This is a genomic window from Mesorhizobium wenxiniae, from assembly GCF_002284535.1.
GTDB lineage: Bacteria > Pseudomonadota > Alphaproteobacteria > Rhizobiales > Rhizobiaceae > Mesorhizobium > Mesorhizobium wenxiniae.
Genome location: NZ_NPKH01000033.1, coordinates 1 through 110,154, shown reverse-complemented (window position 1 = coordinate 110,154; position 110,154 = coordinate 1). Strand labels below are relative to the sequence as shown.

General features: G+C 62.9%; 113 protein-coding genes, 9 tRNA genes, 1 other RNA gene and 7 pseudogenes (1 of these 130 only partly in view). 84 read left to right on the top strand and 46 right to left on the bottom strand.

Going from position 1 to position 110,154, the window contains the following annotated elements:
* From CIT31_RS25785 to CIT31_RS25765, 4 genes are all read right to left on the bottom strand, one after another.
* Positions 1-506, bottom strand: partial view of a sugar ABC transporter ATP-binding protein gene (locus CIT31_RS25785; protein ID WP_095520908.1) — the 5' portion only. 1,072 nt of this gene lie to the left of the window's left edge; only the first 506 of its 1,578 coding nucleotides appear in the window; it begins with the start codon at positions 504-506; its stop codon lies beyond the left edge, outside the window.
* 276 nt (positions 507-782) lie between these two features.
* Complete coding sequence (locus CIT31_RS25775; protein WP_029351280.1) at positions 783-1,733, bottom strand: substrate-binding domain-containing protein; 951 nt, start codon at positions 1,731-1,733, stop codon at positions 783-785.
* 385 nt (positions 1,734-2,118) lie between these two features.
* Complete coding sequence (locus CIT31_RS25770; RefSeq protein WP_095520907.1) at positions 2,119-3,126, bottom strand: aldo/keto reductase; 1,008 nt, start codon at positions 3,124-3,126, stop codon at positions 2,119-2,121.
* 346 nt (positions 3,127-3,472) lie between these two features.
* Complete coding sequence (locus CIT31_RS25765) at positions 3,473-4,516, bottom strand: acyltransferase family protein (protein WP_245316463.1); 1,044 nt, start codon at positions 4,514-4,516, stop codon at positions 3,473-3,475.
* A 236-nt stretch (positions 4,517-4,752) separates the two neighbouring features.
* On the opposite strand from CIT31_RS25765, the gene CIT31_RS25760 reads away from it, so the two are divergent.
* From CIT31_RS25760 to CIT31_RS25725, 7 genes are all read left to right on the top strand, one after another.
* A complete protein-coding gene (locus CIT31_RS25760; protein WP_029351283.1) occupies positions 4,753-4,977 on the top strand; it encodes a hypothetical protein in 225 nt (74 codons plus the stop codon).
* A gap of 109 nt (positions 4,978-5,086) precedes the next feature.
* Entirely contained in the window at positions 5,087-7,552 is a 2,466-nt protein-coding gene (gene ligD / locus CIT31_RS25755; RefSeq protein ID WP_095520905.1) for a DNA ligase D, read from the top strand.
* Between the two features lie 89 nt (positions 7,553-7,641).
* Positions 7,642-8,547, top strand: a complete 906-nt coding sequence (gene ku, locus CIT31_RS25750; protein WP_095520904.1) for a non-homologous end joining protein Ku — start codon at positions 7,642-7,644, stop codon at positions 8,545-8,547.
* On the top strand, positions 8,544-9,635 hold the full coding sequence (locus CIT31_RS25745) for a tetratricopeptide repeat protein (protein ID WP_095520903.1): 1,092 nt from the start codon (positions 8,544-8,546) through the stop codon (positions 9,633-9,635). Before ku ends, CIT31_RS25745 begins: the two co-directional genes overlap by 4 nt.
* 8 nt (positions 9,636-9,643) lie before the next feature.
* Entirely contained in the window at positions 9,644-10,324 is a 681-nt protein-coding gene (locus CIT31_RS25740; RefSeq protein ID WP_095520902.1) for a hypothetical protein, read from the top strand.
* A 230-nt stretch (positions 10,325-10,554) separates the two neighbouring features.
* Positions 10,555-11,199: an alpha/beta hydrolase family protein gene (locus tag CIT31_RS25730; RefSeq protein WP_095520901.1), complete on the top strand. Its 645-nt coding sequence runs from the start codon at positions 10,555-10,557 to the stop codon at positions 11,197-11,199.
* 8 nt (positions 11,200-11,207) lie between these two features.
* The gene (locus CIT31_RS25725; protein ID WP_095521001.1) at positions 11,208-11,978 is read left to right on the top strand and encodes an exodeoxyribonuclease III; all 771 of its coding nucleotides are present in this window, start codon (positions 11,208-11,210) and stop codon (positions 11,976-11,978) included.
* Positions 11,979-12,059: 81 nt separating this feature from the next.
* Here CIT31_RS25725 and CIT31_RS25720 read toward each other — a convergent pair whose 3' ends face one another.
* Positions 12,060-12,524: a GFA family protein gene (locus tag CIT31_RS25720; protein ID WP_095520900.1), complete on the bottom strand. Its 465-nt coding sequence runs from the start codon at positions 12,522-12,524 to the stop codon at positions 12,060-12,062.
* A gap of 228 nt (positions 12,525-12,752) precedes the next feature.
* Here CIT31_RS25720 and CIT31_RS25715 point away from each other — a divergent pair, with 228 nt between their 5' ends.
* Positions 12,753-14,315 carry a WD40 repeat domain-containing protein gene (locus tag CIT31_RS25715; RefSeq protein WP_095520899.1) on the top strand — a complete coding sequence of 521 codons (1,563 nt, stop codon included), beginning with the start codon at positions 12,753-12,755 and terminating at the stop codon, positions 14,313-14,315.
* Positions 14,316-14,487: 172 nt separating this feature from the next.
* Positions 14,488-16,503 carry an amidase gene (locus CIT31_RS25710; protein WP_095520898.1) on the top strand — a complete coding sequence of 672 codons (2,016 nt, stop codon included), beginning with the start codon at positions 14,488-14,490 and terminating at the stop codon, positions 16,501-16,503.
* A gap of 151 nt (positions 16,504-16,654) precedes the next feature.
* Here the strand turns inward: CIT31_RS25710 and CIT31_RS25705 are convergent, their stop codons facing one another.
* The gene (locus tag CIT31_RS25705) at positions 16,655-16,996 is read right to left on the bottom strand and encodes a hypothetical protein (RefSeq protein WP_065009087.1); all 342 of its coding nucleotides are present in this window, start codon (positions 16,994-16,996) and stop codon (positions 16,655-16,657) included.
* Positions 16,997-17,175: 179 nt separating this feature from the next.
* Here CIT31_RS25705 and CIT31_RS25700 point away from each other — a divergent pair, with 179 nt between their 5' ends.
* Entirely contained in the window at positions 17,176-18,798 is a 1,623-nt protein-coding gene (locus CIT31_RS25700) for an ABC-F family ATP-binding cassette domain-containing protein (RefSeq protein ID WP_095520897.1), read from the top strand.
* A 63-nt stretch (positions 18,799-18,861) separates the two neighbouring features.
* Here CIT31_RS25700 and CIT31_RS25695 read toward each other — a convergent pair whose 3' ends face one another.
* Positions 18,862-19,293 carry an SAM-dependent methyltransferase gene (locus CIT31_RS25695; RefSeq protein ID WP_095520896.1) on the bottom strand — a complete coding sequence of 144 codons (432 nt, stop codon included), beginning with the start codon at positions 19,291-19,293 and terminating at the stop codon, positions 18,862-18,864.
* Between the two features lie 556 nt (positions 19,294-19,849).
* On the opposite strand from CIT31_RS25695, the gene CIT31_RS25690 reads away from it, so the two are divergent.
* From CIT31_RS25690 to CIT31_RS25670, 5 genes are all read left to right on the top strand, one after another.
* Positions 19,850-21,154, top strand: coding sequence for a mechanosensitive ion channel family protein (locus CIT31_RS25690; protein WP_095520895.1), 1,305 nt, complete (start codon positions 19,850-19,852; stop codon positions 21,152-21,154).
* 167 nt (positions 21,155-21,321) lie between these two features.
* Complete coding sequence (locus tag CIT31_RS25685) at positions 21,322-22,440, top strand: KamA family radical SAM protein (RefSeq protein WP_425350661.1); 1,119 nt, start codon at positions 21,322-21,324, stop codon at positions 22,438-22,440.
* Between the two features lie 170 nt (positions 22,441-22,610).
* On the top strand, positions 22,611-23,282 hold the full coding sequence (locus CIT31_RS25680; RefSeq protein WP_095520894.1) for a BA14K family protein: 672 nt from the start codon (positions 22,611-22,613) through the stop codon (positions 23,280-23,282).
* Between the two features lie 125 nt (positions 23,283-23,407).
* Positions 23,408-23,737, top strand: coding sequence for a DUF2934 domain-containing protein (locus tag CIT31_RS25675; RefSeq protein WP_095520893.1), 330 nt, complete (start codon positions 23,408-23,410; stop codon positions 23,735-23,737).
* 3 nt (positions 23,738-23,740) lie between these two features.
* A complete protein-coding gene (locus tag CIT31_RS25670; protein WP_095520892.1) occupies positions 23,741-23,890 on the top strand; it encodes a hypothetical protein in 150 nt (49 codons plus the stop codon).
* Between the two features lie 195 nt (positions 23,891-24,085).
* Here CIT31_RS25670 and CIT31_RS25665 read toward each other — a convergent pair whose 3' ends face one another.
* The 3 genes and pseudogenes from CIT31_RS25665 to CIT31_RS25660 form a co-directional block, all read right to left on the bottom strand.
* Complete coding sequence (locus CIT31_RS25665; RefSeq protein WP_425350660.1) at positions 24,086-25,900, bottom strand: cache domain-containing protein; 1,815 nt, start codon at positions 25,898-25,900, stop codon at positions 24,086-24,088.
* Between the two features lie 60 nt (positions 25,901-25,960).
* Positions 25,961-26,689: pseudogene (locus CIT31_RS34690) on the bottom strand (ABC transporter substrate-binding protein); the annotation flags it as partial.
* Between the two features lie 521 nt (positions 26,690-27,210).
* Positions 27,211-27,390, bottom strand: a complete 180-nt coding sequence (locus tag CIT31_RS25660; RefSeq protein WP_095520890.1) for a hypothetical protein — start codon at positions 27,388-27,390, stop codon at positions 27,211-27,213.
* A 136-nt stretch (positions 27,391-27,526) separates the two neighbouring features.
* Here CIT31_RS25660 and CIT31_RS25655 point away from each other — a divergent pair, with 136 nt between their 5' ends.
* Both CIT31_RS25655 and CIT31_RS25650 read left to right on the top strand, forming a co-directional pair.
* A complete protein-coding gene (locus CIT31_RS25655) occupies positions 27,527-27,787 on the top strand; it encodes a hypothetical protein (RefSeq protein WP_095520889.1) in 261 nt (86 codons plus the stop codon).
* A gap of 3 nt (positions 27,788-27,790) precedes the next feature.
* Positions 27,791-28,051 carry a hypothetical protein gene (locus CIT31_RS25650; RefSeq protein ID WP_095520888.1) on the top strand — a complete coding sequence of 87 codons (261 nt, stop codon included), beginning with the start codon at positions 27,791-27,793 and terminating at the stop codon, positions 28,049-28,051.
* Here CIT31_RS25650 and CIT31_RS25645 read toward each other — a convergent pair.
* Positions 28,048-28,761 carry an SOS response-associated peptidase gene (locus CIT31_RS25645; protein WP_029351312.1) on the bottom strand — a complete coding sequence of 238 codons (714 nt, stop codon included), beginning with the start codon at positions 28,759-28,761 and terminating at the stop codon, positions 28,048-28,050. The genes CIT31_RS25650 and CIT31_RS25645 overlap by 4 nt on opposite strands.
* A 278-nt stretch (positions 28,762-29,039) precedes the next feature.
* On the opposite strand from CIT31_RS25645, the gene CIT31_RS25640 reads away from it, so the two are divergent.
* The 4 genes from CIT31_RS25640 to minE all read left to right on the top strand — a co-directional run bounded on the left by CIT31_RS25640 (position 29,040) and on the right by minE (position 31,601).
* Entirely contained in the window at positions 29,040-29,483 is a 444-nt protein-coding gene (locus tag CIT31_RS25640) for a hypothetical protein (RefSeq protein WP_095520887.1), read from the top strand.
* Between the two features lie 162 nt (positions 29,484-29,645).
* A complete protein-coding gene (minC, locus tag CIT31_RS25635; protein ID WP_095520886.1) occupies positions 29,646-30,404 on the top strand; it encodes a septum site-determining protein MinC in 759 nt (252 codons plus the stop codon).
* Positions 30,405-30,516: 112 nt separating this feature from the next.
* Positions 30,517-31,332, top strand: a complete 816-nt coding sequence (minD, locus tag CIT31_RS25630; RefSeq protein ID WP_029351318.1) for a septum site-determining protein MinD — start codon at positions 30,517-30,519, stop codon at positions 31,330-31,332.
* Positions 31,329-31,601 (top strand): cell division topological specificity factor MinE, encoded by a 273-nt coding sequence (gene minE, locus CIT31_RS25625; protein WP_029351320.1) that lies wholly within the window; start codon positions 31,329-31,331, stop codon positions 31,599-31,601. The genes minD and minE overlap by 4 nt, the downstream gene beginning before the upstream one ends.
* Positions 31,602-31,782: 181 nt before the next feature.
* On the opposite strand, the pseudogene CIT31_RS35925 reads toward minE, so the two are convergent.
* Positions 31,783-31,909, bottom strand: a pseudogene (locus tag CIT31_RS35925) (NAD-dependent formate dehydrogenase); the annotation flags it as partial.
* A 267-nt stretch (positions 31,910-32,176) separates the two neighbouring features.
* Entirely contained in the window at positions 32,177-32,776 is a 600-nt protein-coding gene (locus tag CIT31_RS25620) for a YdeI/OmpD-associated family protein (RefSeq protein WP_095520885.1), read from the bottom strand.
* Positions 32,777-33,031: 255 nt separating this feature from the next.
* Between CIT31_RS25620 and CIT31_RS25615 the strand changes: the two genes are divergently transcribed.
* Positions 33,032-33,643 carry a hypothetical protein gene (locus tag CIT31_RS25615; RefSeq protein WP_095520884.1) on the top strand — a complete coding sequence of 204 codons (612 nt, stop codon included), beginning with the start codon at positions 33,032-33,034 and terminating at the stop codon, positions 33,641-33,643.
* A 45-nt stretch (positions 33,644-33,688) separates the two neighbouring features.
* Here CIT31_RS25615 and CIT31_RS25610 read toward each other — a convergent pair whose 3' ends face one another.
* On the bottom strand, positions 33,689-34,591 hold the full coding sequence (locus CIT31_RS25610) for a S1C family serine protease (protein ID WP_095520883.1): 903 nt from the start codon (positions 34,589-34,591) through the stop codon (positions 33,689-33,691).
* A gap of 282 nt (positions 34,592-34,873) precedes the next feature.
* Between CIT31_RS25610 and yghU the strand changes: the two genes are divergently transcribed.
* From yghU to CIT31_RS25590, 3 genes are all read left to right on the top strand, one after another.
* Entirely contained in the window at positions 34,874-35,740 is an 867-nt protein-coding gene (yghU, locus tag CIT31_RS25605) for a glutathione-dependent disulfide-bond oxidoreductase (protein ID WP_095520882.1), read from the top strand.
* 1,087 nt (positions 35,741-36,827) lie between these two features.
* Positions 36,828-37,568 carry a sulfotransferase family protein gene (locus CIT31_RS25595; RefSeq protein WP_029351343.1) on the top strand — a complete coding sequence of 247 codons (741 nt, stop codon included), beginning with the start codon at positions 36,828-36,830 and terminating at the stop codon, positions 37,566-37,568.
* 532 nt (positions 37,569-38,100) lie between these two features.
* The gene (locus CIT31_RS25590) at positions 38,101-40,197 is read left to right on the top strand and encodes an EAL domain-containing protein (protein ID WP_095520880.1); all 2,097 of its coding nucleotides are present in this window, start codon (positions 38,101-38,103) and stop codon (positions 40,195-40,197) included.
* Positions 40,198-40,383: 186 nt separating this feature from the next.
* Here CIT31_RS25590 and CIT31_RS25585 read toward each other — a convergent pair whose 3' ends face one another.
* From CIT31_RS25585 to CIT31_RS25570, 4 genes are all read right to left on the bottom strand, one after another.
* On the bottom strand, positions 40,384-40,713 hold the full coding sequence (locus CIT31_RS25585; protein ID WP_065009070.1) for a GYD domain-containing protein: 330 nt from the start codon (positions 40,711-40,713) through the stop codon (positions 40,384-40,386).
* A 403-nt stretch (positions 40,714-41,116) separates the two neighbouring features.
* Complete coding sequence (locus tag CIT31_RS25580; RefSeq protein WP_029351792.1) at positions 41,117-41,326, bottom strand: hypothetical protein; 210 nt, start codon at positions 41,324-41,326, stop codon at positions 41,117-41,119.
* A gap of 198 nt (positions 41,327-41,524) precedes the next feature.
* Entirely contained in the window at positions 41,525-41,707 is a 183-nt protein-coding gene (locus CIT31_RS25575; RefSeq protein ID WP_095520999.1) for a DUF3606 domain-containing protein, read from the bottom strand.
* A 159-nt stretch (positions 41,708-41,866) separates the two neighbouring features.
* Positions 41,867-41,940 (bottom strand) — tRNA-Gln (locus CIT31_RS25570).
* Between the two features lie 122 nt (positions 41,941-42,062).
* On the opposite strand from CIT31_RS25570, the gene CIT31_RS25565 reads away from it, so the two are divergent.
* Entirely contained in the window at positions 42,063-42,449 is a 387-nt protein-coding gene (locus CIT31_RS25565; protein WP_095520998.1) for an ester cyclase, read from the top strand.
* 66 nt (positions 42,450-42,515) lie between these two features.
* On the opposite strand, the gene CIT31_RS25560 is transcribed toward CIT31_RS25565, so the two are convergent.
* Both CIT31_RS25560 and CIT31_RS25555 read right to left on the bottom strand, forming a co-directional pair.
* On the bottom strand, positions 42,516-43,031 hold the full coding sequence (locus CIT31_RS25560) for a hypothetical protein (protein ID WP_095520879.1): 516 nt from the start codon (positions 43,029-43,031) through the stop codon (positions 42,516-42,518).
* Between the two features lie 558 nt (positions 43,032-43,589).
* Entirely contained in the window at positions 43,590-44,063 is a 474-nt protein-coding gene (locus CIT31_RS25555; RefSeq protein WP_029351781.1) for an Lrp/AsnC family transcriptional regulator, read from the bottom strand.
* A 154-nt stretch (positions 44,064-44,217) separates the two neighbouring features.
* On the opposite strand from CIT31_RS25555, the gene CIT31_RS25550 reads away from it, so the two are divergent.
* On the top strand, positions 44,218-44,970 hold the full coding sequence (locus tag CIT31_RS25550) for a tryptophan 2,3-dioxygenase family protein (RefSeq protein WP_065009063.1): 753 nt from the start codon (positions 44,218-44,220) through the stop codon (positions 44,968-44,970).
* 24 nt (positions 44,971-44,994) lie between these two features.
* Here CIT31_RS25550 and CIT31_RS25545 read toward each other — a convergent pair whose 3' ends face one another.
* Both CIT31_RS25545 and CIT31_RS25540 read right to left on the bottom strand, forming a co-directional pair.
* Positions 44,995-45,831 carry a DMT family transporter gene (locus CIT31_RS25545; RefSeq protein WP_095520878.1) on the bottom strand — a complete coding sequence of 279 codons (837 nt, stop codon included), beginning with the start codon at positions 45,829-45,831 and terminating at the stop codon, positions 44,995-44,997.
* Entirely contained in the window at positions 45,828-46,421 is a 594-nt protein-coding gene (locus CIT31_RS25540) for a TetR/AcrR family transcriptional regulator (protein ID WP_425350653.1), read from the bottom strand. The genes CIT31_RS25545 and CIT31_RS25540 overlap by 4 nt, the downstream gene beginning before the upstream one ends.
* A gap of 236 nt (positions 46,422-46,657) precedes the next feature.
* On the opposite strand from CIT31_RS25540, the pseudogene CIT31_RS25535 reads away from it, so the two are divergent.
* Positions 46,658-47,062 (top strand): annotated as a pseudogene (locus tag CIT31_RS25535) (DoxX family protein); the annotation flags it as partial.
* Between the two features lie 178 nt (positions 47,063-47,240).
* On the top strand, positions 47,241-47,594 hold the full coding sequence (locus CIT31_RS25530) for a hypothetical protein (protein WP_095520876.1): 354 nt from the start codon (positions 47,241-47,243) through the stop codon (positions 47,592-47,594).
* 36 nt (positions 47,595-47,630) lie between these two features.
* Here CIT31_RS25530 and CIT31_RS25525 read toward each other — a convergent pair whose 3' ends face one another.
* Complete coding sequence (locus tag CIT31_RS25525; protein ID WP_023803842.1) at positions 47,631-47,936, bottom strand: hypothetical protein; 306 nt, start codon at positions 47,934-47,936, stop codon at positions 47,631-47,633.
* 344 nt (positions 47,937-48,280) lie between these two features.
* On the opposite strand from CIT31_RS25525, the gene CIT31_RS25520 reads away from it, so the two are divergent.
* From CIT31_RS25520 to CIT31_RS35780, 6 genes and pseudogenes are all read left to right on the top strand, one after another.
* Positions 48,281-48,724, top strand: a complete 444-nt coding sequence (locus CIT31_RS25520; RefSeq protein WP_095520875.1) for a hypothetical protein — start codon at positions 48,281-48,283, stop codon at positions 48,722-48,724.
* A complete protein-coding gene (locus CIT31_RS25515; RefSeq protein ID WP_245316462.1) occupies positions 48,717-49,115 on the top strand; it encodes a hypothetical protein in 399 nt (132 codons plus the stop codon). Before CIT31_RS25520 ends, CIT31_RS25515 begins: the two co-directional genes overlap by 8 nt.
* Positions 49,075-49,746 (top strand): terminase large subunit domain-containing protein, encoded by a 672-nt coding sequence (locus tag CIT31_RS25510; RefSeq protein ID WP_245316470.1) that lies wholly within the window; start codon positions 49,075-49,077, stop codon positions 49,744-49,746. Before CIT31_RS25515 ends, CIT31_RS25510 begins: the two co-directional genes overlap by 41 nt.
* Before the next feature lie 221 nt (positions 49,747-49,967).
* Positions 49,968-50,717, top strand: a pseudogene (locus CIT31_RS25505) (phage terminase large subunit family protein); the annotation flags it as partial.
* 31 nt (positions 50,718-50,748) lie between these two features.
* Positions 50,749-51,318, top strand: coding sequence for a hypothetical protein (locus CIT31_RS25500; RefSeq protein ID WP_095520872.1), 570 nt, complete (start codon positions 50,749-50,751; stop codon positions 51,316-51,318).
* Positions 51,287-51,412, top strand: a complete 126-nt coding sequence (locus CIT31_RS35780) for a hypothetical protein (RefSeq protein ID WP_280950361.1) — start codon at positions 51,287-51,289, stop codon at positions 51,410-51,412. The genes CIT31_RS25500 and CIT31_RS35780 overlap by 32 nt, the downstream gene beginning before the upstream one ends.
* A 247-nt stretch (positions 51,413-51,659) precedes the next feature.
* On the opposite strand, the pseudogene CIT31_RS25495 reads toward CIT31_RS35780, so the two are convergent.
* Positions 51,660-52,257, bottom strand: a pseudogene (locus tag CIT31_RS25495) (methyltransferase domain-containing protein).
* 107 nt (positions 52,258-52,364) lie between these two features.
* On the opposite strand from CIT31_RS25495, the pseudogene CIT31_RS25490 reads away from it, so the two are divergent.
* Both CIT31_RS25490 and CIT31_RS25485 read left to right on the top strand, forming a co-directional pair.
* Positions 52,365-54,098, top strand: a pseudogene (locus CIT31_RS25490) (portal protein).
* Between the two features lie 80 nt (positions 54,099-54,178).
* Positions 54,179-54,469, top strand: a complete 291-nt coding sequence (locus CIT31_RS25485) for a Bbp19 family protein (protein WP_245316461.1) — start codon at positions 54,179-54,181, stop codon at positions 54,467-54,469.
* A 159-nt stretch (positions 54,470-54,628) separates the two neighbouring features.
* Here CIT31_RS25485 and CIT31_RS25480 read toward each other — a convergent pair whose 3' ends face one another.
* Entirely contained in the window at positions 54,629-54,943 is a 315-nt protein-coding gene (locus CIT31_RS25480) for a YMGG-like glycine zipper-containing protein (RefSeq protein ID WP_029351756.1), read from the bottom strand.
* 307 nt (positions 54,944-55,250) lie between these two features.
* Here CIT31_RS25480 and CIT31_RS25475 point away from each other — a divergent pair, with 307 nt between their 5' ends.
* From CIT31_RS25475 to CIT31_RS25400, 15 genes and pseudogenes are all read left to right on the top strand, one after another.
* Positions 55,251-55,823 (top strand): hypothetical protein, encoded by a 573-nt coding sequence (locus CIT31_RS25475; protein ID WP_095520996.1) that lies wholly within the window; start codon positions 55,251-55,253, stop codon positions 55,821-55,823.
* 202 nt (positions 55,824-56,025) lie between these two features.
* On the top strand, positions 56,026-56,934 hold the full coding sequence (locus CIT31_RS25470) for a hypothetical protein (RefSeq protein WP_095520871.1): 909 nt from the start codon (positions 56,026-56,028) through the stop codon (positions 56,932-56,934).
* A gap of 303 nt (positions 56,935-57,237) precedes the next feature.
* Positions 57,238-58,227: a Coat protein gene (locus CIT31_RS25465; RefSeq protein ID WP_095520870.1), complete on the top strand. Its 990-nt coding sequence runs from the start codon at positions 57,238-57,240 to the stop codon at positions 58,225-58,227.
* A 292-nt stretch (positions 58,228-58,519) separates the two neighbouring features.
* Positions 58,520-58,777 (top strand): hypothetical protein, encoded by a 258-nt coding sequence (locus CIT31_RS25460; RefSeq protein WP_095520869.1) that lies wholly within the window; start codon positions 58,520-58,522, stop codon positions 58,775-58,777.
* Positions 58,778-59,140: 363 nt separating this feature from the next.
* Positions 59,141-59,776 (top strand): phage connector family protein, encoded by a 636-nt coding sequence (locus CIT31_RS25455; RefSeq protein ID WP_245316460.1) that lies wholly within the window; start codon positions 59,141-59,143, stop codon positions 59,774-59,776.
* Positions 59,721-60,440: a phage tail protein gene (locus CIT31_RS25450; protein WP_245316459.1), complete on the top strand. Its 720-nt coding sequence runs from the start codon at positions 59,721-59,723 to the stop codon at positions 60,438-60,440. Before CIT31_RS25455 ends, CIT31_RS25450 begins: the two co-directional genes overlap by 56 nt.
* Before the next feature lie 208 nt (positions 60,441-60,648).
* Positions 60,649-61,095 carry a hypothetical protein gene (locus CIT31_RS25445; RefSeq protein ID WP_095520868.1) on the top strand — a complete coding sequence of 149 codons (447 nt, stop codon included), beginning with the start codon at positions 60,649-60,651 and terminating at the stop codon, positions 61,093-61,095.
* A gap of 2 nt (positions 61,096-61,097) precedes the next feature.
* Entirely contained in the window at positions 61,098-61,589 is a 492-nt protein-coding gene (locus tag CIT31_RS25440) for a hypothetical protein (RefSeq protein ID WP_095520867.1), read from the top strand.
* Positions 61,589-62,470 (top strand): hypothetical protein, encoded by an 882-nt coding sequence (locus CIT31_RS25435; RefSeq protein WP_206073413.1) that lies wholly within the window; start codon positions 61,589-61,591, stop codon positions 62,468-62,470. The genes CIT31_RS25440 and CIT31_RS25435 overlap by 1 nt, the downstream gene beginning before the upstream one ends.
* 299 nt (positions 62,471-62,769) lie before the next feature.
* Positions 62,770-63,123, top strand: a complete 354-nt coding sequence (locus CIT31_RS25430; protein WP_245316458.1) for a VanZ family protein — start codon at positions 62,770-62,772, stop codon at positions 63,121-63,123.
* Positions 63,124-63,280: 157 nt separating this feature from the next.
* Positions 63,281-63,455: pseudogene (locus CIT31_RS35350) on the top strand (integrase); the annotation flags it as partial.
* Positions 63,456-64,830: 1,375 nt separating this feature from the next.
* Positions 64,831-65,037 carry a hypothetical protein gene (locus CIT31_RS25420; RefSeq protein ID WP_095520866.1) on the top strand — a complete coding sequence of 69 codons (207 nt, stop codon included), beginning with the start codon at positions 64,831-64,833 and terminating at the stop codon, positions 65,035-65,037.
* Complete coding sequence (locus tag CIT31_RS25415; RefSeq protein ID WP_165778553.1) at positions 65,006-65,458, top strand: hypothetical protein; 453 nt, start codon at positions 65,006-65,008, stop codon at positions 65,456-65,458. Before CIT31_RS25420 ends, CIT31_RS25415 begins: the two co-directional genes overlap by 32 nt.
* A 476-nt stretch (positions 65,459-65,934) precedes the next feature.
* Entirely contained in the window at positions 65,935-66,372 is a 438-nt protein-coding gene (locus CIT31_RS25405; protein ID WP_133116208.1) for a hypothetical protein, read from the top strand.
* A gap of 56 nt (positions 66,373-66,428) precedes the next feature.
* Entirely contained in the window at positions 66,429-66,857 is a 429-nt protein-coding gene (locus CIT31_RS25400) for a hypothetical protein (protein ID WP_095520862.1), read from the top strand.
* 127 nt (positions 66,858-66,984) lie between these two features.
* Here the strand turns inward: CIT31_RS25400 and CIT31_RS25395 are convergent, their stop codons facing one another.
* Positions 66,985-67,596: a hypothetical protein gene (locus CIT31_RS25395; protein WP_133116207.1), complete on the bottom strand. Its 612-nt coding sequence runs from the start codon at positions 67,594-67,596 to the stop codon at positions 66,985-66,987.
* Between the two features lie 246 nt (positions 67,597-67,842).
* Positions 67,843-67,932: transfer RNA gene (locus CIT31_RS25390), tRNA-Ser, on the bottom strand.
* A gap of 424 nt (positions 67,933-68,356) precedes the next feature.
* Here CIT31_RS25390 and CIT31_RS25385 point away from each other — a divergent pair.
* The 3 genes from CIT31_RS25385 to CIT31_RS25375 all read left to right on the top strand — a co-directional run bounded on the left by CIT31_RS25385 (position 68,357) and on the right by CIT31_RS25375 (position 70,583).
* On the top strand, positions 68,357-68,674 hold the full coding sequence (locus tag CIT31_RS25385; protein WP_095520860.1) for a hypothetical protein: 318 nt from the start codon (positions 68,357-68,359) through the stop codon (positions 68,672-68,674).
* Positions 68,675-68,722: 48 nt separating this feature from the next.
* Positions 68,723-69,385: a peptide-methionine (S)-S-oxide reductase MsrA gene (gene msrA / locus CIT31_RS25380; RefSeq protein ID WP_095520859.1), complete on the top strand. Its 663-nt coding sequence runs from the start codon at positions 68,723-68,725 to the stop codon at positions 69,383-69,385.
* A gap of 208 nt (positions 69,386-69,593) precedes the next feature.
* A complete protein-coding gene (locus tag CIT31_RS25375) occupies positions 69,594-70,583 on the top strand; it encodes a BMP family lipoprotein (RefSeq protein WP_029348105.1) in 990 nt (329 codons plus the stop codon).
* 67 nt (positions 70,584-70,650) lie between these two features.
* Here CIT31_RS25375 and CIT31_RS25370 read toward each other — a convergent pair whose 3' ends face one another.
* The gene (locus CIT31_RS25370) at positions 70,651-70,860 is read right to left on the bottom strand and encodes a SlyX family protein (protein WP_095520858.1); all 210 of its coding nucleotides are present in this window, start codon (positions 70,858-70,860) and stop codon (positions 70,651-70,653) included.
* A 316-nt stretch (positions 70,861-71,176) separates the two neighbouring features.
* Between CIT31_RS25370 and CIT31_RS25365 the strand changes: the two genes are divergently transcribed.
* The 6 genes from CIT31_RS25365 to deoA all read left to right on the top strand — a co-directional run bounded on the left by CIT31_RS25365 (position 71,177) and on the right by deoA (position 77,516).
* Positions 71,177-72,709 (top strand): ABC transporter ATP-binding protein, encoded by a 1,533-nt coding sequence (locus tag CIT31_RS25365; protein WP_095520857.1) that lies wholly within the window; start codon positions 71,177-71,179, stop codon positions 72,707-72,709.
* A complete protein-coding gene (locus CIT31_RS25360; RefSeq protein ID WP_095520856.1) occupies positions 72,706-73,845 on the top strand; it encodes an ABC transporter permease in 1,140 nt (379 codons plus the stop codon). The genes CIT31_RS25365 and CIT31_RS25360 overlap by 4 nt, the downstream gene beginning before the upstream one ends.
* A gap of 1 nt (position 73,846) precedes the next feature.
* Positions 73,847-74,818, top strand: coding sequence for an ABC transporter permease (locus CIT31_RS25355; protein ID WP_095520855.1), 972 nt, complete (start codon positions 73,847-73,849; stop codon positions 74,816-74,818).
* Positions 74,819-74,938: 120 nt separating this feature from the next.
* Positions 74,939-75,331, top strand: coding sequence for a cytidine deaminase (gene cdd / locus CIT31_RS25350; RefSeq protein ID WP_095520854.1), 393 nt, complete (start codon positions 74,939-74,941; stop codon positions 75,329-75,331).
* 47 nt (positions 75,332-75,378) lie between these two features.
* The gene (locus tag CIT31_RS25345; RefSeq protein ID WP_095520853.1) at positions 75,379-76,197 is read left to right on the top strand and encodes a purine-nucleoside phosphorylase; all 819 of its coding nucleotides are present in this window, start codon (positions 75,379-75,381) and stop codon (positions 76,195-76,197) included.
* Positions 76,197-77,516, top strand: coding sequence for a thymidine phosphorylase (deoA, locus tag CIT31_RS25340; protein ID WP_095520852.1), 1,320 nt, complete (start codon positions 76,197-76,199; stop codon positions 77,514-77,516). The genes CIT31_RS25345 and deoA overlap by 1 nt, the downstream gene beginning before the upstream one ends.
* Positions 77,517-77,590: 74 nt before the next feature.
* Here deoA and CIT31_RS25335 read toward each other — a convergent pair whose 3' ends face one another.
* From CIT31_RS25335 to CIT31_RS25325, 3 genes are all read right to left on the bottom strand, one after another.
* Entirely contained in the window at positions 77,591-78,154 is a 564-nt protein-coding gene (locus CIT31_RS25335; RefSeq protein ID WP_095520994.1) for a TIGR02281 family clan AA aspartic protease, read from the bottom strand.
* A gap of 107 nt (positions 78,155-78,261) precedes the next feature.
* A complete protein-coding gene (gene upp, locus CIT31_RS25330; RefSeq protein ID WP_029348092.1) occupies positions 78,262-78,891 on the bottom strand; it encodes a uracil phosphoribosyltransferase in 630 nt (209 codons plus the stop codon).
* Positions 78,892-78,996: 105 nt separating this feature from the next.
* A complete protein-coding gene (locus CIT31_RS25325) occupies positions 78,997-79,971 on the bottom strand; it encodes an adenosine deaminase (protein WP_095520851.1) in 975 nt (324 codons plus the stop codon).
* A 144-nt stretch (positions 79,972-80,115) separates the two neighbouring features.
* Between CIT31_RS25325 and ubiE the strand changes: the two genes are divergently transcribed.
* From ubiE to coaBC, 5 genes are all read left to right on the top strand, one after another.
* Entirely contained in the window at positions 80,116-80,892 is a 777-nt protein-coding gene (gene ubiE / locus CIT31_RS25320; RefSeq protein ID WP_095520850.1) for a bifunctional demethylmenaquinone methyltransferase/2-methoxy-6-polyprenyl-1,4-benzoquinol methylase UbiE, read from the top strand.
* Positions 80,893-80,905: 13 nt separating this feature from the next.
* Positions 80,906-82,480 (top strand): 2-polyprenylphenol 6-hydroxylase, encoded by a 1,575-nt coding sequence (gene ubiB, locus CIT31_RS25315; protein WP_029348088.1) that lies wholly within the window; start codon positions 80,906-80,908, stop codon positions 82,478-82,480.
* 75 nt (positions 82,481-82,555) lie between these two features.
* Entirely contained in the window at positions 82,556-82,816 is a 261-nt protein-coding gene (locus tag CIT31_RS25310; RefSeq protein WP_029348087.1) for a FitA-like ribbon-helix-helix domain-containing protein, read from the top strand.
* Positions 82,813-83,220, top strand: coding sequence for a type II toxin-antitoxin system VapC family toxin (locus CIT31_RS25305; RefSeq protein WP_065011426.1), 408 nt, complete (start codon positions 82,813-82,815; stop codon positions 83,218-83,220). The genes CIT31_RS25310 and CIT31_RS25305 overlap by 4 nt, the downstream gene beginning before the upstream one ends.
* Positions 83,217-84,464: a bifunctional phosphopantothenoylcysteine decarboxylase/phosphopantothenate--cysteine ligase CoaBC gene (gene coaBC, locus CIT31_RS25300; RefSeq protein ID WP_425350652.1), complete on the top strand. Its 1,248-nt coding sequence runs from the start codon at positions 83,217-83,219 to the stop codon at positions 84,462-84,464. Before CIT31_RS25305 ends, coaBC begins: the two co-directional genes overlap by 4 nt.
* Here coaBC and CIT31_RS25295 read toward each other — a convergent pair.
* The 4 genes from CIT31_RS25295 to rpsU all read right to left on the bottom strand — a co-directional run bounded on the left by CIT31_RS25295 (position 84,461) and on the right by rpsU (position 88,087).
* Complete coding sequence (locus CIT31_RS25295; RefSeq protein ID WP_095520849.1) at positions 84,461-85,897, bottom strand: MFS transporter; 1,437 nt, start codon at positions 85,895-85,897, stop codon at positions 84,461-84,463. The two genes, coaBC and CIT31_RS25295, sit on opposite strands and share 4 nt — an antisense overlap.
* 283 nt (positions 85,898-86,180) lie before the next feature.
* A complete protein-coding gene (locus CIT31_RS25290; protein ID WP_029348080.1) occupies positions 86,181-86,654 on the bottom strand; it encodes a DUF992 domain-containing protein in 474 nt (157 codons plus the stop codon).
* A gap of 164 nt (positions 86,655-86,818) precedes the next feature.
* A complete protein-coding gene (locus CIT31_RS25285; protein WP_095520848.1) occupies positions 86,819-87,664 on the bottom strand; it encodes a tetratricopeptide repeat protein in 846 nt (281 codons plus the stop codon).
* 150 nt (positions 87,665-87,814) lie between these two features.
* Positions 87,815-88,087, bottom strand: a complete 273-nt coding sequence (rpsU, locus tag CIT31_RS25280) for a 30S ribosomal protein S21 (protein ID WP_023675331.1) — start codon at positions 88,085-88,087, stop codon at positions 87,815-87,817.
* Positions 88,088-88,487: 400 nt separating this feature from the next.
* Between rpsU and CIT31_RS25275 the strand changes: the two genes are divergently transcribed.
* Entirely contained in the window at positions 88,488-88,997 is a 510-nt protein-coding gene (locus CIT31_RS25275) for a ferritin-like domain-containing protein (RefSeq protein WP_095520847.1), read from the top strand.
* Entirely contained in the window at positions 88,984-89,427 is a 444-nt protein-coding gene (locus CIT31_RS25270) for a DUF6766 family protein (RefSeq protein WP_245316457.1), read from the top strand. The genes CIT31_RS25275 and CIT31_RS25270 overlap by 14 nt, the downstream gene beginning before the upstream one ends.
* 85 nt (positions 89,428-89,512) lie before the next feature.
* On the opposite strand, the gene CIT31_RS25265 is transcribed toward CIT31_RS25270, so the two are convergent.
* Both CIT31_RS25265 and CIT31_RS25260 read right to left on the bottom strand, forming a co-directional pair.
* Positions 89,513-89,899 (bottom strand): SET domain-containing protein, encoded by a 387-nt coding sequence (locus CIT31_RS25265; protein WP_029348073.1) that lies wholly within the window; start codon positions 89,897-89,899, stop codon positions 89,513-89,515.
* Positions 89,900-90,021: 122 nt separating this feature from the next.
* Positions 90,022-90,780: an SDR family oxidoreductase gene (locus CIT31_RS25260; protein ID WP_095520991.1), complete on the bottom strand. Its 759-nt coding sequence runs from the start codon at positions 90,778-90,780 to the stop codon at positions 90,022-90,024.
* A 152-nt stretch (positions 90,781-90,932) separates the two neighbouring features.
* Here CIT31_RS25260 and CIT31_RS25255 point away from each other — a divergent pair, with 152 nt between their 5' ends.
* From CIT31_RS25255 to CIT31_RS25230, 6 genes are all read left to right on the top strand, one after another.
* Positions 90,933-91,718, top strand: coding sequence for a hypothetical protein (locus CIT31_RS25255; RefSeq protein WP_133116206.1), 786 nt, complete (start codon positions 90,933-90,935; stop codon positions 91,716-91,718).
* Positions 91,719-91,845: 127 nt separating this feature from the next.
* Positions 91,846-93,099 (top strand): sarcosine oxidase subunit beta, encoded by a 1,254-nt coding sequence (locus CIT31_RS25250; RefSeq protein ID WP_095520845.1) that lies wholly within the window; start codon positions 91,846-91,848, stop codon positions 93,097-93,099.
* An 88-nt stretch (positions 93,100-93,187) separates the two neighbouring features.
* Positions 93,188-93,484, top strand: a complete 297-nt coding sequence (locus CIT31_RS25245) for a sarcosine oxidase subunit delta (RefSeq protein WP_065011078.1) — start codon at positions 93,188-93,190, stop codon at positions 93,482-93,484.
* On the top strand, positions 93,481-96,471 hold the full coding sequence (locus CIT31_RS25240; RefSeq protein ID WP_095520844.1) for a sarcosine oxidase subunit alpha: 2,991 nt from the start codon (positions 93,481-93,483) through the stop codon (positions 96,469-96,471). Before CIT31_RS25245 ends, CIT31_RS25240 begins: the two co-directional genes overlap by 4 nt.
* Positions 96,464-97,045 (top strand): sarcosine oxidase subunit gamma, encoded by a 582-nt coding sequence (locus tag CIT31_RS25235; protein ID WP_095520843.1) that lies wholly within the window; start codon positions 96,464-96,466, stop codon positions 97,043-97,045. The genes CIT31_RS25240 and CIT31_RS25235 overlap by 8 nt, the downstream gene beginning before the upstream one ends.
* Positions 97,046-97,099: 54 nt before the next feature.
* Entirely contained in the window at positions 97,100-97,330 is a 231-nt protein-coding gene (locus CIT31_RS25230; protein ID WP_065011085.1) for a hypothetical protein, read from the top strand.
* Between the two features lie 80 nt (positions 97,331-97,410).
* Here CIT31_RS25230 and CIT31_RS25225 read toward each other — a convergent pair whose 3' ends face one another.
* The 4 genes from CIT31_RS25225 to CIT31_RS25210 all read right to left on the bottom strand — a co-directional run bounded on the left by CIT31_RS25225 (position 97,411) and on the right by CIT31_RS25210 (position 100,037).
* Positions 97,411-97,650: a DUF680 domain-containing protein gene (locus tag CIT31_RS25225; protein WP_095520842.1), complete on the bottom strand. Its 240-nt coding sequence runs from the start codon at positions 97,648-97,650 to the stop codon at positions 97,411-97,413.
* Positions 97,651-97,874: 224 nt separating this feature from the next.
* Complete coding sequence (locus tag CIT31_RS25220; RefSeq protein WP_095520841.1) at positions 97,875-98,519, bottom strand: TetR/AcrR family transcriptional regulator; 645 nt, start codon at positions 98,517-98,519, stop codon at positions 97,875-97,877.
* A gap of 181 nt (positions 98,520-98,700) precedes the next feature.
* Positions 98,701-99,195 carry a MaoC family dehydratase gene (locus tag CIT31_RS25215; RefSeq protein WP_029348059.1) on the bottom strand — a complete coding sequence of 165 codons (495 nt, stop codon included), beginning with the start codon at positions 99,193-99,195 and terminating at the stop codon, positions 98,701-98,703.
* 26 nt (positions 99,196-99,221) lie between these two features.
* A complete protein-coding gene (locus CIT31_RS25210; RefSeq protein ID WP_095520840.1) occupies positions 99,222-100,037 on the bottom strand; it encodes an SDR family oxidoreductase in 816 nt (271 codons plus the stop codon).
* A 305-nt stretch (positions 100,038-100,342) separates the two neighbouring features.
* Here CIT31_RS25210 and CIT31_RS25205 point away from each other — a divergent pair, with 305 nt between their 5' ends.
* Positions 100,343-100,741, top strand: coding sequence for a hypothetical protein (locus CIT31_RS25205; protein ID WP_095520990.1), 399 nt, complete (start codon positions 100,343-100,345; stop codon positions 100,739-100,741).
* Positions 100,742-100,750: 9 nt separating this feature from the next.
* On the opposite strand, the gene CIT31_RS25200 is transcribed toward CIT31_RS25205, so the two are convergent.
* The 3 genes from CIT31_RS25200 to CIT31_RS25190 form a co-directional block, all read right to left on the bottom strand.
* On the bottom strand, positions 100,751-103,882 hold the full coding sequence (locus CIT31_RS25200; protein ID WP_095520839.1) for an efflux RND transporter permease subunit: 3,132 nt from the start codon (positions 103,880-103,882) through the stop codon (positions 100,751-100,753).
* Complete coding sequence (locus tag CIT31_RS25195; RefSeq protein ID WP_095520838.1) at positions 103,882-105,036, bottom strand: efflux RND transporter periplasmic adaptor subunit; 1,155 nt, start codon at positions 105,034-105,036, stop codon at positions 103,882-103,884. Before CIT31_RS25195 ends, CIT31_RS25200 begins: the two co-directional genes overlap by 1 nt.
* A 261-nt stretch (positions 105,037-105,297) precedes the next feature.
* On the bottom strand, positions 105,298-106,227 hold the full coding sequence (locus CIT31_RS25190; protein WP_095520837.1) for a LysR family transcriptional regulator: 930 nt from the start codon (positions 106,225-106,227) through the stop codon (positions 105,298-105,300).
* Between the two features lie 135 nt (positions 106,228-106,362).
* On the opposite strand from CIT31_RS25190, the gene CIT31_RS25185 reads away from it, so the two are divergent.
* Positions 106,363-107,142, top strand: coding sequence for an alpha/beta fold hydrolase (locus CIT31_RS25185; protein ID WP_095520836.1), 780 nt, complete (start codon positions 106,363-106,365; stop codon positions 107,140-107,142).
* A 274-nt stretch (positions 107,143-107,416) separates the two neighbouring features.
* On the opposite strand, the gene CIT31_RS25180 is transcribed toward CIT31_RS25185, so the two are convergent.
* Positions 107,417-107,845 (bottom strand): CBS domain-containing protein, encoded by a 429-nt coding sequence (locus tag CIT31_RS25180; RefSeq protein WP_095492155.1) that lies wholly within the window; start codon positions 107,843-107,845, stop codon positions 107,417-107,419.
* 218 nt (positions 107,846-108,063) lie between these two features.
* Positions 108,064-108,237 carry a hypothetical protein gene (locus CIT31_RS34425; protein WP_095520835.1) on the bottom strand — a complete coding sequence of 58 codons (174 nt, stop codon included), beginning with the start codon at positions 108,235-108,237 and terminating at the stop codon, positions 108,064-108,066.
* A gap of 203 nt (positions 108,238-108,440) precedes the next feature.
* Between CIT31_RS34425 and rnpB the strand changes: the two genes are divergently transcribed.
* From rnpB to CIT31_RS25130, 8 genes are all read left to right on the top strand, one after another.
* Positions 108,441-108,744, top strand: an RNA gene (rnpB, locus tag CIT31_RS25170) — RNase P RNA component class A.
* 59 nt (positions 108,745-108,803) lie between these two features.
* Positions 108,804-108,880 (top strand) — tRNA-Pro (locus tag CIT31_RS25165).
* Positions 108,881-108,929: 49 nt separating this feature from the next.
* A tRNA-Leu gene (locus tag CIT31_RS25160) sits at positions 108,930-109,014 on the top strand.
* A 41-nt stretch (positions 109,015-109,055) separates the two neighbouring features.
* Positions 109,056-109,144: transfer RNA gene (locus tag CIT31_RS25155), tRNA-Ser, on the top strand.
* A gap of 189 nt (positions 109,145-109,333) precedes the next feature.
* Positions 109,334-109,418: transfer RNA gene (locus CIT31_RS25145), tRNA-Tyr, on the top strand.
* 53 nt (positions 109,419-109,471) lie between these two features.
* Positions 109,472-109,558 (top strand) — tRNA-Leu (locus tag CIT31_RS25140).
* A gap of 115 nt (positions 109,559-109,673) precedes the next feature.
* Positions 109,674-109,747: transfer RNA gene (locus CIT31_RS25135), tRNA-Cys, on the top strand.
* Between the two features lie 33 nt (positions 109,748-109,780).
* A tRNA-Ser gene (locus CIT31_RS25130) sits at positions 109,781-109,872 on the top strand.
* The last annotated feature ends 282 nt before the right edge of the window (positions 109,873-110,154 follow it).

The following is a 110,154-nucleotide window of genomic DNA, read 5'->3' as shown; positions in this document are numbered from 1 at the left end:
AGCGACAGCGCGCGGGCGATCTCGACCAGCTGCTGCTCGGCCACCGACAGTGCCGACACCGGTGTCGCCGGATCGATATTCAGGCCGACGCGGGCGATGATCGCGCCGGAGTCCTCCTCCATCTTCCGCCAGCTGACCAGGCCGAGCGGCCCGAGCGGCGCGCGGCCGATGAAGATGTTCTCCGCCACGGTGAGCGTCGGGATCAGGCTCAGTTCCTGGTAGATGGTGACGATGCCGAGGCGCTTGGCATCCTGCGGATTGTGCGGATTGAATTCGACGCCGTCGAAGACGATGCGGCCGCTAGAAGGCGGCATCACGCCGGACAGGATTTTGAGCAGCGTCGACTTGCCGGCGCCGTTCTCGCCGAGCAGGCCGAGGATTTCGCCGGGCCGAACCTCGAGCGAGACGTCGCTGAGCGCGGTGACGCCGGCAAAGCGCTTGGTCACGCCCTCGACGGCGAGGAGGGCGGGCGATGGCGACGGCGCTGCGGCTTCGGCTGGAGACAAAAAATCCTCCCTGAAAGATGAGATCGATCGTTCCGATTGTTACACAAGGTTGGCGGGACAGCGCCCCCTCTGTCCTGCCCTCTTTGCCACCACTTGGCATCTCCCCCACAAGGGGGAAATTGCGCCTTCATCACTGGTTTCGCCAATAACCAACGTTGCAGAGGGAGAGCCGGTGTTGAAGCTGCCAATCTCCCCCCAAGTGGGGGAGATGCCCCGCAGGGCAGAGGGGGCGCGGCAGAACGCTGCTTTGCCGCTATGCGCGCCCTCGGCGTCTCCCTACTTCGTCTCACCCAGCCTTTCAGCCTTGTCGAGATTGTCCTTGCCGATGACGATCGGCGTCAGCAGGACGAGCTTTTCCTTGGGCTCGGTCTTGTCCCTGGCATAGGCGACGGCGATCTGCACCGCGGTGCGCGACTGCTCGCCGGGGAACTGTTCGACGGTGCCGGCCAGCTTGCCGTCGCGCACGGCGACCAGCGCTTCGGGAAGCGCATCGAAGCCGTAGATCTTGACGTCGGTGAAATTGCGCGCCGCGCAGGCTTCGACCGCGCCAAGCGCCATGTCGTCATTGGCACAGATGATCGCATCGGGCTTGCCGTTGGCGGCAAGGCCGGCCTCGGTGACGGACAGCGCCTCGGCGCGGGCGAAGTTGGCGGTCTGCTCGAAGACGATCTGGAACTTGTCCTTCAGCGGATCGAGAACATTGTGCACGCCCTTGTTGCGGTCGATCGCGGGCCCAGCACCTGGCTGGCCCTGCAAATGGAAGATCTTGGCGCCGTTCGGGAACGCCGCCACCATGGCCTGCGCTTCGGCCTCGCCGCCCTTAACATTGTCGGCGCCGACATGGGCGAGGATGCCTTCGACGCCGTCGACGCGGCGGTCGATGGTGACGACCGGAATGCCGGCCTGGACCGCCTGCTCTATGGCCGGCGCCAGCGCGTTGACGTCGAGCGGCGAGATGACGATGGCGTCGACCTTCTGCACAAGTGCGGCCTCGATATCGGCGGTCTGCTTGGGCGCCGAATTCTGGCCGTCGCTCTCGGTCAGGTTGACGCCTTGCGCCTGCGCCTCCGCCTTGATCTGGTTCAGCATGTGAACGAAGAACGGAAAGCCGAGGCTCGGCACCGACCCTAGGATAGTCAGCTTGTCCTGGGCGAAAGCCAGTTGCGGCGCGGCCAGCGCCAATGTGCCCATCGCCACGGACGACAGCAGGAACTCACGTCTGTTCATCAATTTAGTCTCCTCCACATGCGCGCACGACCTCGAAAACCGGAATGGGTCTCCGGCAGGTTCATGCGTCGATCTAGAAATGGAGTGTCCTTTGAGCGCCCAAGGGGACGCAACGGCGCTCCAGCCGGTCCACCGCGACGTTCTCCTCCGCTCGGCGCCGGCGGGCGGATGCTAGCCAAGGCCGGAGGTTTGCGCAAGAACTGGGTGCTGGAAGGTCGATCGGCGCGCAGCGCCAAGCCGGATGAGGGGTGTTGGGAACGGGGCGTGAAAATATCGAAGAATTTTAGGCGATTACGTCTCCAATGTGGCGATCCGTCCAGCATCCCTCATCCGACCGAGCTTCGCTCGGCCACCTTCCTCCCTTGTACAGGGGGAGAAGGGAAGATCAACGATCGATCGTGACCATCACCCGTTCGTTGTAGCGCTCACCCGAGACCTTGCCCGGCGCCAGCGCGTCGTCGAGCGCCTGCATTGCGACGGTGTCAAGCTGGAGGGAAGCAGCGGCGACGTTCTCCTCGAGGTATTTTCTGCGCTTGGTGCCGGGGATCGGCACGATGTCCAGCCCGAAATCGCTGCCCTTGTGCAGCAGCCAGGCCAGGGCGATCCAGCCCGGCTTGACGCCCTTGGCCGTGGCGATTTCGCGGACAACTCCGGCCGCCTGCACATTGGCTTCGTAGTTGGCGCCCTGGTAGCGCGGGTCGCCGCGGCGGTAATCGCCTTCCGGATAATCCTCAGCGCGCTTGACGTCGCCGGTGAGGAACCCGCGGCCAAGCGGCGCGAACGGCACCAGGCCGATGCCGAGTTCGCTCAGCAGGGGGATAATCTCCGGTTCGAGGTTGCGTTCCCACAGCGAATATTCGCTCTGCACCGCTGATACCGGAAGCACGGCGTGCGCGCGGCGGATGTTGGCCGCACCCGCTTCCGACAGGCCGAAGAAGCGCACCTTGCCTTCAGTGATTAGTTTGCCGACAGCACCCGCAACATCCTCGATCGGCACCGCTGGGTCGACGCGGTGCTGATAGAGCAGGTCGATATGGTCGGTTGCGAGCCGGCGGAGCGAACCGTCCACCGCCTCGCGGATATGCTCCGGCCGGCTGTCGCGGTCGGTGCCGATCTGCTTGCCGTTTTCGATACGGAAGCCGAATTTGGTGGCGATCGTCACCTCGTCGCGCCGGCCCTTCAGCGCGCGGCCGAGCAGTTCCTCATTGGTGTGCGGGCCATAGACTTCCGCCGTATCGAGGAAGGTGCAGCCGAGTTCGATGGCGCGGTGCAGGGTGGCGATCGATTCCGCCTCGTCGGCCGGGCCGTAGGACTGGCTCATGCCCATGCAGCCGAGGCCGATCACCGATACCTGCAGCCCCTGGCTGCCGAGCTTGTGTGTGCTCAGGGTCATGGATGAGATCTCCGGATAGTGTCAGGGTTCGTGTACGTCAGGACTATTGCGTCAGGACCATATAGAGCTCCCGCTCAGTTTCCACAGTCGCTCGGGCTGTGGGCCGGGCGCACGATCGCGTGAGCGTCAGAGGAAGATGACCCGTTCCTCCCCCTCTTCGAAGGCCAGTTGCTGCAAATCTTCCGGGTCACGTCCACGCTGTCTCAGGATGGTACGGCGCGGACCTACGTCGGCTGACGACCTGCCTTCGATTGCAAGGAAGCGCTTGAAAACGTGACAATCGACGTCAGCCTGCAAGTTGATGCAGCGCAGGAGCGAATGCAGGAATCGGTGCGGCTCGCCCGATCTATGCCGGCCGATCCAGCCTGAGTTTGCTTGCCATCATGTTCAACCGGGGCAGCAGCAAGGATATCAAAGGCTTGCGTATTGGCTTTTCGATAAAGAATGAAATCACGAACGAGGCCGACAGCAATGCCGTCAGCACAATTGCGAGGGCGACCCACCGGCCGACCGCCGGCGACAGCGCGTTGAGCCATAGCGTGCCGATTTTCTGATGCAGAAGGTAGAGTGGATAGGTGAGCCCGCCCAGCACAAGCACCAGTGGCGTCGGTGCGATGCGGCGACGCAACAGGAGAGCTCCGCCGAACAGGGCATAGACGATGACATTTGCGGCAAGCAGACTTGAAAGCGGCGGCGAAAATCCGAAATGAGCCTGCATCCAGTCGGCGCCGGCGGTCACTTCCTTGCATGACAGCAGGAACGCCGCGGCGAGCAGCAGCAGCGCCTCGGTGGACGAACCCTTGGCGACAATGTGCTGGGCGATGATGCCGCCGGCGAAATACGGCGCGTATTGCGTGATGAACACCATCTGCAGGGCTGTGCTGTGGACGACCGACTCGTTGAGGACGGACATCAGCAGCCATGCCGCCCCGAGCTGCAGCTTCCATCGCGAGAAGACGCCGAAGAACAGAGCGATCGCGACCCAGCCATAGAAGACGATCTCAAGTACGATCGACCAGTAGACACCGTCCACGAAGGGTCTGTTGAAGGCCGGGGCGACGATAAAGAGATTGGCGGCCCACGTGCTTGGGTCATATGGAAGGGTCGGATTGGCCGCCAGCGTCTGCACGACGAAGCTGGCCGTCATGCAGACAAGGAAGCCAGGATAAAGCCGCGCGAATCTTGCCGCGGCGAATTCCGTCCAATTCCGGCCTTCGGCCGACCAGGCGATGACGAAACCGCTGATCAGAAAAAAGAGATTGACGCCCATATAGCCGTAGATGGCGAGGGAGCCGGCTTCGGGGTAGCCGTGCACCAGCAGCGGCGACAGGTAGGATCCGTGGAAAAAAATAGTGGAAGAATAGAACAGCCAAGCGGCGACCAGCCGCAACAGATCCAGCAGCCCATGCGCTCGGATTTGCGGCTTGTTGATCCAGACGCCATTGCACCACCCGTCCGATTGCAGACACGCTAGGCGCGGGGGAAGCGGGAGAAAGCTGACGCGCCGGCTGCTGGGAAGGGTAGCCTGAACGCGAGGCGATCAACCGCAAATTGACACGACACCCGGTCTCGGCCATCCTTATGCCAGCCGCCTTCTCCTGCGGCGGCGTGTGTATGAGCGAGTCCATGGCCAGTTCCGTCACCAGCCAGAATTCCAAGCGTGCCGCGGTGCGCAAGGCGCTCGACCGCCACAAGGTCTATATCACCGCACAGAGCTTTTCCGCCGGCGCCTACAAAGCGCGTGTCCTCGTCGACGGCGAGGCTTACTGGGTCGACGAATTCCGGCTGAGCCAGCTCCAGCAGGGTCTGTCACCGGCCGAGCTCGAACTCACGCCGGCCACCGACGATTGAGCTGTGCGAGGCACGACAGCGGCCTGCCGCATGCTGACAAAATGATTCAAGCGATGCGGGTTAAGTCCTTGTTTTTGCGCAGCCGCCGCATCCGGCTTGGCATGCGGAAATGACGCCGAAACTCAAAGCCTATCGCGCCAAGCGCGAATTCAGCAAGACGCCGGAACCCGTCGGCGGGCTGGTTGCCGGAGAAGGCAATCGCTTCGTCGTGCACAAACACCATGCCACATCAGACCATTATGATTTACGTCTGCAGGTCGGCGGTGTGCTGAAGAGCTGGGCGGTGCCTCGCGGCCCGTCGCTCAATCCCGCCGACAAGCGGTTGGCGGTCGAGACCGAGGACCATCCGCTTGAATATATCGACTTCGAAGGCGTCATTCCTGAGGGCGAATATGGCGGCGGGCCGATGATCGTCTGGGACACAGGCGTCTGGGCGCCGATGGACGACGTCGAAAAGAGTTTGCGCACCGGCTCGTTCAAATTCCGCCTCGCCGGCGAGAAGCTGAATGGCGGCTGGATGCTGACCAGGCTAAAGGCCAAGCCCGTCGACGACGAGAAGAAAAACTGGCTGCTGTTCAAGGAGCGGGATCTCGCCGCCGATACAGCGCTCGACATCCTTGCCGAGCGGCCGGAAAGCGTCAAATCGGGACGGCGCATCGAGGAACTGGTCGAAGCGCCGAAGCCAGTCCCCAAACCTGCGAAACCGGTCGTGCTGAAGCCCGGCGCTTTGCCGGGCGCGGTCAAGGCGCCGGTGCCCGCCCGCATCGAACCGCAACTGGCGACGACCGTGGCAAAGCCGCCGGATGGAGTGGACACCCGGGAGGAGTGGCTGCACGAAATCAAGTTCGACGGCTATCGCACGATGGCGCATCTGGCTGAGGGCGAGGTGCGGCTGATCACACGCGCCGGTCTCGACTGGACCAGGCGCTATGGCGACCTGCCGCATGCCTTCGCCAGGCTGCCATGTCGTGAGGCTGTCATAGATGGCGAGATCGTCGTGCTCGACGCCAAGGGCATCAGCCGCTTCGCTCTTTTGCAGGACGCGCTGGCCGAAGGCGCCGGCAACAAGCTCCACTTCTACGCCTTCGATCTCTTGCATCTCGACGGCTGGGACCTGAGAAAAGCGCCGCTCGACCGGCGCAAGGCGCTGCTGTCGCAATTGCTGTCCGGCTTGGGCGCCAACTCCGCCATCCAGTTCAGCGACCACGTCGAAGGCGATGGCCAGGCGCTCTATGCCCAGGCTTCCGAGATGGGACTAGAAGGCGTCGTCTCCAAGCGCGCAACGGCAATCTACCAGAGCGGCCGCACCAAGACCTGGACCAAGATCAAGGCGCTGAAGAACGGCGACTTCATCATCGCCGGGTATACCACCTCCGATGCAGCCGAGGGATTGGCCGCACTCGGCCTGGGCGAATTCGAGGATGGCGAACTGCACTATCGCGGCAAGGTCGGCACCGGCTTCGACGCCGCCACCGCGGCCGACCTGCTGGCTCGGCTGGAGTCCTTGCGCGCCGGCGCGTCTGCACCCGAAGGGGTTCCGCGCGAGATCATGCGCGAGATGATCTGGGTGCGGCCACTGCTTTCGGCCCATATCCACTATGCCAACCGGACCACCGATAATGCGCTGCGCCATGCGGTGTTCCGCGGACTGCGCGACGTCGGCCTATCGACGCCGGTGTCGGCCAAGCGCAAGCGGCTGATTGCGGAAGCCGATCTCGCCACAATCTGGGTGACCAATCCGACGCGGCGGTTGTTCGGCAAGACCGGACCGACCAAGCTCGACATCGCCGTCTACTACGCGCTGGTCGGCGACTTCATGCTGCCGCACATCCTCGGCCGCCCGGTGTCGCTGGTGCGCTGCCCGACCGGCAAGCCGCAGGACTGTTTCTTCCAGCGCCATGCCTTCACCGGCATGCCTTCATCGGTGGCGACCTTCGAGACGACCAATTCCGAGGGCGAGACTAAATCCTATCTGTCGGTGGAAGATGCCAAGGGCTATCTGGCGCTGGCGCAGTTCGGCGTCGTCGAGTTCCACACCTGGGGCACCCACCGCACGCGGCTAGACAGACCGGACCTGATCGTTTTCGACCTCGACCCGGGCGAGGGGATTAGCTGGCGCGAGGTGGTCGAGGCGGCAGTGCATATCCGCGCCGAGCTGGAGGCGATGGGGCTGATGCCGTTCGCGAAAACGTCGGGCGGCAAGGGCATACACATCACCGTGCCGGTAACGCAAAAACAGAACTGGAAGAAACTGCACCAGGCGACCAGCGCCATTTCCTCGGCATTGGCCGCCTCCGCGCCCGACATCTTCACCACCACCATGGGCAAGGACAACCGCAAACGGCGCATCTTCATCGATTATCACCGCAATGCGCGCGGCCACACCTCGGCGGCACCTTATTCGCTGCGCGCCCGCACCAACCTGCCGGCCTCCACGCCGGTGAGCTGGTCCGATCTGGAATCCATCGACGCTCCGGAAGATTTGAATTATTCTTCGCTGCCGGGCCTTCTGGCCACCTCCGGCGATCCCTGGGCCAACATGGAAGATTTCGCTAGGGATTTGCCGGTATTGTGAGGGCGAAGTAGGTTTTGCGCAGCGTTGTTCGTCCTTTGGACGAAGCGCTGCGAACAGTTCGACAGTGCACGGCCGCGTAGGAGAGTTTCATGGCGCCCAGGGCAAGTTGGAAAGGTTACCTCAAGCTCAGTCTCGTCAGCTGTCCGGTCCGGCTGTATCCGGCGACGAGTGCCAGCGAGCGGATCAGCTTCAATCAGCTGCACAAGGACACCCACAACCGCATCAATATGAAGCCGGTCGATCCCGAGCTCGGGCTGGTCGAGCGCTCGGATCTGGTCAAGGGCTACGAATACGAAGATAAGCAGTACATCATCATCGACGATGCCGACCTCGAGGCGGTGCGCATCGAATCCAACCACACGATGAACATCGAAGCCTTCGTCGACGAGCATTCGGTCGACGTCATCTACCAGGACGCGCCCTATTATCTGGCGCCCGATGGCGCGATGGCGGAGGAGACTTTCGCGGTGCTGCGCGAAGCGATGCGCAAGTCGGGCAAGCTGGCGATCGCGCGGCTGGTGCTGTCCAGCCGCGAGCGCGTCGTGACGATCGGCGCGCGCGAGAACGGCATGTTCGTCTGCACCTTGAGGAACCCGAATGAAGTGCGCGGTACGGCCGAATATTTCGGCAACATCCCGGCCGGCAAGCCCGACCCGGAAATGCTGCAGCTCGCCGAAGCGCTGATCAAGCAGAAGGAAACCACCTTCGATCCGAAGAATTATGAGGATCGCTACGAGATCGCGCTGATGGCGATGATCCGCGAGAAGCTCAAGGGCCACAAGCCGATCATCGCGGCCGCCCCCGAGCGCGGCAACGTGATCAACCTGATGGATGCGCTGAAGGCCAGCCTGTCGCAATCGGCCAAGCCGCCGGCCAAGTCGAAGAGCAAGGCCGATGAGGCGGCAAAGCCTGCCGCCAAGGGCAAGGCCAGCGCGGCCAAGGAAAACCCGCTCAAGGCCAATTTGCTGAAGGCCGTCGGCAAGAGCAAGGCGTGACGGCGCTTGCCGGCACCGTCTTCGGCGCCATCGGCGCGCTGGCGGCGTTTCCACTGAGGCTGGCGGCGCGCGAGGTTGAACGCCAGCACGGCCAGTTAAGGCGCGGCGTCACGCGCCGCACTAGCCATGTGGTGTTCGGCCGCACACTTCTCGCCAAGGCCGGGGATGCCGAGATCGAGCGCCGCGTCGCGGCTGAGCGCGCGGCCGGCCGAAAGCTGATGAGCGAAAACGGTTTTTTGCGCCTGCTAGGGCTGATGAAGGCGCCGGAGGCCTCGGCCCTGTCGCGGCAGTCGCTTCTCGATCAGTCGCGATTGGCCGCATCCGACCTCGACCTTCTCAGTCTCTTCGATGCCTTCGAGAATGATTGCGAGCCCTATTCGTTTCGCGACCTGATCCTGGCCCGCAAATATGCCGGGCTGGTCGCCGGCGGCGCCTCGTGGGGCGCAATCGCGCGCTCGGTGCACCGCTCCGGCCCGGTGGCTTCGCTCACCGCCAAGTCGCTGAATGTCGGCTCACAGCGCGGGCGCGCGGATGCGATCTATCTCGATGGTGGCCAGAGCGAACTCGACGGCCAGCTGCTGTTCGACTTTGGGTCGCCGGATGACGACACGCTGGAAGAACTGTTCGCCGACGCTGAAGCCGCGGAAGAGGCTGAACGTCACGAACAGGCGGCCGCACTCTACCAGCGCTGCTTGGCCATCGACCCGACCGACGCCATCGCCGCCTTCAACCGCGCCAATTGTCTGCGCGGCGCCGGCCACGCGGCCGAGGCGGCGCATGACTATGCCCGCGCCATCAAGTGTGACCCCGGCTTTGTCGAGGCCTGGTTCAATCTGGCCGGGCTGATGACCGAGCAAGGCCGAGAGGCCTCGGCGCGACGGCATCTACAAAAGGCGATCGCGCTCGATGCCGATTATGCCGATGCGGTGTTCAACCTTGCGAGGCTGGAGTTCGACGCCGGCAACCTGGCCGAGGCGCGCCGCCACTGGGCACGCTACCTCGAACTCGACGCCAACTCCGAATGGGCGCGCATGGCGGCCAAGGGGATACAGTTCATCGATCTGCAACTGGCGCGCACGGCGGGGTAAGACCAAACGTGATGCTCGATGCAAAAACCATCCGAGCAACCGTCGCCGAAGAGCTTCGCTCACGCCTTGGCGCGCGATGGTTCAAGCCGGACAGCGCCAAGCTTGTTGTCGCGTCTGCCGATAATCTGACCGATTTCAGCATCGAGCTCGATTGCTACACGGACCGCCGATACGGGCAGTATGACTGCTCGATCGCGGCTGTCTTCAAGTGGAAGAAGTTTTCCAAGCTGTGGAAGGATTTTGACGCGTGGTATGAGGTTAAGGATCCAAGTTCGGCACAGTTCAAAACCCAAAGCGATCGGAAATCGAGCAGATTATTTCTCAGAGTAGGGTTCGATGCCATTGATGGGGGTTTCATCGGAGGTCGTGACCCGTTTTGGGTGGCAAATGAAGGTGATCTCGATGCGTTCATGGCCCAGTGCGTCACCGATCTCGAGGGCAAGGTCGGTACATGGATCAGGCGATGGTTCACCTGGGCCTCGGCCCTGGATGTGATGGACGGCAACGGGCAATTGTGCGGATCATGGCGAGACACCGCCTATTTCTGCTTGCTGGAACAAGTTCGCGGGCGTGAAGCTGCTTGCAGATGGGTTGGCGAGATCGATGCGACTGGATGGCCCGGTTTGCTGGCGGCGCAGGTCCAGTATCTACAATCGCAGGTTTGCGACGAGGCAGCTGCGCAGCCATAGTGGGTGACGGAACAAGGGATCGCGATGGTTGCGCTTGAACACCCCCCTCTGGCCTGCCGGCCATCTCTCCCGCAGGGTGGGAGAATGGCAGCTTCGAGTGCCGGTTCATCCCTGCGACGTTGGAGATTGGCGAAAGCGGCAGAGTGCGTGATCTCCCTCCTTGCGGGGGAGATGGCCGGCAGGCCAGAGGGGGGCGCGAAGGAACTCGGCCTTCATCTGCGGGCCACCCAATGACCGCCTTCCTCTTCGACGGGCCCGAAACCGCCGCCATCACCGTCCTGCTTGCCCATGGCGCCGGGGCGCCAATGGATTCGGCCTCGATGACCGCCACGGCCAAGGCGCTGGCCGAGGCCGGGTTCCGCGTCGCGCGATTCGAATTCCACTACATGGCCGCCCGCCGCTACGGCCACCGCAAGCCGCCGCCGCGCGCCGAGACAGTGAGCCCGGAATATGTCAAGGCGATCGCCGAACTGAGGGCGAAGGGCGTGACGGGGGCGCTGATCATCGGCGGCAAGTCGATGGGCGGCCGCGTCGCCTCGATGATCGCCGACGAGATGTTTTCCAAGGGCGAGATCTCGGGCCTGCTTTGTCTGGGCTATCCCTTCCACCTGCCGGCCAAGCCGACGCAGTTGCGCACCAAGCATCTCGCCGCGCTCAAGACCCCGACACTGATCTGCCAGGGCACGCGCGACGAGTTCGGCACGAAGGACGAGGTCGCGGGCTATGCGCTATCAGATGCAATCGAGATGCTGTGGCTGGAGGATGGCGACCACGACCTCAAGCCGCGCAAGAGCATCTCCGGCTTCTCCGCCGCCGACCATCTGAAGACGCTCGCCGAAGCGGTCAAGGCATGGACCGGGCGCATCGCGCGCTGATCCGCCCAATGAAGATCGCCACCTTCAACATCAACAATATCAACAGCCGGCTACAAAACGTGCTGGCCTGGCTGGCTGTCGCCAAGCCCGACATCGTCTGCGTGCAAGAACTGAAAGCAAGGCAGACGCAGTTTCCGCGCACAGCACTCGCCGCTGCGGGCTATGGCGCGGTGTGGGTGGGACAGCCGACCTGGAACGGCGTCGCCATACTCGCGCGGGGTTCAGAACCCGTTCTGATCCGCGAGGCACTGCCCGGCGACGAGAGCGACAACCAGGCCCGCTACATCGAGGCAGCGGTCAGCGGCATCGTCATCGCCTGCCTCTATGCGCCGAACGGCAACCCGCAGCCCGGTCCGAAATTCACCTACAAGCTGGCGTGGCACGAGCGCCTGAACGCGCATGCGGCGGAACTGTTCGACACCGGGCTGCCGGTAGTGCTGGCCGGCGACTACAACATTGTGCCCGAGCCGCGCGACATCTATCCGACCCGCTCCTATGACGACAATGCGCTGGTGCAGCCGGAAAGCCGCGCCGCTTTCGCAGCACTGCTCGACCAGGGCTGGACCGATGCGCTGCGCAAGAAGCACCCGAAAGAAACGCTTTACACATTCTGGGATTATCGCCGCAACCGCTGGCCGCGCGACGCCGGCCTGCGGCTCGATCATCTATTGCTCTCCAAGAAACTGGCGCGCCGATTGGCCGGGGCAGGCATCGACCGCGAAGTGCGCGGCGAGCCCGGCGCCAGCGACCACGCGCCGGTGTGGGTGGAATTGCGGTGAGGGGTGGAGAACATTCGATCTCCCCGTTTATGGGGAGGTTGGCGGTTGCCGGCGCTATCGCCAACCCTCACGCACAAAAAGTCACACTGGTCGCGCCCCTTCGCGTGCGAAAGTCTCGATCAAAGGTGTGTATCCCTCAAGGTCGGGCTGGGTAGCGAAACTGTGGGTGGCGGCGGTCGTAGCCCATGGCAGCTTTTCCGACGCGAAGACCTCGACGAAGGGCACATACCAACGGTGCTCGTCCAGCATGGTAGCGCGAACATTGACGATGAAGTCCAGGCCGTGCGGATGCGTGAACATCCAGTTCTTGCAGTGCGGGCAGTACAGTTGCCGGTGCGGCCCATGCATGCCGCCGACCACCGGCTCGCCCTGCGTCACGATGAAGCCGTTGCTCGGCACGGCCATGGTCAGGGAATAAGCGCTCGCGCTCAGCTTCTGACAGCCGGTGCAATGACAGGCCATCGTCAGCAGGGGTGGCGCACTTACCCGAAAGCGTATCCCGCCGCACAGGCAGCCGCCTTCCCAAGGCAATTTCCATTCATCCATTGCTTGGCCTCGATCGGTCTTGAGCCCTGCCGAGCGATCCTAGCGCGCGACTGGGCAACATTGCGGCGACCGAGAGAGTGTCCTCAGGCACATCCAGCACTTGGCGCAGGCGAGCGTTTTGCGCTCGCCGTTTCGCGGGTAAACTTCGGAATTGAACCGGGGCATCGACAAGCCCGGCGCTGGCCGGCATCATTGCGGCAAAGCGAAAGCGGCGCGAGGGGGAGACCGATGAACAGGATTGTCGACAGGCTGCTCGCCGCGCTGCTACTGGCGATCGGCATGCTCTGCCTCACACGCGTGTATTTCGCGCTGGACGGCGAGGGCGCGGGCGACGCTTTCGCGTCCGCGCGCCTGGCTTTTTTCGGGGCAGCGGGCGTTTTCTCAGCCCTTGCAGCCCTGCTGTTCTGGGCCGGCCTGTTGCCGGGCCGGTCGAAGCCCGGACCAGCCATACCCTTGTTCGGCAGGGGTGCCGAAACGCAACCCGGCGGACGACCACGCCTGCGACAGCTCTTCGCCGTCGTTCCGTTCCTCGCCGTGCTCGCTCTGGTGGTCGACCAGCTCGGCCCCTGGTCGCGACAGCCACAGGACGCCCGCAAAAGCCTGACGGCCGAGCAACCCGCGTCGAGCGCGCCGAAAGACCAGGACGTCGCCAGCGCACCGGCCCCAGCGCCGGAAGCGCTCGAGCGGCCTGAACAGACGGCTGCGCCTCCGCCGCCGCAAGGTGCAAACCCTGGCGCCAGCGCGAAATCGGCACAGCCGCCGCCTCCTGCTTCGCCATCTGAGGTCGCGCTTGCCCCCTCTGTCTCACCGCCGGAGGCTGCTCCAGCCCCGGCTCCACCGCAGACCGTCGCGCCGCTGCCCCAGGCTCCGCCGCCGCTGCCGACGCAGCCCGATGGCCATCGCGAGCCCGTCGTCTGGCTGGCGGTGGCGCCCGACGGGCACTCGATCATGAGCGCCAGCACCGACCGCACGGTCAAGCTCTGGGATATCGACGGCAAGCGCCTGATCCGCACCCTCGGCGTCCACAAGGACATGGCGCGGACCGCGCTTTTCCTGCCCGATGGGGCGCGGGCGCTGACCGCGGGCGACGATGGCGAGATCGTGCTGCGCCAGCTCTCCGATGGCACTGTGCTGCATGTGTTCTCGTCAGGCCAGAACGGCGGCGTCAACAAGCTGGCTATCAGCCCCGACGGTAAACGTGCCGTCAGCGGGCACGACACCGGCAGGGTCATCGTCTGGGATATCGAGAAAGGTTCGGTGCTGCATGTGACGCCGGGGCACGACTGGTCGATCAGCGGGGTCGCCGTCTCGCCGGACGGCACACGCGCGGTCAGCGGCAGCATCGAGGGCACGCTTAAGCTATGGGACATCGGCACCGGCAAGCAGCTGCGCAGCTGGCACGGGCACGAGCGTGGCCCCTATGGCGTGGTGTTCATGGCCGATGGGCGCCATCTGATCACCGGCAGCGGCGATTATACGATCAAGCTCTGGGATCTCGACACCGGCCGCGAAGTCCGCCGCCTCGAGGGCCATTCGGGCACGGTCTATGCGCTGGCGCTGTCGGCCGACGGCAAGCGGCTGCTGTCCGGCTCGCTCGACGGTACGGCACGGCTGTGGGACATGGAAACAGGCAGCGAGACCGCCCTGTTCGACAGCCGGTCCGGCCCGGTCTACGCGGTGGCGTTCGCCGCCGACGGCACGGTGCTGACCGGCGGCTACGACCGCACAATTTGGGATTGGCCGGCGGGCGGTGGCGCCGGCGTAGTGCTCTTCGCCGGCGCGCCGGAGTGATGTGCGAAGGTGGCGCGCGACGCTCGACGTTACAGAAAGGAGCGCCGCCGCCGACGCTGCCAATCTCCCCCACAAGGGGGGAGATCGGCTGTCACGGCCGCCTTCGCAAAACCCGTTTACGGCATCGGTTTTCGAGGCCAATACCGCCTAAAGACTAAGCGTTGGAGACACAATGACCAATCTCCACATCGTCGAGGCCTCGATCGAACAGCTGCGGCAAGCGCTGGAGGCCGGCACCGTCACCAGCGTCGAGCTGGTCGGCGCGTACCTCAGGCGCATCGCCAGATATGACCGGCATGGCATCGCTCTTAACGCCATTCCCGTCCTCAATCCCAAAATGTTCGAGGACGCCGCCGCGTCCGACCAGCGCCGCAGGAATGGCGCGACGCTCAGCCCGTTGGACGGCATCCCCTATACCGCCAAGGACAGCTACAAGGTATCGGGCCTGACGGTGGCCTCCGGCTCGCCCGCCTTCGAACATCTCGTCGCCAACGAGGACGCCTTCACCATTGCGCGGCTGCGGGCCGGCGGCGCGGTGCTGATCGGGCTTACCAACATGCCGCCGATGGCTAATGGCGGCATGCAGCGCGGCGTCTACGGCCGGGCGGAGAGCCCCTACAATGCCGAATACCTGACCGCCGCCTTCGCCTCGGGCTCGTCGAATGGTTCCGGCACCGCGACCGCCGCCAGCTTCGCCGCCTTCGGGCTCGGCGAGGAGACATGGTCGTCGGGCCGGGCGCCGGCGTCGAACAACGCGCTGGTCGCCTACACGCCGTCGCGCGGCGTCATTTCCGTGCGTGGCAACTGGCCGCTGGTGCCGACCATGGACGTGGTGGTGCCGCATACGCGCAGCGTTGCCGACATGCTCGAACTGCTCGACGTGATCGTCGCCGACGACCCGAACACAAGAGGCGATTTCTGGCGCGCGCAGCCCTGGGTGGCGCTGCCGACGAGCTCCGATGTCAGACCGCCACGCTATACCGGCCTCACGCCGGAGGGAGCGCTGCAAGGCGTGCGGCTCGGCGTGCCCCGCATGTATATCGGCCGCGACACGGAGGCTGACGTTCCGATCCCGACCCGCGCGTCGGTGCTCGACCTGTGGGAGCAGGCGGCATCGGATTTGCGGCGGCTCGGTGCTGATGTGGTCGAGGTCGATTTCCCCGTCGTCTCCAACTACGAGCGCGACCGGCCGGGCACCAAAAACATGGTCGATCGCGGGCTGGTTCCGGAAGAATTCGCCGAGCGCGAGATATGGGACCTGTGCGTCTTCGCCTGGGACGATTTCCTGCGCGCCAATGCCGATCCGGCCATCCCCGATCTCGCCTCGGTCGACGGCGCAAAGATCTTTCCGCAGCCGCCGGGCACGCTGCCGGACCGCTACGAGGACAGCTTCGATCTAGCGGAGTATGTCGGGCGGGCCAAGCGCGGCGTCACCCCATTCGAGGCCATTCCCGAGCTGGACGCTGGCCTGAAAGGTCGCGAGGCAACGCGGCGGATCGATTTCGAGGACTGGCTGGACGCGCAAGGGCTGGATGCAGTGGTGTTTCCGGCCGTCGCCGATGTCGGGCCGACCGATGCGGATGTCAACGAGGCCTCCGCCGCGCTTGCGTGGCGCAACGGCACCTGGGTCGCCAACGGCAATCTGGTGCCGCGCCATCTCGGCATTCCGACCGTCACCGTGCCGATGGGCACTATGGCCGATATCGGCATGCCGGTCGGACTGACCTTCGCCGGCAAGGCCTATGAAGATACGAAGCTGCTTCGGCTAGCCGGCGATTTCGAGCGTTTTGGCCAGCGCCGCACCAGCCCGCCGCGCACTCCGGAGCTTCCCGACGATGTCTTTTCCGCCCGGCCTGCCGCCCGCCAGCCCGACGAGGCGCCGCCGCTGACAGTCACTCTTGCCGCTGAGACGCGCCGTGCGGGTGATCAGGACGAGATAACTGTCACGCTCGATGTGCATGGCGAGGTCGGAACCGAGACCAGCGTGAAAGTCCATGTTAACGGCGAGCCCATTCGCATGCAGCGGACCGACGAGCGCTTTACAGGGCGTGCAGTCGTACCGGCCAGTGAGCATGAGAGAATCCACAGCGTCTGGCGCGGCTCTTACGGCTCGATCGTTACCGCCGTCGTGCGTCTTGAGGACGGGCGTGCAGTCGGCGCCTATGCGGTGACGGGAGGGATTGAATAGCTAGCCTCCGCGTATTCCCATTCTGGGCTCTCGGGATGGCATCGCCGCAAGTCAAGGGGAAGCTGCGGGATGGTGCCGATCGCGCCGACCCGCATGCCACCGAGATCAATGGCGGCATGCAGCCCGTCTGCGGCCGGCTTTCCAATCTGCGTCAGTCCGGCTTGCAGGGGTCGCTACCGGCGTCGGCTTTGGCCGCCGCTGTCTTGTCGCCCTCCTGCTGCGCCTCGACATCCTGCTGCGAGGTGGCAAGGTTTTTATCCCCACCGGCTTCCTGGTTGGCTAGCGGCATGGTGTTGCCGTCCTTATTGGCAGGGCCGCCCTCAACCTTGCTACCGGCATTCGCATCAGTTTCGAGGGGTGCACGCGTTCCGTCTTTTGCGATGCCTGATTGAGCTTCGATCGATGCAGTCGTGTCATGGCAGGTGGCGCTTGCCGTGCCGGCGGTCAGGCCGATCATTGAGGTGGCGAGCAAAATAGCGGTAACCGTCTTCATCTCATTCTCCTTTCGGTGCTTGAGCCTATCTTTCTAAACTGCCGGCGATATCCAAGGTTCCGCTGATTCAGTTCGAACCTCGAAACTGGCGTCGTATTGCCATTTGATTTGCGGGCTTCCGCAGGCGCGGCCTATCGCGTATTGGCCCGGGGAAAATCCCTTTGGCACGCGTGGAAAGCATGATTCGACTGGAAAGTATCAGCAAGCAGAACGGCCGGCAGATCGTCTTCATCGAGGCCTCCGCCTCCTTGCAGAAGGGCGAGAAGGTCGGGCTGGTCGGCCCCAACGGGGCCGGCAAGACGACGCTGTTCCGCATGATCAACGGCGAGGAGCAGCCCGATGAGGGCCAGGTCTCGGTCGATCGCGGCGTCACCATCGGCTATTTCAGCCAGGATGTCGGCGACATGGAAGGCCGCAGCGCTGTCGCCGAAGTGATGAACGGCGCCGGGCCGGTGAGCGAAGTGGCGGCCGAGATGCGCGAGCTCGAAGCCGCCATGGGCGACCCGGAGCGATCAGATGAGATGGACGCCATCATTGCCCGCTACGGCGACCTGCAGGCGCGTTTCGAGGAGCTCGACGGCTATGCGCTGGATGGCCGCGCCCGCGAGGTGCTGGACGGCCTCGGCTTCAGCCAGGAGATGATGGACGGCGACGTCGGAAAACTCTCCGGCGGCTGGAAGATGCGCGTGGCGCTGGCCAGGATCCTGCTGATGCGGCCCGACGCCATGCTGCTCGACGAGCCGAGCAACCATCTCGACCTGGAAAGCCTGATTTGGCTGGAGCAGTTCCTGAAGAACTATGACGGCGCGCTCTTGATGACCTCGCACGATCGCGAGTTCATGAACCGCATCGTCAACAAGGTGGTCGAGATCGATGGCGGCTCGCTGACCGCCTACTCCGGCAACTACGAATTCTACCAGCAGCAGCGGGCGATCGCCGACCGGCAGCAGCAGGCGCAGTTCGAGCGCCAGCAGGCGATGCTGGCCAAAGAGATCGCCTTCATCGAGCGCTTCAAGGCGCGCGCTTCGCATGCCGCCCAGGTACAGAGCCGGGTGAAGAAGCTGGAGAAGATCGATCGCGTCGAGCCGCCCAAGCGCCGCCAGAAGGTATCGTTCGATTTCCAGCCGGCGCCGCGCTGCGGCGAGGACGTGGTGACGCTGAAGAACATCCACAAGCGCTATGGCAGCCGCTCGATCTACGAGGGGCTGGATTTCCAGGTGCGCCGCCGCGAGCGCTGGTGCGTGATGGGGATCAACGGCGCCGGCAAGTCGACGCTGCTGAAGCTGGTCGCCGGCGCTTCCGAGCCGGACAATGGCACGGTGGCGCGCGGCCCGAGCGTCAAGATGGGCTATTTCGCCCAGCATGCCATGGAAGTACTGGAGGGCGAGCGCACCGTGTTCCAGACGCTGGAGGACGCGTTTCCACAGGCAGGCCAGGCGCCGCTCAGGGCGCTGGCCGGCTGCTTCGGCTTTTCCGGCGACGAGATCGAGAAGAAATGCCGGGTGCTGTCGGGCGGCGAGAAGGCGCGGCTGGTGATGGCGCTGATGCTGTTCGACCCGCCCAACCTTTTGGTGCTGGACGAGCCGACCAACCACCTCGACATCGCCACCAAGGAAATGCTGATCACAGCACTTTCGCAGTATGAGGGCACCATGCTGTTCGTCTCGCACGACCGGCATTTTCTGGCGGCGCTGTCGAACCGGGTGCTGGAACTGACGCCCGAGGGCATCCACACCTATGGCGGCGGCTATACGGAATATGTCGAGAGGACGGGACAAGAGGCGCCTGGGTTGCGGAGCTGAGGCGCAGGCCCGGCGCTGCCGCTCACTGTCACCCCAACGCTCGGAGAGGAAGCCTCGGGATGCTCAGCCGTGCAGAACAATTTCGCGCAGCGGATTGCCGCCGTCGATGAACAGCCGGCCTTGCGCCGTCAACGCCGCCTTGAGCCGTTGCAGGGCGATCTTTCCTGCCTCGGGATGACGCCCGTCCAGCGCGCCGACGCGCACCGCAACGGCAATGTCGAAGTGCTGCTCGCCCGCGTCCAGCTGGAAATCCTCGATGGCGACCTGACGCAGGCTCAGCCGGCCCGCTGCAATCTCGGCGCGCGAGGCGGCCCTGGCCTGCGCGATGGCCTTGGCCGAGCGGTCGATCGCCCGCACGTGGCCGTCGCCAATCCGGCGCGTGATCTCGCGCGACGCAGCACCCGGGCCGCAGCCGATCTCCAGAACCCGCATGCCCTGCTGCAAAGGCAGTGCGTCGACGATCGCCAAAAGCCTTGGCGACAGACCATTGGTCATTCCCTCGTCTCCAGCCTCTTCCGGGATCCGAGATTAGCGGGCGCGGCTGGCGGCGGGAAGGCCGACACCTGAGGGATAGTCGATGTGTTCACCGGCCTCGACGACCGGCAGCCGGCGAAAGCGAACAGTATCTTAAAAAGCGCTTCCGGATTGAGCAAAAAACCCCGGGGCGGCCCGGCGTCGTTGGCCTGAGGGGGGGACTGGCGCCGAGCCTAACCGGTTGGGGGGTAGATCACCGGCCGCATAGATACATACGCTTAAGCTAATGTAAGCGCAAGCTAATGTTATGCGTTTGCCGTTTCCAGCGGCTGTTTCTGACCATGGATGTTTCTGCCGGCCGCTTCCTGGCTGCGCGCTTAATCCGGGTGCTGGAACAGACGCCAGAGGGCATCCACACCTGTGGCGGCGGCAATGTCGAGCGCACCGGCCAGAGGCGCCGGGGCTGAAGCGCAGAGCGGAGGCTCGCTTGAGGGCTTCGCGATCGTCGGCTTGACCCTTCACCAAGCCGGCGACATTGTGGATGTGCTGTTCGCCAGTCCATAGCGGTCGTGTGGGAATGGATTTTCGCAACGCCATCGATGAATCGCTGGCCTGGGCCAGCCGATGGTTCGACTATGCCGTCACGCCGTGGTTCTTCTATCAGGCTGCCATCATCGTCGTGCTTTTCCTCGTCGCGAAGCTCGCGGCGCAGCGCATCGAACCGCTCATGGAGAACCGGGCACGCCAGATCAAGGGGCATCCCGGACTGTTGAGGGTCGTCGTTGCGCTGTTGCGGCGCACCGACTGGATCCTGTTCACGGTCTTCCTGCTTGCCGCGCTCACTCTCATGCGCGCCGTCACCTGGCCAAGCCGGACCCATTTCATCTATATCGCGCTCTCGCTATCCCTCGCGTGGCTGTTCGCATCGGTGCTGTCGCGCATCATCCGCAACCGCTTTGTCGCGCGGGCTCTCGCCTGGCTGACCTGGATCTATGCGGCCCTCGTCATTCTGGGCATCGATGACGCCGCCGCGGCTTTCCTGGACAGCCTCGCAATACCTTTGGGCGCGGTGCGCCTTTCGGCGCTCATGGTGCTGAAGGCGGCGCTGCTGCTGATCGCCACGGTTTGGCTTGCGGTGGTCGTCGGCAAGTATATCGATGAGCGCGTCCGGATCTCCGAAGAGCTGACACCCTCGATCCGCGTCCTCGTCGGCAAGGTCGCAAAGGTCGGCCTTGTGCTGGTGGCGGGTGCCATCGCCCTGTCCTCCGTCGGTCTCGACCTGACGGCTCTGACGATATTCTCCGGCGCCGTCGGCGTCGGCCTGGCTTTCGGGCTGCAAAAGGTCGTTTCAAATTTCGTCTCCGGCATGATCATCCTGCTCGACAAGTCGATCAAGCCGGGCGACACCATTTCGCTCGAAGGCACCTTCGGCTGGGTACGCGAATTGCGGGCGCGGTTTGTCTCGGTGGTGACGCGCGACGGCCGCGAATACCTGATCCCGAACGAAGACTTCATCACCCAAAGGGTCATCAACTGGTCGTTCAGCGATAACCTCGTGCGGCTCGACGTGAATTTCGGGGTCTCTTACGACGCCGACCCGCATAGGGTCAGCGAACTGGCGATAGCGGCCGCCATGAGCGTCGGCCGGGTCGAAGCGGACCGGCGGCCGGTCTGCTGGCTCACGGACTTCGGCGACTCCTCGCTCAATTTCGTGCTGCGCTTCTGGATCCACGACCCGCAGCAAGGTCTGACCAACGTGCGCGGCAGGGTACTGCTGGCGCTGTGGGACACGTTTAGGGAAAACGGCATAGACATCCCTTATCCGCATCGCGAGATCATCATGAAGCCGGATGGGCGCGCTGGGAAATCAAGCGGGCGCTGATGGGTAGGGTGCACCGGGTCGCGGCGCCGAAGCCGCTGAGCGCGGCCTTTTCGTCCCTGTCATCTCGGCAACGCTTATTGCCTTCAAGCCATGGCTCCAATGCTGTATCCAGCCCCGAATTCAAGGAGCCTTCGATGACCTCACACCTCGACATCCCCGACGCCGGCATGGCTGCAGCCGGCATGGCCGCCGATGACGGGCGCGCCCACGATGATGACGCCTCGTGGCAGGACGATGTTCGCGCGGGCGTGCGGCATGTGCGCGATCTGGATTCCCTGCCGCTGTCGCCGGCCGAGCGCGAGGCGGCTCAAGCCGCGGCGACGCGCCACAAGGTTCGCATCCCAAAAGCCTATCTCGATCTGATCGACTGGAGCGACCCCGCCGACCCCATCCGGGCGCAGGTCATCCCGTCGCCCGAAGAACTGGCCGAGCTGGAAGGCGAGCTCGATGATCCGATCGCCGACCACGCCTTCAGTCCGGTGCCGCGATTGACGCGTCGTCATGCCGACCGGGTTTTGCTGTTCCCGACCTATCAATGCGCGGTCTATTGCCGGTTCTGTTTTCGCAAGGAGTCGCTGACTTCGATCGGCCGCGGTTTTTCGCGCGAGGCGCTGGAACCGGCCTTCGCCTATATCGAGGCCCATCCCGAAATCCGCGAGGTGATCCTGACCGGCGGCGATCCGCTGTCGCTGCCGGACAAGGTGCTGGCGGAAATCCGCGCCCGCATCGAGGCGGTTCCGCATGTGCGGCTCTTGCGCATCCACACCCGCGTGCCGGTCGCTCTGCCCTCGCGCATCACCTCAGGGCTGGTTCGCTCCCTGCAGGGCCGGCTGATGGTCACGGTTGTCACCCATTTCAACCACGCGCGCGAAATCACTGATGCCGCTGAGCAGGCCTGTCGCGCGTTGCGGCAAGGCGGCTTCGTGCTGCTGAACCAGAGCGTTCTCCTGAAAGGCGTCAACGACATGGTCGAGGTGCTGGAGGAGCTGTGCCGCGAGCTGATGTACCGCCTCGGTGTAAAACCCTATTACCTGCACCACGGCGACCTCGCGCGCGGCATGGCGCACCGGCGCACCACCATCGCCGAGGGACAGGCGCTGGCCAGCGCGCTCCGCGCGCGCCTGTCGGGCATCTGCAACCCCGTCTATGTGCTGGACCTGCCGGACGGCGGCGGCAAAGTGCCACTCGGCGCATCCTATATCGAGGTGCAGGACGGAGAGACCTGGCGGATTCGCGGTCAGGATGGCGAGCTGAGGACCTATACGGAGCTTGTCGGCGACCTTTGAACCCTCGGTTCCTCGCCCCCAAAGCGGGAGAGGTGGCTCGGCGAAGCCGAGACGGAGAGGGGCCTTTCGAGAAACGGAGAGTTCCTTCAGCGCGCAAGCTTGTGCCACTCCTCGTTGGAACCGTATCCAATGCCTCGCATTTCTAGAGATGACGGGGCAAAGGAGCGCACGTGAAAGTTTTATCCGCGGTACTTGGCGGCTTTGTGCTGACGCTGGCGGTTTTCGCCAGCGGATTGGCATTCGCCGTCTGGATTCTTTCCGCCGAGCCGGTGCGGCAGGCTGCTCCGACTTCCAGCGTTGCCGAACTATGGCCGAGGGAGCCGCGGAAGGTGGACCCTGCTTCGCAGAAGCTTGAGCGCCTTCCTGCCCGCGAGGTCCCAGAAGTCGCAGTCGACCAGGTCTCCGTCGATCGCACATCGAAAGCTGCCGATGCCGCATCTTCGGCGCCCGACCCCAACGCTACCGCCTCTATCAAGCCGGCAGCGGACGAGCAGCACGCGGTGTCCGCCGCCCATTTGGAATGGTGCGCAAGCCGCTACCGTTCATACAGGCCAAGCGACGACCACTACACATCCTACAGCGGAGAGCAGCGTCCCTGCATCTCGCCCTATCTCGATGCCAGCGCTGCCGAGCGCGTCGCACAGCCTGCCGACGATAGCGCCAGCTATGTCGAGGCGACCGACACGTGGTCAATGGATGGGAACGTTCCGGCGGATGAAACCGGCGGCGCCCAGCTTCCGCCCCACCACGTGGAATATTGCTTCAGCCGCTACCGCTCCTATCGGCCGGAAGACAACACCTACCAGCCCTATTCCGGCGGCCCGCGCCGGCAGTGCGAGTAGGCAGGGCGGAGGCGGGTGGCGGGTTGGCGGCCGCAGTGCATGGGACCTTATGCGACCGATCACGCAGATTTCTTGGATCGTTTGGGTTGGCGCGGCATTCATCCGATACCCTAGGAGGAATCAAGATGGGCGACGACCGGGAAGACAAGATTCGCGAGCGCGCATACCAGATCTGGGAACGTGAAGGCCGCATCCATGGCGATCCCGAGCGGCACTGGCACCGGGCCGAGGCCGAGATCGAAAGGGAGGCAGCCCTGCCGCTGACGGCAGGCGATGCCCTGCCGGAAACCCGCGAGGTCGCGAGCTCCGACGTCTTGACGGTGGAGGCCCTGGCGGTGCGCACCGGCATATCGGGCGACCAGGCGCAGGAGCTGCTCGACAGGCTGGGAAACGACCGGGCGGCGATCGAGCAAGCCGCGCGCAACCTCAAGGGGAAGCGGCGGCTCGGGGAGTGACAGATGATCAGAAAACTCAAAGACGGAAAATACCGCCTCTATTCGCGTAAGAAGGACGAAAAGACCGGCAAGCCCCGCAACCTCGGCACCTTCGATACCCGCGAGGCAGCCGAGAAGCATGAGCGCGAGGTGCAGTATTTCAAGCGGCATTGAGGGGGCGTGCCGTCGCCTGCCAGGCAGCCGCGTCGGATGCCTGGCGGAACCTGAGCCTGCGAAGACGGCGGCCACGCGTCTCTGCGCCGGACACTTTACGAGAACCTGGTGCGTCCACATCAAACCTTAGTCCGGAAGCAGGTAGCGACGCCCATGGCGGCTCCAGCGACGTCCCAAGATCGATTTTAGCCAAGTCTAGCTTTTCGCACATATCTCCGTCGCATCAGGAGCGAAATCTGACGTCAGGCTCCGTATCCCGACGTCGTACACGCGTACTTCCTCATCGAAGCCCTTGAGGTGGCGCGCGCCGAGGGCGACCATCGGAATCTTGCCGCCGACGGAACACGCCACAGAGTCATCGGTGAGAATTTGCTGATCATCGGCCGACGAACACAGTCTGGACGCCAGGTTCACGACATTGCCGATCGCGGTGTAGTCAACGCGGGCCTCATAGCCAATTCGGCCGACCGTCGCCCATCCCATCGCGAGCCCTATGCCGAAACCGACCGCGTGGCCGCGCAGACGCCACTCCGCGATCAGGTGCTGAACGGCATCCTGCATGTCAATCGCCATCTCGACAGCGCGAAGCGCTGGCTCCGCGCTCGGCACAGGGGCGTTGACAAGCACCATCAACCCGTCCGCCGAGAAGTTGGTCAGCGTGGCCTCGTAGCGCGTGATGATCGCGCCGAGAGCCTCATAATAGTCGCGCAACACCTTCATGACGTCATCAGGTTCCGCATGCGCCGAGAACGCGGTAAAGCCGCGTAAATCGCAGAAGACTGCGACCACCTCCGCCCGCTGGCCCGCGAGCACGCTCTCGTCACCGGACTTTTCCACGAGCTCGGCGACCTGCGGTGAAAGAAAGCGTTTCAGCCGCGCGATCCGCTCGGAGCGATCCCGCGATATGGCGAGTTCCTGCGCCATCTGGTTGAACCGGACCGCCAGCCGTTCAAGTTCATCTCCAGTGGCGATGTCGATCCGGTGATCGAACTGTCCGGCCCCAATTTTGTCGGTGCCCTCCTCCAGCAGGCGGATCGGGCCGGTCATGCGCCTGGCAAGCCAGTAGGCGAGCGCCGCCGCCAAGACGATTGCCGCAAGCAACAGGCCACCAGTCCGCCACAAAGAAGCATAGAGCGGTGCAAACGCCTCTGCCTGCGGCTGCTCGACGAACACAGTCCAGCCAACACTGGGGATCGGTGCCATCGCAGTCACGACGCGTTCATCCTCGGCGTTGCGGGCCGTCGTCGCCTCGCCACCTGCTGTGGCGATCTCGTCCCGCAATCTGAGCAGGGCCTCCGCAGTGTTCTCGTCGGTGCCCCGCAACACTTTGCTGATGTCTGGGTGAGCGATGATCCGGCCGGTCTGGTCGAGAACAAATGCCTGGCCGCTGCGCCCCACACGAATTTCCGAAATGACAACCCAAATGAGCTTCAGGTTGATCTCGACGACGACGATGCCGTATCTCTCGCCGGGTCCCCACAGTGCCATGGTCATGAACGGTTCGGAGCCATCGCGGTAGGTGACCGGGCCATACCATATGCCCGTCGACAGGGCTCCCACAACGGCAGGATCACCTGAGCGATCCAATCCTCCTTCAACCCTGTTCAGGTCAATGCGGGAGACGTGCAGCCGCTCCACGCCAGCACGGTCGACAAGACTTATGCTGACGATTGCAGGGGCTTGGCGCATCGCCCGCAGTGCATCCAGCCGTTGTCCCCGGGTGTCCGCGGTCAAGGTCCTTTGGACCATCCAGCCGAGCTGATCCCTGATGTCGTCGAGAAAGCTCTGCATCTTGCCGGCTGCCGATGTGGCTTCCACCCGCAAGAGAGCGCTGAGCATGGCACGCTGGTCGCGATAGCCGAACCAGGCGTCGCCGATGCCGCTGGCAGTTATGGGGACAATGACGGCGGCGAAAAGGGCGACGAAATACTTCCGAAACAGTGATCGGCGCACGGGGGCGGCCTCGGGATGGATCGAATCCCGCACATCATCCTCATTCGATGACTCCATGATCAGTACGGTCTGCGGCAGATCGATGCCGAGGGCATTGGCCGTTTTCAAATTGATCGACAGCTCGAACTTTGTCGGTTGCTCGAGCGGAAGATCGCCGGGATTCGTTCCCTTGAGAATCCGGTCGACATAGAAAGCCAGCCGATGCAGCATCTCCGCGTAATCCGCGGAATAGGCAAGCAGACAGCCGTTTCGCGGATACCACGGAGCCCATGCCATCGTCGGCAACCGCTGCTCGAGTGCCAGATCGGCGATATGTGCCGCCTCGCCGGCGAGCATGACGTCGGGCAGGACGAAGATTGCCTGCACGCTCTCTTTCTTCATTTCCGGGATTGCGACATCGAGGTCCGCCGGCTGCCTGATGTGATGAAGCTTCACGCCAATGCCGAGCTTTTCGGCCGCGCGCATTGCATCAGCCTCGAATGGCAAATAGGAAACGTCCGGGTTGGCCAGAACCCCGATCGTGACGATACCCGGAATTGCTTCTTTCAGCAGTTCCAGACGCTTGGCAGTAAGTTCGGTCGCATAGTAGCTCACCCCGGTAAAATTGCCGCCTGGTCTGGCGAGGCTGGCGACGAGGCCAGCGGATATCGGATCCCCGCTGACGATCGATACGATCGGGACCGAATCCGTCACCTGGTGGGCTGCACGTCCCGCCGGTTGAGAGCTTGTCACGATCACGTCCACAGAAAGCTGCACCAGCTTGCGCGCCGCTTCGGCAAGTCTGTCGTAATTCTTGCCGGCCGCCTGGCACTCGAGTGCAAAGGTCTCGCCCTTCCTATAGCCCAGTTCCTCGAGCCCCTTGAGAAACGGTCCGAATTCGCCCTGAACAATACCCGGGCTGCAGTCCCAATAGGTGAGAAGGCCTACATGCGGAACAGTTGCGGCCAGCCCAGGGCTGGCCGCAAACGGTCCACCGAACAGTGCCAGCAGGTAGCAAGAGCGAAGTACCCTTGACGCATTGGATCCACCTGATCGGTTTCGGACGGCAGCCGATGTCAGGAACCATTCCCAAATGATGCGAATTTCACGCTTCGCCGGGGCTGCTCATCCAAAAAAGTCGTTCCCTACATCGAGCACTTGGTGCCCAAATATAGCGCTATTTGATCCACTCAGAAAGCGACACCACTAGCTGCTGGGCGGAAAGCGCGAAAGAGACGCACATGACCCCGTTTCGACCGCGCGAAGGTCAGAAAATGGCGTCGACAACCGTCATTCGCCGATATCGCATCAAACGAAGTTGTTGGCGCTAAGCTGACATTCGAACGGCACGATTGAACACGCGTCCTGCTGCCGTCATCTCTGAGCGCCTAGCGCGTCGCCCGCCGCGATCCCTCAACCGCGTCGAGCCGCTCCTGCAAATGCCCATTCAGCACGATCATTTCCTTGAGGGCCCTCACCGCATCACCCTTGTGCCGGGCGATGAACCTGTCGGCGATGGCCTGAAGGGCGGCCTCCTGGCGGCTGTCGAGCGTCACGATGTGGTCCATGGAGATGCCTCCAAATGTTTCTGTTCAAATTGAACAAAACGGGAACAAATATGTCAAGTGTGAATTGACTCCGTGAGGAATCCCTTCCTATTTGTCAGCAGGTGGGGCGGTTACTCACAAATTAGGGAGAGCCGCGATGGGCAGACGAAAAAGCCGGTTTGACAGGCTGTCGACGAGGGATGCGGAGGCGATCATCAGGGACGCTCTGAGCCTGCGCAGGACGGTGCTTTCGTCGCAGCTGCATCTGAAGGCGCATGGCGAGCTGTATTGGCAGCTTAGCGGACTTGTCGACAAATTGCATGAGGTGATGGCCAGCCTAGCGAACAAGGAGCCCGATTTCCGGATGCCGGATCTTGGCCTGCTTCCGCTTCCCGAGGACTATTTGGCCCGGAAATGACCGATGGCCGGGGCGATGGACAGCGTTGGACGTGCCGCGAAGGCCAACATGCTGCTGATCGTCGAGTGCGGCCATTGCTACCATGTGGGACGCTTCAGGGCCAATGATGTCGCGCAGGTGGTGGGCTGGAACAAGCCGCTGGAAGCGATCAGGTTCAGGTGCAAACGGTGCAGCCGGAAGGACACTACCGTGCGCACCCAGTTCATCGACCAGGACCACCCGCCGAAGGGCTACATCTGGGTGCTGCAGAAGTTCAAGCTTTAGAACAGCGAACCCTGTACGGGCGCCTGTGACGCCTGCGGCGGAAACTTGATCTGCGTCGCCGGCTTGTCGACGATCACCAGCGCGTCGTCGGGTGCCGTGCGCTGCAGGTGTCTGGCCTCCGACCACGGCGCTGTCAGCCAGGTCTCGGTTTCCTCCTGGGTGGTCAGGATGACAGGCATGGCCTTCTCGTGAATTGGCGCGATCAGGGCGTTTGGCTTGGTGGTCAGAAAACCATAAAGCTCGAAGTCGCCGGGGCCGTCCTTGACCTTGCGCACGCCTTGCCAGCGCGTCCACAGGCCGGCGAAGAAGAACAGCGGCCGCTCCTCGTTCAGCGCGAACCAGTAGTTCCTCTGGATACCGGTATCCGGGTCCTTGTCGCCCGGCGCCGGGCTCGGTTCGGCGAAGCTGGTGAGCGGCACCACGCAGCGGTTCTCGACGCCGAGATATTGCTGCCAGTGGCCGTATTGCGGGTTGCGGATGTTGGTGGTGCCGTAGTCGGCCTTGCCCTTCACCCGCTCAATCGGCGTCGGCATGCCCCACAGCAGGTTGGCCAGCTCGCGCGTCCCGTCCGGCGCGTTGCGCACCACCGGGCCGGGCTGGTTGGGGTAGATGTCGATGGAGGGCTCGAGATTGCCGAGGATGTCGCGCAGGGCGCGTGTCCACTGGCGGATCGCCTCCTGGCTGGTGGTGATGTTGTAGAGGTTGCACATGTCGAGCCCTCAGGGATGTTCAGGCATCTTGTGGGAAAGGGCAGGGAAATTCCAGCGCCGTCCGCTCGGCTGCTGACACGCTACCCCAGCCACCACCACAGCGCCGCGATCACCGCCGCCACCCGGGCGATCGACCGCGCCAGAAGGAAACTACCGTGCGCGGCGGCGAACCGCGGGCTCCGCTTACGCAACGGACGCCGATTGTGCGCGTTCTACCCATTAGGAGGAGCATCGGGATGTGACGCCTGGTCTCATGCGCTTACAATCGGAGGCAAACCATGATGTCTAAGTTCAAAGAAGCCCTTGAGCGCGGGAAGGAAGCCCGTGAGCAAGAGGGGAAGGTCCGCAATGAAAAGGCCGAGGCAGGTGTGGTGGACTTCGGCGCGCAAGCCAGGGCCTGGCTAAACCACGTCGTGGTTGCGTCGTTGGAGGCGGCCAAGGCTGAAGTGGCGGGCGAGGTGACTGTCGAGATGGACACCGCGCCACGCCGCCAAGCCAAAGCGTCAACACCATCTATCCGGTTCAAAGTCTACTGCAAGCAGGGCGTGGAGAAGGAGGAAGTCGGAAGGACGTTCACGGTCAACGTTCAGCTGAGTGGGCAAGTGTCGGTCTCTTCGCCCGGGATGGTGGCAAGAGAAGTGGGAAACATAGGGGATAGGACTGACGAGCGGTTCTCTACCTTGCTAGCGGAACTTATTGAGGACGCAGCAAAGGGCACTTAGCCAGCAAGGTGTCGAGAAGGGCAAGCAATTTCCAGCGCTGCCCGATCGGCTGCTGACACAGCCGGGCCAGTCAGCTTTCCTAATGTCGCGAATACCCCCTCCGTTAACCTTTCGTTAACCATGGCTGGCTAGCGTTTACCTATCAGTAAGGAATCGCTGTCCGTGACCTTCGCCGCCCCCGTCGAGACCAAATCCATTCGTTTTCGCGCCCGCTCGTTCGTCGCCTTCACGCTGACGCCGGAGGCCCCGCTTTCTGAGTGGCTGGAGAGCCTCGATCGCTGGATCGGCAATTCACCGGGCTATTTCGCCGGCCGGCCGGTGGTGCTCAACCTCAACACGCTGAAGCCTGAGGTCGGCCGGATCGAAGCGCTGGTCGCTGAGCTTGGCCTGCGCGGCATCCGCATCTACGCCATCGAGCTCGACGGCAACACGGCGCTCGAGGCCAATCTGCCGCCCGTGCTGATCGGTGCGAAAGAGGCCACCGCCGGGCTGCTGATGCAGGCCGACAGCAAGGGCAGGCCTGAAGAGGCGGGCAAGCCGGAAGAAGGCAAGGCGGAACAGGGCAAGCCAGAAGACAGGCAGCCGGAACCGCCGGCCACCCTGATGGTCAAGACCCCGATCCGCTCGGGACAGTCGGTCTTCCACGCGCATGGCGATGTCATCGTGCTGGGCTCCGTCGCCTCCGGTTCCGAGATCGTCGCCGCCGGCTCCATCCATGTCTACGGCACGCTGCGCGGGCGGGCGTCTGCCGGGGTGCTCGGCCATTCGGCGGCGCGCATCTTCTGCCGCAAAAACGAGGCCGAGCTGCTGTCGGTCGACGGCTGGTATTGCACCGCCGAGGAGATGGAGCCGTCCTTGCGTGGAAAAGCCGTCCAGGCGTTTCTCGAAAAAGACACGCTGCGCATCGCGCCGTTCAGCTAAGCAATGCCGGCCAAAGGTGCGCAATATTTTTGTGATGCATATGAAACAAGCACTTAAGCGGATCTCCTAAATCAGACGCTTAACAATACCAACAACAATAATGGAGGCATATATGGGCAAGGTAGTGGTGGTCACCTCGGGCAAGGGGGGCGTCGGCAAGACGACCTCGACTGCCGCCCTTGGTGCCGCGGTCGCGAGGACCGGCAAGAAGGTGGCCCTGGTCGATTTCGACGTCGGCTTAAGGAATCTCGATCTGATCATGGGCGCCGAGCGGCGGGTGGTGTTCGACCTGGTCAACGTCATCCAGGGAACGGCCAAGCTCTCGCAGGCGCTGATCCGCGACAAGCGGGTCGAGACGCTGTTCCTGCTGCCGGCCTCGCAGACGCGCGACAAGGATGCGCTGACCGAGGAGGGCGTCGGCGAGGTGATAGAAAAGCTGAGCTCGGTGTTCGACTACGTCTTCTGCGACAGTCCGGCCGGCATCGAGCGCGGCGCGCAGCTTGCCATGCGCTTTGCCGACGAGGCGGTCATCGTCACCAACCCGGAAGTCAGCTCGGTGCGCGATTCCGATCGCATCATCGGCCTGCTCGACGCCAGGACCGTCAAGGCCGAGCGGGGCGAACAGATCGCCAAGCACGTGCTGGTGACGCGTTATGATGCGGCCCGCGCGGCTCGTGGCGAAATGCTCTCGATCGACGACGTTCTGGAAATCCTGTCGACGCCGCTCCTGGGCATCATTCCCGAAAGCCAGGATGTGCTCAAGGCCTCCAACCTCGGTTCGCCGGTGACGCTCAGCGATCCGACGAATTCCGCCGCCCGCGCCTATATCGAGGCGGCCAAACGGCTCGAGGGCGAGGAACTGCCGGTCGTCGTGCCGTTCGAGCGCAAGGGCTTTCTCGATCGGCTTTTTGGAAGGAGGGCAGCATGAACCTGTTAGACCTCTTCAAGCGGCGCGGCAGCGCGCCGGTGGCGCGCGAGCGGCTGCAGGTGCTGCTCGCCTATGAGCGCCGCAACCGCAGCCAGCCCGATCTCGTCTCGGTGCTGCGCGAGGAGATCATGGCCGTCATCGCCAGGCATGTGCAGATCGACCAGGATTACCTGCAGGTCTCGATGGATCGCGGCGAGACGATGTCGACGCTGGAGATCGACATCCAGATCCCCAACAAGAGCGCAAGGCCATTGGCCATGTCGGCCTGAGCGGCAGTGTTGCGGCCAGAGAAGCGCCGGAAAACTCCGGCGCCGCGCGGCGCTCCGCGAGCTGTCGCTTTCGACCTGCGCAGACCTGATCCCACCTGGCTCAGGCCTGTTGGCTCACGCCTTGGCCTTGAAGCGCGCCGCCTCCTCCGAAACGCTTGAGGCGTCGCCTGCGCTATAGGAATGCGCGCGGGCGTGGGAAGTGTGTCTGGCCGCCTGGATAGCGGTCGAGCTTCGGTAGCCCGTCCCGCGCATAATTGACGGGTAACCGTCGACCGATCGTCATAGAGGGCGCAAACGACCTTTGCCATTTTTGATCTCCCTTCGTCTGTCAACGAGGAAGACGCTCGGTTGTTAAGGCTGCCCGCCAAAACGAACGGGCGGCCACTTTGGTTTGTCAGAGGCCAGCAACTCTTAGCGCTTCCTGGGAAAGCGCTATTGCGAATTAGATGGAGGAGCCGGACGTGGCTTCAAGGCCAGCGGCAGGCAACGGTGCCGCGTTGCTCTTCGGACCTTGGGCGTAACGAACGACGGGCTGCCATTGCAGCCACTGCCGCGGTGGCGCCAGCCACAAAACCTCACTTCTTCCCTTGCGGGTAGATCGTCTCGCCGCGTTTCAGCATCTCGACGAAGGCGGCGATCTTCTTTTTGCGCCCGGCCTCGGTCTTCATGTTGTGGATGCGGAAGGCGAGCGCGAACCGGTTCTGTGCGCTGAGCGTTGCCAGCATCGCCTTCGCCTTGGGCTCGGCATCGATGGCCGCCTGCAAGTCCCCGGGGATTTTCATGTCCTTGCCGCTTCCGTAAGCGCGCGCCCAGCGACCGTCGGCCTTCGCTGCCTCGACCTGTTTCAGCCCGTGCTCGGTCATCCGGCCTTCCTCGATCAGCCGGGCGACGTTGTCGACGTTGATCTGGCTCCAGGTGCTCTTCCTGCCGCGCGGCGTGTAGCGCTGCAAATAGCTCTTGTCGTCGAGCCCCTTGCGCACGGCGTCGATCCAACCCCAGCACAGCACGACGTCGATGGCCTGCTTGGGCGTGATCGAAGGCAGCCCCGAATCGACCTTGTGTATCTTGATCCAGACTTCTGTCTCGGTGTCGTGGTGCTTGCTGAGCCAGGTGTAGAAGCTTTCGGCATCGCCGAATTCGCGCACTTTTTCAGGGTCGACCTTGACCGGCGGCATTAACCGGCCTGCCTTGGTGGTCCGGTGACACCCCGCGCTCGCTCATCGGATGCCTCAGCCATCGTTCCTCCCTCTGCGCCGCCGCATCCGTCTGGATGGTGCAACAGCGGGGAAGCGTCAACAGGTGGATGTAGCTGCCAGTCCGCCTCCTCCGTCCCGCGGCGCCCATGGCGGTTCTTCCCATCGTGATGTAACACCGTCCTGACAGAACCGGCCCATAATAGGCTCGGCGGGCCTCAACTGGGGGATGTGGACATGCGAGCGATGCTGTTCGGCCTGATGTTGCTGGCGCCAACCGTGGCCCTGGCGGAACCAATAGAAACCCAGAAGATCATCACCGCGCTGACCGGCGACTGGAATTGCGACGGCGCCGTCGACCTGGCGATGATCGTCGAGACCCAGCCAAGCGAACCGATGGACATGCATTTCTTTCTCAGGGATCGCGAACACAACTTTTTGCGTCCTGCCGGCATCGTGCGTGACCAGATTCTCGGAGAGTGGAACGGTTACGACCGCTCCGGCTACGAGGCCTCCGACACCGAGCCGGAGCTGACCGCACTGCCCAACGGCTCGATCAAACTGTATCTGCCGGCGATGCCGGTCGGCAGCAACCGGACCAACCAGACGCTGACGCTCGCTTACCGCGACGGCGTCTTCATCGTCGCCGGCTTTGCCTATGATTATCACGATAATCTTGAAGACAATGTCGCAAGCGACTGCGATTACGATGTTTTGACCGGCAAGGGCAAAAGCAGCAAGATGCAGCCCGATGGCACCACAAAGCAGAAGACCGTGGCGGTGGGAGGCAAGGTCATTGCCTTTTCTGAGTGGAACCCTGGAACAGGCTTCAGCGCCTGCGGCGAGTGAGGGCAGCGCCCCCGCATCACGAAGATCTGACCGGTATGGACTGCTTCACTGCAGCTGCGGTTTCTTGAGAAAGTTGTTGCGGTCGGCCGACTTGACGCGCAGCCAGGTTTCGCGGCCGTCGCGCACCACCCGCAATGGGATCTCGGCGCCCGCCGGGTTCTGCCACAGCTTGCGGTAGAAATCGGCGAGCCCGTCGACTTCGCCGTCGCGGACGTCCGAGATGATGTCGCCCTGGCGCAAGCCGGCTTCGGCGGCGGGGCTGCCTTCGGCGACGCTCATCACCACGACCTCGCCATTGCTTTCGGCGGAGAAGGCGCCGAGCCATGGGCGCGGTGGCTTGGCAACCTGGCCACGTGTCAGGAGATCGTCGAGAATGGGCGGCAGAAGGTCGATCGGCACCACCATGTTGATGTCGGCGATCTCGCCGGCGCGGCTCATCTGCAGGCGCAGCGAACCGATGCCAAGCAGCCTGCCGTCCTGCCCGATGAGTGCCGCACCTCCCCATGACGGATGGGCCGGCGCGGTGAAGATCGCCTCGTCCAGGAGATACTCCCAATAGCCGGCGAATTCCTGTTTGGTGACGATGTGCGCCCTGACAGCCTGGCCGATGCCGTCGGCAAGCACCACGGGGTCGCCGGCCATCGCCCTGGCCGCGTCGCCGAAAGCCACGGCGGGCAGGCCGAGCGGGGCCAGCGCCTGCACCAGGCCGAAGCCCGATTCCTGGTCATAGGCAAGCGCATGGGCGGGAACCACGCGCCCGTTATGGTCGGTCAGCCAGACTTCTTCCGCCTCGGTGATGAGATAGCCGATGGTGAGCACCAGCCCGTTATCGCGAATGACCACGCCGCTGCCTTCCCGGCTCGTGCCCAGCGCGTTGGCGGTGAAGGCGTCGTCGGGGATCGAGGCGCGCACCGCCACGATGGACCGCAAAATCGTATCGATGGTCATGCTCTCAATCCCGGCAAGCGATGCGTGGGCCGGCAAGGCCCGATATTCCTATAGGTATGGCGCACGTGACGGGGCGCAAGGGCATCGATTAGCCCTTCTCCCTCGGGGCCTATTGGGGAGAAGGGGCGCGCGGCATCGGCAATAGTTCAACATAAGTTGAACTTCCTGGCGACCGCACTACCTGTATCTAAGTGTAGACGAACCTGCCCCACCCTCCCTCTCTCATCGCGCAAGCTGATCCTCCCCAAGACGCTCCCCGCTCACAACACAAGGCCTCCCAAGATGAACCGATATACACCGCCGAAAGTATGGACCTGGAACAAGGAAAATGGCGGCGCCTTCGCCAGCATCAACCGGCCGATCGCGGGCCCGACGCATGACAAGGAGCTGCCGGTCGGCAAGCATCCGCTGCAGCTTTATTCGCAGGCGACACCGAACGGCGTCAAGGTGACGATCATGCTGGAGGAGCTCTTGGCGCTCGGCCACAAAGGTGCCGAATATGACGCCTGGCTGATCAGGATCAACGACGGCGACCAGTTCGGCAGCGGCTTCGTCGAGGTCAACCCCAACTCCAAGATCCCGGCGCTGATGGACCGCAGCGGGCCAAAGCCGATCCGCGTCTTCGAATCCGGCTCGATCCTGGTGCATCTGGCCGAAAGATTCGGCGAATTCCTGCCGACCGAGCAGCCGGCGCGCGCAGAGACCCTGTCGTGGCTGTTCTGGCAGGTGGGCTCGGCGCCCTATCTCGGCGGCGGCTTCGGCCATTTCTATGCCTATGCGCCGGAAAAGATCGAATATGCCATCGACCGCTTCGCCATGGAGGTGAAGCGCCAGATGGACGTGCTCGACCGGCGGCTGGCCGAAACCGAATATCTCGGCGGCAGCGACTACACGATCGCCGACATGGCGGTGTGGCCGTGGTATGGCGGTCTGGCCAAGGGCCGGCAGTACAATGATTCCGCCACCTTCCTTTCGGTGCAGGAATACAAGCACGTGCAGCGCTGGGCCGAAGCAATCGACGCACGGCCGGCGGTGCAGCGCGGCCGCATGGTCAACCGCGCCTTCGGCGAGCCGGCGATGCAGCTGCACGAGCGCCACGACGCCAGCGATTTCGACACCAAGACGCAGGACAAGCTGGCGGCCGAATGAGCGGCTTTGGCCAGACGCGTGGGGCCGGACACGTCCGGCGCCGCGCTTCTCGACCACATGGATCCTAGGGTCTCCGCGACGTCGCTTCGCTCCTGCTTCGCCCTAGGATGACGAAGACATCACTGCTTAAGGCCAATCGCGGACGGTGAAGATTGGGAGTTGCGTCGCCGCGTGGCGGTTGATGGCAAATCGCTAACTTCGAGATTGGCTGAACAACACTCCCCCGTTCGTCATCCTAGGGCGAAGCGGGAGCGCAGACCTAGGAATCCATACCGTTAGGATGACCGAAAAGGGCAGCGATCGCCCTCAAGCCTGTCCTATTGCACAAGCCACAGGCAGGCTTCCGTGCTGCCAACACCAGACATATGTATCCGGATATATATACTGCTTCACTAAAGTAACGGAACGTCCAATGCACATTCCCAGAACCGAACAAGTCCGCTTTCAAAAGGCTTAGACCATCTTATCTATTTCGGTCGCATCATGATCTAAGCAAATCGATATTCTGCCGGCGCGTAACCTGAATCTCGACACGCGCCAAAACCGCATACCGTCTCGTCGGTCCAGCACTCGCGGTCGCGGATCACCTATGTGTCTTTCGCCCGGCTCTGTAGATCACTTGGACGACGAGCAAGAAATATCCAACCTGCGAAACGATCAAGGTAAGGACCGTCCAGCCCAGCGCCTTCCAGATTGAACCCGTTGCCAAAAAAGTCGAGAGCGCCACGACGAATGACGCGGTGGTCATCCCCACCAGGAACTGTGGAAAATTCATCGCTTTTCCAAGCCGTCCCGGAGCTTCTAACAGCCGCGACGGCCACCCTTGCCCATTTACCCCGGACCAACGTTTTCACCCTTTCAATGGTTGCGCAAGTGGCAAATGGATCAGAGGTGTGCACATGCTTAATGCATCCTCTGGTTGAGATGCATCCTGGCGCCGTGCTGTTCCATTCAGAAAGAGCAGACCTATTGCGGAGGCACGATGGAAAGTGGTTGCGCGCCGGGTGCGCTGGGCGCAACGTGGGCTTGCGGACTGCCACAAAACAAGAATATCAGTCCAGGGGAGAATGGGGCCAAGGGGGATTACATGGCGCTCAAGGTAATCGGCGCGGGATTTGGACGCACGGGCACATGGTCGACCTTTGCCGCGCTGAACAGGCTCGGCTTTCCCTGCTATCACATGCAGGAAGTGATCCTCAACAAGGCCAACAAGGGCCACCTCGACTTCTGGCGCAAGGTGGCGAACAGCAAGCCCGGCACACCGCACGACTGGGACCGGGTGTTTGCCAACTACACGGCGACGGTCGACAATCCCGGCTGCTGCGTGTGGCGGGAATTGCTGGCCGAATACCCCGACGCCAAGCTGCTGCTGACGCTTCACCCGCGCGGCGCCGCAGGCTGGTACGACAGCACGATCGATACGATCTACTTCACCGAGAACCTCTGGCAGTTCAAGATCCTGGAGTGGCTGACGCCGTTCGGCCGAAAATTCGGCGACATGTCGCGCAAGCTGATCTGGGGCCGTGTACTGGCCGGCGTGATGGACGACCGCGAGCGGGCGATCGCGCGCTACAACGCCTACACCGAGGAGGTGAAGGCAGCCGTGCCGGCGGAAAAGCTTCTGGTGTTCACGGTGACCGAAGGCTGGGGGCCGCTGTGCCGCTTTCTCGGCGTGGCGGAACCGCAGGAGCCGTTCCCGAACCTCAATGACCGCGAAAGCGTCAAGAAGGTGATCCGCGACGTCATCAAGGGATCGTACATCATGCTCGGCCTGTCGATCGCCGGGGTGGTGGCGGTGCTGGGCGGGCTTTGGTGGTGGCTGGGATAGTGGCCAGGAGATAACGCCGGGCAATCGCTTCAGACAAAAATGGCTCCAACCGGATGTTGGGTTGACCACTGTCGATAACGGCGCCGCCCTTCATTGCCCTGCCGGGCATTTCTCCCCGTATAGTGGCGGGGAGAAAGACACTTCGCCACGGATTTCGCCAGTCTCCAGCGGTTGCAGAAAACGTGCCGAGGTTGCGGCCAGCCCCTTCTCCTCGTCACTCTATGGGGAGAAGATGCCGGCAGGCAGATGAGGGGCAGCACAAAGCTGAAGCGATTGCCCTGAGGTAAAACCCACCAGCGCTGGACAGCCTCAACTCATGGAACCAGTTGCAGGTGATCGCATAGGCGCTAGGTCGGATGACTTCCGCATCCTCGTTGTCGCGACCGGCCGGGGTCAACGTGCCTGTCATCGGAGAAGCAACCGCCCCGCCGTGCCTCCTGTGGGCCCATTCGCCGGCTCCTTGCGCAGTAACGGTTTCTTCGTTGCTTTTGTCGCACAATGGCCGCGATGGGGCAGGCGAAGTCCAAGGGGCATGGCTGACAAGAAGAATCGCAACGGAGAGTTCTGGGAGCTGGCGCTCGAACGCGCGCATCTTGGCGTCTGGGATTGGGATCTCAGGACCGGCGACTGTTTCTACTCGGCAATGTGGTCGCAGATGCTCGGCTATGGCCAGGGCGAGCTTGCCGAGACAAGCGACCTTTGGCTGCAACTGACGCATCCCGACGATCGCGAGCGGGCGGTGGCCAGCGGCGAACGCCACATTGCCGGGCTGACCGAGTCCATCGAGACCGAGCTCAGGCTGAAACACAAATCCGGTCACTGGGTATGGGTTCTCGATCGCGGCGGAGTGGTGGAGCGCGACGCGGAAGGCCGGCCGCTCCGGCTGATGGGCGTCCAGACCGACATCACCAAGCAGAAGCAAGCGGAAGCACAGCTTGAGCAGGTGAACGTCCGCTTTCGCCTGGCGTTAGCAGCCAGCGGCACCGGCATCTGGCATCACGATCTCGCCGCACGCAAAAGCTACTGGGACCAGCGCACGCGGGAAATCTTCGGGCTTGTCGCCGAAACCGACGAGGTGTCGCAAGACCTCTGGCACAGCTATCTGCATCCGGATGACAGGGCCGACGCCGAGCGGGCCCACTTGGCGCCACTGCAAACCCAAAAGGTCGTCGCCGTGCAATACCGCATCATCAAGCGGGACGGCGAAATCAGACATGTCGAATCGCTGATACGGCTCATCGCCGACGCCCAGTCGTCGGGCCAGATCCTGGGCACGGTGCGCGACATCACCGAGGCGAAGCAACGCGAGCAGGAACTTGCCCATGCGGCCCACCATGACGCGCTGACCGGCCTTCTGAACCGCGCTGCATTCGACCGGCTGCTGGCCGAGCATATCGCAACGGCGCGCCCGCTCGCGATCTTCTACGTCGATCTCGACTACTTCAAGGCTCTGAACGACTTCGCCGGCCACGCCGCCGGCGACCTTGCACTGAAGAGCGTCGCCAAGCGCATTCAGGGCTGTCTGCTGCCGTCGGTGCATGCCGCGCGCCTCGGCGGCGACGAGTTCGCGCTGCTGGTGCCTGATTGCGACGCAGCGCAAGCCGAGCGTCTCGCCGGTGCCGTTCTCGCGGCGGTTCGCGATGCCGACATCGGCTCGACGGCGGCGTCGCGCAAGCTCGCGGCCAGCATCGGCATCGCCTTTGTCGCCGATGAGAATACCGCGGTGGCCGACGCGCTCGCCTGCGCCGACGACGCCTGCTATGCGGCCAAGGCCGCCGGGCGCAATCGCTTCGCGGTGTTCTCCCCTGAGACAACATCGGGTTCCAGCGGTCTCAATGCGGCGCGGCTGGCGGCCGACACCGTCGATGCCATGGAAGACGGAAGGCTGAAACTGTTCGGCCAGGAAATCCATCGGCTCGGAACACCTTTGCAAGAGAGCCGCCATGTCGAGGTCCTGGCGCGGCTCGCCGGGCGCAACGGGCGGCTGATCCCGCCGGGCGAGTTCATCCCGGCGGCGGAGCGGTTCGGCATAGCCTCGCGGCTCGATCGCTGGATCATCAGGACGGCGCTCTCGCTTCATGGTCCGGCGCTGAAGTCAGGGGCGCTCACGCTCGGCTTCAACCTGTCGGCGCAGACCCTGAGCGATCCGCAGCTTTGGGATTTCGTCGACGCCGTCATCGATGAGACCGGGGCGCCGCATGCCGGCATCGGCTTTGAGATCACCGAAACCGCCGCAGTCACCAATTTCACTGCTGCCGAACAGTTCGTCCGCAAGGCGCGCGAGCGACGCTGCCGCGTCAGCCTCGACGATTTCGGGGCGGGCATGAGTTCGTTCGAATATCTCCGGCGCTTTCCCGTCGACGCCATCAAGATCGACGGCTCCTTCATCGAGCATATTGCGGAGAGCCGCTTCGACCGCGAAATCGTCTCGGCCATATCCGGCATCGCCAGAAGCCTCGGCTGCTCCGTGGTGGCGGAGAGGATCGAAGAGCAGGCTTCGCTCGACATCCTCAGGGGTATGGGCGTTGCCTTCGGCCAGGGATTTCTACTGCACCGGCCGGAGCCGCTGCAAGCGATCGTGGCACGGGCGAGCGCGCAAGCGGCTTTGCCAGCTGGACGGCGAGCATAGCATCCGCTCGCCGGGTGCAAGGCTGCAGGACGGCCAGCGATTGCGCGAGATCGGATTCGCGTCGGTCGAAGGTGAGAAAGCCTAAAAGCCGCGAGAACTCCGGAACAGTTCCAGCGTCGACACTGCGAGTTGGTCAGGGCTTTCCCGGCGGGCGATAGNAGTTCCAGCGTCGACACTGCGAGTTGGTCAGGGCTTTCCCGGCGGGCGATAGCGGATCGACTTTGCCTTCCCAAGCGCTTGCATCGTCTCCTCGACGCTTAGGAGAACGGTGGTCTCGTACGAGTTGATCGCTCCTCCCGCACCGATGGCCAGCATGACAGATGCCATCGAAACGTTGTCTGGCGCCTCCCACAGGTTCCAGCCATCGTGCTCTCCGAACGCATACCAGAACCCGTGCAGCTTTCCGCCCACCGACTCGATGTAGGTGCGGGCTGCCTCGCGTCTATCCTCGGGGTTTTCGATCAGGCGCGCCCAGGTCTCGGGCGTATAGCTGAATCGTGAGAGATACATGGGCATGGTTCGCCTCCAGCGCTGCCGATCCCCGCGGCTCGGCGTCAAGGGATCGAGGGGAATGGCGCCGAGCCTAACCGGCTTGGGCAGTTCGCCGGCTGACGAAATATGCTCTTAAGCTAATATAAGAGCAACAGCTATAAATCCGCGCTCCATAGGTCGCCTCATAGCTTCCGCCGAAGAGACCGCAGAATGCTGGATGGTTCCAGTTCGACTTTTTTGGCCATGCCGGTTCGCCAATGTGAACCGATTAGTCAGCTAATTTAGTACCTTTGTTTATCAAGGCAAAATCCGGTCTTAGCGGAAATGGCGAGCGGGCAGGCGCGCGACATTTGCCTGCCGTGCCAATATCCGCAGCCAAAGCAGCATTACAAGCGAGTGGGAAATTATCCGGCAGTCGGCGCAATCATCAGGAGGCCCGGCTCTGCCGGGCCTCCTTCGAGCCTGTCTCGGAGCCTGTCTCGTTCAAGAGGCTGCAGAGCGAAACGGCCTCGTCGTGACACAGGCCGATCAGCGCAAGCGCCGAAAACTGGGCCGGCAGATCGAGCCTGACGTCCCACACCATCCATCTGCCGTTTGGCTCCATGACACATTCAAAACGCAATGCACCGTCCGACATTCGACCCCCCAACGATTGCCGCTAGGTGGTATCGCGTCAAAGTAAAAGAGTTATTGCGTTCCTGAAACCTGGCGTTGAATCCGGCCGATAGCGCCGGCAGGCCGGGAACACGCGGTGTGGTCAAGTCGCAGTGATGAATCCGGCCGCGATGATGATCCGGCCGCGGTGATGGTCCGGGTCGACGCCGCCGGATGCGGATCAGGCGTTGCGGCTCGCCATATGCGCATCGAGCTTCTTTCTCGAAGGCCCGTACCGCTTGATGATGGTCGCGGCCTCGCTCGGCGGTATGCCGTATTTTCTTGCAAAAGCCGCAGCGTCGTAAGACTCCTCGCCGGAGGCCGGTTTGCGGTCCTGCTTGCTCTTGGATTTGTCGTCGGCCATGTCGTCCTCCGTCACATCCGGTCGATATAGGGTGCCCTGGTCCGGCCGACCATCCTTACCATTCGGAAAGGCGGGCACACCGGTCCCCCCGGGGCATTGCTGCGCGATGCAGCAGTCTGATCGGATCAAGACCGATCGGTTGCCCGGCTGGGGAGCTGCTGGTTCCCGCTCATGGGCTCGAACCACGATTCACGCCTTCAAAGGGCGCTGTCCTACCATTAGACGAAGCGGGAGTAGAGGAAGTGAACGTTGTCTAACACTTTCTCATCCGCGCATGAAGGCGCTTCATGCCGTCATCTGCTTGAGCACTAGACACGCCCTTTTCAGCAGGGCCTTGAAGATAGGAGCAATCGCCGTGATTAAAACCGACCTCTCCGACGTCTACCGACACTACATTGCCTGCCTGAATAAGCAGGACTGGCCGAAGCTGGGACAATTCGTTCATGATGAGGTGATCCACAACGGCCGGCGGCTGGGGTTATCAGGTTATCTCGAAATGCTGGAGGGAGACTTTGCTGAAATTCCGGACCTTCATTTCAACGTTCAGATGCTGATTTCCGATCCGCCCTATATAGCGAGCCGGCTAACGTTCGACTGTACGCCGAAAGAAATGTTCCTTGGCCTCCCTGTAAACGGAAGGAGAGTTTCCTTTGCCGAGAATATTATCTACATGTTTCGTGACAAAAAAATTGTACAAGCATGGTCGGTTATAGACAAGGCGGCTATCGAAGCTCAGCTTTAGGATGATAGATTGTCGCGTATCTTGCCTCAAAGCGGTCTTTACCATGCTGGACAATGTGCCCTGAGCCTAGACTCGCGTTATGGCCAACAGCCACGCCAGAAGTTCCAGCAACAATAGAAACAAGGCAAGCTGTAGCGACATGCGCAAGCGCTGAATGATCCGCCAATTGCTGGCCATGTCGGTTTTAATGCGCAGCGCAAGCGCGCGGTGCATCACATCCATGGTGCCGGAAGGGTCTTTATCGACAAAGTCCTGGAGCAGCTGCTCTGGATCGAAGCGGAACGTATAGGCGTAGTAGGGCCACAACATGATCACGACCAGCAGCCCGATCAGGAAAAGCAACGCCAGCGCCAGCCAGTCCCACAGCCCCAGTCCGTCCAGGAGAGCCCTGCCGCCGAGGAGAGAACTCACGAACGCGGTTGCAAAGATCAGATTGCCCGCTCGCGTATTGAGGCTCTCCACCACGTTCTGCTGATGCAGGAGACCCCGCACCGCTTCCGCATAAACGAAGGCCAGGCGGGGGTCAGATGCCGCAGCGGGCTGGGAGTGGTTTTCTCCCGCCGATGAAGAATGCTCGGCCATGAGGTGTCGTTCCGCGTTCCGATATGAACCACGATATGAACAATGGCAGCTGCCTGTCTACCGCATGTCAAGGACCCGGCCTTGACGCCTGCACACATTGCCCCAGATTACGCGGCGGAGTTTCAGCTATGCGATTCGACTGGCAGGGGCGCAAATTCCTGGAACGGCATTTCGGCATTGTTATCGCAATTGGCCTGGTTGCAGGGCTGTCTGCCTTGGCCGCGCTGGGCTACACGCCTTAAGCCTCGGATTCAGCGCCAAATCCCTAATGTAAGCGAAAAGCAACGGTGCGACGCAACCAGACCGGCGCCACGTGCATTTCAATGCATGACGATGTTTCGTCCCGATATCCCTGCAAAATGCTGCGCTTATTGCGGCGGGCGCCACCACGGCTACGAAGACTGCCCGAAGCGGAAAGCTGACGCCGAACAGCAGAAGGAGCCGGATGTCGATCCAGCCCCAAGCCCGGCATCGGGGATAGAAAAGGCCGACAAAACCGCAGCCTGAACCATCCCGTTGACTGGATCCAATCGGACGAACCCGGCCGCTGCCGAGCGCCTATCGTTTCTGCTGCGTATGCCCAACGGCATTGGCGAAAGAAATGTCGCCCTTGATCTCGCGCATGGCCATCGAGGTGATCGTCCGGCGCACGCCGGGCAGGCGGCTGAGCTCGACGCGCAGCATCCTGTCCAGCGCCATCATGTCGACCGTCACGATCTGCAGGAGATAGTCGGCCTCGCCTGTCGTGGCGTGGCAGCGCCGGATCAGCGGGTGCGCCTGGACGGCGGCCTCGAAGGCTTCGGAAAGCTCGAAATCGATCGACACCTGGATGAAGGCTTCGATGCCGAAGCCGAGTTTTGCCGGGTCGATCCGTGTCGAGTAGCCACGGATGATGCCGGCGTCCTCCAGCGCCTTGACCCGCTTCCAGCACGGCGTCTTACTTAAACCGACCTCGTCGGCGAGCACAGCGAAGGAGGTACGCGCGTCGCGTTCCAGCGCTGCGACGATCTTCCGGTCAAGGGCATCCAGCACCAAACGTTCTCCAAGACGGCTTCATGAATGGGTGTTCGTCCTTCAATTCTCGCTATTTGAATAACAGAATGGAACAATGTTCAAGCCAAAAGCGCTTATTCTTCAGGCTCGGATGCCCTCAACCGACGACGGGCCGGGCAAAGGAGCAGCTGCCATGCACAAGCCGGACTATTATGCCCGCATCGAAGCGCCCGAGATGCGCGACTACGGTGTCTACCTCAGGTGCGACAAGCTTCTCGCCTGCCAGAAGCCGCTGGCCGAGATGGTGAATGCCGACGAGCTGCAGTTCCAGATCGTCCATCAGGTCGAGGAGCTGTGGATGAAGCTCATCACCTACACGCTGGTCGATGTCGTCGACTTCCTCGAACAGCAGAACACGCATCGCGTCGTTACGCTGATGGGGCGCGTGCATCGGCTGATGCGCATGATGACGGCGCAGCTCGACCTGCTCGAAACCATGTCGCCCAAGGAATACCAGGAGATTCGCCTGCAACTCGGCAATGGCAGCGGCCAGGAATCGCCGGGCTTCAAGCTGCTCTTGCGCATGCCGCCGGACCTGTGGCGGGCCTTCAAAGCGTCCTATCTCGATGGTCGCGGGCTCTCGGTCGAGGATGTCTACGATATCAGGTATGATCACGGCGACAGCTATGTCGTCGCCGAGGCGCTGATCGAATTCGACGAGCTGTTCCAGAAATTCCGCGCCAATCATCTCTACCTCATCCACCGTTCGATCGGGCTAGGCTCGAAATCGCTCAAGGGCCGGCCGGTCGAACTGCTGCAGGCCGGCGCCCTTCATCGCTTCTTCCCGGAGCTGTGGGACATACGCTGCGAGATGACCGACCGCTGGGGCAGCCAGTACGGGACGGTGCGGGCACCGATCAGCCATCCGGAGGCGGCAGCCGAGTAGGCCGCTTCGCGCCCCGCCGGAGTCTCACGGCTGATAGCCGAGGCAGATGGCGCCGAGTGCGACGATAGCGCAGGCGGCGATGCGCCGGGGCGTCAGCACCTCGCCGAGAAACAGCCAACCGATCAACGCCGCGAAGATGACGCTGGTCTCCCGGATCGCCGTGATCGGGCCGGCCGGCCCGAGCGCGAAAGCGGCGACCACGAGGCCGTAGGCCAGCAGCGCGAACACGCCGCCGCCGAGCGCCTTAAGCGTTTCGGCAGAGCGAACATCGACGACGAGCCGGCCACGGAAGGCAATGAAGACTGCCGGCAGCAGGGCACCGTAGATCAGCAGAACCCATGCGGTGTAGGCAGTGGCGCTTCCCGCCTGACGAACGCCGATCGCATCGACCGTCGCATAGGCGGCGATGATCGCACCCGCCGTCAGCGAATGGAGGATCGATGTGATGTCTGTCCGTCCCTTTCCCAAGGCAAGGCTCATGATGCCGCCGGCGACGAGCCCGACGCCGACGATTTGCGGTATGGCGAGATGCTGGTTGGCCAGGAGAAATCCGCCAAGTGTGACCAGCAGCGGCACGCTGCCGCGGACGATCGGATAGACCTGGCCCAGTTCGCCGTTCCTGTAGGCGGCCACCAGAAACATGGTGTAGCCGACCTGCAGGCAGGCCGAGAGCACGACATAGGGCCAGGCATGGGGTGCCGGAAACGCGCTGGAGATCGCCAACGGAATGGCGACCACCGTGCTCGAAAAGCTCATCACAGTGACAGTCCACAGCCTGTCGGCTCCTGTTCGCAGAAAGGCGTTCCAGCTTGCATGCAGGATTGCAGCAAGCAGGGCCAGCCCGATGACCGTCGCGCTCATGGCGCGGTCATGGCGCTGGGAGCAGCGATGATGCTGAAGGCAGCCTTGCGGGCATCGCAAATGGCTGTGTCGGCCTGTCCCATCTCAGCCATGAGAGTTGCCCCCTCGATGAGCATCAGCAGCGCCGCCGCCGTGCTTGCGGCTCGGTCGGGCGGCATGATGTCCTCGAGGATGGACTGCATCCTGCGCCTGAGGCCGTTCTTCTGCCCGGCGACGGCCTTGAACACCGGGTGCTCTGGGTTGCCAAACTCTGCCAGCGCATGCGCGAACAGGCAGCCGTGGAAATCGGCGCTGCGAAACCAGCGCTCGTACCAGTCGAAGATGGTCGCGATCTTCTGCTCGGGCGTGACGGCTTCTTCCGCAAGGCGATCGAGCTGACGGTCGAAACGCCGGGCGCGATAGTCGAGCACCTGGACGATCAGATCGTCCTTGCTGGGGAAGTGACGATACATCGTCATCTTGGCGACCTCCGCCTCGGCGATGATCCGGTCGATGCCGGTGGCATGGAAGCCGTCGCGCTTGAACAGTGCATAAGCGGTTTCGACGACGTACCTGCGCTTGTCGGAGCCGAGCGGCGATGATGAGATCATGGTTTGTGCCCCAAGCAGTGAGACAGGTCTGTCTATTCACTAGGCGAGGAACTCCTGTCGGTCAAGGCCGTCGCCGGATCCTGGTGGTGAACGCAAAAAAGCAGCGGCGCTGCATCGATCGCAGCCGGGCGGTTTATTCATGAGGAGATAGGGCATAGAAAGCTTCGGCCGATGTCGGACTTGCGGCCGACCGATCGTCCTTGGGTCGAAACCGTCGCAACAGCTGGGAGAGAGACATGCCGTCCGAAGTCCTTCAAACGCCATGGCAGACCGCCGCAATCCTCATTGGCCGCCTGATCTTCGCGGCTGTCTTCCTGATGGCGGTGGCCTTCAAGTTCATGGATATGGGCGCCACCGCGGGCTACATCGCCGCCGCCGGATTTCCGTTCCCGTTGTTTCTGGCCTGGTGCGCGGCGCTGCTCGAAATCGTCCTCGTGCTGTGCTTCCTGACCGGCGCTTTCTTCTCGCAGGCCGCTCTTGTCGCCGGCGCCTATGTGCTGTTCCTCGGTTTTGCGTTCCACGGGCCGTCGCACTGGGCCGGCAACCAGGCCGAATTCGGCTTCTTCGTCGATCATTTTACTTTCCTGGCCGGGCTGCTGTTTGCCGCAGTGCACGGGCCGGGCCGCGTGCTGACGCTGAACCGGCATTCGCCAGATCCTGATCCGGGAGTTGCGGTCGCAAAGTACGGAGCAGGCCGGCGGCGTAGTACGATATATTTGCCGCCCCTAATGTTTCGGCTCGGCGAAGATGGACTTGTATTGCCTCTGTACTTGTGACTTTGAACGCGATAAGCAAGACGCGGGTCTTTGGGGGGAATTCATGAACATCGCCACGCGTTTTGCTGCCGTCATGGTCGGCACGTCACTGCTTGCCGGCTGCACCACGCTGACGGAAGGAGAGTTCAACACGATGCATGCCACACTTGAAGGCAGCCCTGCCGTGAAGCGCATGGTCATCAAGGACTGCATTGCAAGAGAGAGAGCCACGCCGCTCGGCGAAAAGAAGACTTACGCCGCGATCATGGATGTGAGCGTGGCAAAGTACGAGACAGCCTTCTGCAGCCGTATCAGCAATGCCCTTGCCAATGGCAGGCTGACCTACGCCGACTATGTGAAGCTGCATTCGCCCACCGCCGACAACAGCAAGGTCATCAGGATCATGCAGGGCCGCTAGACTGGCCGCCTTGGCGCGTCAGTTCTGTTCGCCGCCTCACATCTGGTCGTTGTAGGGTTCCTTCATCTGGCCGACCATGCGCGCCAGTTTCGAGAACGACGGCATGTCTGCCTCCGGCTGGCACTGATTGGCCAGTTCCAGCAGCCGGATCGGGAAGTTGACGGCATCGCGGCTCGACGCCGACATGCCTTCGGACCGCTCCTCGCTGGTCTCGCTGGCTTCGGCCTTGCGCAAGGCGATGTCTATCTCCTCGACCGTCAGCACGCCCTTGCGGACCAGGACCTGATTGATCGATGCGACGGCCATCAGCAGGCCTTCGAGTTGCAGATTGGCGACATTCATGGCTTTGCTCCCATTGGCAAAATTGCAAACGCGCGAACGCCGGTTCCGATCCGGACAGCTGCAGCATATCGCGGCGCGGGGCCGAATTTTGGGCCGGCCCACGAGATTTCGCTTGCTTTGTGACGGCAGCTATGCTAGGAATATAGTCATGGTGCTGAGTTGCGCCAACGACCCGCCCGCCGAGGCGGGTTTTTGTTTTTAGCCTTCTCGAACGTTTGTGCCTGTGTTGCCGATATCAAATGTCGGCGGGACAGCACCCCCTCTGTCCTGTCCTGCCGGACAGAGGGGGCGCGAAGGATCGCGACGCTTCCCGTAACGAATACTGCACCTCCCAGAGACCCCCAATGTCCAACCGTTATGCCACCATCATCATCGACGATGACGGCCGTGAGGTGGTCAGCGCCATCGGCCAGTTCGAGGGCGTACCCGATGCGCGCCGCGGCCGGGTCGAGCCGGTCGCGGACGGCGTGCGGATCGGCATGGTCCGGGGCGGTACCGTCGATGCGGTCGGCGGCTTTGGCTTTGCCGTGGGAGCACATGGTCTCGACGCCCGTGCGGTTGGTATGGTCCGCGCCAGGCTGAAACAAGTGTCACGACCGGCCGCCGAGGCGACCGAGGGCGAGACCGGCGCCGCCAGAGCGCCGCGCGCCAAACCCCGCAAGAAGCCGCGTAAGGCCCGAAGGGCTGCACGGCCGGCGGCGAGCAAAGCGGCGAAGTCCGACACAGCCGGGGGCGCTGCGGCCGAGATCGGGCCAGCCGAGCCTGTCGGGGCCGCAGCCAATGACTGACAAAGCTTCCGCCGCCAAGTCGCCCGGTCGCGTCAGGCGCAAGCCGCCCGGCACACCGGCGCGGCCGCCGGCGCCGCGCCCGAAGCGGGCGAAGAAGACGCTGGGCGATGGTTTCCTCGAAGCGATCCGCGCCGATTTCCGGGCGCATGGCGCCGGCGTCATCGCTGAGGTTCGCACCGAAAAGCCCGACCAGTATCTGAAGATCGTGCTGTCGGTATTGCCCAAGGATCTCGGCTCCAACATCAACACTCTGGATGGATTGAGCGATGACGAAATCAGGCAGCGCATCCGCGGCCTCGAAGCCGTCCTCGGGCCGTTCCTCGCGGGCCTCGGCGGCGAAGAAGGAATATCTGAGCCTGCTCAGGGAACTGGACCGCAGACGCCGCACTAACCAGCTTGCCGCCTACCGGCCTTACCTCAGGCAGGCCGAGTTCCATGCGGCGGGCGCGACCAACCGCGAGCGGCTGTTCATGGCCGGCAACCAGCTCGGCAAGACAAGGGCCGGCGGTGCGGAATGGGCAATGCACCTCACCGGCCGCTATCCCAGGTGGTGGCAAGGCAAGGTCTTCGACGCGGCCGTGCGGCTGTGGGCGGCCGGCGTTACCGGCGAAGGCACGCGCGACAACCCGCAGCGCATCCTGCTTGGCCCGCCGCAGCAGCCGGCGGCCTGGGGCACCGGCATGATCCCGGCCGACGCCATCGTCAGCACGATGGCGGGACGGGCGCCGGGCGCGTTCGACAGCGTCGTGGTGCGCTGGGGCGGCGGCGGCGATGTTCAGGCCGATGAATCGGTGCTGTCGTTCAAGAGCTACGAGAAGGGCCGCGAGAAATGGCAGGGCGAAACGCTGCACGGCGTCTGGTTCGACGAGGAGCCGCCGCTCGACATCTATTCCGAAGGACTGACCCGCACCAACGCGACCGGCGGCATCACCATCGTCACCTTCACGCCGCTGCTCGGCATGTCGGATGTGGTGCTGCTGTTTTTGTCGGCGGAGGAGGTGGGGACGATGGGGCGGGGGTGACATCGCAGGACTTGTGTTCCTCGCCCCCGCAGAGCGGGGGGAGAGGTGGCCGCGCAGCGGACGGAGAGGGCTTTCGCAGGCGTCTTCCGGTAAGCGAGACTTCTTTTTACCATTCCCATCTGGAGGGACGGGCGTCCCCCTCTCCGTCTCGGCTTCGCCGAGCCACCTCTCCCCACTCCGTGGGGCGAGGAACCAAAGCTTTCCAAAGGCCAGCCATGACCCGCCACGTCACCTTCATGACCATCGACGATGCCGAGCACTACACGCCGCAGCAGCGCGCCGAAATCATTGCGGCCTATCCTGCGCATGAGCGCGAAGCGCGGGCCAAGGGCATTCCGGTGCTCGGCTCCGGCCGCATCTTTCCGGTGGCCGAGGAGCTGATCGCCTGCGAGCCGCTCCGGCTGCCGCGCTACTGGCCGCGGCTCGGCGCGCTGGATTTCGGCTGGGACCATCCGTCGGCCGCGGTCGAACTCGCCTGGGATACCGAAGCCGACGTCGTCTATGTCACCAAAGCGTGCCGCGCGTCGCAGCAAACGCCGGCCATGCAGGCGTTGACCTTGAAACCGTGGGGCGAATGGCTGCCCTGGGCATGGCCGCGCGACGGCCGTCGCGAGACGCTGGAAGGTGCGGGCGTAGCACTTGCCCGGCAATATGCCGCGCATGGGCTGAACATGCTGACCCGCCATGCGCAATTCCCAGACGGCTCGGTCTCGGTCGAGGCCGGGCTGATGGAGATGCTGGACCGCATGCAGAGCGGCCGCTTCAAGGTGTTCTCGACGCTTCTGCCCTGGTTCGAGGAGTTCCGGCTCTATCACCGTAGGGATGGCCAGGTGGTGAAGCTGCGCGACGATTTGATGGCGGCGACGCGTTACGGCGTGATGATGCTGAGGGAAGCGGTGGTCGACCCGGCGGAGTTCAAGGCGGCGCGGCGAAAGGCCGGGCAGAGTGATCCGCTGGGGGCGTTTCGGTAACTCGACGGCAACCACACACCATGACGGCCTCATGACCCTCCGCATCATCCCCGCCACCTTGCGCGACCTCTCCTACATCGCCGCCAATCTGCGGCCGGAGGACCGGGCCGAGATCGACTGCCAGCTCGACGCGTGGTCGCCGGCGCTGCTGGCGCTGACTGCGCTGCAGGGGTTTGCCTATGTCGCCGAGCTGGACGGCAATCCTGAGGCCGGCTTTGGCGCCGCCGAACAGCGCGGCGGGTTGTGGATCGCCTGGAGCTGGGGCACGCACCGCATGAAGCGCTGCGTGCCTGGTATCACCGAGTTCTTTCACGCCGTGCTCGGGCCGAAGGTTGCCGCGCGCGGCGCCTGGCGGGTCGAGGCGCGGGCGCTCGCCGCCAATGAATTGGCGCTGCGCTGGCTTATCAGGCTTGGCGCCACGCAACGCTGCCGCCTGCCGGGTTACGGCCGCAACGGCGAAGATTTTTTGCTCTACGACTGGACAAGAGAAAGCTGGAACCATGTGCCTCTTCCAAAAGCCGCCGGCGCTGAAGCCGCTGCCACCGACACCGACCATCGCCGACAAAGACGTGCAGGCGCGCGAGGCGGCACTCAGGGCTGAGCTCGAACAGCGCCAGGGCACCGCCGGCACGGTCAAGACCGATCTGTCGCCCAGCGACCTCACCGGCCAGCGCCGCGTGCTGCTGGGGGTGTGATTATGGGGGCGCGATGAAGCAGGTGTTCAGGAATCGCAGCGGTTTGCCCTGGTGGACTTGGCGGCGGCTGGCACGGTTGGTGAAGAGGTGACAGGGGTGATCTCCCCCTTGAGGGGGAGATGTCGCCGAAGGCGACAGAGGGGGGTCGCCACGCGTAAAGCGCCCACTTTGATCTGCCGCAGGAGGCCGCGTCCGGTCGCGCCGACCCCCTCTGGCCTGCCGGCCATCTCCCCCTCGAGGGGGGAGATTACGCCCTCCGCGCAAACGCCCACACCATCAGCGGGTATTCCTCGTCGTTGCTGAGGTCGCGCCACAGGCCGTAGGCGCGCACTGGGCCGCCGATATGGGCTTTTGCGCAGGCTTTGTTGCCCCAGCCGAACACTTCTATCTCGGATTCCGGGAAGCCGCCTTCGACCATCATCTGCTTCAGGCCGGCGGGAGTCCAGCGGTCGTGCGGCCTGGCATGCACCCTGAACAGGAACGGTGTGGCCACCATCGCCCAGCCGCCCGGCCGGGTCATGGCATGGATATTTTGCGCGGCGGCAAGCGGCTGTTGCACATGCTCCAGCACCTGGTCGGCGATGACGACGGAATATTGCCGGTCGGTGCGGTCCTTGCAGATCAAATCGACCGAGGTGTAGTTGGAGCACATCGTCTTCCAGTAGCGGTTCCAGCCGGGCGAAACCTCGATCACGTCAGATGACTTGCGGCCGTCCGCCTCAAGTAAACGCGGTGAATGCCTCGATCTGCCTGATGCGCAGCCAGTTGCGGGAGTCGTAGCCGATCAGCCGCTTTGCAACCTGCTTGCTTCGCCTCGTCAGGACACCGGGTAGGCTCTCCGTCATTGTCACATCGACCTCCTTAAAGGCCCGCCGCGCCTCCCTTGAACATCGCAAGAGCGGACAAATTCGACCGCCCTAAAATAAGCTCAGACCACCGAAGAAAGAATGCCATGACGAGCGATTCCCGCGCCCACGATATCCTGTCGCGACAGGCCGAACTGGAGAGCGAGCGCAGCCAGTATGAGGCTGTCTGGGAGGCGGTGTCGGAATTCTGCGACCCCGACGCGCCCGATGTCTGGAGCGGGCGCCGGCAATCCGGACCTGACTCGCAGGCTGAGCGGCAGGAGCGGCGGGGTGCGCGTGTCTACGCCAACACCATCAACTCGGCAGCCAACCGGCTGGCCGCTGGACTGGAAAGCCTGATCATCCCGCAGTCGGAAAAATGGCACGGGCTGTCGACCGCCGCCTTGAACGACGAAGAGAGCGACGAGGAAAAGGAATGGGCGGAGGCGCTTCGCGATTTCCTGTTCTCGCTGCGCTATTCCGCCAATTCGAACTTCGTGCCGGCAACGCAGGCCTGCCTGCGCAACGTCGTGCGCTACGGCCCGGCCTATCTCTATGCCGAGGAGGGCTTTGCGCCCCATACGCTGATCCGCTATGCCTCGATCCCCGTGGTCGAGGGCTATCTCTGCCGCAACCGCTGGGGTCAAGTCGATATTTTCCACCGCCGCTCCGAGCGCACGGCGCGCCAGGCCGCACAGATGCTCGGCTAGGAGAAGCTGCCGGCGCGGATCAAAATGCTGGTCGATGATCCCGCCAAATGCGAGACCAAGATTTCGCTGATCCAGTGCATCCAGCCGCGCGACGAGCGCAAGATGTATCGGCTGGGCGGATCCTACCAGTATCTCGACACGGCCTTCGCCTCCTATCACGTCCTCGAGGACGAGGAGGTCATCGTCAGAGAAAGCGGTTTCCGCTCCTTCCCGGTGTCGTGCTTCAACTGGCGCCGTTACGAGGGCGACCCCTACGGCATTTCGCCGACCATCGAGGCGTTGACCACGGTGCGCGAAGAAAACGCCGTGCGCCGCTCCGGCCTCAGGGCCCTGCAGCAGGTCACCGATCCGGCGACCGCTTCGAAGGCGCGGCTCGACTATGTGCCGGTGCTCAATCCCGGCGAGAACTATCCCGGCCTGATCGACGATCAGGGACGACCGCTGATTGCGCCGATCGCTACGGGGCAGAACCCGACCTATGCGTTCAGCTACGCGGAAAGCCGGGCCGAGGAGATCCGCGACATGATGTTCGTCAATCTGTTCCAGACGCTGGTGCAGAACCCGCAGATGACGGCGACCGAAGCGCTGATCCGGCAGGAGGAAAAGGGCGCGCTGCTCGGACCCTCCGGCTCGATCATCCAGGCCGGTTTTGCCTCGAATCTCGACCGCGAGCTCGGAATCCTCGAGGACAAAGGATTTTACGAGGAAGACAGCCGCTTCCTGCCGCCGGCGAGCCTTGCCGGCAAGACGGTGCGGCCGACCTTCACCGGCCCGCTCGACGTGCTGCGCCGCTCGGCCGAGGCGCGCGATACAATCCAGGTGGTGACCACGGCCATGCAGATGGCGCAGTTCGACGCGAGCGTGATGGACAATATCGACGGCGACGAGGCGCTCAAGATCGTGCAGAGCGCCGGCCGCAGTCCGCAGCGGATCTTTCGCCGCCAGGACGAGGTTGCCGGTATCCGCGATGCCAGAGCCAAGGCGCAAGCTGCGCAGGCCGGCATGGCCGCGATCGCCAACGCCGGCAAGGTGGCCAAGGATGCCGTGCCCGCCGCCGTGCAGGCGCGCGACAGCGGTCTGCTCGACAGTCTCGGCGGGCTGATGTCGCGGGGCGGCGAGGGCGGCGCATGAGCGGCAAACGCTTCGCCCATTCGAGCTAGGCCGGCGGCCCGGCCAAGGCGCAGGATGCGCTGACCAAGGCCTATCTCAGGGTGTTCTCAGGCCAGGACGGCGAGATGGTGCTTGCCGACCTGACGGCGGCGACCGGCTATTACCGCCGCCCGTCCTATGGCGAGTGGCTGGCCAAGACGAAGACGCCGAACGGCTTCGAACTGCACAGCGCACTGAGCAATGCACGCGCCGAAGTGGTGCAGCACATCATGGGGTTCCTGACGCTGGACGAGGCGCAGCTGGCGGCGCTGGAGAAGGCGGCGAGGCTGGAGGAGGTAGGGCTGGCGGCCGCCCCTTCTCCCCCTGTGGAAGAAGGTGGATCGGCGCTTTAGCGCCGAGACGGATGAGGGGTGCTGGAAGAAATGAGGGGCTGGCCATGCTGTGGCCGTGGCCTATTGGGATGAGGGCTGTCCGCCAAACTGGAACACCCCTCATCCGACTTCGCTCGGCCACCTTCTCCCACAGGGGGAGAAGGGGTCAACGGACTATGCTCAATAGTTGCCGCTGTAATAGCGGTCGTCGCAAGGCGCCGTGTAGATGCGGCCGTAGCGATCCTGATAGCGGCAAAGCTGTTCGCCGCGCCGCTGCGGCGTTGTCGCGCTGCCCACGACCGCGCCCAGCAAGGCGCCGCTGGCTGCACCGATAACCGTGCTCTTGGTGTCGCGGCCCAGGGCCTGGCCGACGAGAGCGCCGCCCGCGCCGCCGACCAGAGCGCCCGTGGTCGCCCTCTGCTGGCCTTCGGTCTGCGCACATCCTGCCAGCGCGGCAGTGACAAGCAGGGCGGCAATGGCTTTGTACATGGTCATCGTCTGATACTCCGTTGAGGCCTATGAACTAATACACCGGCTGGTTTTGCCAAGTGTTTGCCAAGTGCGGTCGCATTGCGGCGGAACAGCGGCACCATGCCTCACGAAATAAGACATGGTTTCTTTCGTCTTGACGGCCAGGGCCTCCGGCTCGGAAAGCTCATGGTCAAACAAAAAGATCATAAAGATCAGGGTCAAACAAGACGATAGGGTCAGGCTCTATCGAAATGATCAGGCTTCGGCCGCAACGATTCCGCTCGCGGCGGGTCCAGCCGATCCCTCAAATCCCCCAAGAATGGAGAATGCAATGACCCGAGGTCTCCCCCGGACGCTTTCCCGTGCCGCCGCCCGAGAGGCCGGCCTTGCCCCGCCCAAGGCCGGGCTTGCCGCCAGCACGAGCGGGCAGGGCGGTTCCTTCCGCACCGTCTTTTCGCTCAACGCCATGCAGGTGCCGGTCACCGATGCGCTTGCCTATGCCAGCCATAAGCTTTTCGATTTCCTCGGCGGCAAGATGCGCATCAAGGGCGGCACCGCAAGGCTGCAATTCGCCGTGCTGACCAGCCGCGCCTCGACCATCAACGACAATGCGGCACTGACCTGGTCGCTCGGGTCGGCGGCGGCGTCAAGCGCTGCGCTCGCCGGCACCATGGTCAATGTGCTGGCTTCGACCGGACGTACGCTGGACGGTGCCGGTGCTGCACTGTCGACCGCTTCGATCGCCGATGTAGCGGCGGCTTTGACGCTCGATGGCACAGTGACGCCGGCCGACCTCTATCTCAACCTTGCCCTCGCCGCCGGCACCGATATCGACGCCGACGGCATGCTGGCCGTTACCCGAACGATCACGCTGCTGTGGGAGAATTGGGGCGATAACGCGTAGCGTTGATCTCCCCCCTTGAGGGGGAGATGTCGCCAAGGCGACAGAGGTGCGACCGGGCCCGACCTCAGCGACAGATGGAGGTTTGCGTTCCACGCGTTGGTACCCCCCTCTGGCTTGCCGGCCATCTCCCCACAAGGGGGAGATACTGGGCCCCACCACCGGCTCCTATCATCAGCCTTTAACCTCAACAAAGGAACATCTCATGACAGATCTGGCAGACGCCGGGTCCGTGGTGGCTTCGCCACCGGCGGGCAACCTTGCACGGCCACCGGCCAACGGGGACAACGGGTCCGCCCCGCCGGCCGACAAGAGTTGGTTTGACGGTCTTTCCGAAGGCAACCGCAAGCTCGCTGAAACCAAGGGCTGGACCCAGCCTGAAAGCCTCGATCGGGTTTTCACATCCTATGCGGAGCTGGAACGGCAGCAGGGCGAGAGCCTGCGCATTCCCGCAGCGGACGCACCTGGGGAGGACTGGGACAGGTTCCATGCCCGGTTGCCTGAGGCGATGCGCCCGCTGACATCGCCCGACAGAGTCGAGTACAGGCGCCCCGACGGGCTTCCCGAAGACTTCGCCTATTCGGACGAGCTCGCCAACGCGTCCAAGGCCTGGGCGGTCGAGGCCGGCGCCACCCCGAAGGTGGCGCAGGCCTATCACGACCGCTTCGTCGGCTACATGGCCGAGCAGGCCAGGGTGCAGCAGATCGCCCTTGCCCGTTCGGTCGAGGCCACTCACGATGACTTGGTCAGGGATTGGGGACCGACCGACAGCGACGGCTTTCGTAGGAGATTGGAGGTCGCCAACCGGGCGATGAAGAAGCTCGGCCTGGTCGATGCCTACAAGGCGAAGGGCATCCTTCTGCCTGACGGCGCCTTGACCGATCCGCAGATCGCCAAGGCGTTCCACGCCATCGGCGAGGCGATGTTCAGGGAAGACACGATCGACGGCGGCGCGGCTTTGATCGGAGGCAATCCGTTCAAGCGCAACGCCGCCGGCGAACGCAACCTGACCGACATCTCGGCCCTCGTCAGAAGCGATCCCGTTCGCGCCCGCCGGCTGGCACGCGAGGCCGGCGAAAACCCCGACCTGTGGATGCCCAACAACCCCCTCTAAAGCTGTGTCGATATTCAGGTGATGCCGGCCTGCAAACGACGGCTTTCTGCGCTTCCGGTGCTCACGGACCAGCGCATGACCCCGGAAACCGATTTCGGTTTCCGGAAAGGATCATGCGCAAATGCAAAGTGTTAGAGCGTCCTTTTGCGCGTCCAATAGGACGCGCGGCGCTCTAATGTCCGTTTCGCTCCGGTTCTCGGAAGCCATCTGTTTGGTCGCTTCGCGCCCGTCTTCGACTCCGGCTCGGCCTGACCTGAATCTCAACACACCTTCTCCGCCAACCAAACCTGAAGGAAGAGAAAAATGGCAGACGCCTATACCCGTGTCGCGGACGCGATCGTTCCGTCCGTCTATGCACAATACTCGTTCGAGGAGCACGTACAGTCGCTCGAGATCTACCAGGCCGGGATCCTGTTTTCCGACCCGGCCATCGCTTCGAAGCTCTCCATGGGCGGGCGTTCCGTCGACATGCCCGGCTGGAAGGATCTCGGCAACGATCCGTCCGAGCCGGTCAATGACGATCCGGCCGATTCGATCGAGTTGAAGAAGATCGGCGCGCGCCGCGAGGTCGCCGCCCGCAATGTCCGCGCCCAGGCCTGGGGCATTCCGGACCTGACCAGCATCCTCGCCGGCGACGACCCGCAGAAGCTGATCGTGCGGCGCCAGACCGACTATTGGCAGCGTGCCAACAAGCTGACGCTGCTCGGCATCCTGAAAGGGGTGCTGGCCGACAACATCGCCAACGATGCCGGCGACCTGGTCCGCGTCACCGGCGCTTCGATCGTCGACACCGACATCATCGAGGCCGCCTATCTGATGGGCGACCGCGCCGACAAGTTCAAGACGATCTGGATGCACTCCAAGCAGATGAAGGCGCTGAAGCTCGCCGACCTCGTCGACTATGTGCCGCCGTCCGAGCAGGGCGGGCCGCTGATCCCCTATTACATGGGGCTGCGGGCCGTCGTCGACGACGATATCCCGGTGGCGGCGGGCGTCTACACGGCCTTCATGTTCAAGGACAAGGCAATCCTGTGGAATGAGCTGCCGGTCAATACCGAAGGCGGGCCGCTGGAGTTCGACCGCAAGCCGCGCCAGGGCCATGGCGGCGGCGTCACCGAAATGGTCGGCCGCAGGCATTTCGTCCCGCATGTGCCCGGCACCCGCTTCCTCGACGCCTCCTCGGCCGGCGAATTCGCCACCGACGCCGAGTTGGCGCTGGCGGCGAACTGGGACCGCACCGCGTCGAGCGTCAAGAACATGACTTTCATCGCGCTGAAGACGACCGAGGCCTGATCGGACCGGAAGGGGCGGGGGTGAAAGAACTCCCGCCCTTTCTGGACAAGCGGTTCGCCGAACCGCCCTATCTCTTTGTTTATGCGCAATTCGGGACGGAAAACCGTTCACACTTTTCCTGGAATTGCTCTAGATCGCCAATGTGGCGAATTTCAAGTTCACCCGCTGCGCTGCACCAGAGTGAAACAAGACTTGGGTTCGCAACATATTCATGTTGCACTTTAATCAATCGCCGTCACCAAATGGTTACAGAAATGGGCGATGCTGCTTTATCTTGGCAAGGAGGGTAACCATGAACATGACATACAAGGCAGTTCAGCGAGTGCTGCGAAAAGCGGGCATTGTCATAAGCAAAAAGGGCGAAGTTCACCGCATAAACTTCTTCAGCGGTCTGGAAAACACCGCCTACTATACGACAAGTCTTCAGGAAGCCCTGGACCGGGGTTTGGCGATGGCGAGAGGTGCCGGGAGGCTGCAAGCAAGCGCCGTTGCCAAGTCGGCCGAAACAGGGGCTCTCGACAAGCGCACGCTTCGGCTGATGCCGCAGTAATTCAACTCATCGCCGCGTTGCGCGGCGATATCGTGAAACTGCAATAGCCACAATATTACGTCTTTTCCTCGCTCGAACGACGGATAACGCCGCGACGCTACCCGCTTCCTGACGGGTGGTGGTTGGCGTGACGGGTTCCACGCGCGAGACGTGCGAACGTTTTTCTCAAGCAAAAAATCACCAGCGGTTCATCGTTTCACGGAAACGCCGAACCGCTCCATCTCTTTGTTTTTGCGCAATTCCGGACGGAAAACCGTTCACACTTTTCCTGGAATTGCTCCAAATCCTCAGCCGCTACGAAGCGGCTTTTTGCCGTGGGCCCATGCCTGCTTTTTCCGATCCACACAGACGGAGCCTAAAATCATGGCCATCACCCCGCTCGACATCGCCAACATGGCGCTTGGCGTCCTCGACGAGGCGCCGATCGACAGCCTTGATCAGGACGTGAAACCGGCCCGCCTGCTCAATCTGCATTTCGACCTGACCCGCGAGGCAGAGCTGACGAAACACGCCTGGGTGTTCGCGATCCTGGCGGCCGCCGTCGCCGGGTCCGATACCGGCAGTGGCGCGGGCACGCTGAACTTTGCCTATGAATTGCCGGTGGACTGCCTGCGGCCTTTGCCGCTGACCGATAATGGCGAGCCGGATGGCGTGCCGATCGCGTGGCGCCAGGAGGCCGGGCTGATCTATTGCGACCGGTCGGGGCCGCGTCTCATTCGCTACGTCGGCAACCTCACCGATCCGAACGACTGGGACGCGCTGTTCACCGAAGTGCTGGTTGCAGCGCTCGCCATCAAGATCGCGCATCCGCTGACCCACAAGGCGGGCATGATCGACGTCGCCCGCGGTGCCTATGACCGGGCGCTCGACGCGGCATTCCAGTCCAACGCCATCCAGCGTGGCGGCAGGCTACACGCATCAACCCTCGCAGGAAGTCCGCGGCATGCACCGGCATCGCATCGCCGGCTCGTTCTCAGGTTCGGCATGGGGCATCGTTGAAAGCGCCGTGGTCACGCCGGGACAGGACGGCAATGATGATCTCTGGCTGTTCGTCAAGCGCACCATCGGCGGAGTCACCAAGCGCTATATCGAAATCAAGACCATTCCGTTCGAATATAGCGAGATCGCCGACGCGTTCGAAGTCGATTGCGGCCTGACCTACACCGGCGCAGCAGTTACAACAGTAGGCGGCGCAATACATCTCGCCGGCCTGATTGTGGACGTGCTTGCGGACGGGAAGGTCTACCGCGGCCTGACGGTCAGCGGTGCTGGCAATGTCACACTCCCGGTTGGTTCGCCCGCCGCTGCTAAATGGCAGGTCGGGCTTCCATACGAGGCCGGCGCCGATACGCTTGAGCTTGATGTCGGCGGCAAGGACGGGTCGGCTGTCGGACGCCGAAAGAAGGTGGCGGCGGTGATCCTGTCCTTGCTGGAGACCGACACGACCGGGCTGGAAATCACGTCGTTGATGCGCGGCCGGTGGGAGCCGGTTCGTATCCCCTCGATCGTTTCGCCCAATGGCATGGCCAATCTGTTCACCGGCAATGTCGAGGTGCCGATCGAGGACAGCTGGGAAGGCCAGGGCAGTGTGAAGATCCGCCACACCAACCCGACACCCTGCACCATCCGGGCGTTCACGCCGGTGTTCGATGCCGAGCCGTAGTTGAAACTGCCGATCTCCCCCCTTGAGGGGGAGATGTCGCCGAAGGCGACAGAGGGGGGCGGCACGTCCTGACGCAGCCTCCTATCGCGGTCAGAGGATGCCGGCGCTTCACGCGAGACGACCCCCTCTGGCCTGCCGGCCATCTCCCCTCAAGGGGGAAATCAGGGGCAACCGCCGTTTTCCATCACCCTCCTAAAAGGACTTTCCTGTGACCCCAATCCCCGATGACAAGCGCCGCGCCGCCGCCGCGCAAAGTGAAGCCTGCGTCGACATCGCAGCATTTGCCGACGAGATCAGCGCAAACGCCGCTTCCCTCGACGAGCGCTGGCGCATGGCCCAGTGGCTGATAGAACAGCTGCGCCAGCAATTGTTCGACGCCGATGCCTTGCGCCGCGCCGTCGCCACCGCCAACAGCCAGTTCGACGCCGCCGGCGTTGCCAACCTGAAAATCAACCTGACTGCCATCCGGCGCGCCGCCATAGCCGGGCGGCGAGCGGCAGCACCCGCTCGTCTCAGCGCGGCGGCGATCCAGGCCGACAAGATGCTTCTGTCCCTCCTCAGCCCCGGCGGCGCGCTCGACCCGCGCCCTGCGCTCGGCGCGCCGGTTGGAGGCATCACGGGCAGATTTTCGCTTCGTGGCCGAGGCCGCGGCTGACCATGTGCACACTTGCCCTTATCGGCACGGCTCTCTCGGTTGGCGGCGCGCTGGTCGAGGGCCAGCAGTCGAGGCAGATGGCCGACTATCAGGCCAAGGCCTATGAACTGCAGGCGCGGGCCGACGCGCAAGCCGCGGCCTTCGAACAGGGCCAGGAGCGCCACAAGCAGGACCTCTTGCTGTCGCAGGCGCGCGCCCAGGCCGGCGCCTCGGGCGTCGCCATGGCAGGCTCGCCGACCGAGGTGCTGGCCGCCAATGCAAGGCAGGGCCAGCTCGACATCAAGGCGATCCAGTACGGCTCGCAACTGCGCCAGAACAATCTAACCACGCAGGCCGCGATCTCGCGTTTTTCCGGCAAGCAGGCGGCGGCGGCCTCGATCTTTAGGGCAGGCGGCAATCTCGTGTCGGGTCTTTCCGGCATCTACGACCCGAGCAAGGCCGTGACGTTCGGCAAGAGCGCCTTTCCGCAGGCGCCGGGCGGAGGGCTTTACTGATGGCGACCATCCCCCTCCAGCTTGCCCAGCGCCGGCTCGATACCGGCAGCGTGGTTTCCTATCCCGATGGCTCGCCGATCGGCGCCGCCATGCAGGGTTTTGGCGACGAGCTCTCCGCAGTCGCCGAGCGGTTCAGGCAACAGAAGCAGCAGCAGGACGCCTTCGACGCCGAGGTCATCGGCCGCGAGTTGAACGGGCAGATCGCCCAGGCCGAAAACGAGGCGATCCGGAATGCGCCGGCCGACGGTCGTGGCCTGCACGACGCCATGTATGGCCAGGTCGACCCGCGCACCGGCCAGGTGATCAAATCAGGCCTGTTCGACACGCTCTTCGACGGCACCCTGCCGAAAGTGCCGGAGAGCGAACGCGCCAACTTCATCAGGAAAAAAGAGGCTTTAAGGCTGGCCGGCTCGGCACGCATGGCCGCACAGCAATATGCGCGCCGCCAGGACTATGAGCAGGCCGAATGGTCCAAGGCGCAGGACTCGTACACAAGCGCCATCGCGCAGAGCGATCCGGACGACACCGCAGCGTTCGAGGCGATCAGGCAGAGCGGGTTCGACTTCATCGCCAAGATGGGCAACCCGGTCGCCAGGCAAGCGGCCGAAACTGCCTGGCGCAGCAACACGGCAAAAGCGCTCGCCCAGGCGATGATCGCCAAAGATCCGGGCCGCTCTGTTGAACTGCTTGGCGCCGAGCCTGCCGCAAAGGCGACCATCGGCGCGATCAACGGTGAAACCACCGGCGCTGAAGGCGGCACCGATCTGTCGGCGAAAAACCCGAATTCGCCCACTTCGGGCGATGACCGCCTTGCTGATCTCAGGCCCGACGATAGGGCTGCGCTCGCCCGGCTGGCCGGCGCCTCGGTGGCGCAAAACTGAGGTCCGCAACCAGGCGGCCGCGCTAGATTTTCTCTTTACCTGCCCCTGTTGCATTGGCCGCAGGCTTTTTCATGGGAAAACCCAAAGTTCCTGAAATCGCCGCTGGCAATGCACGCAGGTATGTGGTCGTTTCCAGGGCAATAAGAGCGACGGCGGCCTTTCTTACAACACAGGCTTGTGGTTCTGGATTTTAAATTCTCAAGCGCTGATGCGATCATTGGAACGGAAATCCACCTGGCCCATGCAGGCTTTTCAGATGAAGGACTGAACTTACCTTGTTGCGCTTAGATTCTTATCCGATGCTGGCAAGGATCGTTTTTCCGGTGACGTTGGCCGGCGTTCTCCTGCTCACTCTTCTGCCGGCGCGGTTCTTGCCGGATTTTGGCACGGCCGTCACGCTTTACGATGACAAGTTGCATCACGCCATCGCCTTCGCGGTGCTGGCGGCCCTGGGAAGCCTCGGCTGGCCGGGACACAAGGCAAGGCTGGTTGTTCTTCTCGCCTTTACCGGCGCGGCGATCGAGGTTCTTCAGGGCGCCCAACTGATAGGGCGCGATCTGGATGGGTTCGACTGGGTAGCCGACTGCGCCGGCATGGCGTTGGGGCTGACAATCGCCGGCTGGACAAAGCGGCGCGTTGTCGGATTGCCATAAAGCGGTTTTTGCGCGCCCCTTTTCTTTCAAGACAAGACCCCGGCTAAACCAGCCGCATCCCATCGATTGCACCTCCCGCGCCTAGGCCGGAACCTTACGCAAAACCCCAGATACCCCGGACCGCAAGCTATCCTGAAGCGCATGGACGTCAAGGCCACATGGTTTTCGATCTGCATTTAGAGACTGGGCAGCTGAGGAAACTATTTCCCGCGTGATGTCGCAGAGATGGCCCTGGCTCATACGATCTCGAAAAAGTGGAGGCCGCCTATCGACGAGGTGACCTTTTGGAGAAACGGCGGGAGATGATGCAAAGTTGGGCCGACTTCGTATGAAGAACAGTGTCGCCGCATCAGAAGCATGAAGGCCAAACTCCGGCCGTCGAGGAGGAAATCGCTGCTCCTCAATACCACCCTGATCAAGAAATTTTAGGTGGTGGGCTTTTCCGTGTTGCAGGGGAGCGACAGAGCTATCAACGGGCGTGAAAGGTTTTTAATGAGCTTACCAATAGCGAATACTCGTTTCCCAAAAGCGTTATAAGTAAGTTTTCACTGCCGGAAAAACTCGAAAGAGTCCGTCATTCATATTGGCATGAGAAAGCTTATTCCGAACGGTTACCAATTCGGAAGCAGGAGCTAATCGCGCTAGAAAAGTTCAAGGCAGCTGCTGCGGACATAGTCAGGGTCCTAGAGAAGACGCATCGGGGCCGTTCGATCGATCCGATCCAGGGATACGTTTGGGCAAATGTCCGAGATGGTTTGAAAAGTCATCTGCAAGATTTTGATCGAGGGCTTCCGATCATCCACGAACACCTAAGGTCGGATTGCTAAACTGCCTGTACCGCTGGGCAAAAAGGGCCGGCATGAGCATGTTCACATAAACAACGCGACCGCCAGGCTTTGCAGGATGTGGATAGAAATCGGCGGCAAGGCGATAGAACGGAATCCAGGAACCGTTGGAAAGGGGCGGGCAATCGAGTCGTCCATCTCGGCCCATGCCTCATCCTCGTATGTTGGCCATAGACCCCGATGCCGAGATTAGGCACGTACGGTCTGCTCTGCGGCTAGCCGCTGTCAAGATTCAAAAGCCTACAAAAAATGCGCCAAACTCGGGCGACATTCTGAAGGGAGATTTTGTCGACACATGTCTCATCCAGTGCCATCCATCCGCTGCCGAAATGAAGGAGCGAGGCGTGATGAGGAAGGATTTGAACAGCAACGGCTACTTGCGCTTGGGGGATGTCATCGGCCTGACGGGCTGCTGCCCATCGGTCGCTCGAATTGGTAAGGGCGGATCGCCAACAAACGCGCCCCCCGCCCCGTCAAATGCGGGCGCCTTAGCTTGTGGCGGATAACCGACATTGAACGGCTGCTCCGAGATCCGGATGGCTACTTCGATGCTCCGATGAGGAGGCTACCAAGTCATCTTGACCCGCTATCCCCAGGCCCCCCGACGGTTTCGTCGAGAGGGTGGTGATCTGGAATCGCTACCCGTTGCCTATTCCGGTTTGACCGAAATAGTGTCCCACGTTACCGAGCAAATCCCAGAAGCCGGTGATGAAGTGGCGAGTTCGGCGTGCCCGTCCGTGTCCACGGCTGCTCTGCGCGATGCTCTGGCAGAATGCCACAGCAAGCGCCACCCAGCTTTTGGTGCGTAGTTGGAAGGAGAAGGTGCACTCGTTTGTACCTCCCAGCAGAGAGGAATTGAGAGATGCAAGACGAAGCTACGCGCCGGAAGTGGCGTGAATACAAGCGCAAGTGGCGCGCCGAGAACCCGGAGCGGAACCGCGAGATGTACCGCGAGACCTATCAGCGCCACCGTGACACCATCAACGCGGACAAGCGGGAAATGCACAAGCTGTTCGCCGAGTGGCGGAAGACCGTGTATGCCGCGCAGGGCTCTGCCAGTGTCGGCTGAGAACGTCCACCAGATCACCCCGGCAATCCGCGTTGTCGAGACGGATCGTGAATGGATCGTCCAGACGGTCGAGATGAAGCGGACCCGGAGGCACGGCCTCCAGTCAACCGGCGTATGGGCCGACTGCGCCTACATCACCAGCCGGTCGATGCTGAACGGCGAACTGAAGCGCCTTGTCGGCAATGGTGCGATGAAGGCGGGCCTTGTCCGGCATGTCAGTCAAGACGTTCTGGACTGGCTGAACGGGCTGCCCGAGCGGCACCCGTCGCGTGATCTTCAGCGGTCCACGGTGCTGGACATGCTGGAGGCATCGACAGCGCACAGCGAGCATGGTGAGACCTTCCAAGATCATCTGCCGCTGATCGTGAAGCACGGGCCGCTACGGTGGCGCATCGACCGGAATGCCCGTTTTGACCCTTGACGAGATCAGGCGGCGGGACTGGGTCGCGACCTATCCGGCGCGGGAGGCAGCTCTTGCGTTGGTCTCATGGCTGAAGGCCGACGACTGGGAGAGCGTGTCTCAGCTTGACCGGAGGCTGGCGGGGATCGGCATCGGGTGGACCGATAGTTTCTCTTCGGCAGCCGAGCGTTGCTGTGAGGTCTACGGCTACCCGGATTTGGAGGCCGTGGCCTGTGCGCGGCGGTTCGCCGAAGTGACGATGCGGCCCAGTCTCTCGCCGCCACGTGTAGGGGTCGCCGGAGGCAGCGACGGTCTTTCCCAGCCATCTGCCCCAGCCGCCCCGAGCGAGCGTCCTGAAGGCTCGCAGCCGATGACCTATGGGTTCACGCCTCGACGCTGAACCGCAGCGATCAGCACCCCACGTCAACAGCAATCGAACAGGTCTCGGGGCAATGCCGCTCCGAGGCCAGCAATTCACATTCAAGGAACGAAACGAAATGACCGACTACATCGACAATCCGAACAAGTACCAGATCGACCAGACCGCTCTCGGGCAGGCCATGATGCGGGCTCAGGCCGCACAGGCCGAAGCTGACAGGGCCAAGCAAGACGCCTTGGTTGCCGAAGCGAAAGAGCGCAGCCAGCAGGAAGAGATTGCCCGTGCTGTCGAGCTTTCCGTCAGGAACAATGCCCAGCTTCAAGCCGAGCGCATGGGCATCACCACCAATCGCGTGATCACATCGCAGAGCGCCGGGGTTGTTCCGCCGATGGCAGAGGTCGAGAAGACCACGGTCAGGGTTCTCGGCGGCATTGAGGTCTCGTATCAGCAGGCCGACATGGCCGAGGTCGGGCAGATCACGCAGGCCGAGTTTAACAAGGCCGTGGTCGATGGCCTTGCGGCCCGTGGCTACGCCGCACCGAAGTCTTTCAGGTAACCACGGCGGACGTTGAGAAGCCTCTGGCCCCCGTCGAGGGGCTGGAGGTTCCGACCGTGGATGATGATGGCACGAAGGACGACGACAAGGATGAGACCGAGGACGAGAAGGCCGAAAGGCAATTCAACGAGATGGTGGCCATGGCTGACCGCTCTCTTAATCGGTTCAACTCTGGTCCTGCCGAGGTGAGGGACGCCACCATTGCGGAGTACATCGAGACTGGGGTGTTGAACCCCGAGACGGCCCAGGTTGACGAGATCGAGACGACGATGGTCGAGGCAGCCTTTGCGCTTCACGCTGAACGAGAGGTGTTCAAGCCGCTGGGGCTGACGTCAGCGCAATACAGCACGTACGTCGATGAGGCCGACATGCCAGCCCTGAGGCGCGCCCTTGTGGCGGGTGACTGGGGCACCCTGCATCGACATGCACAGGCCGTGGCGGCACACATAGCGCAGCACGGCGACAGCAACGCCGACCTGTACTAAACCAGACTTCCCGGGCGGGGCGCCTCTAAGCCCCAAGCTCAGACCCCGCCCGGGCCTTTCCTTCAAGCAACAATCAGTAGGCGCCAATGGCCGCGATGGGGTGGAAGGCGGGCCCTTGGCTGGCAACCTATCCGGCAAGTTGCAGAGCATAGTCGTCCAAGCTTGTGGACACGCAAGACTTGATGAAGTCGTCAATTTCCGCGGGCTCGTCGGTCACGACAATGTTGAACGGCATCCAGTCCACGCAAATAAGAAGGCGTTTCTGGTCTGCCCCAGCGAACAACAGCCCCGCAGCGACTACACAGGAACTCAACGCTATGAGAGGCACAGCGCCCGGTCGCGCTGCGTCTTGGTAAAGTGGGTTGATCCCTATCGTTGGAGCCGGATCCTCTGGTTTGAAAATGTACTCTGCGCGTCTCAGAACATGCGCGCGCCGCTCAATGAACGGCCAAGGGCGGAACTCGGACGGTGTAGGAATTGGAAAGTGTAAATTTGATCCTGCCTCCTCTATCCTGAGTGTGAATACCTCGAACTTGTGTTCGAGATCTTTTTGATCGACGCTGATTGCCCACGCTCCATCTTCGCTTTTCAGCCATGTTGGGTTGCCGAGCGGTGACACCGCAAAACTGGTTAGACCCTTGCTGAGCTCAGCAAGGTTGGATAGCGACACCTGAAGCTCGAAAGGTGGATATACGTTCATGCTCGCAAAGCCTGTTATTCTGGTGCTGCTGTCTTCCACTACATCTATCCATTGGACATCAAAGTCTGCAATAGGTCGAACTCGGTCGTTCAGATTGATTGGGTTTTGACCCATAGAGCATTTGGCCGATGCGAGACTTTCAGGGATTGGCACGGCGGGCCTGTCGGCAACGTCATGGACCGAAGGCGCCTTGATCCAGATTGGTCTAAGTTGTTGGTCTAAGTGATCGAGGCTATTTTTCGTAAATAGCTGATTTTATAGAATAAAAAATGCCATTTTGGCGAATGGCGGAGAGAGCGGGATTCGAACCCGCGTTACGGTTTCCCGTAAACACACTTTCCAGGCGTGCGCCTTCAACCACTCGGCCACCTCTCCGTCTTAGCATTTTCAACGCGGCCGGTTTCGCCGCGCGGGTTGGGGAGATGCGTCTCCCTTCGGGCATTCCGGTCCAGAACTCCGCACCGTGGGCGCCGTCAACCAGCGGACACCCTTTCCCCGCACCTGAGCCGTCAAAGCAACAGGCGCGGGGCTCATCTAGTCGATCCGGTGCCGAATGCCAAGACATAACGGCACTCTATTCGCTTTGTCGGACAGGGATGCTCTGTCCATGTCACCAGTGCTGCCTTGGCAGCCGATCGCCGCGATCGGCGGCGGTGACTTTGCCGACTGGCGCCTCAGTGGCGCAAAACCGGCGGCGTGGGTTCACTTCGCGTGTCGCGATTGCGGATAAAGCGAGCAGATCCTATTTATCAGGCCGATACAGACATTTCTGATAAGCTTCCGGGGAGGTAAGGTCTGGATGTTCCGCTTCGTCTTCCGTCTCGCGGCACTGGTCGCGCTTTCGGTTTCCGTCATCATGGCGGTGATCGACGCGACACGCTCGGTGGCGGCCTCCGCGCTGGTCATGACCCCGCTCAACACGAGCTGGCTGGCCGTCTCGCCGGATACGCGAAGCACCTTTGAAAGCTTCGTCCGCGACAAGCTTGGCCCGCTGCTATGGGACGGCGCCATCGCCTGGGTGCTCAACCAGCCCGGCTTCGCCGTGTTCGCGGTGCTTGCCTTCATTCTCTACATGATCGGCTACAGGCGGGAGCGGCCGAGCGGGCGGTTCGCCTAGACGTGATAGCTTTCCAGCGCCCCAAACAAAGAGAAAGGGAGACCGCACATGATTCTCAGCGACATGCTGAACAAGAAGCTCAATCTGCCGAAGCCTGCCGAGGCGCTGCCGGGCCGCGCCAAGCCTATCCCGACGGCATCCAAGCACTTCGTCTCGAAGCGGCCGCTCAAGGGGCCGTATCCCGAGGGGCTGGAGACGGCGATGTTCGGGCTGGGCTGCTTCTGGGGCGCCGAACGCCTGTTCTGGCAGATCGATGGTGTCTGGGTCACGGCCGTCGGCTATGCGGGTGGCGTTACCCCCAACCCGACCTACCAGGAAACTTGCACCGGCCTTACGGGCCATGCCGAAGTCGTGCTCGTCGTTTACGACCCGAAGATCGTGTCCTATGCACAGCTTCTGAAGCTGTTCTGGGAAAGCCACGACCCGACGCAGGGCATGCGCCAGGGCAACGATGTCGGCACCACCTACCGCTCGGCGATCTACACGTTTGGCGATGCGCAGCACCAGGCGGCGATCTCATCGCGTGACGCTTATGAGGCCTCGTTGCGCGGCGCCGGCCGCGGCAGGATCACCACCGAGATTGCTCCGGCACCGGAGTTCTATTTCGCCGAGGAAGACCACCAGCAATATCTGGCGAAGAATCCCTACGGCTATTGCAATCTGCAGGGCACCGGCGTCACCTGCGCCATCCCGGCTGCCGTCTCCGCTTGAGGCCTTTGGCGAGACGATGATCCGTGGCGCCGGGATACGGCGCCACGCTTTTCCAAAGGTCAAAATTCCGCGTGAATTTTGTTTCGGGCCGTGCCAGATTGGCCCGAAGCGGGAGGAAGACACTCCTGTCTGATGTCGCATGCCTGCCGGAGAACCGGGCAGGCAGGCGGTGCATAACGGAAAAAATAACCGACAGGGTGTGGATCACATGAAACGTATCGTTCTCGGCCTCCTGGCCGCAACTGCGATGGTTCTTCCGGCCTTCGCCGCGGACATTCAGCCAGCACTTCTCTATGATCTCGGCGGCAAGTTCGACAAGTCATTCAACGAAGCGTCCTACAATGGCGCCGAAAAGTTCAAGGCCGAAACCGGCATCGCCTATGTGGAATTCGAGGTCAGCAACGCGACCCAGCGCGAGCAGGCACTGCGCCGTTTCGCCGAGGACGGCCGCAATCCCATCGCCATGGCGGGCTTCTCCTGGGCAGATGCGCTGGAGAAGATCGCCGTCGAGTTTCCCGAGACCAAGTTCGCCATCATCGACATGGTCGTCGACAAGCCCAATGTCCGCTCCGTCGTCTATAAGGAGCAGGAAGGCTCCTATCTCGTCGGGGTGATGGCGGCGATGGCCTCGAAGACCAAAAAGGTCGGCTTCATCGGCGGCATGGACATTCCGCTGATCCGCAGATTCGGCTGCGGCTATGTCGGCGGCGCCAAAGCGGCCGGCGCGACCGATGTGATCCAGAACATGACCGGCGACACGCCGGCAGCCTGGAACGATCCGGCCAAAGGGGGCGAGATCGCCAAGACGCAGATCGACCAGGGCGCCGACGTGATCTACGCGGCGGCAGGCGGAACCGGTGTCGGCGTGCTGCAGGCGGCAGCCGACGCCGGCAAGCTCGGCATCGGCGTCGATTCCAACCAGAACGGCCTGCAGCCCGGCAAGGTGCTGACCTCCATGGTCAAGCGCGTCGACGTCGCCGTCTACAACACCTTCATGGACGCCAAGAACGACAAGTTCACCGGCGGCATCAACGATCTCGGCCTCAAGGAAGGCGGCGTCGACTACGCTATGGACGACAACAACAAGGCGCTTGTCGACGACGCGATGAAGGCGGCGGTCGAAAAGGCCAAGGCCGACATCATCGCCGGTACTATCAAGGTGCACGACTACATGTCGGACAATGCCTGCCCCTATTGATCGTGAGATTGCCGATCTGATCGAAACCGCCGGGTGAAAGCCCGGCGGTTTGCTTTTCTCAGTATGCTCACCAATGCGGCGGCTTGGTCACCGGCACGTCGGGTGCGGCCTGTTCCTCCAGCGCCAGGAAGCGGTTGGTCAGCGCATCGAGCTTGCGCTGCATGCGCTCGATCACCTTCCACTGCTCGGCGATCTGGCCGGACAGTTCGTCGATGATCTTCTCCTGCTCGGCGGCGCGGATTTCCAGCGTCGTCAGCCGGTCGGAGGGCATGGTCATCTGAAAAACCTCGGTTTCTTGCTGCGCAACTCTCAAGAGAAGCGAATTTCGGGATTCGCCACATTAGAGCGACATGCGTCCAATTGGACGCCGAAAATACGCTCTAAGCCTTACAATCTTCGCGTCGTGCTGCTGAAAATCCAACCCGATTTTCAGGCCGATGCGATAGCGTAGTGAAGGCCGCGACCACGTTCGAAATTGACAAGCGGGCGGTGATTTGTCGAGAGTGAACGCTGCTCCGGCCAATTGGCACAGACGGGGTGTCATGCTAGGCGTTTTGACCAAGCGATAAAAAAATAAGAGTGGGACAGGCTGCATGGCGCAAGCCGCAATCGAGTTGATCGGCATCAACAAGAGTTTTGGCGCCGTGCGCGCCAACCGCGACATCAATCTGGAGATCGTGCGCGGCACCATCCACGGCATTGTCGGTGAGAACGGCGCCGGCAAGTCGACGCTGATGTCGATCCTCTATGGCTTCTACCAGGCCGACAGCGGCGAGATCCGCGTCGGCGGCCAGCCGGCGTCGATCAAGACGCCAAACGACGCCATCGCGCTCGGCATCGGCATGGTGCATCAGCATTTCATGCTGGTCGACAATTTCACGGTGCTGGAAAACGTCATTCTCGGCGCCGAAAGCGATGCCCTGCTGAAGAGGAGCATCACCAAGGCGCGGTCGGAGCTGGAACGGCTCGAGCGCGAATACGGGCTGGAGGTCGATCCCGACGCGATCATCGAGGAGTTGCCGGTTGGCCTGCAGCAGCGTGTCGAAATCCTCAAGGCGCTGTATCGCGGCGCCGAGATCTTGATCCTCGACGAGCCGACGGGCGTGCTGACGCCCGCAGAAGCTGACCATCTGTTCCGCATCCTCAAGCAGTTGAAGGAGCAGGGTAAAACGATCGTGCTGATCACCCACAAGCTGCGCGAGATCATGGCGATCACCGACACGGTCTCGGTCATGCGCCAGGGCACGATGGTGGCGACACGGGAAACCAGGAAGACGACAGTCGAAGAGCTGGCCGAGCTGATGGTCGGGCGCCGCGTGCTGCTCAGAGTCGAGAAGGGCGAGGCGGAAGCCGGCGACGTCAAGCTCGCGGTCAAGAACCTGACAGTGAAGGATTCCCGCGGCGTCACCATGGTCGACGACATCTCCTTCGATGTGCGCGCCGGCGAGATCGTCGGCATCGCCGGCGTCGCCGGTAACGGGCAATCCGAAATGCTCGAGGCGATTTCCGGCATCAGGCGCGCCGTCTCGGGCTCCGTCATGCTTGACGGCAAGCCGATCGATCTCACCGGGGCCGCCGATCCCGGCGAGCTGCGCGACCGCGGTCTCGCCCATGTGCCGGAAGACCGTCATCATGTCGGGCTGGTGCTGGCCTTCGAGGAGAACGAGAATTCGATCCTCGGCTATCACGACGACGAACGATATCTGAAGGGGCCGTTCCTCGACATCGACGCGATCCGCAACGACGCCAGGGACAAGATTACCAAATACGACATCCGTCCGGCGGATTGCCGACTCAAGACCGCCAATTTCTCCGGCGGCAATCAGCAAAAGATCGTGCTTGCCCGGGAGATGGAGCAGGATCCGGGCGTGCTGATCGTCGGCCAGCCGACGCGCGGCGTCGATGTCGGCGCCATCGAATTCATCCATAAGCGGCTCATCGCCATGCGCGACCAGGGCAAGGCGGTGCTGGTGGTGTCGGTCGAGCTCGACGAGATCCGCTCGCTGTCCGACCGCATCCTGGTGATGTTTGCCGGCCGCATCGTCGGCGAGCGCGGACCGGAGGCGACCGAAGGCGAGCTCGGCCTGCTGATGGCCGGCGTCGAGCGCCAGGAGGCGGCGGAATGAGCGCGCCTTACGCCAAGCTGCCGGCCTGGGCCGATTACGGGCTGATCCCGGTAATCAATCTCGCCGTTGCCTTCGTCGTCGCAGGCTTCGTCGTGCTTCTGGTTGGCGAAAATCCGTTCCGCGCTGCCGCCGTCCTGGTCGAGGGCGCCTTCGGCCGCGGGCAAGGCATTGCGTTTACGCTTTTCTACGCCACCACCTTCATCTTCAGCGGGCTGTCGGTGGCGGTTGCGGCGCATTGCGGCCTGTTCAACATCGGTGGCGAGGGCCAGGGTTATATCGCCGGTCTCGGCATCGGCGTCGTCTGCCTGGCCTTCGACAGCGTGCTGCCCTGGTGGCTCACCTTCCCGCTGGCGATCATCGCCGCCGCGGCTATGGGGGCGCTGTGGGCGCTGATCCCGGCCTATCTGCAGGCCAAGCGCGGTTCGCACATCGTCATCACCACCATCATGTTCAATTTCATCGCTGCCAGCGTCATGGTCTACGCACTGGTCGGATTCTTGAAGCCGGCCAATTCGATGGCGCCGCAGACGCGTACCTTCCTAGAAGGCGCGCAACTGCCGAAGCTCAACTGGGTCATCGAATTGTTCGGCGCCAAGATCCGTTCGGCGCCGTTCAACATCAGCTTCCTGCTGGCGCTGGCCATGGCCTTTCTGGTCTGGGTGCTGATCTGGCGCACCAGACTCGGTTACGAGATGCGCACCTACGGCCACAGCTCGAAAGCGGCGCGCTATGCCGGCATTTCGGAGGCCCGCATCATCATCATCGCGATGATGATTTCGGGTGCGCTCGCCGGCATGATGGCGCTCAATCCGACGATGGGCGACCAGCACAATGTCGCGCTCGAATTCGTTTCCGGCGCCGGTTTCGTCGGCATCGCCGTGGCGCTGATGGGGCGCCTGCACCCGGTCGGCATCGTGCTGGCGGCAATCCTGTTTGGCATGCTCTACCAGGGTGGCGCCGAGCTCGCCTTCGAGATGCCGGCGATCAGCCGCGACATGATCGTCATCATTCAGGGCCTGGTCATCCTGTTCGCCGGCGCGCTCGAGCACATGTTCCGGCCCTATGTCCAGGCGCTGTTCGCCTCACTCAGCCCGAGATCTGTCGGCATGGAAGCGATCAAGGGGAAGGGTGCCTGAGATGGACATGTTCAACGCCATCATCCAGGTTCTGGACTCGACGATCCGCCTGTCGGTGCCCTTGCTGCTCGCATGCCTCGCCGGCCTCTATTCGGAGCGGGCCGGCATCTTCGACATCGGGCTCGAGGGCAAGATGCTGGTCGGCGCCTTCGCCGGTGCCGCCGCAGCCTCCGTCTTCCATTCCGCCTTTATCGGCCTCGGCATGGCCATCCTCATCTCGGTCGCTTTCGCGCTGGTCCACGGGTTTGCCTCAATCACCCATCGCGGCAACCAGATCGTCTCCGGCGTGGCGATCAATTTTATCGCCGCCGGATCAACGATCATGCTCGGCCAGGCCTGGTTCCAGCAAGGAGGACGTACGCCGGCGCTTGCGCCCGACGAGCGGTTCGGGGCGATCATCTGGCCCGGCGCGGACGCGCTTAGGGGGGTGCCGATCCTCGGCCCGATATATTCGGAACTCATCTCCGGCCATTCCGTGCTGGTCTATGTCGCGTTCCTCGCCGTGCCGTTCACCTGGTGGGTGCTGTTCCGTACCCGCTTTGGCTTGCGCATGCGCGCGGTCGGTGAGAACCCGGCCGCGGTCGACACCGCTGGCATCTCGGTCGCCTGGCTGCGCTACCGGGCGCTGATCTGCACCGGCGTGCTCACCGGCATTGCCGGCGCCTACCTGTCGATGGTGCAGAATGGCGGCTTCGTGAAGGATATGACCGCCGGCAAGGGTTACATCGCGCTTGCCGCGCTGATCTTCGCCAAATGGAAGCCGGTCAATGCCATGTTCGCCTGCCTGTTGTTCGGCTTCCTCGACGCGCTGTCGATCCGGCTGCAGGGCACGCCGCTGCCGCTGATCGGCAAAGTGCCGGTGCAGCTCATGCAGGCGCTGCCCTATATCCTCACCGTCATCCTGCTCGCCGGCTTCATAGGCAAGGCGATCCCGCCGCGGGCCGGCGGCGTGCCCTATGTCAAAGAACGCTGAGCATGGCCGCGAAAAGTGGAGCCGGTTTTCGGATCGGGCCATGCGAAAAAGGAAAATATGAGCATGACTTCGAAAAGTGGAACCCGTTTTTCGGACAAGATCATGCGAGGGAAAAACTAAATGTCGCATGATCTGTTCGAAGCGGCCAAGGCGGCCATGGCCAAGGCCTATGCGCCGTATTCGAAGTTTCCGGTCGGGGCGGCACTGCGCACCGAGGACGGCCGCGTCTTTACCGGCGCCAACATCGAGGTCGCGTCCTATCCGGAAGGCTGGTGCGCCGAAACCACCGCGCTCGGCCACTACATCATGGCCGGCGGCGGCAGGATAACGGAGGTCGCGGTGATCGCCGAGCGCACGGCGAAATGCTCACCCTGCGGCGGCTGCCGGCAGCGGCTGGCCGAATTTTGCCGGCCGGAAACCAAACTCTATCTCTGCGACAGTGGCGGCGTGGTCGAGACCGTGACCATGGGCGACATGCTGCCCTACGGCTTCCAGGGCGACATGTTGAAATGAAGAGCTGGTTGAAATGAAGAGCTGGTTGAAATGAAGAGCTGGTTGAAATGAAGGAGGCGCTTGATCGTCTCGTCGAAAGGCTGGACGGGCTGGCGCCCGCCACCGCGCTGGTGCTGGGTTCGGGCCTTGGCGGGCTTGTCGAAGAGGTCGAGGACGCTGTCCGCATTTCCTATGCCGAATTGCCGGGCTTTCCCAGAAGCGGCGTCACCGGCCATGCCGGCGAGGTGGTGGCGGGACATTTCGCCGGCACACCAGTGTTGATGCTGTCCGGCCGCGCTCACTACTACGAGCACGGCAACGCGGCTGCGATGCGGCCGGCGCTGGAGGTGCTCGCCGGCCTCGGCATTTCGAACCTGATCCTCACCAACGCCGCTGGCTCGGTCGATCCGGACATGGGGCCAGGCTCGGTGATGCTGATCACCGACCACATCAATTTCTCGGGCTCCAACCCGCTGATCGGCGAGCCAAGCGACCGCCGCTTCGTCGGCCTGACCGAAGCCTATGATGCCGGCCTTCGCGCGGCGATCGAGACGGCGGCGAAGGCTACCGCTACCGCCCTGCACAAGGGCGTCTATATGTGGTTTTCCGGGCCATGCTTCGAAACACCCGCCGAGATCCGCATGGCGCGCGTCATGGGCGCCAACGCCGTCGGCATGTCGACCGTGCCGGAGGTCATTCTCGCCCGCTTCCTCGGCTTGCGGGTCGCCGCCTGCTCGGTCATCACCAACCTTGCAGCAGGGATGACCGGGGCGGAGCTTTCGCACCAGGAGACCAAGGACATGGCGCCGGTTGGCGGCGCGCGTCTGGCGACGATCCTCCAGCGTGTGTTCCAGGATGGCTTGCCGGAGCGTAAGGTCCCGGCCTGATGCTTCCCCAGGAAATCATCCGCAGCAAGCGCGACGGCCACAAGCTGTCGACGCAGGAGATCGCCAGCTTCATCGAAGGCGTGACCGCAGGCGCCGTCTCGGACGGGCAGGTCGGGGCCTTCGCCATGGCGGTGTTCTTCAACGGCATGAGCCGCGACGAGGCGGTGGCGCTGACGCTGGCCATGCGCGACTCCGGCGACGTGCTCGATTGGTCGAACCTGCCGGGCCCAGTCACCGACAAACATTCGACAGGCGGCGTCGGCGACAATGTCTCGCTGGTGGTGGCGCCGATCGTCGCCGCCTGTGGCGCTTATGTGCCGATGATTTCCGGCCGTGGTCTCGGCCATACCGGCGGCACGCTGGACAAGATGGACGCCATCCCCGGCTATATCAGCCAGCCGGATGTGGCGGGCTTCCGCAAGGCGGTGCTCGAGGCCGGCTGCGCCATCATCGGCCAGACCGCCGATCTCGCGCCCGCCGACCGCCGGCTCTATGCGATCCGCGACGTGACGGGAACCGTCGAATCGGTGCCGCTGATTACCGCCTCGATCCTGTCGAAGAAGCTGGCCGCCGGCCTGCAGTCGCTGGTGCTCGACGTAAAGGTCGGCAACGGCGCCTTCATGGAAAAGTCGCGCGACGCAACAACACTGGCGAACAGCCTGGTAGAAGTCGCCAATGGCGCAGGACTGAAGACCTCAGCATTGGTCACCGGCATGAACGAGCCGCTGGCGTCGGCAGCCGGCAACGCGGTCGAGGTGCGCAACGCCGTCGATTTTCTAACCGGCCGCTTCCGCGACCGGCGCCTGGAGGATGTGACGCTGGCTCTGGCCGCAGACATGCTGCAGTCTGCCGGGCTGGTGTCGTCCAACCAGGACGGCATGCGGCGCGCCGCCGAGACGCTTGCCGGCGGCGGTGCCGCCGCCGTCTTCGCGCGCATGGTGGCGGCGCTCGGCGGCCCCGCAGATTTCGTCGAGAATCCGGAAAAATACCTGCCGAAGGCGGCGACTGAAGTTGCGGTCAAGGCGACCGAACACGGCTTCGTCACCGGCATCGCGACCCGCGACATCGGGCTCGCCGTCGTCGGGCTTGGCGGGGGGCGCATACGGCCGGACGACAGGATCGATCATGCGGTCGGCATCACCCGGCTGTTGCCGGTCGGCGCGGAGGTGCGCCCCGGTGAGGCGCTGGCGCTGGTCCATGCCCGCAATCCCGCGGATGCCGAAGCGGCCGCGGCCGCCGTGCTTTCGGCCTATGCGATCGGTGCTTCGAAGCCGCCCGCGGAAAAAACCGTCATCCGGCGGATCCTGCCGCGCGGGTGATCCGGTCAGCAAGGCTCTTCTTGTTGGACGATGATCGTTCCGAGAACCGGTTTCCACTTTTCCGGGATCTTGGTTCACTGGACGAGCAGCAGCGCGCCGTTCTCGACCTGGTACTTTTCAAGCCGCTGGAGAAAGCTCAGACCGATCAGGTTGGTGCGCAGCGCCTTGTCGTCGAGCACCACCGCCTGGACGCCGTCGACCGTGATCTTGCCGATCTGCAGCCGATCGATGGTCACCAGGGCAGCCCTGATCGCGCCGTTGGCGGTGTTTACCTCGTGTTTGAAGTCGGACACGTTCAGCGAGATGCCAATCCTGCGCGCCGTCGAACTGTTGATGGCGACGAGCGTCGCGCCGGTGTCGATCATGCCGTCGACCGTTCGACCGTTGAGCCTGAACGCCGACGTGAAATGCCCGCGCACGTCAGCGGCGACCACGACCTTGCGGCCGAGCGGCCGCGGCGTCGCCGGTCTATCCGGAACCGTGGCCAGATTCAGATCCGTTTGCGTTTCGACTGCCGGCCTGGTACCGACCGCCGATTTCAGCAGGCCATCGAGCATCTGCGGATTCGACTGATAGAGGATCGGGAACGACGCCGATGCTACGGCGAGCATGCCAAGGATGATAAGATTGCGCAGCATGGACCGGCCTTCGTGAAGGCCCATGCTTATCGCGGTATGGTGTTTGCCGCTTTAACAGATGCGGAAAGCGGCCGTTTGCGTAAACGATCGGTAAACGAGTGGCACGGTCATTTGGTCCCGTACATGCGGTCGCCGGCGTCGCCGAGGCCCGGCATGATATAGCCTTTCTCGTTGAGCTGGCGGTCGATGGAAGCGGTGAAGACCGGAACATCGGGATGCGCCTTGATGAAGCGCTCGAGGCCTTCGGGGGCAGCCAACAGGCAAAGGAAGCGGATGTTGGTGGCGCCGCGCCCTTTCAGCTTGTCGATCGCCGCGATTGCCGAATTGGCGGTCGCCAGCATCGGATCGACGACGATCACCAACCGGTCGGCGAGATCGCTCGGCGCCTTGAAGAAATACTCGACCGCTTCCAGCGTTTCGTGGTCACGGTAGAGACCAATATGGGCGACGCGCGCCGCCGGCACCAGGTCGAGCAGGCCTTCGAGCAAGCCGTTGCCGGCGCGCAGCACCGAGGCGAAGACCAGCTTCTTGCCTTCCAGCGTCGGCGCTTCCATCGTCTCGATCGGCGTTTCGATCGTCGTCGTCGTCAGCTCGAGATTGCGAGTGACCTCGTAGCCGAGAAGCAGCGAGATCTCGCGCAGCAGCCGCCGGAAGCCGGCCGTCGAGGTTTCCTTCTTGCGCATGATGGTCAGCTTGTGCTGGACAAGCGGGTGGTCGACGACGGTGACGCCCTGCATGGTGTTCTCCTGAAATCCCGGCTGCCTACGCGAACCCTAGCGACAATGCGCCGGCCAAGGAACCGCCTGCTGCCGCCGACCACAGCTTTTGCCGAAAAAAGAGAGTTAGCGGGCGGCGCTGTTGAGGCGGGTGAGAAGCGCTGTCCTGGTCTTCTTGTCGACGAAGGCGGCCTCGATGGCGGTTCTGGTGACGGCGGCGAGCGCCTTGTCGTTCATCGAAAAATGATCGGCGGCAATGTCGTATTCGCGCTTCAGCGACGTCCAGAAATAGGGCGGATCGTCGGAGTTTAGCGTCACCTTGCAGCCTGCCGCCTGCAGTGCCGGAAAAGGGTGATCGGCGAAACTGTCGAAGACCTTCAGCGCGACGTTGGAACTGGGACAGCATTCGAGTACGACGCCTTCGTCGGCGATGCGCCGGACAATGTCGGGGTTCTCGACGGCGCGCACGCCATGGCCGATGCGGGCGGGGCGGATGTGATCGAGTGCGGCCTCGACGCTCTCCCAGCCCATCAGTTCGCCGGCATGGACGGTGATGCCGAGGCCGGCCTCCCGCGCGATTTCGAAGGCCCTGACATAATCCTCCAGATCGCCCATCCGCTCGTCGCCGGCGACGCCGAAGCCGGTGACCAGCGGATGCCCGCAGCGGGCCGCGAAGCGCGCCGCCTGCTCGATCGATTCGACGCCGGCATTGCGCACCCCGGTGACGATCATGCGGCCCTCGATGCCGGTCTTGGCCTTGGCGCGCGCGATGCCTTCGCCGAGCGCGTCCGTATAGGCCTTGGGCGACAGGCCGGCCTTGCCGGCGTGGTCCGGCGAGGTGAAGATCTCGGAATAGATGGCGCCGTCGCGGGCGAGGCTGGTCAGGTAATGATCGGCCAGCCGGGCATAGTCCTCCTCGGTGCGGAACAGGTCGGAGGAGAAATCATAGGCAGCGAGGAATGAGGTGAAATCGTGCCAGACGAAAGAGCCATTCTGAATGTAGCGCGAGGTGTCCTTGCCGTATTTCTGCGCCTGGCGGATGACGAGTTCGGGCGCCGCTGCCCCTTCGATATGGCAGTGCAGTTCCGCTTTCAGAGGCATGCAATCATCCCGTCAGGTCTCCAGCTCGTCGACATAAGTACGATTTCACGACCGAGAAGCGCGGCCGAACACCGCGCCTTAAACAATAGCGTCGGCACCATCGATCGGCTATGGTCCCGCCGGTTTTATGGCGGATCAAAAATAATGTCGGTTGAGAGAACCACGGCCGTTGGCGGCATGGAAACGTCCTATGGTTTCAAGCGTGTAGGGGCAGGCGAGAAGCAGTCCCTGGTCAATGACGTTTTCCACAAGGTCGCGAACCGCTACGATCTGATGAACGACCTGATGTCGGCCGGGCTGCACAGGCTGTGGAAGGACGCCATGGTCACATGGCTCAATCCACCGAAACGACCGGGCTGGAGCGTTCTCGACGTTGCCGGCGGCACCGGCGACATCGCCTTCCGCATCGTCGAGGCGAGCGGCAGGAACGCCCATGCCACGGTTTTCGACATCAACGGCTCGATGCTCGCCGTCGGCCGCGACCGGGCCGAGAAAAAGGGCCTGACGGCAAACACCGATTTCGTCGAAGCCAATGCCGAGGAGCTGCCTTTCACTGAGGCCACATTCGACGCCTACACGATCGCTTTCGGCATTCGCAACGTGCCGCGCATCGATGTGGCGCTTGCGGAAGCCTATCGCGTGCTGAAGCCCGGCGGGCGCTTCCTCTGCCTCGAATTTTCCGAGGTCGACATGCCGCTGCTCGACAAGGCCTATGAGGCGTGGTCGTTCAACGCCATCCCCAGGATCGGCAAGGCGGTGACCGGCGACGGCGAGCCCTATTCCTACTTGGTCGAATCGATCCGCAAATTTCCCAATCAGCAGAATTTTGCGGCGATGATTTCCCGCGCCGGCTTCGACCGCGCTTCTTTTCGCAATTATTCCGGCGGCATAGCTGCGCTTCATTCGGGCTGGAAGCTTTGAGGCGAGCGCAGTCATGAGCAGTGTCGGCGCTGGTTTCAGGCTCGTGCGGGCCGGCTGGGTGCTGGTCCGCGAAGGCGTAGTCGCGGCGCTGCCGGGCGACGAGCTCTTCGGTCTGCCGAAACTCGGCTGGCGGATGGCGCGGCTGTTGACCCGCCGCCGCGCGCTTGCCTATGAGCGTGGCGACCGGCTGGCCAAGGCCGTCGTCCGGCTCGGCCCATCCTATGTCAAGCTCGGCCAGTTCCTGGCGACGCGCCCCGATGTCGTCGGCAACGACATAGCGCTCGATCTCGCCATGCTGCAGGACAAGATGCAGACCTTTCCGCAGGCCGAGGCCATAGCTGCGATAGAGGCTTCGCTCGGGCGCAAGGTCGGCGAGCTCTACGCCAGTTTCGGCGAGGCCGTCGCCGCCGCGTCGATCGCTCAGGTCCATATCGCCGAAACCCTGCAGGACGGCGTCGGTTCGCGAGTGGCGGTGAAGGTCATCCGGCCGGGCGTGCGACGCCGTTTCTTTCGCGATCTCGAAAGCTATTTCCTCGCCGCCCGTCTCCAGGAAAAATACATTCCGTCGTCGCGCCGGCTGCGTCCGGTCGAAGTGACCCAGACGCTGGCGCAGACCACCAAGATCGAAATGGATCTGCGGCTCGAGGCGGCAGCGCTTTCGGAACTCGGCGAGAACACCAAAGACGATCCCGGCTTTCGCGTCCCGTCCGTCGACTGGGAACGTACTGGCCGTGACGTGCTGACCATGGAATGGGTCGACGGCATCAAGATGAACGACATTGCCGGCCTCGCTGCCGCCGGCCATGACCTGAAGGCGATCGCCGTCAACCTGGTCCAGTCGTTCCTGCGCCACACACTGCGTGACGGTTTCTTCCACGCCGACATGCACCCGGGTAACCTGTTCGTCGAGCCCGATGGTACCATCGTCGCTGTCGATCTCGGCATTGCCGGCCGGCTCGGCAAGAAGGAGCGCCGGTTCCTCGCCGAAATTCTCTACGGCTTCATCACCCGTGACTATTTGCGCGTCGCCGAAGTGCATTTCGAGGCCGGCTACGTGCCCCGCCAGCATAATGTCGCGGCATTCGGCCAGGCGATCCGGGCGATCGGCGAGCCGATCCACGACCAGCCGGCTGAAACCATCTCGATGGCCAAGCTCTTGGCGCTTCTGTTCGAGGTGACCGATCTCTTCGACATGGCGACGCGCTCCGAGCTGGTGCTGCTGCAGAAGACCATGGTGGTGGTCGAAGGCGTCGCCCGCACCCTCGACCCGGCCTTCAACATGTGGAAGACGTCCGAGCCGGTGGTCGGCGGCTGGATATCGGGCAATCTCGGCCCGCGTGCTCTGCTGGCCGACGCACGTGACGGCGCCAGCGCGCTGCTGGCGCTGGCCCGCCAGGCGCCCGACCTCGCCGCCCGCACCGAGCGGCTGTCGCGCGAGATCGATTTGATGGCCGAACACGGGCTGCGTTTCGATGAAAGGACGGCGCGCGCCATCGGTAAGGCCGAGGCGCGCTACACCCGCTCCGGCCGGCTGGCGCTGTGGGTGATCGCGCTGGCAATGGTCATCATTGCGTGGAAGCTGCTCTGAATGCAAGCAATGACAGCAGTGCTGTCATTGCAGTCATGCTGCTTATTGCCTATGTTAAGGGCGAGGAGCGTGACCATGAGCACGATAACAATCCGCAATCTTGACGAAAGCGTAAAGCAGGTGCTTCGCGAGCGCGCTGCCGCGCGTGGCGTTTCGATGGAGCAGGAAGCGCGGGATGCCTTGCGTGAGGTGGCGATCCCAAAAACCAAGCTTGAGAATGGGGCGTGGCGGCTGAAGGCGTCACGTGAAGAAATTTTGGCGCTCGGACGGAAGTTGGAACGTCCTTTTGACCTCAAGGCGCTCACTGATCATATGTGGGACGAGGGACTTCTGTGACAGTCGCAGTCGATACGTCGGCATTGATCGCAATCATTGGCGCAGAGCCGGATGCGGCTGCGTTCGTCGATGTTTTCGGAACCTCACCTGCTGCACTGATAAGCACTGCGACGCTGCTGGAGGCGCATTGTGTAGCGAGCCGATCAAGCGGTAGCGTCAACGCTAGCGAGTTCCAAATGCTTATCGACCGTCTTGAGTTGACGGTAGTTCCTTTTGATTTGGCGCAGCTTGAAGTCGCACGGCTTGCCTACTCTCGTTATGGTCGTGGATCTCGCCATCGTGCTGATCTCAACATGGGCGACTGCTTCGCCTACGCCTTGGCCAAGACGCGAAACCTCCCGCTGCTTTTCAAGGGCAATGATTTCATCCATACCGATATCGAACCGGCTCTGAGGCCGGCATGACATTGGACAAAGAGCTGGCCTCGGGCATGACCCTCTCCGGCAAGCGCATCCTGCTCATCATCGGCGGTGGCATCGCCGCCTACAAGGCGCTCGACCTAATCCGGCGGCTGCGTGAGCGGGGCGCCGCCGTGCGGGTGGTGATGACCGCTGCAGCGCAGGAATTCGTCACCACACTGTCGGCCGGGGCCCTCTCTGCCGACCACGTCTTCACCGATTTGTTCGACCGCAATGACGAACACGATGTCGGCCACATCCGCCTGTCGCGCGAGGCCGACCTTGTGGTTGTGGCGCCGGCCACCGCCGACCTGATGGCGAAGCTTGCCAACGGCCACGCCAACGATCTTGCCTCCATCGTGCTCATTGCGACCGACAAGCCGGTGCTGATGGCGCCCGCCATGAACCCGAAAATGTGGTCGCATCCGGCGACCCGGCGCAACCGAGCGACGTTGCAGAAGGACGCCGTCGCATTCGTCGGCCCGGCGAAGGGCGAGATGGCCGAGAGCAACGAGGCGGGCGAAGGCCGCATGGCCGAGCCGCTGGAGATCGTCGCCGCGATCGAGGCGCTGCTCGATATCAGTCCGAAGCCGCTCGCAGGCAGAAAGATCATCGTCACCTCAGGTCCGACGCATGAGCCGATCGACCCGGTGCGCTACATCGCCAATCGCTCGTCCGGCAAGCAGGGCCATGCCATCGCGGCGGCGCTGGCTAGGCTGGGCGCCGATGTGCACCTCGTCTCCGGTCCGGTCGGTATTGCCGATCCGGCTGACGTCACCACGCTGCATGTCGAAACCGCGAACGAGATGAGGGAAGCGGTCGAACAGCTGCTGCCGGCCGACGCGGCGGTGTTCGTCGCGGCGGTCGCCGACTGGCGCAGCGAGACTTCGGCCGGCGAGAAGATCAAGAAGGTGGCGGGCGAGGGGCCGCCGGCGCTGCAGATGATCGAAAACCCTGATATTCTTGCCGGTGTCGGTCATCACAGGAAGCGGCCCAGCCTGGTCGTCGGCTTTGCCGCCGAGACGCAGGATCTGGTCAGGAACGCCGAGGCCAAGCTCAGGAAGAAGAGCGCCGATTTCATCGTCGCCAACGACGTGTCCCCCGAAAGCGGGGTGATGGGCGGCGATCGCAACCGAGTGCGGATTGTCTCGAAGGCCGGTGTCGAGGAATGGCCTGAGATGAGCAAGGACGAGGTGGCGACGCGGCTCGCCGCCTTGATGGCCGAACGGCTTAAGACGATTACTGTCTAGCTCGTCGCTTCCTGTGGCCGGGCTGCCGGTCCCGAGATCCTGAGGGCGGCGAGGCATCCCAGAATGCCGAGTGGCACGAAGGCGAGAAACAGCCAGGTGGCGACATTTGCCGCCGCCTCACGGTTCAGGCCTTCGGAAAAACCGCTGGCATTGGCGACGATGCCGGTCAGTGCGGCACCCACCGCATAGCCAATGCGCTGCATCGTCGGCACGGCGGCGGAGGCGATCGTCTGCTCACCATCCCTAGCCGATGCCACGATCACGCGTGTGACGAAGGGCCAGGCAATGCCGAAGCCGCCGCCCTGCAGCAAGGCGCAAAACAGGATCAGCGGAATCGAACCCGCCGGCACGGCGTAGGCGAAACCGACGATGCCGGCCGCGATCATCAGTGCGCCGCCGGTGATGATCAGCCTCTCGCGTTCCGGCGGCGCATTGGCGACGAGGATCGACAGGATCGACCAGGCGATCGATTCGGCGGCGATGATATAGCCGGCGGTCAGGATCGGAATGCCGTGCAGGCTGGTCAGAAGCAGCGGCCCGTAGACGGCGAAGGAACAGGTCGCCACCGAAAAGGCGGCGACCATGGTCATGCCTGCGCCGACCGGCGTGCGCCATGAGAATAGCCGCGACGGGAACAGCCGCGAGCCCGGCTTCAGCGCGTCGATGCGGATGAACAGCGCAAGCCCGATCAGTCCGAGGACCAGCAGTAGGGAGGAACGCAGCAGGGCAATGTCGACCCCAGCCGTGGCAATCAGCACGACGCTGACGGCCAAGCAGCCGAGCGCGGCAAAGGGGAAGGGCGGCGCCGTTCCAGTGATCGCCTGTGGCCTGGTTGCCTCAGGCGTGTCGAGCACGATAAAGCTCGCCAGCGCCATGGCCGTGCCGCCGACCGTGAAGACGCCGAAAGCCCAACGCCAGGAGAGCAACTCGGTCATCAACGCACCGAGCACCGGTCCGCTGAAGGCGGCGACGCCCCAGATCGCCGACATGACGCCGAAAAGCTGCGGCCAGATGGCACGTGGAAACAGCCGCTCGACCGAGACGAAGGCCAGCGACACCAGCGCGCCGCCGCCAAAACCCTCGATCGAGCGCCCCGCCAGGAACAGCGGCATGGAGGGCGCGATGGCGCAGACCAGGGCGCCGGCGGCATAGAGCAGGGCGGCGACTATCATGTTGGTGCGCAGCGCGACATAGCTCACCAGCCGTCCGGCGGCAGCGCCTGCGACGATGGCGCCGAGCTCGTAGATCGCCAGCGACCAGCCGACAAGCTGGACGCCGGCGAGTTCGCCGACCATGGCTGGCATCACCGTTGCCACCATGGTTTCGTTGGTGGCGTGCAGCAGGATGCCGAGGCTGATGAAGCAGAAGCGCGCCAGATCGCCGTTCGCCCACAGCGCGCGCCAGTCGACCCTGTTTGTGCTGGTTTCCGTCACCCCGCCCTCTTAAACTTTCTTATACGCCGATTAAAAATGGTGGAGCGCTCTTCGATTCCAACAAGCACGCGGCGCTTCGGGGGCGGGTTGTAAAACCTCAACCGCAGTTGAGTTCAAGCGGTTTTTGCGGGTGCGCCGAGATGCTGGCGGGAAGTCAGGGTGATCGAAGATTGGCGATCATGGCGTCAGCGATGATCATCCTTGGCATGGCGGTTTTCCAAAAATCATGCGGCGCGGAACAGTCCAATCCTGTTCCGCGCCGCAGAGCCTCGCTATGGCACGCTTATTTGAACGAGTGGATCAGCTCCAGTGATGTGACGGCGACTGCCAGGTTGACACCGGTCTGCGCCTGTACGTTCAGAGGCTGCAGCGAGAACGCGCTGTTCAGTCCGCCGACCAGAAGGTTGGCGCCGCCGCCAGTCACCAGGCTGGCCTCGGCGTTGACGCCATAATAGCTGCCGGCAAGATCGCCGGAATTACGGTCGCGGGTGGCCGCCAGAACCGCCCATATCAATTCGCCCTGGTGCGTCCTGCCGACGTCGACGCCGAGCTTGGAAATGACGCCGGTATAGGCTTCGGGGGGACCGCCATGATGAGGGCGAAAGGTGCAGGCCACGCCTTTGTTGGATGTGACAATGTAGCCGGTGCCGCCGTCGATCGTGCAGTCGAGCACGCCGAGCTCCAGCCTGCCCGCGCTGGCAGGGGCAGCGAGCACCGTCGCGGCGAGGGCGGCGGCACAGGCGAGTTTCTTGATCATGGGAGGGGTCCTTTTCGCGAATTGCCTTGAACAACGGCTGAACATCCCGAGCGTTCCGCCGAAAACTTGGCGCGATCAAGGCGAGGGTCAATGCACAGTCATTGAAGGTTTCGAGGCCATGCCAAACGGCAGGCCGGCCATATCAGGCCCAACGCTGCCGTCGGTCAGCCGGTGCTGGTGCGCGCCAGGCCGTCCTTGGCCGGCTGGTAGGTGGGGTTGAGGCGCACTGCCTCGCGGTAGGATTTTGCCGCCTTGGCCTTGTCGCCGCGCCGCTCGTAGATCAGCGCCTGGTTGGACCAGGCCTCGGCATTCTTGCCGTCGAGCTTGATCGCCATGTTGATGTCGGCGAAGGCATTGTCCTCGTCGTTCATGGCGAGGTAGGAGAGACCGCGGCCATTGTAGGGTTCGGCGGCGTCCGGCGCCAGCGAGATGGCGGTCGAGAAATCCTCGATGGCAAAAGCGTGCTGGCCCTGGCTCTGGTAGATCAGGCCGCGATTGTGGTAGGCGCGGGCGTCTGTCGTGTCGAGTTGGATCGCCTTCTGGAAATCGTTGAACGCTTCCTGGATGCGGCCGGCTTTGCGGTAGAGGTTGCCGCGGCCGATATAGGCGGCGTCATAGTCGGGATTGATCTGGATCGAGCGGTTGTAGTCGGCAAGCGCGGCCGCCTGGTCGCCGAGAAAGCGCTGGATGAGAGCGCGGTTCGAATAGGCCTGGTAGAAATTCGGATTGAGCTGGATGGCGGTGTCGAAGTCTTTGAGCGCCGCCTGATACTGGCCGCCGCGGCCATAGGCGGAGCCGCGCACATTGTAGCCTTCGGGATCCTGGGGACTGCGCTGGATAACCGCCGACAGCGAGGAGATGTTCTCGGCCGACCCTTGTGCCTTGTCGATGTTGGTGAATTCGCCGGTCGGGGCTGTCTGGCAGCCGGCGAGCGCCAAGCCGGAAAGCAGGGCTGCCGTCAGGGCGAAGCCGCGCATTGCGGTTCTGCGCTCCACGCTTGTTGCGTTCATATCTGCTGTGTCCTCACTGCCCGCCGCGCCGTCAGGTCTGTTCCGTCTCCGAACCGGCCCTCTCCGAACTGGTCGAATTCAACAAAAAGGTGGCGGCGATTACGCATCGCGCCACCCTGGGTATCCTTCGAAAAGGACGAAAAATTGGCGTCAGAACCGCGGCGGACGCGGAGCACCTGCACCAGCAGCACCAGCCGCCACCGGACGCGGCGTCATCGGCAGCAGACCCTCGCGCTGGGCGCGCTTGCGGGCCAGCTTGCGGGCGCGGCGAACGGCTTCCGCCTTTTCGCGGGCGCGCTTCTCGGAAGGCTTCTCATAGTGTCCGCGCATCTTCATTTCGCGGAAGATGCCTTCGCGCTGCATCTTTTTCTTGAGCGCGCGAAGCGCCTGATCAACGTTGTTGTCGCGGACGAGTACCTGCACGGGCAATCCTGTCTTTCGGGTTTGTTAACAACAGGCAAGTGGCCATAGTCGCTTGCCTCCGCGGCGGTCTACACCACGAATTGTGGCGGCTGATAGCAGAATCATACCGCTCTGTCCACTGCCGAAACGAAAAACCCGCCTCGGCGGCGGGTCGTCGGCGCAAATCAGCACCACGTGCAAATCAATAGCATAACTGCCGCCAGAAGCAAGGAATTACGACCTCTGGTAGTAGATTCGCCTGTTCGGGGCCTCCGCACCGATGAGCGATCGTTGGCGTTTTCTCCGCCACCGATAAATCCTGCTCCCCCAATCCGGCAAACGGTCAGCCTGGCTCTATCAACGAAGGAACAAACCTCGTTCCCCATGGTTGTTTCGCATAGGCAAGCACAGGAGAAAACCGATGTCAGAGACCCGTGAATGGCTCGTCCAGTGGCTCAGGGACGCGCATGCGATGGAGGAGCAGGCCGAAACCATGCTGAACGGCCAGCTGAGCCGGCTGGAGAGTTATCCCGAACTCCGTGAGCGCATTAACCTGCACGTCGACGAGACGAAAGGGCAAGCCGCACGCCTCAGAACCTGCCTGGAACAGTTGGGCGAAGATACGTCCACGTTGAAGGACGCGGGCGGCAAGCTGTTGGCCATGGCGCAGTCCCTAAGCGGCGTCTTCGCCGGCGACGAGGTGATGAAAGGCTCACTCGCGAGCTACACATTCGAACATATGGAAATCGCCTCATACACGATCCTCATCGCAGCCGCCGAATCCCTTGGCGAAACAGAAGTCGCCCGGGCCTGCGAACAAAACCTGCGTGAGGAGGAGGCGATGGCCGAGTGGCTGAATAACAAGCTGCCCGGGACTACGGAGCAGTTCCTGGCTCGCTCGGAGTCGGACAGCGACAATGCCAAACGATGAGGACAACAGGCCGGCGGCCAAGATGACGCCGCCTTCGGTGTGGCGGGCCTACAGTTATGCCTGGATTACCCTCGGCTTCTTCATCATCTCGATCGTCGGTCACTGGGTTTTCGGCTGGTTCGCCTATCTCGACGAGCAGCAAGCGCTCGGCCAACCGCCCGAATTCGGCGGCTATCTGATCGAGATGAGCCGCGACACGCTTGAGAACTGGCAGTCGGAATTCCTGCAACTGCTCTGGCAGGTCGGCGGCCTGGCGTTCCTGCTCTTCGTCGGTTCGCCGCAATCGAAGGAGAGTACCGACCGGATGGAGGCCAAGATCGACGCGCTTCTTAGGCTTGTCGATCCGAAGAAAGGCAAGGAGGCGATTCGCGAGTTGGACCTGCAACATGACGGCCGCCACACCGACGAGCCGCACGCCCACCGGAACTAAGCTGGGGTTGGAAACATGGCCCGGAGCCGATCATCGCTCCGGGTCGTTTGATTCGCAACAGAGCAATTGGCGACAGGCTCTTCCTCTATGCCGTGGCCAGATGAAGCCGCTCGAAATCCTCGAAGAATTCGCCGTAGTCGCAGGTTATTTCTTCGCCCGCCGCAATGTCGCGGATCGCGGTTGCGCCACCATACTGCGAGAAATCCGTGTTCGGCCTTTCGGCGTGGTTCATGAAGCGCCCATTGTCGACTTCATAGACCATGAATCCGGGCCGGTCCGGGCTTGGATAGGCATATCTGTCGAGCAATTCCCTGAGATGCGGCGGTGCGGCCTTATATTTTTCCGTCGGGATCAACCGGTCGAAGTCAGGATCGAGCTGCCAGATCGACGCTCCCTTCCTGATCGGCTCGGCGGCGAATACGCCGACACCCTCGATTGTGCTAGCAGCGATGTAGGTCCTGATCAGCAGCATGTTTTAGGCCCGTCTTCGACAGCATTCTTCGAACAGAAAACGCAATCGCTAAATCGCGCCAAGAAAGCAAGGCCGGTTTTGCAACATGCCGCGTTCCATTGTTCGCCGACGGGAAAAACGCCTCACGTCCGGCTGATCGAAACACCGCCATCGGCAAACAGCGCGGTTCCGGTGGTGAAGCTCGATGCGTCGGAAGCAAGATAGAGCGCCGAGCGGGCGATCTCTTCGGGCTCCGCCACGCGCTTCAAGGCATGCAGGTTTTCGACGAAGGCTCGCGATTCAGGTGTCTTGAATGTTGCCGAAGGCGTATCGGTGCCGCCCGGCAGCAGCGCGTTGACCCGTACGCCTTTCGCGCCGTATTCGGCGGCAAGCACCTGCGTCAATCCGATCAGCCCGGCCTTGCTTGCGGCGTAACTGGTCACGCCGGGCATGCCGACGGTATGGCCGACGAAGGTAGAGGTGAAGATCAGCGATCCGCCGCCGCGATCGACCATCGCCGGCACCTGATGTTTCGCGCCGAGAAATGCGCTGGTCAGGTTGGTGTCGAGCGTCTCTCGCCAGCCCTCCAGCGACAACCCCGAAATCGAACCCATCTTGCCGACCGAGCCGGCGTTGTTGAAGGCGATATCCAGCCCGCCGAACCGGCCCACCGCAAGATCGACAAGGGCCTTGGCATAGGCCTCGTCGCGGACGTCGCCGGCAAGAGCAATGGCCGTGCCATCGGCCTCCTCGATTTCAGTGACGAGCGCGTCCAGCTCTGCCTGGCGACGGGCAGCGACGACCACCTTGGCGCCTTCCTCGGCAAAGAGCTTTGCCGTGGCGTGGCCGATGCCGGAACTGGCGCCAGTGACGATGGCGACCTTGTTAGCGAGTGCGAGCATTGTTTTCATCCCTTTCTTCGCGCCAGCGTCGCCGGCAATCGGGATGGTGATCGCAGTCCGGGGCGGGGCGAGCCACCCGATACCTGCGAAGGCATCTGTCAAGATTTCTTGACGCCGGGCGGACGCCAAGCTACCAAAGCCGTCATTCAACATTGCGGGTGGACGCGCCACCCATTCCAATGACCCCCCAAGACATGATGAGCAAGTTGCTGGAGCCCGGCTATGAGGGCGACAGCGAGTTGACGTTCGCTCTTCAATCGGAATTTCACAAAGGCTTTCCCCTTGAAAACCTCCGGCCGCTGCTGACGTCCGGCAACCTTCATACTCAGGCCGCCGCCGCTTTTTTGGTGGCCGAGATCAGCCCCAGGCTAAGCTTCAACATGAATTGCGTTGTCGCGGAGATCGCCGATCTGCTCAACAGCAAAGTTGTGCGGATCAGGTTCGACGCAATCGAGGCGCTTCTGGGATGCACGACGCTGGCAGATGGAGCCATTCTCGGCCGTGTCATGCTGCGGCTTGATGACGAACCTGCCGGCGTGCGGTGGAAGGTCGTCCAGTTCATCTGCCTTGCGGAGCGCTGGCAGCTAAGGCTTGCGGTGGAAAATGCAGCTGCGCTGCGTCCGGGCTCGGCTTTCAAGACACTGGTCAACGCTTATGGTCACTATTTCATGCCGAGCGCCAAGGACCTGCCGCGGTTGCTCGCGCATCCGGATGCGGTGTTGCGGCGCTTTGCTGCGGCAGTGGCCATCAGGCCGCGCGAGGTGATCATCGAGCGCTTCGTGGCCATGGCGGAGCAGTCGGATGATGCGGAAATCCGTAAAATCGCTGCCGATTGCCGCCAAGGTTATCTGCGGCCGACCCATGCAATTGGGCCGTCCATCCTGAAGCGTGCTCCGGCTGAACCGTCAAAAGGCGAAGCTCAGAACAGCGGCCGTTGAAGGCACGGCGCAAAACGGCAAGCGCCGTCGCAAACAGCGCAAGGGTGGCAGCGCTGTTTCGCTAGTGATACACCTCGCGCGCCGGCGCTCGATTGGATGCCCGGCCGCTATCTGCGAGGCTGGAACGTTGAAGAAATACTCGGTATTCGCCATCGCCCGCGAGGCCATGCGCGGCCACAAGGGCTGGGAGGAACAGTGGTCCTCGCCAGAGCCGAAGAAGGAGTACGACGTCATCATCGTCGGCGCCGGCGGCCATGGCCTGGCCACCGCCTACTACCTCGCCACGGTGCACGGCATCACCAATGTCGCGGTGCTGGAAAAGGGCTGGCTCGGCGGCGGCAATACCGGCCGCAACACCACCATCATCCGCTCCAACTATCTCTATGACGAGAGCGCCGGCATCTACGACCACGCGCTGAAACTGTGGGACGGGCTCAGCCAGGAGCTCAACTACAATGTCATGTATTCGCCGCGCGGCGTCATGATGCTGGCCCATAATGTCCATGACATCCAGGTGCTGAAACGCCACGTCCATGCCAACCGTCTGAACGGCATCGACAATGAATGGCTGACACCGGAAGCGGCGAAGGAATTCTGCCCGCCGCTCAACATTTCGCGCGATGCCCGCTATCCGGTGATGGGCGCGACCCTGCAGCGTCGCGGCGGCACCGCCCGCCACGATGCCGTCGCCTGGGGCTATGCGCGGGGCGCTTCGGCGCGCGGCGTCCACATTATCCAGAATTGCGAGGTCATCGGGGTCAAGCGGGCGCCGAACGGTGCGGTCACCGGCGTCGAGACAACCCGCGGCTTCATCGGCGCCAGGAAGGTCGGCGTGGTGGCCGCCGGCCATTCGTCCGTCATCATGAACATGGCCGGCGTGCGCATGCCGCTGGAAAGCTATCCACTGCAGGCGCTGGTGTCCGAGCCGGTCAAGCCGGTATTCCCCTGCGTGGTGATGTCGAACACCGTGCACGCCTATATCTCGCAGTCCGACAAGGGCGAGCTGGTCATTGGCGCCGGCACTGACCAGTATGTCTCCTATTCGCAGACCGGCGGCCTGCATATCCTCCAGCACACGCTCGACGCCATCTGCGAGATGTTCCCGATGTTCACCCGCATGAAGATGCTGCGGAGCTGGGGCGGCATCGTCGACGTGACGCCCGATCGCTCGCCGATCCTGGCCAAGACGCCGGTGCCCGGCCTCTATGTCAATTGCGGCTGGGGCACGGGCGGCTTCAAGGCAACGCCCGGCTCGGGCCATGTCTTTGCCCACACCATCGCAAAAGACGATCCGCACCCGATCAACGCCCCCTTCACCATCGAGCGCTTCCGCACCGGCCGCCTGATCGACGAGGCGGCGGCGGCGGCGGTGGCACACTGATGAAGGCCCGCTTCGTGATGTTGGGTCACTGGCTTTGCGATCAACCGGCCGGCGCCCGCGTCGGCCCCGGCGAATTGTAGGAACAACCATGCTTCTCATCCGCTGCCCCTATTGCGAGGAAGAGCGTCCTGAACTCGAATTCCGCAACGCCGGCGAGGCGCATATTGCGCGTTCGGCTAACATGGCCGGCGAGAGCGATGACGACTTCGAAAAGTTCTTCTTCATCCGCTCGAATCCCAAAGGCATCATCTATGAGCGCTGGCGGCACATGCATGGCTGTGCGCGGTTCTTCAACGCCGTGCGCGACACCGTCAGCGACAGGTTCCTGTTGACCTACAAGGCCGGCGAGCCCAAGCCGGCGAAGCTGCCGGGAGCCTCCAAATGATCGCAGCGTTCCGCATTCCCGGCGCCGGACGCCTCAGGCAGGCAGAGACTGCCAGCTTCAGCTTCGACGGCCATTCTTATGCCGGTGTCGAGGGCGATACGCTGGCCTCGGCGCTGCTCGCCAACGGCGTCCATCTGATCGGCCGCTCGTTCAAATACCACCGGCCGCGCGGCTTTCTGTCCGCCGGGGCGGAAGAGCCCAACGCGCTGGTTGAGATCAAGCGCGACTCCGCCAGGAAGACACCAAATGTCCGTGCCACCGTGCAGGAGCTTTATGACGGGCTGGCGGCACAGTCACAGAACCGCTGGCCGTCGCTTTCCTTCGACGTCAGTGCGCTCGGCGACATCGCCTCGCCGCTGCTTTCGGCGGGCTTCTACTACAAGACCTTTATGTGGCCGAAGTCCGCCTGGAAAAACTTCTACGAGCCCAAGATCCGTGCTGCGGCCGGGCTCGGCGTCGCCCCCGACCAGGCGGACCCCGACCATTATTCGGCGCGCTTCGCCCATTGCGACGTATTGGTGCTGGGTGGCGGTGCGGCCGGCATTGCCGCAGCACTGGCGGCGGCCGAGACCGGTGTGCGCGTCATCCTTGTCGACGAGCAGGCGGAGTTCGGCGGCAGCCTGCATTTCGAGAGCGGCGCGAAGATCGATCGCCAGGACGGCTTTGCCTGGGCGCAGAGTGCGGTCGCGAAGCTCAAGACGATGGACAACGTCCGTGTGCTGTCCCGCACCACGGCCTTTGGCTATTACGCGCAGAATTTCGTCGGGCTGGTCGAGCGCGTCAGCGACCATTTGCAAAACCCCGGCCGCGACCTGCCGCGTGAGCGGCTGTGGCAGGTCCGTGCCAAGCGCGTGGTGCTGGCGACCGGCGCCATAGAGCGGCATATGGTGTTTGCCGACAACGACCGGCCCGGCATCATGCTGGCATCGGCGGCGCGCACATATCTCAACCATTATGGCGTCACGGTCGGCAGGAATGTCGGCGTCTATACGGCCAATGATTCCGCCTATGCGGCGGCGATCGACCTGAAGAAGGCCGGTGTCGGCGTGGCGGCGATCGTTGACCTGCGCGACAATCCGACTGGGCCGGTGATCGAGGAGGCGAGGGCGCTCGGCATCGAGGTCAATTTCGGCCGCGCGGTGATCCGCGCCGGCGGCAAATTGCGCGTCTCATCGATGACCGTGCAGCCGAAGAATGGCGGCGGCGAACGTACCATCCCCGTTGACGCGATCCTGATGTCGGCCGGCTGGACACCGTCGGTGCATCTGTTCTCGCAGTCGCGCGGCAAGGTTGCCTTCAACGACGAGACCAAGCGCTTCGTGCCCGGCGCCTATGCGCAGGACTGCGTCTCCGTCGGCGCCTGCAACGGCACGGACGGGCTATCGGCGACGATCGACGAGGCCTATGCGGCGGGCGCCAAGGCAGCGAAGGATGTCGGCGCCAACGCCAAGGGAAACAAGCCGAAGGTCGACGCCAGCGAGAACTGGTCGCGCGGCATGCTGGGTGCGGCGCCCGGCGCCGGGGCGGATACGACGGTCAAGGCCTTTGTCGATTTCCAGAACGACGTCACCGCCAAGGACATCCGCCAGGCGGTGCATGAAGGCATGCGCTCGATCGAGCACGTCAAGCGCTTCACCACCAACGGCATGGCGACCGACCAGGGCAAGACCTCGAACATGCACGGTCTGGCAATCGCCGCCGAGACGCTCGGCAAGCCGATCCCGCAAGTCGGCCTGACGACGTTCAGGGCGCCCTACACGCCGGTGACCTTCGGCTCGATCGTCGGCCATGCGCGGGGTCCGCTCTTCGACCCGACTCGCAAGACGGCGATCCATCCCTGGGCCGAGCGCCAAGGTGCCGTGTTCGAGGATGTCGGCCAGTGGAAGCGCGCCTGGTATTTTCCAAAGGCGGGCGAGGACATGCACGCCGCTGTCGATCGTGAGTGTGTCACGGTGCGCAAGACGGCCGGCCTGTTCGACGCCTCGACGCTGGGCAAGATCGAGGTGGTCGGGCCGGATGCGGCGAAGTTCATGGAACTGCTCTACACCAATCCGTGGGAGAAACTGGAGCCCGGCCGCTGCCGCTATGGCATCATGCTGCGCGAGGACGGTTTCATCTATGACGACGGTGTCGTTGGCAGGCTTGCACCCGACCGTTTCCATGTGACGACGACGACGGGCGGTGCGCCGCGTGTCATGAACCATATGGAGGATTACCTCCAGACCGAGTTCCCGCATCTCAATGTCTGGCTGACGTCGATCACCGAACAGTGGGCGGTGATCGCTGTGCAAGGACCGAAGTCTCGGGACATCATCGCGCCGCTGGTCGAAGGCATCGACATGTCGGACGAGGCGCTGCCGCATATGTCGGTGCGCGAAGGCAGGATCTGCGGCGTGCCGACAAGGCTGTTCCGGATGTCGTTCACCGGCGAACGCGGCTTCGAGGTCAACGTGCCGGCCGACTACGGCCAGGCCGTCTGGGAAGCGCTATGGGCCGAGGGCCAGAAGCATGGCGCCTGTGCCTACGGCACCGAGGCGATGCACGTGCTGCGTGCCGAAAAGGGCTACATCATCGTCGGCCAGGACACCGATGGCACGGTAACGCCTAACGATGCCGGTCTCGATTGGGCAGTCGGCAAGAAGAAGACCGATTTCGTCGGCATTCGCGGCATGGTGCGGCCGGACCTTGTCGCCAACGGCCGCAAGCAACTGGTCGGCCTGAAGACCAAGGATCCTAAGGTGGTGCTGGAAGAAGGCGCGCAAATCGTCGGCGATTCGAAGCAGGCGATCCCGATGACCATGATCGGCCATGTCACCTCCAGCTACTGGTCGGAAAATTGCGGCCGCTCGATCGCGCTGGCCCTGGTTGCCGGCGGCCGCGACCGGATGGGTGAGACGCTTTACGTGCCGATGCCCAACGCGACGATCGAGGTGGAGGTCACCGGCATGGTGTTCTTCGACGAGAAGGGGGAGCGCCTCAATGGCTAAGGCTGCTGCGAAGAAATCTGCCGCCGCTGCGCCGTCAGTCGAACGCCGCCCGGCTCTCGCCGGTCAGGAGCTTTCCGCAACCGGCGTCACGCTTGCCGTGTTGCCACCGGCAGAGCGCATTTCGCTGCGTGCGCCGGACGCCTCGGTCGCGGCGCTTTCGAAGGCGCTCGGCGTAACCCTGCCGCAAAAACCCAAAACCTCGGCGGCAAAGGCCGGGCGCACGGCCTTGTGGCTTGGGCCGGACGAATGGCTGGTCATCGATGAGGTGGGAAAAGTCCCGCTCGCCGACTGCGCCGAGGTGACAGTACTGCATTCGGCGGTCGTCATCTCGCATCGCAACGTTGCCATATCGGTCACCGGCCCGGCAGCGGCGGCGACGATCAATTCAGGCTGTCCGCAGGATTTGTCGCTCGACGCCTTTCCGGTAGGCGCGGCGTCGCGCACCATTCTCGGTAAGGTCGAAATCGTGCTGTTGCGCACCGCGTCCGACGCGTTCCGCGTTGAATGCTGGCGTTCCTTTTCCGATTATGTCTTTACTTTCCTGTCGGAGGCGGCCCGCGACGCAGCGGCATAACGTTCGCTGCGACCGACCGTTTGCCGGAGCCGGAGCAAGTCGAGGGAGATGTCGATGCCGTCGAAATCAGCGCCGAATCCACCAGTCCAGAAGACGTCGGCCGTTCGCTCTCTCGAACACGAGCCGCATGAAGGCTCAAATATTGAAGAGGAACTCGAGGAAGGCCTCGAGGATACGTTTCCGGCCAGCGATCCGGTGTCGATCACCGGGACTTCGATTTCCGGCGCTCCCGCAAGGCCCGGCAAGGCCAAGATCGTGGCCGGAATGAAGAAGCGCAGGAAATAACTTCCGTCCGGCGGAGTCTGGCTGAAACGGCCACCAAAGCGGGCGGTCAGGATTTCCTACCACCCATTTGTTTTCGAACCTCAGAACGTGCTGGGCACGATCCACGGATCGATGTCGATGCCGAGCCGCGGATCCTTGTTTTCAGTCGAGCCCTTGTGGGTCGCCGGGCCTGTCTCTTCGACCGATCCGGTCGCGCCGCAATCGAGCTTGACGTTGGTGTCGGCGCAGGCTGCGGCCGGCTTGCCGGGCTGGCTCTGGCCGGCGAAGGCAGCGCTCGAGAATGCCAGGACGGCCACGAGGGCGAAGATCGTCTTTTTCATTGTCTGTCTCCGGTTCAACCGCTGAATCTTTTCCGTACATGTACGATATAGCGTACATATACGCCCGACTGTCGCGGGGTTCAAGTCAGAAGTCGTACATGTACGAAAAAAGTTTTATGTGGATGTTGGGAATCGCGCCGCGCCAGCACGCGACGAGTTGCACACGCGGTGCCGTTCACCCGTGCCGCACAAGATCTTAAGCTGTCCGAAACCGAAGGAACCCTTCAGCAGTTGGCCGGCGTCTCGGTCAGCGGGGGCACGTCCTTGGTGGCCAGCGCGGATAGCGTGAAGTCGCACATCCGTTTCACGAACGCCTGCTGGTCGCCGAACGGATAGAAAGGAAAGGTAATCAGCAGCGAGATCGTGCCGTGGCCAACCGCCCACAGCATGGTGGCAATGGCGCGCGGGTCGCCCTTCAGCTTGCCGGCGGCAACGCAGGCCTCGACCCTATTGATCAGCACTTTCATCAACGGGTTGCCCTCTTGCATTTCGGCGAAGGTCCTGCCTTCCGGCGGCTTGACCTTTTCAGTCATGAATATCGTGCGATACTCGTTGGGGTTGCCAAGGCCGAAGGCCGCGTATTCGGTCATCACCACTTGCAGCGCCTCGATCGGATCGTCGGCCGGGTGATCCTCGATACGCTTTGCCAGGGTCTCGAACGCATCCTCGGCCAGCGCGAACAAGATGTCCTGCTTGTCGGCGAAATAGGAATAGACCGACATTGGCGCATAGCCGACGCGCTTGGCCAGCTTGCGGATGGTGAGGCCTTCATAGCCTTCCTCCTGCACGAGCTTGTGCGCTGCATCGACAAGTTCGGAGCGCAGTTCGGCCTTTTGTTTCTCGCGGCGTGTCTGGACGCTGAGCGGCAATTTTCGCCTGCCTTCTGTTAGCGGCTGTTAGTGGCCGGCTAATTTATATACGCTGTACGGAAACGGACAAGGCGTTGTCAAATCAAGCATTGGCAAAATCGGCGTCGCGGCGCTTCGATCGGCGATACCCCTAGGTCGGCCGGCACATGAAGATCATCTCCGCCGAGGCTCGTTGAGCCGTTCAGGCCGCTTCCGGCTGGCGCTCGATCAATGTCAGCGTCAGCCAGCGCGCGGTCAATGCCGGTTTTTTCGAACCCTCGATCTCGATGGTCACATCATGCGCCGTCTGCACCCAGCCCGACGGCCTGACCTTGACGTCGGCCAGCACGAAACGGGTGCGGATGCGCGCGCCGGTCTTCACAGGCGCCAGGAAGCGCAGCGAATCGAAGCCATGGTTGACGCCCATCTTGCTGTTTTCGAGCGGCGGCATGGTCTCGAAGGTCATCGCCGACAAAAGCGAAAGCGACAGGAAGCCATGCGCGATGGTGCCGCCGAACGGCGTCTCGCGCTTGGCGCGCTCCGGATCGCAATGGATGAACTGGTGGTCGTCCGTGGCATCGGCGAACTGGTCGATCATGCGTTGCGAAACGACCCGCCACGGCGACACGCCGACTTCCTTGCCCACGCTGGCCAGAAGCACATCGAGACTGATCGGTTCCACGCTGATGTCCTCCATTTCAACCGTCCGGTACGCGAGCGGCTTCATTCCTTGAACAGTGTCAGCCCATGCTGCACCGACTGCCCGCCATCGATCGGCAGGATGGCGCCGGTGACATAGCTGCCGGCTCGGCTGCACAAATAGAGCGTTGCGCCGGCAATGTCATCCGGCGCGCCGATACGGCCGATCGGAACATGGCCGCCGACATGCTTGGCCTGGTCCTCGGTCGCGGTGGCAAAGGCGGTCATCCGGCTCTGGAAGGGGCCGGGGGCGAAAGCGTTAACGGTGATGTGGCGGGCGGCGAACTCGATCGCTAAGGTGCGTGTCAGGTGGTGAACCGCGGCTTTCGAGGCAGAGTATGAATAGGCGTCGTCCGCCAGCGGCTGCGTACCCATCACCGAACCCAGATTGATCACCCGGGCCGGATCGGCATCGCTGGCGGCGGCGTCGAGCAGCGGCAGGAGCTCGCGCGTCAGATGGAAGACGCCAGTGACATTGACACCGAACACCTTGGCCCAGGCATGGTAGGGGAAGCTTTCCAGCGGCGCGCCCCAGGAAACGCCGGCATTGTTGACCAGGATATTCAGCCGTTCGGTCCGTGCCTTGACCTGGGCAACCATCGCCGCGATGCCAACCTCGCTGGAGACATCGCCGGCAAAGCCCTCGGCTCGGCCGGAGCCGCCGAGGCCGTTCAGTTCGCCGGCAACCCTGATGCAATCCTCGCCCTTGCGCGAGGCGATCATCACGGTAGCACCGGCCCTGACCAAAGCGGTCGCCGCCATGCGCCCGATGCCGGTCGCAGCCCCAGTCACCAGCGCGGTCTTGCCGGCCACCGAAAACAGCTCATCCAGATAGCTCATCGCAATTCCTCCGCGCGCCCTTGCCTCGCCCAGCAAAAGGCTCGCGTTGACAAGGCTTACCGAAGTACGATCATCCTCTCCACGGGTAAAGTGCCGGACCCACGTGACAGCGGTCGTGCCCGCTGGCCGACGCGATAGGGCGCGTGCCTACGAACTGGCCAAGCCGAATGGCACGGTCCTGAAACAGAATAGCTCGAGGTACGTCCATGTGGTTACAGCGGTTTGTCGGGGTTGTCCTTGTGTCGATGGCAAGTACAATTTTCGCCGAGGCCGCGGACAAGTTCCCGCCCTTTTGGCGCAAGTCGATGACCAACGACCCGAGTACGAATTATTTTCTTGAGAAATATTCGATCCCTTTGGATGATCCAGCCGCGACCGCAGTTAGAAATATCATGCTGGCGCGAGTTATCGGCGCCGAATGCGAGTGGTCCAAGCTCAATAAGGCCAAGGTCAAAGCCTATCGCGATAGGATGATTGAGCCGCTCACGCCTGAGCAACTCAAAGCAGCCGCATTCGAAGGTGGTAGTGCGCTGCGTAGTTTTAACTACCAGGATCTCGCCCACCTTTGCGCCGGCATCGACTATCAATTTGGACCGAAGGGGGTGCTGATCGCGGGTGCCATTTCAACTGGCAAGGGTGAACCAAAGTATCCCTTTGATCCGAGAAATCCATATTTTCGACGGCTGGATTTCATAGGCAATTAACGGAAGGGCCTACTCAGCAGGCTCGACATTGGTGTAGGCGGCTTCCTCGAGCTCGCGCTTCAGCCGCGATGCCTCTTCCACCTTCGGCGTCACGAAGCGGCCGAGCAGGAGATAGGCGACCGGGGTCAGGAATAGCGTCGAGACGGTGGCCAGACCCAGCCCGCCGACGATCACCCAGCCGAGCGCGATGCGCGCCTCGGCGCCGGCGCCGCTCGCCAGCACCAGCGGCACGCCGCCGAGCACGGTGCAGATCATCGTCATCATCACCGGCCGCAGCCGGATGGTCGAGGCCTGCTCGATCGCCTCGCGGACGCCGAGCCCGCGGTCGCGCAACTGATTGGCGAACTCGACGATCAGGATGCCGTTCTTGGCCATGACGCCGACCAGCAGCACCAGGCCGATCTGGCTGTAAGCGTTGAGGCTGGTGCCGCTGAGCAAAAGGGCAAAGATCGCGCAGGCAAGACCGAGCGGCACCGTCGCCATGATGATGACCGCACTGACGAAGCTCTCGAACTGAGCGGCGAGCACCAAAAGGATGATGACCAGCGAGAAGCCGAAGATGGTGATCATGGCGCTGTTGGTCTCGCCAAGCGTCGCCGCCTCGGCCAAGGGGACGATGCGGCTGCCCGGCGGCAGGAGCGGCGTGGCGATTGCCTCGGCGCGGGTGAGCGCCTGGCCGAGCGCGAAATCGCCGCTGAGATTGGAGGTGATAGCCACCGACGGCTGCTGCTGCTCGCGGGTCAGCGAGGGCGGCACGGCGCGCTCGGTCAAGGTGGCAATGGTCGACATCGGCACGAAGCGGCCGTCGGCCGTCTTCAGGAAGATGTTCTCCAGGTCGGTCGGATCGTTGATTGGGTTGGTCGTCGAGACGAGCTTCACCCCGTAGCTGCGGTCGGCGATGTAGACGTCGACGACATCATTGCCGTCGAGCATGGCCTGGAAAGTATCGGCAAGCCCGGTGATGTCGATGCCGAGGTCGGAAGCGCGCTCGCGGTCGATGGCCACCGAAAGCTGGGGTTGCGTCGGGTCGACGGAGAGCCGGGGCGACTGGAAGCGGGCATCCTTCCGCATCTCGGCGATGATCTTCACCGCAGCGTCGCTGAGCGCTGCGCGATTGTTGCCAACCAGCGCGAACTGCAGGCCGCTGCCGGCGCCGCGAATGCCGAGGCTGTTGGGCTGCATCGGAAAGACGCGCACGCTCGGCACCTGCCGGGTGAGCCGGCTGATGTCGGCCATGATCTGCTGCTGGCTGCGGTCGCGCTCGTCCCACGGCGCCAGCGTCATCACCATGAAGCCGGCATTGTAGGCGCCGTTCCGGCCGGCGCTCTCGAACGTATTGCGGATTTCGCCGGAATCGCGCAGCGGCTGGATCAGTTTTTCGATCTTCTGCATCTGCTCGGTCGTGTAATCGAGGCTGACGCCTTGCGGCGCGTCGACGCGCATAAGCACGACGGCACGATCCTCGGTCGGCGTCAGTTCCTGGCGAATCGTGCCGAACAGCGTGAAGGCGGTGGCTGCAAACAGCAGCGCGACCAGGAGTACGATCCACGGCGCGTCGAGGCAGGTGCGCAGGCATCGCCGGTAGAGCGTGTTCAGCGCACCGCCGATGCGGGCGCCGATGCCGCTGCCGCCTTCGTGGTGAAGCGGCGCGGCCGACAGCATGCGTGAGGCAAGCATCGGACAAAGCGTCAGCGCCACGACGGCGGACAGAAGCACCGATATGGCGAGAACGAAGCCGAATTCGCGGAACAGGCCGCCGGTCTGGCCGGGCAGGAAGGAAATCGGCACGAAGACTGCGACCAGCGTCAACGTCGTGGCGATGACGGCGAAGAACACTTCCTGGGCACCAAGCACGGCTGCGGCGCGTGGCCCCATGCCTTCGTTGCGTCGTCGCACGATGTTTTCCAGAACGACGATGGCGTCGTCGACGACCAGGCCCGTCGCCAGCACCAGGGCGAGCAGCGTCAATATGTTGACCGAGAAGCCGGCGAGATAGATGGCGGCGATCGTCCCGATCATGGCGACCGGCATCGCAAGCCCCGGAATGAGCGTCGCGCGCCAGTCGAGGAGAAACACGTAGATGACGATCAGCACGATGGAGACGGACAGGCCGAGTGCGATCTCGACCTCATGCACCGCGCCGTTGACGAAGACCGCATCGTCGCTGGTGACCTTGATCGACATGCCCTGAGGCAGATCGGCCTGCAGCGCGGCGACCGCGGCCCTGACGCCGGTCGAAATATCCAGCGTGTTCGATTCCGCCTGGCGGATGATGCCGAGACCGATGCCGGTCTTGCCGTTCGAACGCAACGTGGTCTGGCCGATATCGGGGCCGAGTGTGACGGTGGCGACGTCGCGGATGCGGGTCGTGCCGCCGATGATGATGTTTTCGAACTCCTCCGGCGTGGTCACGTCCGCCGTCGGACGCACGATCAGGTCCTGGTTGGTCGTGGTGATCGAGCCGGCCGGCGAATCGAAAGCGACCGAAGCCAGCGCTGTCCTCAGGTCGGCGACGGTGAAGCCCAGGCTGGCAAGTTTGTTCTGGTCGACATCGATACGGAAGATCTTGTCGCGGTCGCCATAGACCTGGACGTCGGCAACGCCGGGCACGGCGGCAAGCTCGTCCTCGATCTGGTCCTGGACCAGCACCGTCATGTCCTGCACCGACATGGTATCGGAGGTGACAGCCAGCCGCATCACCGGCTCGGAATTGGCGTCGGCCTTGACGATGCGCGGCGCATCCGCCGTGTCCGGCATCTGGTCGACGACGCGGCCAACGCCATCGCGCACATCGGAGGCGGCGACGTCGAGGTCGACGCCGTCGTTGAATTCGATGGTGACGCGACTCGTGCCGAAGGACGAGGTGGACGAGATCGTCTTCACACCGGAGACGCGGGCGACCGCGCCCTCAATCACGTCGGTCAATTCGCGGTCGACGGTCTCGGCCGCAGCGCCTTCAAAGGTCGTGTTAACGGTGACAACGGCGCGATCGACATCCGGCAGTTCGCGGACTTCGACACCGTAGAAGGCAGCAAGGCCGGCGACCGCGATCAGCGTGTTCAAGACCAAGGCCATCACCGGCCTGCGGATGAACAGAGCGGTGAAGCCTGTATCGCTGGCGGCGTTGTTGGTTGCGGTCATCAGCCGTCGGCGTCCGCGGCGCGATGTTCTTCGCCGGCGATGCGGACCGCGCTGCCTTCGCTGACGCTCTGGGTGCCTTCGGTCACCACCATGTCGCCGCTGACGATCGGGGCGTCGATCAGCACAGTCTCGGTGTTGCGCTGGATGATGCGCACGGCCACCCGCTTGGCCTTGCCGTCCACGATGGCCCAGATATAGGCACCGTCCGAACCCCACTGGATCGCCAGCGGACTGACCGCCGGATAGCTGTCGCCGGGGAATTTCATGGAGATCTGGAAGGACATGCCGGCACGCAGCGAATCGGCCGGGTTGGCGATCTTTGCCTTGACCAGAAGGGTACGGCTGGCTTCATCGATGTGGTTGTCAATAGCGGAAACCGTACCGGTATAGGCTTTGTTGGGATTGGCGATCGGCGTTGCCGACAATTGCGCGCCGATCTTGACGGCGGCGGCGAAGCGCTCCGGCACCCAGAATTCGACCAGTATGCTGGAGCGGTCGTCGAGGGTGGCGACCGCCGACTGGCTGGTCACATAATTGCCGGCGGCAATTGGCAGGATGCCGACGACGCCGGCAATCGGCGCGACGATCGAGCGGCGCTGCAAGGCCAGTTCCGCATCGCGAAGCGCCAGCTTGGCATTGGCCAGCACCACTTCGGCATCGGCAACGGCGACCGCTGTCGCAGCGTTGGAAGCCCGCAGCGATTTGACCCGGTCGAGCTTGGCCTGCGCGTCCTGCAAAGCAACTTTGGCGCGGTCCTGTGCGATCACCTCGGTGTCGGAATCGAGGGTGGCGATCACCTGCCCCTTTTCGACATGGGCGCCGGACTCGACCAGGAATTCGACGAGGCGGCCGGAATTGTAGGGATTGACCGTCACCGAGGCGTTGGCGCGGCCGGTGCCGATCGCCTGCAGGCGATCGTTGATGATGGCGGCGGCTGCCGGCAATGCGACGATAGTCACCCGCTGACCGGCGGCGTTGCTGCTGCCTGCTTGCCCGGCGTTATCGACGGCGCCCGTTGGTGGCGTTGCGGCATAAGCCCAGTCGATGCCCCAGCGCGCCAGCACATCCGGCGCGCCTGGAAAAAAGCGAACCCAGGCGGCCGCAGCCGCGACGAGGATCACAAGTGCAAAAACGATCTGTTTCCAGGTGGCCATCGGCGCTCCGGTTGGCAAATATACCGCCTACGGTTCCCAAGGTGAAGTAGACGCAACGGCGCACTCCGACCCGCAGGATGACTCGTCGATATCAAAGCTTTATGGCAATTCTCCCGCTCGCTTGCACATTAAATCGGTGTAACGTTGATAGGGGCTACGCTTGAGTCAAACTGGATCAGCCGGCTACCGCCAAAGGGGGGAGTGGGTCAGTTTAACGCCCGGCGATGCGGCGGAAGAAGCGCTTGGTGCGCAGGATCGGCTTCAGATGTGACTCGCATTGCTGTCAATCCTCTTCAAATCGAGCCGCGGAATGAGAAAGTCCAAGAATGCTTTGACCTTGGGCGGCTGAACGCCGCCTCCTGGCCGGATCGCATAGAGGGTCGGTTCGGGCCCTGCCCACTCGGGCAGGACACGAACCAGTCTTCCAGCGGCAACGTCCGACTTGACGCGCATATGGTTGGTCATGAGCAGGCCAACTCCCCCCAGCAGGAACCCGTGAAGAGCCTCTGGGTCGCTGGCGACGGCCACTGCTCGTACTTTAAACTGGTACCGCTCGCCGCCACTCGATAGTGGCCATTCTACCGCCGGACGATTGAAATAAAACTCCGTCAACAGACAGGCATGTTCCGCCAGCTCCGATGGATGCTGTGGCGTTCCCGCACGTTCCAGGTAGGTCGGGGCTCCATAGATGCCCATCGGCAATGCGCCGAGCCGCCGAGCCGTGAGCGTGGAATCGGGCAGGGTGCCTTCCTGGAGCCGGAAAGCGATGTCGATGTCCTTGGCGACGAGGTCGACGACCTCGTGCCCAAGAAGCAATTGCGGGAACACCTCTGGATAGAAGCGGCGAAACTCGGTGAGCAGCGGCGCGAGGACGCGAGTTGCCAGCCAGTACGAGGCTGTAATCCGAAGCCACCCACGCGGATGTTGCTGCAACTCCGCCACTGCGTTCTCGGCATCCTCCAGATTCTTCACCACTCGCTCGCAGTGCTGGAAATAAACCGCGCCCGCTTCAGTCAGCTTCAGGCTGCGTGTTGTCCGATTCAGCAGTTGTGTCCGCAGTCTGGATTCCAGCTCCTGCACCTTCCGGCTGACCCGTGTCTTCGGCACCTTGAGCATGCGCGCCGCCGCTGTGAAGCTCCCTTCCTGCACCACCTTTACGAAAGCGACCGTATCGCTGAAGTCGCGCAGCATATGAGTCCTCCAGCGAATTCGGATTGTCTCTCATTTTGAGACATTGATGTCCGAATCCGCTCGATAATCAAGTCAGACCCTTCAGAGTAGGTCATGATTGTCCTATCAACAGCAAAATCCAACTGGAGAATTACTATGATCAAATCCCTAGCGATCGCCGTCGGTGCGCTGACGCTTTCGGCAACTGCTGCCGACGCACAGAGCGCGCCGCTCCGCAACATCGTTCTCGTCCACGGCGCCTTTGCCGACGGAGCTGGATGGCGAGGCGTCTACGACCAACTGACAAGTCGTGGCTATAAGGTCTCGATCGTCCAGAACCCGCTCACGTCGTTCGAAGACGATGTAGCCGCAACGCGTCGCGTGCTCGCCCGGCAGGATGGGCCAGCCATTCTCGTCGGTCATTCCTACGGCGGCACGGTAATTACAGAGGCCGGCGACGCTGCCAATGTTGCGGGCCTCGTCTATGTCGCCGCCTTCGCGCCGGAGATCGGTCAATCCACGCTGGACCAATATGCCGAGGTTCCTCCGCCGCCGAACTTTCAACCTGACGTGCAGCCCGATGGCTTCGCGTTCCTGAAGACTGAGAAGTTTAAGGCCGGCTTTGCCGGGGACACCGACAATGCCGACGCCGCATTCCTGCGCGACTCCCAGGTGCCGATCGCTATGAAGGCGCTTGAGGCCAAGGTGACGACGGCGGCGTGGAAGACCAAGCCAAGCTGGTACGTTGTCGCGACTGAGGACGGCGCTATTGCGCCCGAACTGCTTCGGAGCACCGCCGATCGTATCGGGGCGGTCACGACCGAGGTCAAAGGCAGCCATGTGGTGTTCCTTACCCAGCCACAGGCCATAGCCGACGTCATCGAACAGGCTGCCAAGGGTGTGGTGCTGGGCGATACCGCGGTGGCACCGAACTGACATCGCCCAACCGTAGCTCTGAGCCACGGCCAAGAGCGCGCGGAAACGTGCAAGATACTGGCGCAGCCGGGAGCGTCATCGACGCTCCCGGGCAATATGACAGCAAGGTCGGATTAGGGTCTCTGGTGCGCTCTTTGAGACGCGGCAGCGCTAGAGCGGAACCGCTGCTCCTCTTTTTGTTTGAGCATCGGACCCAAAACCGGTACCCACTTTTTGGTCTGATGCTAGCGCGGGCCGCTGAACTCAGTCCCATCCCGCCTGCCGGGCAACACGCTTACGTCGCGTGTGCCCCGCCGGGTACGACCACGCCGGACATCGCGATTCCGACGGTTGCCGGATCTTCCTTCAGCGCCGCGTCCGCGAGCGAGACCACGCCCACCAGGCGCTTGTCGCGATTGAGGACAGGCAACCGCCTGACCTGGATATCACCCATGTTCTGGACGACGTGCTCGATATCTTCGTCCTCGAAGCAGTATTTGACATCCTCAGTCATCACGTCGCGGACCGTCGCGTTGCCGTCTTTGCCTTCGGCGACCGCACGCACGACGATGTCACGGTCGGTGATCGTTCCGACGAGTCGGTCGTTTTCTCCGACGGGGAGGAATCCGACATCGTCAACCGCCATTCGTTTCGCAATTTTCTGCAGTGACTCGTCAGGACTGGCGAGATGGACGTTGGGGGTCATTATCTCAGCGACTTTCATGGTGAATCTCCCTGTTTGCGCCCAGAACGGCACCAGCGCTCTGCGGTCGTCGACCGATATTGGTCTGAGGGACCTTATTGAGGGCCTCAGGCCTGTCGCGCTGCGACGCTCGGTCCGTTCTTCGTTGATGGAACTAACAGCCGGGCCGAATGGTTCCACCCGCTTGCCCGCGCCGCCAGCATCCGGATCGGTCGCGGCAGTTCCTTGCGATTGCCGCGCTACGGCGCTCCTGCTACGGCGCCGACGATCGCCGTGGCGAGCCCGTCGAGATCGATCTTTCCGTCCGCGACGAGTTCCTCATCGCGCACGGAAATCCGCAGCTTCGAAGGACTGACCTCCGCTTGTCGTTCAAGCTCTGTGACGATCGCTTCGCGTACTTTTTCTTCCATCATCTGCTTTACTCCTGCTGTGGCAACGAGGCGCCATTATGCAAGACTACGAGGCGTGATCCTTGAAGTTTCCCGTTTTGTTCCCATATAATGCGGCAGGACCGGAGACCGCCGCATGGGATGGGTTAGCCCCGGTTCTGTGCGGCTCGAATTTTCATGGTGAGAACCTTCGGATCGTGGCGATCCAGCCGTTCCACCAGAAGAGATCAGATCTCCGGGCTCCTGCCGCGCACTAAGCGACGAATGTCGTGGAGCGAGGAAAGTCCGGGCTTTGCCGACACACCCCAGCAGGTAATGCCTGCCCGCCGCGAGGCGAGCCACGGCAACAGAGACGAGCGTCCCAGTCGGGACGGGTGAAACGGGCGACAGGGTGGGGGAAGCAACCGCAAGAAGTGCCCTGTGACCTGTGTCGGGGAGGGCTTTGGTGGCGGGCAAGGAGGCGTCTGGCGACAGGCGTCCAAGAGGAATGGCAGCCCTCGACAGAACCCGGCTTACAGGGGATCTGGTCTCAAGCATCTCGTGGCGAGAACCGGCAGACGCGCACAACTCGGCCTACGGGCTCGGAGAGCTGGAGTGTAGCGCAGCCTGGTAGCGCACCTCGTTTGGGACGAGGGGGCCGCAGGTTCGAATCCTGCCACTCCGACCATCCCGGTTCGCGATCTTTGCGAACGCGGCGCGAAGCTGGAAAAGCACTCGCGGACGTGGCGGAATCGGTAGACGCAGCCGGCTTAAACCCGGCGGGCATTCCCGTTGCGAGTTCGAATATCGCCGTCCGCACCAAATTGGGGCCGCACCAAATCGGGCTGCATCAAATCGAATATGGAGGGGTGGCAGAGCCTGGTTGAATGCGCCCGCCTCGAAAGCGGGTAGGCCTGCAAGGGCCTCGGGGGTTCAAATCCCCCCTCCGCCAGCGGCAAGGTGGCCGAGCGGCTGAAGGCGCCCGCCTGGAAAGTGGGTAGACGGCGCAAACCGTCTCGCAGGTTCGAATCCTGCCTTGTCCGCCAGTTTTTTCGAGGCTCGTTCAAAGGCAGGACGCCTAATTTAGTTCGGAGATCAAGGTTCGCCGTACCCGAGCCAAGGTTCTGATTCCGGATGTTTCGGAGGGGTGGCCGAGCGGTTAATGGCAGCAGTCTGTAAAACTGCCCTCTTTGAGTTCGTAGGTTCGAATCCTACTCCCTCCACCAATCATTGAAGCTTCATGTCGGTGGTTGGTTCGCTACATCCCTGGGCACCAGTTGCGGCCGTGGCGGAAATGGTAGACGCACCGCACTCAAAATGCGGCGCCTCCCGTGGCGTGCCGGTTCAATTCCGGCCGGTCGCACCAGATCAGTCGGTTTAGCTATTCGGTCGGTCATTCGGTAGAGCACGCGCCGGGCAGCCGGAAGCAATTATCCGTCAAAGCAATGCAAGACGTGGCGTCCCTTAGAAGTGAGCGTCATGGCGCCGTGGGAGAACGGCTATCCAGCGGACTGCAACTCCGTATATGCCGGTTCGAGTCCGGCCGGCGCCTCCAAATTATCGACAGCTGATCAACAGCTGACAAGGTGGAAGAGTGGCCGAGCGGCTGAAGGCTGCGGCTTGCTAAGCCGTTATGCGGAGACACCCGCATCGAGGGTTCGAATCCCTTCTCTTCCGCCAGCGGCATCAGGCTGTGGATTAACCGAAAACGAGCATTGCTGTCGTAACCCCATCCCTGCAGCCAACATGGCTCGATCTGGCTGAAACCCCGGGGAACGCAGCACGATGCCAAGCCGGCAATGGAATTAGCAGGTTCTTTCACCAAAAGGTGCTTGACACGAAACCGATGCTTCCCATATACGCCTCACCAACGAGGGCGGTGCGCCGCTGGCGACGAAGCGCTTCGCTTCTAGATCTGCCCTCTGCGAAATTCAAGAGAGCCGCGTGAGCGACACTCGAACG

What these genes read in the sequence shown, in the direction of transcription:
- CIT31_RS25470 (WP_095520871.1), top strand. Translation starts at nt 56,026, where the DNA reads ATGACAGATCTGGCAGACGCCGGGTCCGTGGTGGCTTCGCCACCGGCG.
- CIT31_RS25325 (WP_095520851.1), bottom strand. Translation starts at nt 79,971, where the DNA reads ATGCCTCTGAAAGCGGAACTGCACTGCCATATCGAAGGGGCAGCGGCG.
- CIT31_RS25405 (WP_133116208.1), top strand. Translation starts at nt 65,935, where the DNA reads ATGACCGACTACATCGACAATCCGAACAAGTACCAGATCGACCAGACC.
- CIT31_RS25700 (WP_095520897.1), top strand. Translation starts at nt 17,176, where the DNA reads ATGATTCGACTGGAAAGTATCAGCAAGCAGAACGGCCGGCAGATCGTC.
- CIT31_RS25615 (WP_095520884.1), top strand. Translation starts at nt 33,032, where the DNA reads ATGCGAGCGATGCTGTTCGGCCTGATGTTGCTGGCGCCAACCGTGGCC.
- CIT31_RS25215 (WP_029348059.1), bottom strand. Translation starts at nt 99,195, where the DNA reads ATGGAGGACATCAGCGTGGAACCGATCAGTCTCGATGTGCTTCTGGCC.
- CIT31_RS25275 (WP_095520847.1), top strand. Translation starts at nt 88,488, where the DNA reads ATGTCAGAGACCCGTGAATGGCTCGTCCAGTGGCTCAGGGACGCGCAT.
- cdd (WP_095520854.1), top strand. Translation starts at nt 74,939, where the DNA reads ATGTCGCATGATCTGTTCGAAGCGGCCAAGGCGGCCATGGCCAAGGCC.
- CIT31_RS25435 (WP_206073413.1), top strand. Translation starts at nt 61,589, where the DNA reads ATGGCGACCATCCCCCTCCAGCTTGCCCAGCGCCGGCTCGATACCGGC.
- CIT31_RS25590 (WP_095520880.1), top strand. Translation starts at nt 38,101, where the DNA reads ATGGCTGACAAGAAGAATCGCAACGGAGAGTTCTGGGAGCTGGCGCTC.
- CIT31_RS25710 (WP_095520898.1), top strand. Translation starts at nt 14,488, where the DNA reads ATGACCAATCTCCACATCGTCGAGGCCTCGATCGAACAGCTGCGGCAA.
- CIT31_RS25480 (WP_029351756.1), bottom strand. Translation starts at nt 54,943, where the DNA reads ATGACCATGTACAAAGCCATTGCCGCCCTGCTTGTCACTGCCGCGCTG.
- ligD (WP_095520905.1), top strand. Translation starts at nt 5,087, where the DNA reads ATGACGCCGAAACTCAAAGCCTATCGCGCCAAGCGCGAATTCAGCAAG.
- CIT31_RS25290 (WP_029348080.1), bottom strand. Translation starts at nt 86,654, where the DNA reads ATGATCAAGAAACTCGCCTGTGCCGCCGCCCTCGCCGCGACGGTGCTC.
- CIT31_RS25420 (WP_095520866.1), top strand. Translation starts at nt 64,831, where the DNA reads ATGCAAGACGAAGCTACGCGCCGGAAGTGGCGTGAATACAAGCGCAAG.
- CIT31_RS25665 (WP_425350660.1), bottom strand. Translation starts at nt 25,900, where the DNA reads ATGGAGTCATCGAATGAGGATGATGTGCGGGATTCGATCCATCCCGAG.
- CIT31_RS25270 (WP_245316457.1), top strand. Translation starts at nt 88,984, where the DNA reads ATGCCAAACGATGAGGACAACAGGCCGGCGGCCAAGATGACGCCGCCT.
- CIT31_RS25560 (WP_095520879.1), bottom strand. Translation starts at nt 43,031, where the DNA reads ATGGCCGAGCATTCTTCATCGGCGGGAGAAAACCACTCCCAGCCCGCT.
- CIT31_RS25725 (WP_095521001.1), top strand. Translation starts at nt 11,208, where the DNA reads ATGAAGATCGCCACCTTCAACATCAACAATATCAACAGCCGGCTACAA.
- CIT31_RS25645 (WP_029351312.1), bottom strand. Translation starts at nt 28,761, where the DNA reads ATGTGCAACCTCTACAACATCACCACCAGCCAGGAGGCGATCCGCCAG.
- CIT31_RS25225 (WP_095520842.1), bottom strand. Translation starts at nt 97,650, where the DNA reads ATGAAAAAGACGATCTTCGCCCTCGTGGCCGTCCTGGCATTCTCGAGC.
- CIT31_RS25360 (WP_095520856.1), top strand. Translation starts at nt 72,706, where the DNA reads ATGAGCGCGCCTTACGCCAAGCTGCCGGCCTGGGCCGATTACGGGCTG.
- minE (WP_029351320.1), top strand. Translation starts at nt 31,329, where the DNA reads ATGAACCTGTTAGACCTCTTCAAGCGGCGCGGCAGCGCGCCGGTGGCG.
- CIT31_RS25690 (WP_095520895.1), top strand. Translation starts at nt 19,850, where the DNA reads ATGGATTTTCGCAACGCCATCGATGAATCGCTGGCCTGGGCCAGCCGA.
- CIT31_RS25730 (WP_095520901.1), top strand. Translation starts at nt 10,555, where the DNA reads ATGACCGCCTTCCTCTTCGACGGGCCCGAAACCGCCGCCATCACCGTC.
- CIT31_RS25335 (WP_095520994.1), bottom strand. Translation starts at nt 78,154, where the DNA reads ATGCTGCGCAATCTTATCATCCTTGGCATGCTCGCCGTAGCATCGGCG.
- CIT31_RS25715 (WP_095520899.1), top strand. Translation starts at nt 12,753, where the DNA reads ATGAACAGGATTGTCGACAGGCTGCTCGCCGCGCTGCTACTGGCGATC.
- CIT31_RS25365 (WP_095520857.1), top strand. Translation starts at nt 71,177, where the DNA reads ATGGCGCAAGCCGCAATCGAGTTGATCGGCATCAACAAGAGTTTTGGC.
- CIT31_RS25185 (WP_095520836.1), top strand. Translation starts at nt 106,363, where the DNA reads ATGATCAAATCCCTAGCGATCGCCGTCGGTGCGCTGACGCTTTCGGCA.
- CIT31_RS25770 (WP_095520907.1), bottom strand. Translation starts at nt 3,126, where the DNA reads ATGACCCTGAGCACACACAAGCTCGGCAGCCAGGGGCTGCAGGTATCG.
- CIT31_RS25265 (WP_029348073.1), bottom strand. Translation starts at nt 89,899, where the DNA reads ATGCTGCTGATCAGGACCTACATCGCTGCTAGCACAATCGAGGGTGTC.
- ku (WP_095520904.1), top strand. Translation starts at nt 7,642, where the DNA reads ATGGCGCCCAGGGCAAGTTGGAAAGGTTACCTCAAGCTCAGTCTCGTC.
- CIT31_RS25595 (WP_029351343.1), top strand. Translation starts at nt 36,828, where the DNA reads ATGGCGCTCAAGGTAATCGGCGCGGGATTTGGACGCACGGGCACATGG.
- CIT31_RS25540 (WP_425350653.1), bottom strand. Translation starts at nt 46,421, where the DNA reads ATGATCTCATCATCGCCGCTCGGCTCCGACAAGCGCAGGTACGTCGTC.
- CIT31_RS25660 (WP_095520890.1), bottom strand. Translation starts at nt 27,390, where the DNA reads ATGGACCACATCGTGACGCTCGACAGCCGCCAGGAGGCCGCCCTTCAG.
- CIT31_RS25345 (WP_095520853.1), top strand. Translation starts at nt 75,379, where the DNA reads ATGAAGGAGGCGCTTGATCGTCTCGTCGAAAGGCTGGACGGGCTGGCG.
- CIT31_RS25695 (WP_095520896.1), bottom strand. Translation starts at nt 19,293, where the DNA reads ATGACCAATGGTCTGTCGCCAAGGCTTTTGGCGATCGTCGACGCACTG.
- CIT31_RS25705 (WP_065009087.1), bottom strand. Translation starts at nt 16,996, where the DNA reads ATGAAGACGGTTACCGCTATTTTGCTCGCCACCTCAATGATCGGCCTG.
- CIT31_RS25650 (WP_095520888.1), top strand. Translation starts at nt 27,791, where the DNA reads ATGGCCGGGGCGATGGACAGCGTTGGACGTGCCGCGAAGGCCAACATG.
- CIT31_RS25720 (WP_095520900.1), bottom strand. Translation starts at nt 12,524, where the DNA reads ATGGATGAATGGAAATTGCCTTGGGAAGGCGGCTGCCTGTGCGGCGGG.
- CIT31_RS25210 (WP_095520840.1), bottom strand. Translation starts at nt 100,037, where the DNA reads ATGAGCTATCTGGATGAGCTGTTTTCGGTGGCCGGCAAGACCGCGCTG.
- CIT31_RS25610 (WP_095520883.1), bottom strand. Translation starts at nt 34,591, where the DNA reads ATGACCATCGATACGATTTTGCGGTCCATCGTGGCGGTGCGCGCCTCG.
- CIT31_RS25675 (WP_095520893.1), top strand. Translation starts at nt 23,408, where the DNA reads ATGGGCGACGACCGGGAAGACAAGATTCGCGAGCGCGCATACCAGATC.
- CIT31_RS25465 (WP_095520870.1), top strand. Translation starts at nt 57,238, where the DNA reads ATGGCAGACGCCTATACCCGTGTCGCGGACGCGATCGTTCCGTCCGTC.
- CIT31_RS25475 (WP_095520996.1), top strand. Translation starts at nt 55,251, where the DNA reads ATGACCCGAGGTCTCCCCCGGACGCTTTCCCGTGCCGCCGCCCGAGAG.
- CIT31_RS25550 (WP_065009063.1), top strand. Translation starts at nt 44,218, where the DNA reads ATGCACAAGCCGGACTATTATGCCCGCATCGAAGCGCCCGAGATGCGC.
- CIT31_RS25455 (WP_245316460.1), top strand. Translation starts at nt 59,141, where the DNA reads ATGGCCATCACCCCGCTCGACATCGCCAACATGGCGCTTGGCGTCCTC.
- CIT31_RS25235 (WP_095520843.1), top strand. Translation starts at nt 96,464, where the DNA reads ATGGCTAAGGCTGCTGCGAAGAAATCTGCCGCCGCTGCGCCGTCAGTC.
- CIT31_RS25580 (WP_029351792.1), bottom strand. Translation starts at nt 41,326, where the DNA reads ATGTCGGACGGTGCATTGCGTTTTGAATGTGTCATGGAGCCAAACGGC.
- CIT31_RS25525 (WP_023803842.1), bottom strand. Translation starts at nt 47,936, where the DNA reads ATGAATGTCGCCAATCTGCAACTCGAAGGCCTGCTGATGGCCGTCGCA.
- CIT31_RS25180 (WP_095492155.1), bottom strand. Translation starts at nt 107,845, where the DNA reads ATGAAAGTCGCTGAGATAATGACCCCCAACGTCCATCTCGCCAGTCCT.
- CIT31_RS25620 (WP_095520885.1), bottom strand. Translation starts at nt 32,776, where the DNA reads ATGCCGCCGGTCAAGGTCGACCCTGAAAAAGTGCGCGAATTCGGCGAT.
- CIT31_RS25450 (WP_245316459.1), top strand. Translation starts at nt 59,721, where the DNA reads ATGCACCGGCATCGCATCGCCGGCTCGTTCTCAGGTTCGGCATGGGGC.
- CIT31_RS25640 (WP_095520887.1), top strand. Translation starts at nt 29,040, where the DNA reads ATGATGTCTAAGTTCAAAGAAGCCCTTGAGCGCGGGAAGGAAGCCCGT.
- yghU (WP_095520882.1), top strand. Translation starts at nt 34,874, where the DNA reads ATGAACCGATATACACCGCCGAAAGTATGGACCTGGAACAAGGAAAAT.
- CIT31_RS25515 (WP_245316462.1), top strand. Translation starts at nt 48,717, where the DNA reads ATGACTGACAAAGCTTCCGCCGCCAAGTCGCCCGGTCGCGTCAGGCGC.
- CIT31_RS25500 (WP_095520872.1), top strand. Translation starts at nt 50,749, where the DNA reads ATGACCCTCCGCATCATCCCCGCCACCTTGCGCGACCTCTCCTACATC.
- coaBC (WP_425350652.1), top strand. Translation starts at nt 83,217, where the DNA reads ATGACATTGGACAAAGAGCTGGCCTCGGGCATGACCCTCTCCGGCAAG.
- CIT31_RS25370 (WP_095520858.1), bottom strand. Translation starts at nt 70,860, where the DNA reads ATGACCATGCCCTCCGACCGGCTGACGACGCTGGAAATCCGCGCCGCC.
- CIT31_RS25760 (WP_029351283.1), top strand. Translation starts at nt 4,753, where the DNA reads ATGGCCAGTTCCGTCACCAGCCAGAATTCCAAGCGTGCCGCGGTGCGC.
- deoA (WP_095520852.1), top strand. Translation starts at nt 76,197, where the DNA reads ATGCTTCCCCAGGAAATCATCCGCAGCAAGCGCGACGGCCACAAGCTG.
- CIT31_RS25685 (WP_425350661.1), top strand. Translation starts at nt 21,322, where the DNA reads ATGGCTGCAGCCGGCATGGCCGCCGATGACGGGCGCGCCCACGATGAT.
- CIT31_RS25460 (WP_095520869.1), top strand. Translation starts at nt 58,520, where the DNA reads ATGAACATGACATACAAGGCAGTTCAGCGAGTGCTGCGAAAAGCGGGC.
- CIT31_RS25440 (WP_095520867.1), top strand. Translation starts at nt 61,098, where the DNA reads ATGTGCACACTTGCCCTTATCGGCACGGCTCTCTCGGTTGGCGGCGCG.
- CIT31_RS25585 (WP_065009070.1), bottom strand. Translation starts at nt 40,713, where the DNA reads ATGCCCATGTATCTCTCACGATTCAGCTATACGCCCGAGACCTGGGCG.
- CIT31_RS25230 (WP_065011085.1), top strand. Translation starts at nt 97,100, where the DNA reads ATGCCGTCGAAATCAGCGCCGAATCCACCAGTCCAGAAGACGTCGGCC.
- CIT31_RS25240 (WP_095520844.1), top strand. Translation starts at nt 93,481, where the DNA reads ATGATCGCAGCGTTCCGCATTCCCGGCGCCGGACGCCTCAGGCAGGCA.
- CIT31_RS25545 (WP_095520878.1), bottom strand. Translation starts at nt 45,831, where the DNA reads ATGAGCGCGACGGTCATCGGGCTGGCCCTGCTTGCTGCAATCCTGCAT.
- CIT31_RS25775 (WP_029351280.1), bottom strand. Translation starts at nt 1,733, where the DNA reads ATGAACAGACGTGAGTTCCTGCTGTCGTCCGTGGCGATGGGCACATTG.
- ubiE (WP_095520850.1), top strand. Translation starts at nt 80,116, where the DNA reads ATGTCGGTTGAGAGAACCACGGCCGTTGGCGGCATGGAAACGTCCTAT.
- CIT31_RS25530 (WP_095520876.1), top strand. Translation starts at nt 47,241, where the DNA reads ATGAACATCGCCACGCGTTTTGCTGCCGTCATGGTCGGCACGTCACTG.
- CIT31_RS34425 (WP_095520835.1), bottom strand. Translation starts at nt 108,237, where the DNA reads ATGATGGAAGAAAAAGTACGCGAAGCGATCGTCACAGAGCTTGAACGA.
- upp (WP_029348092.1), bottom strand. Translation starts at nt 78,891, where the DNA reads ATGCAGGGCGTCACCGTCGTCGACCACCCGCTTGTCCAGCACAAGCTG.
- CIT31_RS25385 (WP_095520860.1), top strand. Translation starts at nt 68,357, where the DNA reads ATGTTCCGCTTCGTCTTCCGTCTCGCGGCACTGGTCGCGCTTTCGGTT.
- CIT31_RS25200 (WP_095520839.1), bottom strand. Translation starts at nt 103,882, where the DNA reads ATGACCGCAACCAACAACGCCGCCAGCGATACAGGCTTCACCGCTCTG.
- CIT31_RS25285 (WP_095520848.1), bottom strand. Translation starts at nt 87,664, where the DNA reads ATGAACGCAACAAGCGTGGAGCGCAGAACCGCAATGCGCGGCTTCGCC.
- CIT31_RS25375 (WP_029348105.1), top strand. Translation starts at nt 69,594, where the DNA reads ATGAAACGTATCGTTCTCGGCCTCCTGGCCGCAACTGCGATGGTTCTT.
- CIT31_RS25520 (WP_095520875.1), top strand. Translation starts at nt 48,281, where the DNA reads ATGTCCAACCGTTATGCCACCATCATCATCGACGATGACGGCCGTGAG.
- CIT31_RS25655 (WP_095520889.1), top strand. Translation starts at nt 27,527, where the DNA reads ATGGGCAGACGAAAAAGCCGGTTTGACAGGCTGTCGACGAGGGATGCG.
- CIT31_RS25310 (WP_029348087.1), top strand. Translation starts at nt 82,556, where the DNA reads ATGAGCACGATAACAATCCGCAATCTTGACGAAAGCGTAAAGCAGGTG.
- CIT31_RS25260 (WP_095520991.1), bottom strand. Translation starts at nt 90,780, where the DNA reads ATGCTCGCACTCGCTAACAAGGTCGCCATCGTCACTGGCGCCAGTTCC.
- CIT31_RS25355 (WP_095520855.1), top strand. Translation starts at nt 73,847, where the DNA reads ATGGACATGTTCAACGCCATCATCCAGGTTCTGGACTCGACGATCCGC.
- CIT31_RS25430 (WP_245316458.1), top strand. Translation starts at nt 62,770, where the DNA reads ATGCTGGCAAGGATCGTTTTTCCGGTGACGTTGGCCGGCGTTCTCCTG.
- CIT31_RS25670 (WP_095520892.1), top strand. Translation starts at nt 23,741, where the DNA reads ATGATCAGAAAACTCAAAGACGGAAAATACCGCCTCTATTCGCGTAAG.
- msrA (WP_095520859.1), top strand. Translation starts at nt 68,723, where the DNA reads ATGATTCTCAGCGACATGCTGAACAAGAAGCTCAATCTGCCGAAGCCT.
- ubiB (WP_029348088.1), top strand. Translation starts at nt 80,906, where the DNA reads ATGAGCAGTGTCGGCGCTGGTTTCAGGCTCGTGCGGGCCGGCTGGGTG.
- CIT31_RS25415 (WP_165778553.1), top strand. Translation starts at nt 65,006, where the DNA reads ATGCCGCGCAGGGCTCTGCCAGTGTCGGCTGAGAACGTCCACCAGATC.
- CIT31_RS25190 (WP_095520837.1), bottom strand. Translation starts at nt 106,227, where the DNA reads ATGCTGCGCGACTTCAGCGATACGGTCGCTTTCGTAAAGGTGGTGCAG.
- CIT31_RS25575 (WP_095520999.1), bottom strand. Translation starts at nt 41,707, where the DNA reads ATGGCCGACGACAAATCCAAGAGCAAGCAGGACCGCAAACCGGCCTCC.
- CIT31_RS25195 (WP_095520838.1), bottom strand. Translation starts at nt 105,036, where the DNA reads ATGGCCACCTGGAAACAGATCGTTTTTGCACTTGTGATCCTCGTCGCG.
- CIT31_RS25205 (WP_095520990.1), top strand. Translation starts at nt 100,343, where the DNA reads ATGACCAACGACCCGAGTACGAATTATTTTCTTGAGAAATATTCGATC.
- minD (WP_029351318.1), top strand. Translation starts at nt 30,517, where the DNA reads ATGGGCAAGGTAGTGGTGGTCACCTCGGGCAAGGGGGGCGTCGGCAAG.
- CIT31_RS25245 (WP_065011078.1), top strand. Translation starts at nt 93,188, where the DNA reads ATGCTTCTCATCCGCTGCCCCTATTGCGAGGAAGAGCGTCCTGAACTC.